At 34.6% G+C, this 115,343-nt stretch carries 96 protein-coding genes, 9 pseudogenes and 4 other annotated features (1 of these 109 running past the window's edge); of the genes and pseudogenes, 71 read left to right on the forward strand and 34 right to left on the reverse strand.

What is annotated here, in order from left to right; translation table 11 throughout:
* Window positions 1–66: 66 nt before the first annotated feature.
* Window positions 67–168 (reverse strand): annotated as a pseudogene (locus ACQKNR_RS22795) (IS6 family transposase); the annotation flags it as partial.
* Window positions 169–184: 16 nt separating this feature from the next.
* Window positions 185–676 (reverse strand): CDP-diacylglycerol--serine O-phosphatidyltransferase, encoded by a 492-nt coding sequence (gene pssA / locus ACQKNR_RS22800; RefSeq protein ID WP_427320854.1) that lies wholly within the window; start codon window positions 674–676, stop codon window positions 185–187.
* Window positions 677–922: 246 nt separating this feature from the next.
* Here pssA and ACQKNR_RS22805 point away from each other — a divergent pair.
* Window positions 923–1,006, forward strand: a pseudogene (locus ACQKNR_RS22805) (IS6 family transposase); the annotation flags it as partial.
* 450 nt (window positions 1,007–1,456) lie between these two features.
* Here ACQKNR_RS22805 and ACQKNR_RS22810 read toward each other — a convergent pair.
* Window positions 1,457–2,350: a LysR family transcriptional regulator gene (locus ACQKNR_RS22810; RefSeq protein ID WP_427320856.1), complete on the reverse strand. Its 894-nt coding sequence runs from the start codon at window positions 2,348–2,350 to the stop codon at window positions 1,457–1,459.
* Window positions 2,351–2,514: 164 nt separating this feature from the next.
* Here ACQKNR_RS22810 and ACQKNR_RS22815 point away from each other — a divergent pair, with 164 nt between their 5' ends.
* From ACQKNR_RS22815 to narI, 6 genes are all read left to right on the forward strand, one after another.
* Window positions 2,515–3,264 carry an SDR family NAD(P)-dependent oxidoreductase gene (locus tag ACQKNR_RS22815; RefSeq protein WP_427320858.1) on the forward strand — a complete coding sequence of 250 codons (750 nt, stop codon included), beginning with the start codon at window positions 2,515–2,517 and terminating at the stop codon, window positions 3,262–3,264.
* Between the two features lie 338 nt (window positions 3,265–3,602).
* Entirely contained in the window at window positions 3,603–6,752 is a 3,150-nt protein-coding gene (locus ACQKNR_RS22820) for a bifunctional cytochrome P450/NADPH--P450 reductase (RefSeq protein ID WP_427320860.1), read from the forward strand.
* 1,351 nt (window positions 6,753–8,103) lie between these two features.
* The gene (locus ACQKNR_RS22825; RefSeq protein WP_427320862.1) at window positions 8,104–11,787 is read left to right on the forward strand and encodes a nitrate reductase subunit alpha; all 3,684 of its coding nucleotides are present in this window, start codon (window positions 8,104–8,106) and stop codon (window positions 11,785–11,787) included.
* Entirely contained in the window at window positions 11,777–13,252 is a 1,476-nt protein-coding gene (gene narH, locus ACQKNR_RS22830; RefSeq protein ID WP_427320864.1) for a nitrate reductase subunit beta, read from the forward strand. The genes ACQKNR_RS22825 and narH overlap by 11 nt, the downstream gene beginning before the upstream one ends.
* 19 nt (window positions 13,253–13,271) lie before the next feature.
* Window positions 13,272–13,802 (forward strand): nitrate reductase molybdenum cofactor assembly chaperone, encoded by a 531-nt coding sequence (narJ, locus tag ACQKNR_RS22835; RefSeq protein ID WP_427320866.1) that lies wholly within the window; start codon window positions 13,272–13,274, stop codon window positions 13,800–13,802.
* A 17-nt stretch (window positions 13,803–13,819) separates the two neighbouring features.
* Window positions 13,820–14,509, forward strand: coding sequence for a respiratory nitrate reductase subunit gamma (narI, locus tag ACQKNR_RS22840; RefSeq protein WP_427320868.1), 690 nt, complete (start codon window positions 13,820–13,822; stop codon window positions 14,507–14,509).
* Window positions 14,510–14,630: 121 nt separating this feature from the next.
* On the opposite strand, the gene ACQKNR_RS22845 is transcribed toward narI, so the two are convergent.
* Window positions 14,631–15,323 (reverse strand): Crp/Fnr family transcriptional regulator, encoded by a 693-nt coding sequence (locus ACQKNR_RS22845; protein WP_427320870.1) that lies wholly within the window; start codon window positions 15,321–15,323, stop codon window positions 14,631–14,633.
* A 383-nt stretch (window positions 15,324–15,706) separates the two neighbouring features.
* Between ACQKNR_RS22845 and moaA the strand changes: the two genes are divergently transcribed.
* From moaA to ACQKNR_RS22880, 7 genes are all read left to right on the forward strand, one after another.
* The gene (gene moaA, locus ACQKNR_RS22850; RefSeq protein ID WP_427320872.1) at window positions 15,707–16,720 is read left to right on the forward strand and encodes a GTP 3',8-cyclase MoaA; all 1,014 of its coding nucleotides are present in this window, start codon (window positions 15,707–15,709) and stop codon (window positions 16,718–16,720) included.
* 17 nt (window positions 16,721–16,737) lie between these two features.
* Window positions 16,738–17,751 carry a molybdopterin-synthase adenylyltransferase MoeB gene (locus ACQKNR_RS22855; protein WP_427320874.1) on the forward strand — a complete coding sequence of 338 codons (1,014 nt, stop codon included), beginning with the start codon at window positions 16,738–16,740 and terminating at the stop codon, window positions 17,749–17,751.
* A gap of 42 nt (window positions 17,752–17,793) precedes the next feature.
* The gene (locus tag ACQKNR_RS22860) at window positions 17,794–19,083 is read left to right on the forward strand and encodes a molybdopterin molybdotransferase MoeA (protein WP_427320876.1); all 1,290 of its coding nucleotides are present in this window, start codon (window positions 17,794–17,796) and stop codon (window positions 19,081–19,083) included.
* Window positions 19,084–19,145: 62 nt separating this feature from the next.
* Complete coding sequence (locus ACQKNR_RS22865; RefSeq protein ID WP_427320878.1) at window positions 19,146–19,616, forward strand: molybdenum cofactor biosynthesis protein MoaE; 471 nt, start codon at window positions 19,146–19,148, stop codon at window positions 19,614–19,616.
* Complete coding sequence (gene moaD, locus ACQKNR_RS22870) at window positions 19,613–19,846, forward strand: molybdopterin converting factor subunit 1 (protein WP_427320880.1); 234 nt, start codon at window positions 19,613–19,615, stop codon at window positions 19,844–19,846. The genes ACQKNR_RS22865 and moaD overlap by 4 nt, the downstream gene beginning before the upstream one ends.
* A gap of 80 nt (window positions 19,847–19,926) precedes the next feature.
* Window positions 19,927–21,096 (forward strand): nitrate transporter NarK, encoded by a 1,170-nt coding sequence (narK, locus tag ACQKNR_RS22875; RefSeq protein ID WP_427320882.1) that lies wholly within the window; start codon window positions 19,927–19,929, stop codon window positions 21,094–21,096.
* 287 nt (window positions 21,097–21,383) lie between these two features.
* Window positions 21,384–21,806: an STAS/SEC14 domain-containing protein gene (locus tag ACQKNR_RS22880; protein ID WP_427320884.1), complete on the forward strand. Its 423-nt coding sequence runs from the start codon at window positions 21,384–21,386 to the stop codon at window positions 21,804–21,806.
* 225 nt (window positions 21,807–22,031) lie between these two features.
* Here ACQKNR_RS22880 and ACQKNR_RS22885 read toward each other — a convergent pair whose 3' ends face one another.
* The 7 genes from ACQKNR_RS22885 to ACQKNR_RS22915 form a co-directional block, all read right to left on the reverse strand.
* Window positions 22,032–22,505 (reverse strand): precorrin-2 dehydrogenase, encoded by a 474-nt coding sequence (locus tag ACQKNR_RS22885; protein ID WP_427320886.1) that lies wholly within the window; start codon window positions 22,503–22,505, stop codon window positions 22,032–22,034.
* Window positions 22,498–23,208 carry a sirohydrochlorin chelatase gene (locus ACQKNR_RS22890; RefSeq protein ID WP_427320888.1) on the reverse strand — a complete coding sequence of 237 codons (711 nt, stop codon included), beginning with the start codon at window positions 23,206–23,208 and terminating at the stop codon, window positions 22,498–22,500. The genes ACQKNR_RS22885 and ACQKNR_RS22890 overlap by 8 nt, the downstream gene beginning before the upstream one ends.
* Window positions 23,205–24,629: a uroporphyrin-III C-methyltransferase gene (locus ACQKNR_RS22895; RefSeq protein WP_427320890.1), complete on the reverse strand. Its 1,425-nt coding sequence runs from the start codon at window positions 24,627–24,629 to the stop codon at window positions 23,205–23,207. Before ACQKNR_RS22895 ends, ACQKNR_RS22890 begins: the two co-directional genes overlap by 4 nt.
* A 58-nt stretch (window positions 24,630–24,687) precedes the next feature.
* Window positions 24,688–25,005, reverse strand: a complete 318-nt coding sequence (gene nirD, locus ACQKNR_RS22900) for a nitrite reductase small subunit NirD (RefSeq protein WP_427320892.1) — start codon at window positions 25,003–25,005, stop codon at window positions 24,688–24,690.
* Window positions 25,006–25,019: 14 nt separating this feature from the next.
* Window positions 25,020–27,425: an NADPH-nitrite reductase large subunit gene (gene nirB / locus ACQKNR_RS22905; RefSeq protein ID WP_427320894.1), complete on the reverse strand. Its 2,406-nt coding sequence runs from the start codon at window positions 27,423–27,425 to the stop codon at window positions 25,020–25,022.
* Window positions 27,426–27,752: 327 nt separating this feature from the next.
* Window positions 27,753–28,460: an iron-sulfur cluster repair di-iron protein gene (gene ric / locus ACQKNR_RS22910; protein WP_427320896.1), complete on the reverse strand. Its 708-nt coding sequence runs from the start codon at window positions 28,458–28,460 to the stop codon at window positions 27,753–27,755.
* Window positions 28,461–28,667: 207 nt separating this feature from the next.
* Window positions 28,668–29,579 carry an excalibur calcium-binding domain-containing protein gene (locus tag ACQKNR_RS22915; RefSeq protein ID WP_427320898.1) on the reverse strand — a complete coding sequence of 304 codons (912 nt, stop codon included), beginning with the start codon at window positions 29,577–29,579 and terminating at the stop codon, window positions 28,668–28,670.
* Window positions 29,580–29,786: 207 nt separating this feature from the next.
* On the opposite strand from ACQKNR_RS22915, the gene exsG reads away from it, so the two are divergent.
* Window positions 29,787–29,939 (forward strand): exosporium protein ExsG, encoded by a 153-nt coding sequence (exsG, locus tag ACQKNR_RS22920; protein ID WP_000395679.1) that lies wholly within the window; start codon window positions 29,787–29,789, stop codon window positions 29,937–29,939.
* Between the two features lie 222 nt (window positions 29,940–30,161).
* Window positions 30,162–30,371: a hypothetical protein gene (locus tag ACQKNR_RS22925; RefSeq protein WP_427320900.1), complete on the forward strand. Its 210-nt coding sequence runs from the start codon at window positions 30,162–30,164 to the stop codon at window positions 30,369–30,371.
* 144 nt (window positions 30,372–30,515) lie between these two features.
* Here ACQKNR_RS22925 and ACQKNR_RS22930 read toward each other — a convergent pair.
* Window positions 30,516–31,303 (reverse strand): annotated as a pseudogene (locus tag ACQKNR_RS22930) (arylamine N-acetyltransferase family protein).
* A 593-nt stretch (window positions 31,304–31,896) separates the two neighbouring features.
* On the opposite strand from ACQKNR_RS22930, the gene ACQKNR_RS22935 reads away from it, so the two are divergent.
* On the forward strand, window positions 31,897–33,498 hold the full coding sequence (locus tag ACQKNR_RS22935) for an esterase/lipase family protein (protein ID WP_427320902.1): 1,602 nt from the start codon (window positions 31,897–31,899) through the stop codon (window positions 33,496–33,498).
* A 195-nt stretch (window positions 33,499–33,693) separates the two neighbouring features.
* On the opposite strand, the gene ACQKNR_RS22940 is transcribed toward ACQKNR_RS22935, so the two are convergent.
* Window positions 33,694–34,278 carry a preprotein translocase gene (locus ACQKNR_RS22940; protein ID WP_427320904.1) on the reverse strand — a complete coding sequence of 195 codons (585 nt, stop codon included), beginning with the start codon at window positions 34,276–34,278 and terminating at the stop codon, window positions 33,694–33,696.
* 396 nt (window positions 34,279–34,674) lie between these two features.
* Between ACQKNR_RS22940 and ACQKNR_RS22945 the strand changes: the two genes are divergently transcribed.
* Window positions 34,675–34,950: a stage V sporulation protein S gene (locus ACQKNR_RS22945; protein ID WP_427320906.1), complete on the forward strand. Its 276-nt coding sequence runs from the start codon at window positions 34,675–34,677 to the stop codon at window positions 34,948–34,950.
* Between the two features lie 94 nt (window positions 34,951–35,044).
* Here the strand turns inward: ACQKNR_RS22945 and ACQKNR_RS22950 are convergent.
* A pseudogene (locus ACQKNR_RS22950) lies at window positions 35,045–35,236 on the reverse strand (YxiF family protein); the annotation flags it as partial.
* Window positions 35,237–35,431: 195 nt separating this feature from the next.
* Window positions 35,432–36,106: pseudogene (locus ACQKNR_RS22955) on the reverse strand (ATP-grasp domain-containing protein); the annotation flags it as partial.
* Here ACQKNR_RS22955 and ACQKNR_RS22960 point away from each other — a divergent pair.
* The 7 genes and pseudogenes from ACQKNR_RS22960 to ACQKNR_RS22990 all read left to right on the forward strand — a co-directional run.
* A pseudogene (locus tag ACQKNR_RS22960) lies at window positions 36,103–36,339 on the forward strand (hypothetical protein); the annotation flags it as partial. The pseudogenes ACQKNR_RS22955 and ACQKNR_RS22960 sit on opposite strands and share 4 nt — an antisense overlap.
* A 524-nt stretch (window positions 36,340–36,863) precedes the next feature.
* Window positions 36,864–37,463 carry a CmcI family methyltransferase gene (locus ACQKNR_RS22965; RefSeq protein ID WP_427320908.1) on the forward strand — a complete coding sequence of 200 codons (600 nt, stop codon included), beginning with the start codon at window positions 36,864–36,866 and terminating at the stop codon, window positions 37,461–37,463.
* Between the two features lie 463 nt (window positions 37,464–37,926).
* The gene (locus ACQKNR_RS22970) at window positions 37,927–38,196 is read left to right on the forward strand and encodes a hypothetical protein (RefSeq protein ID WP_427321058.1); all 270 of its coding nucleotides are present in this window, start codon (window positions 37,927–37,929) and stop codon (window positions 38,194–38,196) included.
* A 2-nt stretch (window positions 38,197–38,198) separates the two neighbouring features.
* Window positions 38,199–38,638, forward strand: a pseudogene (locus ACQKNR_RS22975) (phage holin family protein).
* Window positions 38,638–39,381, forward strand: coding sequence for an N-acetylmuramoyl-L-alanine amidase (locus ACQKNR_RS22980; protein WP_427320910.1), 744 nt, complete (start codon window positions 38,638–38,640; stop codon window positions 39,379–39,381). Before ACQKNR_RS22975 ends, ACQKNR_RS22980 begins: the two are co-directional and overlap by 1 nt.
* Before the next feature lie 377 nt (window positions 39,382–39,758).
* The gene (locus ACQKNR_RS22985; protein ID WP_427321060.1) at window positions 39,759–40,055 is read left to right on the forward strand and encodes a glycosyltransferase family protein; all 297 of its coding nucleotides are present in this window, start codon (window positions 39,759–39,761) and stop codon (window positions 40,053–40,055) included.
* 144 nt (window positions 40,056–40,199) lie between these two features.
* Window positions 40,200–40,856, forward strand: a complete 657-nt coding sequence (locus ACQKNR_RS22990; RefSeq protein WP_195755531.1) for an acetyltransferase — start codon at window positions 40,200–40,202, stop codon at window positions 40,854–40,856.
* Window positions 40,857–41,112: 256 nt separating this feature from the next.
* Here ACQKNR_RS22990 and ACQKNR_RS22995 read toward each other — a convergent pair whose 3' ends face one another.
* From ACQKNR_RS22995 to ACQKNR_RS23005, 3 genes are all read right to left on the reverse strand, one after another.
* Window positions 41,113–42,489 carry a sugar phosphate nucleotidyltransferase gene (locus ACQKNR_RS22995; protein WP_427320913.1) on the reverse strand — a complete coding sequence of 459 codons (1,377 nt, stop codon included), beginning with the start codon at window positions 42,487–42,489 and terminating at the stop codon, window positions 41,113–41,115.
* Window positions 42,490–43,892: 1,403 nt separating this feature from the next.
* Entirely contained in the window at window positions 43,893–45,578 is a 1,686-nt protein-coding gene (locus tag ACQKNR_RS23000; RefSeq protein ID WP_427320915.1) for a DUF4214 domain-containing protein, read from the reverse strand.
* Between the two features lie 504 nt (window positions 45,579–46,082).
* Window positions 46,083–47,243, reverse strand: a complete 1,161-nt coding sequence (locus tag ACQKNR_RS23005) for a glycosyltransferase family 4 protein (protein WP_427320917.1) — start codon at window positions 47,241–47,243, stop codon at window positions 46,083–46,085.
* A gap of 459 nt (window positions 47,244–47,702) precedes the next feature.
* Here ACQKNR_RS23005 and ACQKNR_RS23010 point away from each other — a divergent pair, with 459 nt between their 5' ends.
* The gene (locus ACQKNR_RS23010; RefSeq protein WP_427320919.1) at window positions 47,703–48,449 is read left to right on the forward strand and encodes a sulfotransferase family 2 domain-containing protein; all 747 of its coding nucleotides are present in this window, start codon (window positions 47,703–47,705) and stop codon (window positions 48,447–48,449) included.
* A 260-nt stretch (window positions 48,450–48,709) separates the two neighbouring features.
* The gene (locus tag ACQKNR_RS23015; protein WP_427320921.1) at window positions 48,710–49,348 is read left to right on the forward strand and encodes a DUF1796 family putative cysteine peptidase; all 639 of its coding nucleotides are present in this window, start codon (window positions 48,710–48,712) and stop codon (window positions 49,346–49,348) included.
* A gap of 534 nt (window positions 49,349–49,882) precedes the next feature.
* Here ACQKNR_RS23015 and ACQKNR_RS23020 read toward each other — a convergent pair.
* From ACQKNR_RS23020 to ACQKNR_RS23040, 5 genes and pseudogenes are all read right to left on the reverse strand, one after another.
* Window positions 49,883–51,004 carry a DegT/DnrJ/EryC1/StrS family aminotransferase gene (locus tag ACQKNR_RS23020; protein ID WP_427320923.1) on the reverse strand — a complete coding sequence of 374 codons (1,122 nt, stop codon included), beginning with the start codon at window positions 51,002–51,004 and terminating at the stop codon, window positions 49,883–49,885.
* 83 nt (window positions 51,005–51,087) lie between these two features.
* On the reverse strand, window positions 51,088–52,062 hold the full coding sequence (gmd, locus tag ACQKNR_RS23025) for a GDP-mannose 4,6-dehydratase (protein WP_427320925.1): 975 nt from the start codon (window positions 52,060–52,062) through the stop codon (window positions 51,088–51,090).
* A 207-nt stretch (window positions 52,063–52,269) separates the two neighbouring features.
* Window positions 52,270–53,397, reverse strand: coding sequence for a glycosyltransferase (locus ACQKNR_RS23030; protein WP_427320927.1), 1,128 nt, complete (start codon window positions 53,395–53,397; stop codon window positions 52,270–52,272).
* A pseudogene (locus tag ACQKNR_RS23035) lies at window positions 53,384–54,170 on the reverse strand (sulfate adenylyltransferase); the annotation flags it as partial. The pseudogene ACQKNR_RS23035 and the gene ACQKNR_RS23030, both read right to left, overlap by 14 nt.
* Window positions 54,171–55,058: 888 nt before the next feature.
* Window positions 55,059–55,967, reverse strand: a complete 909-nt coding sequence (locus ACQKNR_RS23040; RefSeq protein WP_427320929.1) for a hypothetical protein — start codon at window positions 55,965–55,967, stop codon at window positions 55,059–55,061.
* A gap of 109 nt (window positions 55,968–56,076) precedes the next feature.
* Here ACQKNR_RS23040 and ACQKNR_RS23045 point away from each other — a divergent pair, with 109 nt between their 5' ends.
* The 17 genes from ACQKNR_RS23045 to ACQKNR_RS23125 all read left to right on the forward strand — a co-directional run bounded on the left by ACQKNR_RS23045 (window position 56,077) and on the right by ACQKNR_RS23125 (window position 79,841).
* On the forward strand, window positions 56,077–56,724 hold the full coding sequence (locus ACQKNR_RS23045) for an HD domain-containing protein (RefSeq protein ID WP_427320931.1): 648 nt from the start codon (window positions 56,077–56,079) through the stop codon (window positions 56,722–56,724).
* A complete protein-coding gene (locus ACQKNR_RS23050; protein WP_427320933.1) occupies window positions 56,721–58,616 on the forward strand; it encodes an ABC-F family ATP-binding cassette domain-containing protein in 1,896 nt (631 codons plus the stop codon). Before ACQKNR_RS23045 ends, ACQKNR_RS23050 begins: the two co-directional genes overlap by 4 nt.
* Window positions 58,617–58,691: 75 nt before the next feature.
* Window positions 58,692–59,423 (forward strand): Bax inhibitor-1/YccA family protein, encoded by a 732-nt coding sequence (locus ACQKNR_RS23055; protein WP_193410887.1) that lies wholly within the window; start codon window positions 58,692–58,694, stop codon window positions 59,421–59,423.
* Between the two features lie 254 nt (window positions 59,424–59,677).
* Window positions 59,678–59,932: a DUF4318 domain-containing protein gene (locus ACQKNR_RS23060; RefSeq protein ID WP_427320936.1), complete on the forward strand. Its 255-nt coding sequence runs from the start codon at window positions 59,678–59,680 to the stop codon at window positions 59,930–59,932.
* Between the two features lie 161 nt (window positions 59,933–60,093).
* A complete protein-coding gene (locus tag ACQKNR_RS23065) occupies window positions 60,094–60,432 on the forward strand; it encodes a single-stranded DNA-binding protein (protein ID WP_427320938.1) in 339 nt (112 codons plus the stop codon).
* A 158-nt stretch (window positions 60,433–60,590) separates the two neighbouring features.
* Window positions 60,591–61,718 carry a conserved virulence factor C family protein gene (locus ACQKNR_RS23070; protein WP_427320940.1) on the forward strand — a complete coding sequence of 376 codons (1,128 nt, stop codon included), beginning with the start codon at window positions 60,591–60,593 and terminating at the stop codon, window positions 61,716–61,718.
* Window positions 61,719–61,721: 3 nt separating this feature from the next.
* Entirely contained in the window at window positions 61,722–62,105 is a 384-nt protein-coding gene (locus tag ACQKNR_RS23075) for a thiol-disulfide oxidoreductase DCC family protein (protein ID WP_427320942.1), read from the forward strand.
* An 83-nt stretch (window positions 62,106–62,188) separates the two neighbouring features.
* On the forward strand, window positions 62,189–62,623 hold the full coding sequence (locus ACQKNR_RS23080; RefSeq protein ID WP_098387880.1) for a BrxA/BrxB family bacilliredoxin: 435 nt from the start codon (window positions 62,189–62,191) through the stop codon (window positions 62,621–62,623).
* A gap of 49 nt (window positions 62,624–62,672) precedes the next feature.
* A complete protein-coding gene (locus ACQKNR_RS23085) occupies window positions 62,673–63,449 on the forward strand; it encodes a class I SAM-dependent methyltransferase (RefSeq protein ID WP_427320944.1) in 777 nt (258 codons plus the stop codon).
* A 40-nt stretch (window positions 63,450–63,489) separates the two neighbouring features.
* Window positions 63,490–63,704: a binding site (T-box leader), on the forward strand.
* Window positions 63,705–63,749: 45 nt separating this feature from the next.
* Window positions 63,750–65,438, forward strand: a complete 1,689-nt coding sequence (gene argS, locus ACQKNR_RS23090; RefSeq protein ID WP_427320946.1) for an arginine--tRNA ligase — start codon at window positions 63,750–63,752, stop codon at window positions 65,436–65,438.
* A gap of 817 nt (window positions 65,439–66,255) precedes the next feature.
* Window positions 66,256–67,110, forward strand: coding sequence for an ABC transporter ATP-binding protein (locus ACQKNR_RS23095; RefSeq protein WP_427320948.1), 855 nt, complete (start codon window positions 66,256–66,258; stop codon window positions 67,108–67,110).
* Window positions 67,103–67,759 carry an ABC-2 transporter permease gene (locus ACQKNR_RS23100; RefSeq protein ID WP_427320950.1) on the forward strand — a complete coding sequence of 219 codons (657 nt, stop codon included), beginning with the start codon at window positions 67,103–67,105 and terminating at the stop codon, window positions 67,757–67,759. Before ACQKNR_RS23095 ends, ACQKNR_RS23100 begins: the two co-directional genes overlap by 8 nt.
* Entirely contained in the window at window positions 67,756–68,127 is a 372-nt protein-coding gene (locus ACQKNR_RS23105; RefSeq protein ID WP_427320952.1) for a GntR family transcriptional regulator, read from the forward strand. Before ACQKNR_RS23100 ends, ACQKNR_RS23105 begins: the two co-directional genes overlap by 4 nt.
* 861 nt (window positions 68,128–68,988) lie before the next feature.
* Entirely contained in the window at window positions 68,989–69,867 is an 879-nt protein-coding gene (locus tag ACQKNR_RS23110; protein WP_427320954.1) for a methyltransferase domain-containing protein, read from the forward strand.
* A 520-nt stretch (window positions 69,868–70,387) separates the two neighbouring features.
* Window positions 70,388–74,590 (forward strand): tetratricopeptide repeat protein, encoded by a 4,203-nt coding sequence (locus ACQKNR_RS23115; RefSeq protein ID WP_427320956.1) that lies wholly within the window; start codon window positions 70,388–70,390, stop codon window positions 74,588–74,590.
* Between the two features lie 103 nt (window positions 74,591–74,693).
* Window positions 74,694–74,933, forward strand: a binding site (T-box leader).
* Window positions 74,934–74,986: 53 nt separating this feature from the next.
* Window positions 74,987–78,088 carry an isoleucine--tRNA ligase gene (ileS, locus tag ACQKNR_RS23120; RefSeq protein ID WP_427320958.1) on the forward strand — a complete coding sequence of 1,034 codons (3,102 nt, stop codon included), beginning with the start codon at window positions 74,987–74,989 and terminating at the stop codon, window positions 78,086–78,088.
* 244 nt (window positions 78,089–78,332) lie between these two features.
* The gene (locus ACQKNR_RS23125; protein WP_427320960.1) at window positions 78,333–79,841 is read left to right on the forward strand and encodes a M36 family metallopeptidase; all 1,509 of its coding nucleotides are present in this window, start codon (window positions 78,333–78,335) and stop codon (window positions 79,839–79,841) included.
* 107 nt (window positions 79,842–79,948) lie between these two features.
* Here the strand turns inward: ACQKNR_RS23125 and ACQKNR_RS23130 are convergent, their stop codons facing one another.
* Window positions 79,949–80,428, reverse strand: coding sequence for a hypothetical protein (locus ACQKNR_RS23130; protein WP_427320962.1), 480 nt, complete (start codon window positions 80,426–80,428; stop codon window positions 79,949–79,951).
* 232 nt (window positions 80,429–80,660) lie between these two features.
* Window positions 80,661–80,873: a binding site (T-box leader), on the forward strand.
* A 105-nt stretch (window positions 80,874–80,978) separates the two neighbouring features.
* On the opposite strand from ACQKNR_RS23130, the gene aspS reads away from it, so the two are divergent.
* Together aspS and ACQKNR_RS23140 are read left to right on the forward strand one after the other, a co-directional pair.
* The gene (aspS, locus tag ACQKNR_RS23135; RefSeq protein ID WP_427320964.1) at window positions 80,979–82,277 is read left to right on the forward strand and encodes an aspartate--tRNA(Asn) ligase; all 1,299 of its coding nucleotides are present in this window, start codon (window positions 80,979–80,981) and stop codon (window positions 82,275–82,277) included.
* A gap of 200 nt (window positions 82,278–82,477) precedes the next feature.
* Window positions 82,478–82,975 (forward strand): annotated as a pseudogene (locus ACQKNR_RS23140) (vWA domain-containing protein); the annotation flags it as partial.
* Between the two features lie 705 nt (window positions 82,976–83,680).
* On the opposite strand, the gene ACQKNR_RS23145 reads toward ACQKNR_RS23140, so the two are convergent.
* Complete coding sequence (locus ACQKNR_RS23145) at window positions 83,681–84,646, reverse strand: peptide ABC transporter permease (RefSeq protein WP_427320966.1); 966 nt, start codon at window positions 84,644–84,646, stop codon at window positions 83,681–83,683.
* Entirely contained in the window at window positions 84,639–85,565 is a 927-nt protein-coding gene (locus ACQKNR_RS23150) for an ABC transporter permease subunit (RefSeq protein ID WP_427320968.1), read from the reverse strand. Before ACQKNR_RS23150 ends, ACQKNR_RS23145 begins: the two co-directional genes overlap by 8 nt.
* Window positions 85,566–85,848: 283 nt before the next feature.
* Window positions 85,849–86,097 (forward strand) — a binding site (T-box leader).
* A 117-nt stretch (window positions 86,098–86,214) separates the two neighbouring features.
* Here ACQKNR_RS23150 and ACQKNR_RS23155 point away from each other — a divergent pair.
* Entirely contained in the window at window positions 86,215–87,555 is a 1,341-nt protein-coding gene (locus tag ACQKNR_RS23155; protein WP_427320970.1) for a sodium-dependent transporter, read from the forward strand.
* 37 nt (window positions 87,556–87,592) lie between these two features.
* On the forward strand, window positions 87,593–88,507 hold the full coding sequence (locus ACQKNR_RS23160) for an alpha/beta fold hydrolase (RefSeq protein WP_427320972.1): 915 nt from the start codon (window positions 87,593–87,595) through the stop codon (window positions 88,505–88,507).
* 37 nt (window positions 88,508–88,544) lie between these two features.
* Here the strand turns inward: ACQKNR_RS23160 and ACQKNR_RS23165 are convergent, their stop codons facing one another.
* Together ACQKNR_RS23165 and ACQKNR_RS23170 are read right to left on the reverse strand one after the other, a co-directional pair.
* Entirely contained in the window at window positions 88,545–89,120 is a 576-nt protein-coding gene (locus ACQKNR_RS23165) for a nucleotidyltransferase family protein (RefSeq protein ID WP_427320974.1), read from the reverse strand.
* A 31-nt stretch (window positions 89,121–89,151) separates the two neighbouring features.
* Window positions 89,152–89,949 (reverse strand): lipid II flippase Amj family protein, encoded by a 798-nt coding sequence (locus ACQKNR_RS23170; protein WP_427320976.1) that lies wholly within the window; start codon window positions 89,947–89,949, stop codon window positions 89,152–89,154.
* A gap of 168 nt (window positions 89,950–90,117) precedes the next feature.
* On the opposite strand from ACQKNR_RS23170, the gene ACQKNR_RS23175 reads away from it, so the two are divergent.
* The 9 genes from ACQKNR_RS23175 to ACQKNR_RS23215 all read left to right on the forward strand — a co-directional run bounded on the left by ACQKNR_RS23175 (window position 90,118) and on the right by ACQKNR_RS23215 (window position 97,560).
* Window positions 90,118–90,759 (forward strand): class I SAM-dependent methyltransferase, encoded by a 642-nt coding sequence (locus ACQKNR_RS23175; protein ID WP_427320978.1) that lies wholly within the window; start codon window positions 90,118–90,120, stop codon window positions 90,757–90,759.
* Between the two features lie 15 nt (window positions 90,760–90,774).
* The gene (locus tag ACQKNR_RS23180; RefSeq protein WP_427320980.1) at window positions 90,775–91,440 is read left to right on the forward strand and encodes an HAD family hydrolase; all 666 of its coding nucleotides are present in this window, start codon (window positions 90,775–90,777) and stop codon (window positions 91,438–91,440) included.
* A 215-nt stretch (window positions 91,441–91,655) separates the two neighbouring features.
* Complete coding sequence (locus ACQKNR_RS23185; protein WP_427320982.1) at window positions 91,656–93,095, forward strand: GntP family permease; 1,440 nt, start codon at window positions 91,656–91,658, stop codon at window positions 93,093–93,095.
* 87 nt (window positions 93,096–93,182) lie between these two features.
* Window positions 93,183–94,385, forward strand: coding sequence for an iron-containing alcohol dehydrogenase (locus ACQKNR_RS23190; protein WP_427320984.1), 1,203 nt, complete (start codon window positions 93,183–93,185; stop codon window positions 94,383–94,385).
* Between the two features lie 184 nt (window positions 94,386–94,569).
* Window positions 94,570–95,271: an aspartate/glutamate racemase family protein gene (locus ACQKNR_RS23195; RefSeq protein ID WP_427320986.1), complete on the forward strand. Its 702-nt coding sequence runs from the start codon at window positions 94,570–94,572 to the stop codon at window positions 95,269–95,271.
* An 88-nt stretch (window positions 95,272–95,359) separates the two neighbouring features.
* Complete coding sequence (locus ACQKNR_RS23200; protein ID WP_427320988.1) at window positions 95,360–95,833, forward strand: SAM-dependent methyltransferase; 474 nt, start codon at window positions 95,360–95,362, stop codon at window positions 95,831–95,833.
* Window positions 95,830–96,270 carry an N-acetyltransferase family protein gene (locus ACQKNR_RS23205; protein ID WP_427320990.1) on the forward strand — a complete coding sequence of 147 codons (441 nt, stop codon included), beginning with the start codon at window positions 95,830–95,832 and terminating at the stop codon, window positions 96,268–96,270. The genes ACQKNR_RS23200 and ACQKNR_RS23205 overlap by 4 nt, the downstream gene beginning before the upstream one ends.
* 575 nt (window positions 96,271–96,845) lie before the next feature.
* Entirely contained in the window at window positions 96,846–97,331 is a 486-nt protein-coding gene (locus ACQKNR_RS23210) for a DUF2975 domain-containing protein (protein ID WP_427320992.1), read from the forward strand.
* A gap of 10 nt (window positions 97,332–97,341) precedes the next feature.
* Window positions 97,342–97,560: a helix-turn-helix domain-containing protein gene (locus tag ACQKNR_RS23215; protein WP_427320994.1), complete on the forward strand. Its 219-nt coding sequence runs from the start codon at window positions 97,342–97,344 to the stop codon at window positions 97,558–97,560.
* Between the two features lie 379 nt (window positions 97,561–97,939).
* On the opposite strand, the gene ACQKNR_RS23220 is transcribed toward ACQKNR_RS23215, so the two are convergent.
* Both ACQKNR_RS23220 and ACQKNR_RS23225 read right to left on the reverse strand, forming a co-directional pair.
* The gene (locus tag ACQKNR_RS23220; RefSeq protein ID WP_427320996.1) at window positions 97,940–98,467 is read right to left on the reverse strand and encodes an HAD-IIIA family hydrolase; all 528 of its coding nucleotides are present in this window, start codon (window positions 98,465–98,467) and stop codon (window positions 97,940–97,942) included.
* A 29-nt stretch (window positions 98,468–98,496) separates the two neighbouring features.
* On the reverse strand, window positions 98,497–98,928 hold the full coding sequence (locus ACQKNR_RS23225; protein ID WP_427320998.1) for a GNAT family N-acetyltransferase: 432 nt from the start codon (window positions 98,926–98,928) through the stop codon (window positions 98,497–98,499).
* Between the two features lie 153 nt (window positions 98,929–99,081).
* Between ACQKNR_RS23225 and ACQKNR_RS23230 the strand changes: the two genes are divergently transcribed.
* The 4 genes from ACQKNR_RS23230 to ACQKNR_RS23245 all read left to right on the forward strand — a co-directional run bounded on the left by ACQKNR_RS23230 (window position 99,082) and on the right by ACQKNR_RS23245 (window position 102,747).
* The gene (locus ACQKNR_RS23230) at window positions 99,082–99,792 is read left to right on the forward strand and encodes an ABC transporter ATP-binding protein (RefSeq protein ID WP_427321000.1); all 711 of its coding nucleotides are present in this window, start codon (window positions 99,082–99,084) and stop codon (window positions 99,790–99,792) included.
* On the forward strand, window positions 99,785–100,984 hold the full coding sequence (locus ACQKNR_RS23235) for an ABC transporter permease (RefSeq protein WP_427321002.1): 1,200 nt from the start codon (window positions 99,785–99,787) through the stop codon (window positions 100,982–100,984). The genes ACQKNR_RS23230 and ACQKNR_RS23235 overlap by 8 nt, the downstream gene beginning before the upstream one ends.
* Before the next feature lie 432 nt (window positions 100,985–101,416).
* Complete coding sequence (locus ACQKNR_RS23240) at window positions 101,417–102,004, forward strand: YpjP family protein (RefSeq protein WP_427321004.1); 588 nt, start codon at window positions 101,417–101,419, stop codon at window positions 102,002–102,004.
* Window positions 102,005–102,111: 107 nt separating this feature from the next.
* Entirely contained in the window at window positions 102,112–102,747 is a 636-nt protein-coding gene (locus tag ACQKNR_RS23245) for an HAD family hydrolase (protein ID WP_427321006.1), read from the forward strand.
* A gap of 184 nt (window positions 102,748–102,931) precedes the next feature.
* On the opposite strand, the gene ACQKNR_RS23250 is transcribed toward ACQKNR_RS23245, so the two are convergent.
* Window positions 102,932–103,093, reverse strand: coding sequence for a hypothetical protein (locus ACQKNR_RS23250; protein WP_427321008.1), 162 nt, complete (start codon window positions 103,091–103,093; stop codon window positions 102,932–102,934).
* Window positions 103,094–103,290: 197 nt separating this feature from the next.
* The gene (locus tag ACQKNR_RS23255) at window positions 103,291–104,748 is read right to left on the reverse strand and encodes a serine hydrolase (RefSeq protein WP_427321010.1); all 1,458 of its coding nucleotides are present in this window, start codon (window positions 104,746–104,748) and stop codon (window positions 103,291–103,293) included.
* 198 nt (window positions 104,749–104,946) lie between these two features.
* Between ACQKNR_RS23255 and ACQKNR_RS23260 the strand changes: the two genes are divergently transcribed.
* The 5 genes from ACQKNR_RS23260 (at window position 104,947) to ACQKNR_RS23280 (ending at window position 110,260) form a co-directional block, all read left to right on the forward strand.
* Entirely contained in the window at window positions 104,947–105,903 is a 957-nt protein-coding gene (locus ACQKNR_RS23260; protein WP_427321012.1) for a thymidylate synthase, read from the forward strand.
* A 19-nt stretch (window positions 105,904–105,922) separates the two neighbouring features.
* Window positions 105,923–106,411, forward strand: coding sequence for a dihydrofolate reductase (locus tag ACQKNR_RS23265; protein ID WP_427321014.1), 489 nt, complete (start codon window positions 105,923–105,925; stop codon window positions 106,409–106,411).
* Between the two features lie 157 nt (window positions 106,412–106,568).
* A complete protein-coding gene (pbpC, locus tag ACQKNR_RS23270; protein WP_427321016.1) occupies window positions 106,569–108,554 on the forward strand; it encodes a penicillin-binding protein 3 in 1,986 nt (661 codons plus the stop codon).
* Window positions 108,555–108,793: 239 nt separating this feature from the next.
* Window positions 108,794–109,429, forward strand: a complete 636-nt coding sequence (locus tag ACQKNR_RS23275; protein ID WP_427321018.1) for an FMN-dependent NADH-azoreductase — start codon at window positions 108,794–108,796, stop codon at window positions 109,427–109,429.
* A 111-nt stretch (window positions 109,430–109,540) separates the two neighbouring features.
* Entirely contained in the window at window positions 109,541–110,260 is a 720-nt protein-coding gene (locus ACQKNR_RS23280; protein WP_427321020.1) for a lysophospholipid acyltransferase family protein, read from the forward strand.
* Window positions 110,261–110,301: 41 nt separating this feature from the next.
* Here ACQKNR_RS23280 and trhA read toward each other — a convergent pair whose 3' ends face one another.
* On the reverse strand, window positions 110,302–110,958 hold the full coding sequence (gene trhA, locus ACQKNR_RS23285) for a PAQR family membrane homeostasis protein TrhA (RefSeq protein ID WP_427321022.1): 657 nt from the start codon (window positions 110,956–110,958) through the stop codon (window positions 110,302–110,304).
* Between the two features lie 213 nt (window positions 110,959–111,171).
* On the opposite strand from trhA, the gene ACQKNR_RS23290 reads away from it, so the two are divergent.
* From ACQKNR_RS23290 to ACQKNR_RS23305, 4 genes are all read left to right on the forward strand, one after another.
* A complete protein-coding gene (locus tag ACQKNR_RS23290) occupies window positions 111,172–111,348 on the forward strand; it encodes a twin-arginine translocase TatA/TatE family subunit (protein WP_193410847.1) in 177 nt (58 codons plus the stop codon).
* A 53-nt stretch (window positions 111,349–111,401) separates the two neighbouring features.
* The gene (tatC, locus tag ACQKNR_RS23295; RefSeq protein WP_427321024.1) at window positions 111,402–112,139 is read left to right on the forward strand and encodes a twin-arginine translocase subunit TatC; all 738 of its coding nucleotides are present in this window, start codon (window positions 111,402–111,404) and stop codon (window positions 112,137–112,139) included.
* Between the two features lie 344 nt (window positions 112,140–112,483).
* Window positions 112,484–112,735: a DUF2535 family protein gene (locus tag ACQKNR_RS23300; RefSeq protein WP_427321062.1), complete on the forward strand. Its 252-nt coding sequence runs from the start codon at window positions 112,484–112,486 to the stop codon at window positions 112,733–112,735.
* A gap of 153 nt (window positions 112,736–112,888) precedes the next feature.
* A complete protein-coding gene (locus tag ACQKNR_RS23305; protein WP_427321026.1) occupies window positions 112,889–113,731 on the forward strand; it encodes a DegV family protein in 843 nt (280 codons plus the stop codon).
* 182 nt (window positions 113,732–113,913) lie between these two features.
* On the opposite strand, the gene ACQKNR_RS23310 is transcribed toward ACQKNR_RS23305, so the two are convergent.
* Window positions 113,914–114,888 carry an MBL fold metallo-hydrolase gene (locus tag ACQKNR_RS23310; RefSeq protein ID WP_427321028.1) on the reverse strand — a complete coding sequence of 325 codons (975 nt, stop codon included), beginning with the start codon at window positions 114,886–114,888 and terminating at the stop codon, window positions 113,914–113,916.
* Window positions 114,889–115,223: 335 nt separating this feature from the next.
* Here ACQKNR_RS23310 and ACQKNR_RS23315 point away from each other — a divergent pair, with 335 nt between their 5' ends.
* On the forward strand, window positions 115,224–115,343 hold the 5' end (the start) of the coding sequence (locus ACQKNR_RS23315) for an SCO family protein (protein ID WP_427321030.1). The gene runs 468 nt beyond the window's last position; only the first 120 of its 588 coding nucleotides appear in the window; its start codon is at window positions 115,224–115,226; the stop codon falls past the right edge of the window.

Raw genomic sequence — 115,343 nt, forward strand, 5'->3', positions numbered from 1 at the left:
ATTGAACAGCAGCTATTTTTTCCTCCGCAGTAAATTTGGTCATAAAAAAACACCTCCAATTGTTAGTTAGTGTCCAACAATTGGGGTGCAGTTCAATTGGAGACTTCGTCTTTGTTTATATAGGGTATGAACCGTTTCAATTCCTTTTATTGTACGTGAAGCATGGCGATGGGCGGGATCCCAATTAAAGTTTTTTAAATCTAATTGGACTTACCATTAAAAGAGCGAGGATTAATGTAATCCATGCATTGCTATATGAAAACAATCCCATACCAGCCAATGGTAACCCAGCAGCTGGAATAGGTAATCCCTTAAAATATCCAATGGTTGGTTTAACACTAAATTTAGCTAATCTTAAAGCACCCATCGTTGGGAAAAGGATAAATGCCAAAGAAGTTAAAATAGATGGTGTTGCTATCGAATGAAATAAAAGTGCAGGAGCAACCCCGAAACTAACAATATCAGCTAAGGAATCCAATTCTACACCAAACTCACTGTTCACTTTTAATTTTCTCGCAATCCTTCCATCAAGAAGATCTAAAACAGCTGAAAAGAAAATGAAAATGGAAGCTACTACTAAATAGTCACTCATATTCATGGTAATTGAAAAAACACCGCACAATAAATTTCCGATTGTAAATAAATTGGGTACAGCTTTTACTATCTGATTGAACAAGGTTGTCCCCCCTAAGTTAATCAAACTTCACATTTATGTAGCATTTTCTATATATTCTTCCGTTATTCTTAGAAATATATGACCTCTGTACGCTAAGTAAATTTAGACAAGAGAAAAGCTGATTTCCTGTACGTTATGTTGGAGTATAAAAATGTTTGATTATTCTCGGTATGCTTTGTTGAATATTAGCCCCCGATAGTTGAAGTTTCGGGTAGTCAAGTATTTTCCTCCGGTTGGTAGATAAGACCAACGGTTTTAATAACAGATAAAACACTGGCATTACTTTTTGTACTCAAAAAAATAAAAGAACAAGGATTTTATAAACATACTTAATAAGAACCAAATAAAAAATTCTTTTGGATGCAAGTAGATTTTTTCATTTGGAATAGTAAGTGTGAAGGGAGGTAGATTACATATGGGAAAAGGTAGAAGTAATAATGCTGGTAAAAAGCAACCGAATTTCGATGATTCATCTAATTTCGCTAAACAAAGCCAGCCGACAGAAAAGAAGAAGAAATAAGAAAAGGAGCTCTTCTGATAAAGAGAGCTCCTTTTAAGATATAATGACGTTTCAGAACAATTTATCGATGGCTTAACCAAGTAGTCATAAGTGTAAGGCTTAAATTCCTTCGAATGGCAGCCAATTTAATACATGACCTTGATAAATTAATTGAAAATAAAAGACTATATGTTATACGCGAAAGAGCATAAAACATGGGAATTAAGCATAAGGAGTTGATGGGTCCTGATGCAAAAATGTCAAAACACCAGAATCCATTGTTATTCAAAATGCAGCCTATTAATAAACTGTTTTAAAATGTGTGATGGATGCTTGTCCTTACCAAGTACCCATCCATACGAAAATGGGGGGAGGTTGGGGACTACAAGTTCAATAGAGATAATGTCATTTTTTGTATCTATTAGGTTATTTACGAAAGGGTAATCTACGCCAATCGTAATGGCTAACTCTTGATGTACCGCATTTTGTATAGCCTGTGTATTATTTGAAATAAAAAGAATGTTCGGTTTTCCATACTTGGAAAACAAGTCATTAATATTATCCCGAATATATTCATCGTCATATAAGACTAAAGTCTGGTTCACCAATTGTTCTGGTGTAATTGTTCTTTCTAATGCAAGTGGTGAATTTTTATTTACACCAACAACAATCTTTATTTCTAATAATTTTTCAAATGAAAAAAAGGTATACTTTTCCCTCAGCTTTTCTGATAATGCGATAAACCCAATATCAATCTTACCTTGTTGAAGATCATCTAAGATTTCTTTATTTCCCTTTTCATAAATTTTTATGTTTACGTGCGGATGATCCTTTTTAAACTTCGCCACGAGATCTATTAAGACATGCATAGGCCCTGGTATCGTTGCAATTTTTAATTCCCCACTTAATGTATTGTTATAAATTTGCGCTTCTTCTTTTAATTCCTTCACTTGTAGCAAAATATCGTTTGCTTTCCGAATAATCGTCTTTCCTTCTGCAGTTGGAACCGCTCCTAAACCACGTGAACGAGTAAAAAGCGTCAACCCAAGTTCTGTTTCAAGTAGAGAAATAGATTGACTTATTGCAGATAAAGTAACATGAGATTCTTGAGCTGCTTTTGTGAAAGATCCGGTTTTTGCTACTTCAATGATGTATTCCATTTGTTCAAGATTCATTATGGTATCTCCTTATTAAGTATTACTTAATTATTAGTAAATATATCTAAATTTTAATAAATTTAAAATAACGTTACAATACAGATGATTATAATTTTTTAAATAGTAACTTGCATCATAAAATTCTAATTTTGTTATTTGAAAAACAAAGGAGTGGAATAACGATGAGTATGAGAAGAGTCGCTGTTATTACAGGTGGAGCAAGTGGAATAGGAAGAGAAGCAGCCCTGAAATTTGCCGGAAAAGGCGATCAAGTTGTAGTTGCTGATTTCAATGAGGAGCTAGGATATGAAACGGTTGCATATATCCAAGAAAATGGTGGTGAGGCAATCTTCGTTAAAACAGATGTCTCGAAATATGAAGATGTTGAAGCATTAGTAGAAAAGACTGTTCATGTTTTCGGAAGAATTGATGTTATGTTTAATAATGCCGGCATCGGAAGACCGACTCTTGTTTTAGATCAAGATTTGCGAGAGTATCATCGTATTATTAATGTCAACCAGCATGGCGTTACACACGGTATTATTGCTGCGGGTAAAAAAATGCGAGAATTAGGAATTAAAGGGGTGATAATCAATACTGCCTCTGTTTTTGGTATTCTAGCCTCTCCAGGTACTTACGCTTATCATGCTACAAAAGGTGCTGTTATTATGATGACAAAATCAGCCGCGTTAGAGTTAGCTGAATATGGTATCCGTGTAATAGCAATTGCACCAGGTATTGTTGATACACCGATTATTCAGGGGTATAAGGATCAAGGTCAAATCGAGGCCATGAAAGCAAAGGTAATGGGTAATGACTTAACACACCCTCAACAAATAGCGGATTCTGTATATTTACTTTCATTAGAAGAAGCAAGTGCAGTAAATGGTAGCGTTGTTATGGTTGATCAGGGATATGCATCTTTTAAATAAACATGAGCTATAAAACTTAAAACGTTTTTAAGTACAAATAAATAACTTGTAGATTCATGGGAAGGCTTTGTTGCAAATGATAGATATAGGTAAACGTGTATGGATAAATATAACACGGTACCAGAAATCGATGTTATTTATTGTACGCCAAAAGACAAAGCCTGTTTAAAAATCTCGTCTCTGCTTATATAAAAGATTGGAGCTTTATAGAGATTTGTCTGTTGATTAAAAGTAAGCGCTTAGAATTAATTGATAAGTTGATTCAGGATATAGAGGATATTTTATGGGCGGCTATAAGCATTGATTCATAGGATTGCATAAGAAGGAGAGAATTACACGTGGAAATAAAGGAAATACCGGAATTTAAAACAGATGGAGATTTTGGTGATTTATCATTATTTAATAAAGAGAAACCACTTCAATCTATATTGAAAATTAGTAATCAAATGGGTGAAATTTTTCATTTCAAAACACCAAGTCGAGTTACTCGCTATGTATCTAGTCAGCGATTAGTTAAAGAAGTATGTGATGAATCGCGATTTGATAAGAATCTAAGCCAGTCGCTTAAAAATGTACGAAGTTTTACTGGGGATGGTCTTTTTACAAGTTGGTCACACGAAAAAAATTGGAAAAAAGCTCATAATATTTTACTGCCAAGTTTTAGTCAACAAGCAATGAAGGGATATCATACGCTGATGGTAGATATTGCTGTGCAGTTGATTCAAAAATGGGAGCGTTTAAATGCAGATGAGCATATTGATGTGCCAGAAGATATGACACGGTTAACACTTGATACAATTGGACTATGTGGTTTTAATTACCGCTTTAACAGTTTCTATCGTGAGCAGCCTCATCCGTTTATAATGAGCATGGTGCGTGCGCTAGAAGATTCAATGAATCGATTACAGCGTACGAATCCCAATGACCCATTATATGAAAAGGGAAACCTTCAACTTCAAGAAGATATTCAGTTCATGAATGAATTAGTGGATAAAATTATCAAGGATCGGAAAATAAGTGGTGAGGAAGGGAACGATCTGCTTGCTCATATGTTAAATGGAAAAGACCCGGAAACAGGAGAATCGTTAGATGATGAAAATATCCGCTATCAAATTATTACATTTTTAATTGCAGGTCATGAAACAACGAGTGGTCTATTGGCGTTTGCGCTTTATTTCCTAGTGAAAAATAGACACATTTTACATAAGGCGGAAGAAGAGGCAACCCGTGTATTGGTTGATCCTGTTCCAACCTATAGACAAGTAAAACAGTTGAAATATATTAGTATGGTATTAAATGAAACGCTTCGTTTATGGCCTACAGCGCCTGCTTTTTCTTTATATTCTAAAGAAGACACTATTCTTGGAGGGGAATATCCGTTAAAGCAAGGGGATGAGGTTACAGTGCTTATTCCTCAGCTTCATCGGGATAAGACAATTTGGGGGCAAGATATAGAAGAATTCCGACCAGAAAGATTTGAAAATATGAGTACGATTCCAGAACATGCGTTCAAGCCTTTTGGAAACGGACAACGTGCATGTATAGGGCAGCAGTTTGCACTTCATGAAGCGGCCCTTGTACTTGGAATGATTTTAAAGCATTTTAACTTTTATGATCATACAGATTATGAGTTAAATATTAAAGAAACTTTAACACTAAAACCGGAAGGGTTTACGGTAAAAGCAGTATCGAAAAGAATTCCTCTTGGTAGTATCCCTGCTCCTTCCATTGAGCAGTCAGAAAAAGATGTTAGCAAAGTAATTAATAATGATCATAAAACGCCATTACTTGCACTGTATGGATCTAATATGGGAACAGCAGAAGGGATAGCACGTGATTTAGTAGACATTGCTCTTTCTAAAGGATTTGCAGCACAAGCTGCTCCATTAGATTCTTATGCGGGGTGTCTACCAAAAGAAGGAGCTGTATTGATAATTTGTGCTTCTTACAACGGTAATCCTCCTGATAATGCGAAAAAGTTTGTAGAGTGGGTGGAGAACGCATCTAATCATGAATTGGAAGGTGTTCAGTATGCAGTATTTGGTTGTGGTGATAAGAACTGGAACACAACATATCAAAAAGTACCTTCTTTGATTGATGAACTACTGGCTAAAAAAGGAGCTGTGGGTTTAACAGGACGTGGAGAAGGAGATGCAAGTGATGATTTTGGTGAAGTTTATGAAGAGTGGCGTGAACAATTATGGAACGATATAGCCGATCACTTTAGGCTTGACATAGAAGAAAGTGAAACAAGTGACTATACTCTTTCTATTAAATTTGTAGGCAGTGAAGCGGAAACGACTTTAGCAAAAATGCACCCTACTTTTACAACGAAAATTATTAAGAATGAAGAATTGCAACAACCATGTAGCTTAAGGAGTACAAGACACCTTGAACTATCTTTACCGAATAATGTAACTTACAAAGAAGGGGATCATTTAGGGGTGATTCCGAGAAACTATCCAGAACTAGTAAATCGTGTACTATCCCGTTTTCAATTAAATGGAGCTGATTATATTCATTTAACTGGTGATAATGCAAAATTAGCACATCTTCCTTTAAATCGCACAATTTTAATAAAGGAGTTACTGCAATTTGTAGAACTTCAAGAGCCAGTCACAAGAAATCAATTACGTGCAGTGATAGCAAAAACGGTTTGCCCACCACATAAAATGGAGCTAGAAGCGCTATTAGAAAAACAGACATATAAAGAGCAAGTTTTATCCAGACGATTAACTATGCTTGAATTATTAGAGAAATATCCAGCATGTGAAATGGAATTTAGTAATTTTATAGAATTACTTCCTGTATTGCGTCCACGATATTATTCGATTTCTTCTTCGCCAAGGGTTAATGATAAAAAAGTAAGTATTACAGTTAGTGTTGTTGCAGAAAATGCATGGAGTGGGAACGGAACATACAAGGGTATTGCTTCTACCTATTTAGCCCAGCTTAAAGAAGGTAATTCGATTACATGTTTTATTTCAAATTCACAGTCTGGCTTCGAACTTCCGAAAAATCCTAAAACCCCGATTATTATGGTGGGGCCAGGAACAGGAATTGCACCGTTTAGAGGTTTTCTGCAAGCTCGAAAATCAATGAAAATTAATGGTGAATCATTAGGTGAAGCGCATCTCTATTTTGGGTGTCGTTCACCTAAAGAGGATTATCTATATCAAGAAGAACTTGAGCAAACACAGAAAGAAGGACTCGTGGTTCTTCACACAGCTTTCTCTCGAATGAACAATCAGCAGAAAATATACGTTCAACACTTAATAAAACAAGATGCTGAAATGGTTATTAAGTTACTTAATCAAGGTGCGCACATCTATATATGCGGAGATGGACGAAAGATGGCGCCTGATGTAGAAAATACGCTTATAAAAAGTTACTCTGATATTTACAATGTGAGTGAGCCAGAAGCACGTGCATGGCTACAAAAATTAGAAGAAAAGCAGTATTATGTTAAAGATGTTTGGGTGGGATGATTAGGAGTTTTTTATTACTCGTTGCACCATTTGATTATATTCGTTGTGCTTTCACATCTGAATATTCCGAGTTTCTCCGCAATAACCTTGTCAGGTGCCATAGTTTTACGCGGGAATTTTCTGTTTATACAAAGATTCTTTTGGAACGAGTCGCTAAAGAAATCACTGGGGAAAACGCGCTTCAGATTGTAGTTAGAATCCGCGAAACACTTCGTGAAAAATGACGCAATGCTAAGAGAAATAGAGAACAAAGCGGATGCATTTTTCGGTAAGAAAAACTTTCAAACGAGCCTTATGCAATCTATTACCATGCTTACTACCCAATAGAAAAAATGCCTGTCACGCCCTGAGAAATGTCGAAGTTGCAAAATTCATTCGACATTTCCAGGATGATGACGATAGATTATTCTTTATAATTCTATTTTCTGGAAAAGTAAATTAAAAAAGAGCACTTTATTAAGTGCTCTCATGACAAGATCCATTTTATAAATAGAGGAACGCAGGATATTATATGTATTTCCTATTAATTGAGTGTGTTTTTACAAACTGCTTTCTATAGCATATGCACATCAAAAATAACGAAAAGTTATAAAAGTAGTTATGGAAATCCTAGGGATGTAATGAATCAAGCTGGGGCATCGTAATCCTCCTAATTTTATTATCGTTTTCTAATTCATTTAGTGGAAAATAGAATTTATGTTAAAGAAAAGGAGTTCCTTCATTTTATTACAGTATGATAGTAATCTAAGAGGTAATTAGTAATGGTATTATATACGTTCATATTGAGAACTTATATAAATAGGAAGAAACTTATATGTTAAAAAAACATGGTGATATATTTTATAATTTCTATGTCCTCAAAGGAAATCCTACTTTTAATTTCATGAATATCCACCTAAATTGCTTCTAGTATAATTGTTGCCGTAACCAAGGGTAAAACAGTACATAATGATTTCTAGTTTTATGTAAAATATGTCTTGATATAAAATCGTATCGTTGAAAAAAATAAATTCCTTACATACAATTTATAATCGTATCCTTATAGCATTATTGAAATAATATCAAAACTCTTTTTAATATATTTATAAAGAAAAACGTAGGAACTTCTCCTACGTTTTTTCTTTTGTAAGATAGAAGATTCCTCCACTTACTAATTCTCCTAATAATCACGATTGGCCATAAACCTTCACAAGAGAGCAAAGAAACCTTTATTTACGAATACTTTCTCTCAAACTTATTTTCCACTGAATTTTTGACAATCTCTTGAACTGTGCGAAATGTCACATCTGTATTTTACAACCTCTCTTATAGTAAGGGTATGTAAGAGAGACGTATTAAAGGAGTGAACAGTATGAAGAAGAAACCTTCAGCACTAATGAGACGTTTAAAATATTTTTCACCAATAGATCGTTATAACGATAATCATACACAAGAAACATATGAAGATCGTGAATGGGAGAATGTGTACAGAAAGCGTTGGCAGCATGATAAAGTAATCCGTTCTACACACGGTGTGAACTGTACTGGTTCTTGTAGCTGGAACATTTATGTGAAAGATGGGATTGTAACGTGGGAAGGGCAAGAGCTTAATTATCCAACGACAGGTCCTGATATGCCTGATTTTGAACCACGAGGTTGTCCACGTGGGGCGAGTTTTTCTTGGTACATTTATAGTCCACTTCGTGTGAAATATCCATATGTACGTGGTGTTCTTTGGAATATGTGGCAAGAGGAATTACAAAATCATAAATCACCACTAGACGCTTGGAAAGGTATTGTAGAAAACCCAGAAAAAGCACGTGCGTATAAGCAGGCACGTGGTAAAGGGGGATTCATCCGAGCGAATTGGGATGAAGTATTACAACTCGTTTCTGCTTCATTACTATACACAGTAATTAAATACGGTCCAGACAGAAATGTTGGCTTCTCACCAATTCCAGCTATGTCGATGTTAAGTCATGCTGCTGGTAGCCGTTTTATGCAACTTATGGGTGGACCAATGCTTAGCTTCTATGATTGGTACGCAGATTTACCACCAGCTTCTCCACAAATTTGGGGCGATCAAACTGATGTACCAGAAAGTAGTGACTGGTATAACTCTGGCTACATTATGACATGGGGTTCAAATGTACCGATGACGAGAACACCAGATGCACACTTTTTAGCCGAGGTTCGATATAAAGGAACGAAAGTTGTTTCTGTAAGTCCTGACTTTGCTGAATCTACAAAGTTTGCGGATGATTGGATTAGTGTGAAGCAAGGTACAGACGGTGCACTTGCGATGGCAATGGGGCATGTGATCTTACAAGAATTTTACGTAGATAATCAAGTGGAATACTTCACAAAGTATGCGAAGCAATATACCGATTTCCCTTTCTTTGTCACATTGAAACAAAAAGGAGACCAATTCGTTGCTGATCGTTTCTTAAATGCTTCTGATATTGGACGCGAAACAAAGTTAGGAGAATGGAAGCCTGTTCTTTGGAACGAAAATACGAATGATTTTGCAACACCTCACGGCACAATGGGGTCACGTTGGGATAACGAAAAGAAATGGAACTTGCGTTTAGAAGATGAACAAACAGGTAAAAAGATTGATCCACGTCTTTCTTTACTTGGAATGGAAGATAGTGTTGGCACGGTGCAAATTCCGTACTTCTCTGATGATGGAAATACAATATTAGAACGTACAATTCCAGTAAAAAAAATTACGACAGAAGAAGGCGAAGTGTTCGTTACAACTGTATACGACTTAACGTTAGCAAATTACGGCGTGAACCGAGGGCTCGGCGGACAAGAACCGAAAGACTTCAATGATGATGTACCGTTTACACCTGCATGGCAAGAAAAAATGACAGGAGTGAAACGAGAGCTTATTATTCAAATCGCTCGTGAGTTTGCACAAAATGCTGTTAATACAAATGGTCGCTCGATGATTATTGTTGGAGCTGGTATTAACCATTGGTTTAACTCTGATACGATTTATCGCGCAGTTTTAAATCTTGTTCTTCTCGTTGGGGCACAAGGTGTAAACGGCGGCGGTTGGGCGCATTATGTTGGGCAAGAAAAATTACGTCCAGCAGAAGGATGGCAAACAATCGCGATGGCAAAAGATTGGCAAGGGCCACCGAAATTACAAAACGGTACATCTTTCTTCTATTTCGTAACAGATCAATGGCGCTATGAAGATACACCTGTTGGACATTTAGCATCACCAGTTGAGGGCAACTCTCGTTATCAACATCACGGTGATTACAACGTATTAGCTGCACGACTTGGCTGGTTACCTTCCTATCCAACATTCGAGAAAAATGGAATTGAATTATATAAAGAAGCTGTTGCTGCTGGTGCAACAACGCAAGAAGAAATCGGAAAATACGTTGCGCAAAAATTAAAAGAAAAAGAACTGAAATTTGCGATTGAAGATCCAGATAACAAAAATAACTTCCCGCGCAATTTATTCGTATGGCGTGCCAACTTAATTTCAAGTTCTGGTAAAGGCCACGAATATTTCTTAAAACATTTATTAGGTACAACAAACGGATTAATGAATGACGATAGTGATTCATTACGACCGGAAGAAATTAAGTGGCATGAGGACGCACCAGAAGGGAAGCTTGATTTACTCATTAATTTAGATTTCCGTATGGCTGGAACAGCGCTTTATTCTGATATCGTCTTACCTGCTTCAACTTGGTATGAAAAACACGATTTAAGTAGTACAGATATGCATCCATTTGTACATCCATTTAATCCAGCAATCGGTTCACCGTGGGAAGCACGCTCTGATTGGGATATTTTTACCTCTCTTTCTAAAGCTGTGTCAGATTTAGCGAAGAAAATTGATCTTGAACCAATGAAAGAAGTTGTTGCAACACCACTTCTTCACGATACACCGCAAGAATTAGCGCAACCACTTGGCAAGATTAAAGATTGGAGCAAAGGCGAGTGTGAACCAATTCCAGGTAAAACGATGCCGCAAATTCATGTTGTCGAAAGGGATTATAAAACGATTTATGACAAAATGACAGCGCTTGGGCCAAATGCTGGGAAACAGCCGATTGGTACGAAAGGGATTTCTTGGTCTGCAGAAAAAGAATATGAGCAATTAAAGAGTCGATTAGGAGTTATTCGAACTGATTCTATTGCGAAAGGTTGCCCAGATATAAAAGAAGCAATCAATGCTGCTGAGGCGGTATTAACACTTTCTTCTACAACAAACGGTCATATGGCTGTAAAAGCATGGGAAGCACTTGAAAAACAAACGGATTTAAAACTACGTGATTTAGCAGAAGAACGTGAAGAAGAATGCTTCACATTCGAACAAATTACAGCACAGCCGAAAACAGTAATCACTTCTCCAGCCTTTACAGGTTCTGAAAAAGGTGGACGACGTTACTCACCATTTACAACAAATGTTGAACGTCTTATTCCTTGGAGAACGATAACTGGTCGACAATCTTTCTACTTAGATCATGACATGATGAAAGAATTTGGTGAAACGATGGCAACATTTAAACCAATTCTGCAACATAAACCGTTCCGTAAATCACGGCCTGAAGTAGAAGGAAAAGAGATTACACTAAACTATTTAACACCGCATAATAAGTGGTCGATTCATAGTATGTACTTCGATTCATTACCGATGTTAACGCTGTTTAGAGGTGGGCCAACCGTTTGGATGAATAAAGAAGATGCTGCTGAAGCTGGCGTTGCAGATAATGATTGGATCGAGTGCTTTAACCGTAACGGTGTTGTTGTAGCGCGCGCTGTTGTAACGCACCGTATACCGAGAGGAATGGCATTTATGCACCATGCGCAAGATCGCCATATTAACGTACCTGGTACGAAATTAACAAGTAACCGCGGGGGAACGCATAATAGTCCAACTCGAATTCACGTCAAACCAACACATATGATTGGTGGATATGGTCAATTAAGCTATGGATTTAACTATTATGGTCCAACTGGGAACCAGCGCGACTTAAATGTTGTAATTCGCAAACTGAAGGAGGTAGATTGGCTTGAAGATTAAAGCACAAGTCGGAATGGTAATGAACTTAGATAAATGCATCGGCTGCCATACTTGTAGCGTAACATGCAAAAACACCTGGACAAATCGTCCAGGTGCTGAATATATGTACTTCAATAACGTAGAAACGAAACCTGGAATTGGTTATCCGAAACAATGGGAAGATCAGGAGAAATATAAAGGCGGATGGGAATTGAAAAATGGTGAAATTCAGCTGAAGTCCGGTTCGAAAATGAAACGTCTTATGAATATTTTCCACAATCCAGATCAACCAACAATTGATGATTACTTTGAACCTTGGAACTATGATTATGAAACATTAACAAATAGCCCGCAACGTAAGCATCAACCAGTTGCTCGTCCGAAATCAGCAATTACAGGCGAGTTTATCGACAAAATTGAATGGGGTCCAAACTGGGAAGATGATTTAGCAGGTGGACATATAACAGGATTACAAGATCCGAACGTAAAGAAAATGGAAGAAGAAATTAAAACGGATTTTGAAAATGTCTTTATGATGTATTTACCACGCATATGCGAACATTGTATGAATCCATCTTGCGTATCTTCTTGTCCATCTGGTGCAATGTATAAACGTGAAGAAGATGGGATTGTACTTGTGGATCAAAATGCATGTCGTGCTTGGAGATTCTGCGTATCTTCTTGTCCGTATAAAAAAGTGTATTTTAACTGGCAAACAAATAAAGCTGAAAAATGCACAATGTGTTTCCCGCGTATTGAAGCTGGTATGCCAACGATTTGTTCGGAAACATGTGTAGGACGTATTCGATATATTGGGGTAATGCTATATGACGCTGACAAAGTAAAAGAAGCGGCTTCCGTTGAAAATGAAAAAGATTTATATGAATCTCAGCTTACTGTTTTCCTAGATCCAAATGATCCAGAAGTAGCAGCTGAAGCGAAAAAACAAGGGATTCCTGAAGAATGGATTAAAGCGGCACAAGAGTCCCCAATCTATAAAATGATTATCGATTGGAAAATTGCTCTTCCTCTTCATCCAGAGTATCGTACAATGCCAATGGTTTGGTATATCCCGCCGCTTAGCCCAATTATGAATATGGTGGAGGGGAAAGGTAGTAACTGGCAAGCAGAAGAGATTTTCCCTGCTATTGATAATATGCGTATTCCAATTCAATATTTAGCGAATTTACTCACTGCAGGAGATGAATCACACATTCGTCTTACATTGAAAAAAATGGCTGTCATGCGAACACATATGAGAGCATTGCAAATTAATAAAGAACCAAATGAAGCTGTATTAAAAGAACTCGGTTTAACGAAAGAAGATGTAGAGGATATGTATCGTCTTCTTGCTATTGCGAAATATAAAGATCGCTTCGTCATCCCGACGTCTCATCGCGAACAAGTTGCAGATTTATATAGTGAACAAGGAAGTTGTGGTCTTTCCTTCGCAGGTGGCCCAGGCTCTTGTACGACAATTTCCTAAATAAAGGGGGCAGAAAAATATGAAACAAAGTTTACAAACTGTTTTTTCAAGTTCTTCATTCCTTCTCTCCTACCCTGAAATAGGGTGGAGAGAGGCTGTAACTGAATTACAAGAAGAGATTGAAGCAATTGAACAGGAAGACGTTAAAGCATCACTTACAGCATTTATAAAACAAGCACTGGATAAAACGAATGATCAATTGATTGATTGTTACGTATATACATTCGATTTTGGTAAAAAGACAAATATGTATCTTACTTATATGAACACCGGTGAACAAAGAGAAAGAGGTATTGAATTATTAGAGTTAAAACAGCATTATAAAAAATCTGGTTTTGAAGTAACAGATAAAGAACTCCCTGATTATTTACCGCTTTTGCTTGAGTTTTTTGCAAATGCAAATGAGCAAGATAGTGAACCAATTATGAGTAAATACAAGGAGAATATACAAGCATTGCACGTTCAATTAAAAGAAGCAGACAGTATGTATGAACCAATTCTTGCAGCTGTTCTCCTCGCTATCGATATATGGGGTGTACAGACAAATTAGAAAGGAGAGTTGTCAAAATGATGGATCAATTTCTATGGGTGTTGTTTCCCTATATCATTTTTGCAATCTTTATCGGTGGACATATTTTCAGATACAATTATGATCAATTTGGATGGACATCAAAATCTAGTGAACTATTAGAGAAGAAAATGCTCCGAATCGGAAGTCTGTTATTCCATTTTGGGATAATGTTCGTAATTGGCGGTCATGTAATGGGGATTTTAATTCCAGAGTCCGTATACCGCTCAATAGGTATTTCAGAGCGTATGTATCATATAGTAGCAATTAGTTTCGGACTTCCGGCAGGTGTTGCTTCTATTATCGGTTTGATTATATTAACGTATCGCCGTGTAACAGTAAAACGCATCATTGCAACGAGTACAACGGGAGATTATATTGCGCTTATTTTATTACTTATCGTTATGCTAGCAGGACTTTCCTCAACGTTTTTAAATATTGACTCAAAAGGGTTCGATTATCGTACAACGATCGGCCCTTGGTTCCGAAGTCTCTTTATTTTCCAACCGAAAGTTGAATATATGTTGGAAGTGCCTGTATGGTTTAAAATTCATATTATTGCAGCGATGGGGCTTTTCGCAGTATGGCCGTTTACAAGACTTGTACATGTTTTTAGTGCCCCAATTAAATATGTAAGTCGCAGTTATGTAATTTACAGAAGACGTATTCCTAATGAATTGAAAAAATAATACCGCTGTAAACGGATAGGAGCTGGCAGCTAACATGAAACGAGGTCTAATGGAAGGCCTCGTCTTTTTTATATAGGAAATAATTGTGTGTATGAAAAAAGAGTAGCATCTATATAAGATGCTACTCGATGCTACAAATAGAGGCAGAGCAATCTTCACAAGCAATTTCACATTTTAAAAATTGTAAATCATGGATTGTAATCTTTCCTTTATAAATAGAAATCGTACCTTGTTTTTTCAGATCATTTAACATTCGATTTACACTTTCGCGCGAAGTTGCACAGAAATTTGCAAGTTCTTGATTCGTTAATGGTAAATCGATGAGAATCCCATTTTCTTTTAACACACCATAACTATTTGTCATTCGAATGAGAGTTGAATACAGGGCACCTTTTTTGCCGTGTAATACTAAATCTCGGAATTTCGTTTGCATTCTTCTTAAATGCTCACTAATCCATTTCATAAATTCAAATACAAGAGCGGGTTTGTGGAGTAATGCTTTTTCTAAGGCTTCACGCTTTATAACTCCTACTTCAACATCTTCAAGGCATTTTGAATTTAATAAATACTTCGCATTGTCCGTGAACAATGTTAATTCTCCGATAATGTCATATTGCGAACAAATACGAAGTGTTAATTCTTGCCCGTCAGCACTTAGTTTACTAATTTGCACTTTTCCTGAGTGGATGATATAGAGTTCTGTTGCTTCCATACCTTCTTGAAAAATAAAACTTCCTTTTTTAATCTGCATTTTATATTCAACAGATGCGAGTAATTCCTTTAAATCTTGAGATAATGTCATACTGTTTGCCACAGCGATCACCTTTCTTCTTATAAGCAATACATTTCCTATTTTGAGTGTAATTATGATGAAAATGCAAGAGCTATTTTAAAAATAAAGTGAAATTTCAATGATCGTAAGGGGAAACGACTTAATATTTTTAAAGGGTTAATTGAAGTAAGGGGGCAAATGATTTTAAGTTTTTAGTTAAAAAAGATAACCAATAAAAAATTCAATATGTAAAGTAGATGAGGCTAAAGATGTGAACAAAATTCGAACGGATTTGTGAAGATTTGTTGAATGGGGAAAGTAATGTGAGAAAAGTCACATTGAATATGTAGCTTCTTTTTTATAATGAAGGCAAATAAAAAAATTGAAAGCTTACTTAGGATTTGAGTAGAAAAGAAGGGATATAGATGCACGAGAAGATGAAAGATTCTTTAAAGCGGCCACTTCAAGATTTACGTATTTCAGTTATTGACCGTTGTAATTTTAGGTGCACATACTGTATGCCAGCTGAAGTGTTTGGACCTGAATACGCCTTTTTACAGGAAGAGTTTTTATTAACGTTCGATGAAATAGAAAGATTAGCGAGATTATTTATAAGTATGGGAGCCCATAAAATTAGGCTTACTGGCGGTGAACCTTTATTACGTAAAGATTTACCGAAGTTAATTGCAAGGCTTGCAAAGCTAGAAGGCTTAACAGATATTGGACTCACAACAAACGGTATTCATTTAGCAAAACAAGCAAAGGCGTTAAAAGAAGCGGGATTAAAACGTGTAAATATTAGTTTAGATGCGATAGAGGATCATGTCTTCCAAAAAATTAATGGACGAAATGTAAGTACAAAACCCGTATTGAAAGGAATTGAAGCAGCAAAGGCAGCTGGATTAGAAGTGAAGGTAAATATGGTCGTAAAAAAAGGGATGAATGATAGTCAAATTCTTTTTATGGCCCGGTATTTTAAAGAACAAGAAATTCAGCTCCGTTTTATTGAGTTTATGGATGTGGGCAGTACGAACGGATGGAACTTTGAACAAGTCATTACGAAGGAACAATTAATAGAGAAAATTAATCGTGTATATCCTATTGAACCCGTAAAGCCTCGTTACTTTGGAGAAGTAGCGAAATTGTATCGATATGTAGGGAGCGATGCAGAAGTTGGATTTATTACTTCTGTTTCTGAGTCATTTTGTTCTTCTTGTACGAGAGCTCGTATTTCGGCAGACGGAAAGTTTTTTACGTGCCTATTTGGAACAAAAGGAACGGATTTGCGAACGCTTCTTCGAGAAAATATTTCTGATGCTTCACTACTAAAAATACTACAACATACATGGGAGTTTAGGAAAGATCGTTATTCAGATGAAAGAACAGCTGAAAGTACAAATAAGCGTCCAAAAGTTGAAATGTCTTACATTGGTGGATAACGAAAGGAGGGTTCCACATGAAAAATCGTTATTCAAGACAAGTATTGTTTTCTGGAATTGGTGAAATGGGACAAAGAAAAATAAGAGAAAAGCATGTACTCCTAATCGGTGCGGGTGCACTAGGAGCTGCAAATGCGGAAGCGCTCGTTAGGATGGGAATTGGGAAATTGACAATTGCTGACCGTGACTACGTCGAATGGAGTAATTTACAAAGGCAACAGTTATATACAGAAGAAGATGCACAGCGGTGTAAACCAAAAGCAATTGCAGCGGCAGAGCATTTAAGAAAGTTTAATTCTGAAGTAGAAATTGTGCCTGTTGTAACGGATGTTACAATGCAAGAAATGGAAGAGTTAACAAAAGAAGTGGATCTCATATTAGATGCGACTGATAATTTTGATACGCGCCTACTTATAAATGACATTTCACAAAAAGAAAATATACCTTGGATATACGGTGGATGCATTGGAAGTTACGGTGTAACGTATACAATTCTTCCGGGAGAAACACCATGTTTTCGCTGCCTAATGGATCATCCTATGGGAGGTGCAACATGCGATACAGCAGGGATCATTCAGCCAGCTGTAAAAATGGTCGTTGCCCACCAAGTAACAGAAGCGATGAAAATATTGGTGGATAATTTTGAGGCGCTAAGGGGAACAATGTTATCATTTGATATTTGGAACAATCAATATCTCTCATTAAAAGTAAATAGGCAGAAAAAAAGTACATGTCCATCTTGTGGAAATATACGCACGTACCCAAGTTTAACATTTGAATCACAGATGAAAACTGAAGTGTTATGCGGGCGGAATACAGTTCAAATCCGTCCAGGAATAGAGAAAATCCTTAATTTAGAAGAAATTCAAAAACGCTTACAAAAAAGTGTGAATGTCCAAAAAACTCCGTATTTACTATCGTTTCTAATTGATGAATATCGTTTTGTTTTATTTACAGACGGTAGGGCATTTATTCATGGGACTAATGATAGGAAAGTGGCAAAACGGTTATACGCAAAGTATATAGGATGAACAGAAAGAAAGTTTCTCCTTATCAAAACGAGGTGAAAAAGAATGTTAGAAAAACGTATACCAATTTCAGTGGGAGAAGCAGTTGCACGTGTAATGGAGTACGCTCATCGAGGTGAAACTGAAAAGGTTTCACTTATAGAAAGCTATGGAAGAATTCTTGGAGAAGATGTTGTTGCGGATCATGATGTCCCGCATTTTGATCGCTCTCCATACGACGGGTTTGCGATTCGAGCGGAAGATACAAAAGAAGCAAGAAGCAGTAATCCGATTCAGTTCGAAGTTATTGGTGAAATTGGAGCTGGTTTTGTTTTTACAAAAGAGGTGAAAGCATTTCAAGCTGTACGTATTATGACAGGAGCCGCAATTCCAGTGGGCTGTGATGCCGTTGTTATGTTAGAGCTAACGGAAGGTTTTGAAGAAAACGAAAAAACATATATGAAGTTAAAACGCCCTTTCGCCTCTGGTGATAACATTTCTTTTAAAGGAGAAGATGTAAAACAAAACGCCCTACTTGTGAAAAAAGGGACTACTATTAATCCTGGAGTAGCAGCGCTTCTTGCTACATTTGGTTATAGTTCAGTAAATGTTGTAAGACCGCCGGTTATTGGGATCGTAACAACAGGAAGTGAACTATTGGAAGTACATGAGCAACTGAAACAAGGGAAGATTCGAAATAGTAACTCCTATATGATAGCTGCTCAAGTTGAACGAGCAGGTGGAGTTGTACGGTATTATGGACAGTTCGTTGATGATTTAGAGACGTGTTATAACACTGTAAAAAAAGCGATGAAAGAAGTTGATATTTTAATTACAACTGGTGGCGTTTCAGTAGGAGACTATGACTATTTACCTGCTATATATGAGAGATTACAAGCTCATGTACTTTTCAATAAAATAGCGATGCGACCAGGAAGCGTGACTACTGTAGCTGAGCTAGAAGGAAAACTATTATTCGGTCTATCTGGTAATCCTTCTGCTTGTTATGTCGGATGTGAATTATATGTTAGACCAGTTATTCAAACATATTTGCATAGTAAAAATCCACACGGATATCGTGCAGAGGCGATTTTACAGAAAGACTTTTTGAAAGCAAACCCATTTACTCGTTTTGTAAGAGGGAGAGTAGAAAATGTAGATGGCCAATTGCAAGTTACACCAGTCGGCTTAGATAAATCAAGCGCAATTTCTTCACTTGCAGAAGCGAATGCATGTATCGTTTTACCGGGAGGAACGAGAGGATTTGAAGCAGGGATAACTGTTTTGGTACTGTTATTAGAATCAAACGTAGGCAGCGAGTGGCCATGGGAAGAACCACTTCGATCATACAAGTAATAGAAAAATAGATTGATGGCTTCTCCGTGGATTATGATTTATACAAAGATAAGAGGTGCAAGATGACACATACGTATTGTGAAGTAATTGATACACCTATTTCAATTGAAGATGTTACAAGTAAAGTAATTCGGCGTGAGTGTGGTGCTGTTACTACTTTTATTGGTACTGTCAGAGAATTTACGAAAGGACGTCGTACGCTATATATAGAGTATGTGGCTTATAAGAATATGGCGGAAAAACAGCTTGAGAAAATTGGTACCGAAGTAGAAGAGAAGTGGCCTGGGACATATGTGACAATTACACATCGCATTGGTACATTGCAAATTTCTGATTTTGCTGTTGTTGTCGCTGTTGCTACACCACATCGGAAAGCAGCCTATGAGGCGAATGAATATATTATGGAACGAATGAAACAAATTGTTCCGATTTGGAAGAAAGAGTTTTGGGAAGATGGTGAGTCATGGGTAGGGGATCAGTTAGAGAAAATAGCATATGCAAATGGTGAGCCTGAAAAGGAGATGAGAAAATGATTGAAGTACTATTATTTGCACATTTGCAAGAAGAAGCAAGTAAGCCAGCTTTGCACATAGATTGTGAAAAGATTACGGTTGCAGAACTAAAGGGTGTTCTTATAAAGAAATACAACGTAGCAATTTCAAACGAGATTATGGTCGCTATAAATGAAGAATATGCAAATGAGGACGACATCATTCAAACTGGCGATGTTGTAGCAATGATTCCACCAGTAAGTGGTGGTTGATTCCTTTCAGTTTAATTATGTGAGTACGTGATTAGACTGGAGGGAATTAATATAACTATGCATACATAGGAGGGAACAGGATGAAAAGTCCTAATTTTCAATTAAGTTTACAAACTTCTAATCTAGTTATCGGTTTTATGGTATGGGTCATTTTATCATCATTAATGCCATATATTAAAGCGGATATTCCATTAACTGCGGGACAAATTTCTATGGTCACAGCAGTACCTGTTATTTTAGGTTCCATTCTTCGTATTCCAATTGGTTATTGGACAAATCGTTATGGAGCAAGAAAATTATTTTTTATTAGTTTTATTCTTTTATTATTCCCTGTCTTTTATATTAGTGTTGCCAATTCTATGATGGATTTAATTATTGGTGGCTTATTTGTAGGAATCGGTGGGGCTGTATTTTCTGTAGGCGTAACTTCTTTACCAAAATACTTTCCGAAAGAGAGTCACGGTTTTGTAAATGGTATTTATGGTGCGGGTAACGCCGGAACAGCAATTACTTCTTTCTTAGCACCTGTCATTGCAACTTCAGTTGGCTGGAGAACGACAGTACAGTGTTATTTAGTTTTACTTGCAGCATTTGCACTTATGAACTTTTTATTAGGCGATCGTAAGGAAAAAAAGGTGAATACACCATTAATGGAACAAATAAAGGGTGTATATAAAAATGAAAAACTTTGGTTTCTATGTATCTTTTACTTTTTAACATTTGGATCATTTGTTGCATTTACAGTATATTTACCAAACTTTTTAGTATCTCACTTCGGATTAGAGAAAGTAGATGCAGGTATGCGGACAGCTGGATTCATCGTATTAGCAACAATCATGCGTCCAGTTGGTGGTTGGCTCGGTGATAAATTTAATCCATTTAAAATATTAATCTTCGTATTTATCGGTTTAACACTGTCTGGTATTATTTTATCATTTATGCCTAGTATGAACGTGTATACATTTGGTTGCCTACTAGTTGCATTTTGTGCAGGTATTGGAAATGGTACAATCTTTAAACTTGTTCCAATGTACTTCTCTGAACAAGCAGGGATTGTAAATGGGGTTGTGTCAGCTTTAGGTGGACTAGGAGGGTTCTTCCCGCCATTAATTTTAACATTACTATTCCAACTGACAGGTCATTATGCAATTGGATTTATGGCATTATCAGAAGTCGCGCTTGCTTGTTTAATCATCACCGTGTGGATGTATAGCCAAGAGAAGCTGTTAGTGATGTTAAAGAATAATTAATAAGAAAAAAGGATGTCTAGTAGAGGCATCCTTTTTTTACTTGAACAAAAGAGAATGAATTGTTTTATTAATAACAAGGCTCTTTTCGTAAATAATGTTGCTTTATTGCATAAGAATTTTATCCTTATTGATTTTATCCCGCATTAACGGGCAGTAAAACTCCCACCTCAAAATTCGGCTGGGGCAAAGAAGTTAGGTGGAAGATCAACTGCCCGTAAATGCCCGATTGGTTCAACTAATAATCAGTGGGGGATGAACAAAACCCCCACTGATTAAAGTTTCACTTTATGAGATTTTTACGTATAATTGTAACTAAGGGAGATGATTCCAAGTTGAGTAAACAGAATATCAGCACAACAGTTTCAGGAGATTTAATTGTTACCCATCTAATTGGAAAGATAAAAACAGATGATGTTTATGAGTGGTTTAATGGCTTTGAGCAGGTTTGTCAGCAATTCATTTCCGAGGGTCGGAAATACAAATTGTTGGTGAATAGAAAAGGATACACGCCAAATCATTTTTCTGTTCAAAAAGCATGGAAAGATAAGTTCTTCAATGAAACCATTTTGAATCACAGTAAGGCAATTGCGTTTCTCCTTGAAGAAGGGGAGATAATGAATTATTTACAACAATCCAATACAAAAGAATCTGTGAAATTTTTTGATGATTATGAACAAGCACTAATGTGGTTGAATGAATATCCAATATAAAACTTTTATTGAACCAGTTGCTCTCAATAAACTGTTTTTTTATGCCATAATGTTGCAGTTGTCATAAAATTCACTTGCTTACAAGTTTCCAACACCATTATTTTTCTTCGCAGATTCTTGTCCAATTGCTTGTGCGATTCTAAAAAACGAAACCAAAACAAAAAGAACAAACGCCTCTAAAAAACGTTTGTCCAAAGTTAATTACTATTTTAGCTAAGAAATAGATTACAATTTGTGAGTACGAGAAAGTCTTTTTATAAGATTAGGAAGGACAGAAGTTAATTCTTGTTTCATACGCTTCGTAAACGATGGATCTTTACCTGAAGTTGAAATGCTGACAATATATTCATCATTTCGTATGACGCCAGGTGTGTGAAATGATGATTCTGTCCCATCACTTACAACGTTAACCCATTGGAAATCATGTGCGGCCTGTTTGACCATCATATTTACAGCATGTTGATTTGTTGCTGCATAAATAAGATGAGCATCTTTAATATCATCATTAGTAAAAGTTTTTTGCTTCCAAGTAATATTAGGAAGTTTTTTCAATTCCTCGCAAATCTCTGGGCTGACAACGGTGACAAAAGCGCCTGTATCCTTTAACCCAGACGCTTTCCGATATGCAATTTTACCTCCGCCAATTATAACGACCACTTTTTTATTTAGATTAAACATAAGAGGGTACATGTTATACATATATGCATTCCTCCATTCGTTCTAATAAAGCTAACTTCATGTATGTATCAAACTGAAGGCAGTTACAAGTTGTAACGTGATCATATTTTTTTGTATGCAATTTAATTTTTTGAAGTAACAAACCGGTAAAGAGAAGATACGGCATGACATATACATGGGACGCAGTCGATGTTATATGTTTAAGCTCAGCAGTAAAAGCGGGAGTTCCTTTCGTTAAAAAGGAACAACGTACGGGCATACCGATTTTCTGCTCGACAGCTGCTCCAATTTGTTGTAATTCATAAATAGGCTGAGGATCACTGCTCCCTCTTCCTACGATTAAAACACTACTACTTTGCATTGGCATAGTTTCACGTATTCTTTTCACTACAAGTTCAATCATATGTGGATGCGTACTAAAAGGTAGCGCTACTGAAAATGTTATATGTGAATATTTCTTTTGCACTTGCTCTATTTCAAAAGGAATATCACGTTTATAATGAGCTGCGGCAAATAATAAAACAGGTACAATCATTATTTCAGTTGCTCCCTCTATTATTGCTTCTGTAACTGCATCCTGAATGGTAGGAGTTGTTAGTTCAAGAAAAGCTATTTTTTGAATCTTTTCGTTACGTTCTTTCATAACAGATTGAATAAAGTGAATGAATTGTTCGTTACCTTCCTGTAGTCGGCTACCGTGTCCAACATATACAATTCCTTTCATCGTGCCACCATGTCTTTCTTCAAAATAATATCTTGTAATTGATGATCTACGTTATGAAACCCGACTTTATTCGCATAGTGTAAAGTTGGAACATCGGTATACGAGAAGGGAAGAGTAAGAATATCTATGAAGCCAAGGCGTTTTACTTCTGATAGAAACGTATCAATTGAAGCACGTCCTTCAAATACAACGCTATCCCATGAGAATTCAGAAAGTATACGGGAATGAATTTCATCGAAGCGATGATCAATTGTATACTCATGAGTCATTGTATAAGACCCAGTACCAATTTTTTCTTGAATGAAAGCAATTCGATTAATATTCCGTCCTACATAAACAGTTGTATCGGAAGAGAACGTTGCTTGTTTACTTAATAGTCCGTATTGCATCAATTTTTCTTGAGTTGCACCGTTCATATGCTGTAGTTCTGCCTGTAAGGAACGAATATCTTTATGATGCTTACTACATGACTGCATCAAGATTTCTACACTTTCAGCTGAACAAAACACAAGGCGATCAACGCTGAAAATTTCATTGATTTGTTCTGATGTTAATGTGTATTTTTCTTTTTTGAAAGTTGGAATTTGATATGTTTCTGCACCGGATTCTTGTAACATTTGTTTTATTGAACTTTCTTTATTTGTTGCAGATGCAAATAAAACTTTCTTGCCGTGCAATGGTTTATGTTCTTTCCAAGCGATTTGGTTACGTAAAGAAACGACATCACCAACAATCGTCATTGAAGGATTAGAAATATTTTCGGTTTTGACGTTATGAACAATGGTTGCTAGTGTCCCTGTGACAACACGCTGCTTTCCAGTTGTACCCCACTCAATGACTGCTACTGGCGTATCTTCTTTTTTTCCTGCTTGTAGTAAGTTTTCACAAATGGTAGGTAAGTTTTTTATACCCATGTAGTAGGCGATTGTGTCGCTATTGTGGGATGAATTATATTTTCCATGATCGGTTAAAGGACCTTTTGCATGTCCAGTTAGTAAAGTGACGCTATTACTGTAGTTACGGTGAGTGAGGGGGATACCTGCATAGCTACTAGCGGCGATGCTAGATGTAATACCTGGTACAATTTCATATGGAATGCTCGCTTCTGCTAAAGTTTCTGCTTCTTCACCAACACGGCCAAAAATAGATGGATCTCCGCCTTTTAAGCGGACAACGATTTTCCCATCTTTCGCAAATTGAAGGAGGTTTGCATTAATTATTTCTTGTCGCATAGTATGATTTTTCGGCATTTTTCCGCAATAAATAAGTTCACAAGTTGGCTTTGTATAGCTCAAAAAGTTAGGGTTCAATAGACGGTCATATAAGACAATATCTGCACGCTTTAAGCAATCTATCGCTTTTTTTGTAATAAGCCCTTCATCACCTGGTCCTGCACCAACTAAATATACATATCCGTTCATATTCGCACCTCGTCTATTTTTATTTAAAAGGAAGCCAGGGGAGGCTTCCTTTTGTAAATTACATGTATATATAAATATCTCCGTCAATAACTTCTACTTCGTACGTTTGAATACAACCGTCATCAGGTTTTTGAACTTCACCTGTTAGTAATGAGATTTTCCAATCATACAGTGGACAAAAGACGAATTCACCAGATACAATTCCTTCTGCTAATGGTCCATTTTTATGAGGGCAACGATTTTCTACAGCTCGAATATCGCCATTTGAGAGACGAAATAGGGCGATAGACATACCTTTCATTTGCACTTCTTTACCAATTTGAAAAGGAAGATCTTCTGCACGCATAATTTTTATTTTTTCTTTCGTGTGTAACATATAGTGCACGCTCCTTATTTTACAGTTTCTACTTCATACATCGCTTTTAATGACTTCGTTTCTAGTGCTTGTCCCCATGCTTCTGTATATGTGCTACGAGCTGTTTGGAAACGTTCATTTAACATAGTGACCATACTTGTATCTTGTAGTATTTCTTTTATGTGGTTGAAGCCTAATCGTTCTGTCCAGTAGGCAGTGCGTTCTCCATAAATCCCAGTTTCACGATAATATTGCATGTAAGCTCTAGCGATGCGAAGAACATCGTCTTCAGTAGGGACAATCATTACAAAATCAGCTTCACGTACTTCCGTACCACCATTTCCGCCTATAAACAGTTGATATCCATTTTCGACACAAACAACGCCAAAATCTTTCGTAAGTACTTCCGCACAGTTACGTGGACAACCCGTTACACCCATCTTCATTTTATGAGGTGTATCTACCATTTCTAATGATTGTTCCAGGAGCATACCAAGTCCTAATGAATCTTTCGTACCAAAACGACAGAAGCGAGAGCCAACACATGATTTTACATTACGAAGGGATTTTGAATACGCATATCCAGAAGTCATATTTAAGTCAGCCCATACGTTTGGTAAATCTTGTTTCTTAACACCATATAAGCCAATTCGGCTCGCACCTGTAATTTTCACGAGAGGAACATCATACTTTTTCACAATTTCCGCAATTTTCATTAAATCATCTGCTGTTGTAACGCCTCCGTACATGCGTGGAATAACAGAAAATGTACCATCATGCTGGATGTTACCATTCATTCTTTCATTAACGAAACGGGATGATTTATCATCTGCATATTCTTCTGGAATCGCCATACGTAAATAGTAGTTTAAAGCAGGACGACATTTCGAACAGCCGTCTTCATGTGCAAAACCGAGTACATTTCGTACTTCTTTTGGAGATTTTAAACCTTTCTCATGAATTGCCGCTACGACTTCATCACGTGATAAAGTTGTACATCCACACATACCAGCAGATTGCGCTGAGGCATCAAAAGCATCTCCAAGTGTATGAGATAAAATTTGTTCAACAAGTGGACGACATTTACCACAAGATCCTGCGGCTTTCGTGCATCCTTTTACTTCTTCAAAAGTAGTTAATTCTTGTTCTAAAATGGCATGAACGATTGTGCCTTTCGTAACACCATTACATCCACAAACAGTGTCATCAGCACTCATAGTAGCAACGTTAAGTGCACTTTCTTCACCAGCTTTGTGAAGAAGGGAAGCGGCTGTATATTCTTGTATATCTTCTTCTTTCTTTAACATGCTAAAGAGGCGTGTACCATCAGCAGTATCACCGTATAAAACGATACCAACGACCTTATTGTCACGAATCAATACTTTTTTATAGGAACGTTTACATTCATCAAAGATTGATATTGCTTTTGTTTGATCATCTTCATAAATTTGGCCAGCAGAGAATAAATCACAACCTGCTACTTTTAATTGTGTACCAACGATACTGCCCGTATATCCATCAGTTTGTAAATTCGTTATATGTTTTGCTAATATTGCACCTTGTTCATAAAGTGGGGCAACAAGTCCATATGCGATACCATCATGTTCCGCACATTCTCCAACTGCATAAATGGACTCATCATTTGTTAGCATATAGTCATTGACTACAATACCGCGATTTACAATTAAACCAGCATCTTTTGCTATTTGAGTATTCGGACGTATTCCGACAGCCATTACGATTAAATCACAATCTACAACTTCACCATCTTCAAATTGAATGCCCTCAACATGGTCTGTACCAAGAATCTTTACAGTTTTCTTTTCCATTAGAAATTTCATGCCTTGCGCTTCTAAATCTTCACGAAGGAGAGAGGCTGCTTTAGCATCTAACTGTTGCTCCATTAAGCTCGGCATTAAATGAACAACATGTACGTCCATTCCTAAGTCAATAAGACCTCGTGCAGCTTCTAAACCAAGTAATCCACCACCAATGACAACGGACTTTTCCTTTTCTTTAGCAGTATTTATCATAAATTGTGTATCTTCAATTGTTCGAAATCCTGTTACACCAGGGAGGGTGGAACCTTCAACAGGCAAAATAAAAGCACTAGAACCTGTTGCGATAATAAGTTTGTCATATGTAAGAGTACGATTTTTTTCTGTGACAATGACTTTTTCTTCTCGGTTAATACTTTGAACTCTCTCGTTTGTATATAATGTTATTTCGTTTTCTTCGTACCAACTATATTCATTCATAATGATATCTTGCACATTTGTTTTACCTTGTAGAACATGAGAGAGCATAATGCGATTATAGTTTGGATGCGGTTCATCTCCAAAAATAGTAATCTCATATGAATCACTATCATGTTTTAATATTTCTTCCATACAGCGTATTCCAGCCATACCATTTCCGATCATAACTAAACGTTTTTTCATTTTCATTTCCCCTTTTTATGTGAAATGTTGAGCAAAGGATTATATTTCTATTATAGAAAATCAAAAAAGGGGGAGATGTGATATTTATCACATTTTTATAATGGTTCACAAATTGTTAAAATTCGGATTTGTGTGAAGAGATTAGTGAAAGGGAAATTTATTTATATGAGTAGATAGGTGAGATGGGGAAGTGTGAATATTTTTCATTCAATGAAAAAGCAGGACATAAGCATTTATACTCATGTCCTGCCCGTTAATGCCCGATTGGTGTGGGCTAATAATCAGTGGGGGATGGACAAAACCCCACTGATTAAAGTTTCACTTTATTTATCCTTTCGTAATTGCACGCGGAAATAAAATGTTATTTTCTAAATGTATATGCTCAAATAAATCGGACTCTATAGCTTCAAGGCGCTGGTAAACAAGTCGATAAGTGCCGCAAGCCCCTTCTGGAGGAGTAAAGTCATTTGTCACTTTACGAAGTTCTTTCATAATATTGCCTGCGTGGTTATGTTCATTTTCCAATTCATCTACCACTTTACGTAACTTTGCATAGTTTTCTTCAGTTGGATTTTGTTCAAATTCTAAAATTAATGGGAAATCTTCCGTTTCTTCTTTAATTAAATGTTGTTCTAATTCAATCTTTAATTCATGAAATAGTTTATGAATTTGAGCTAAATGAGGCTGACGTGCCCCATGAACGCGTAAAACTTTCGTTACATATGGACTTAATTGTGGTAACTCTTCATTTAAATAGCGATGATGCTTATTTATAACGTAATCAATTAACTCACGATAAGAAGCATTTTTCCAATCAATTTCAGATTCGTTTAATAGTTTCGTTGTATGATAAAGCGTATTTAACTCTGTAATTACCTCTGATGCTAATAAATTTCTTTCATGAATTGCATCAATAAGTGGTCTATTACCACCACAACAAAAGTCTATTCTATATGATTTAAAAAGGTCACTAGCTTTTGGGAATTGTGTAACAATTTCACCGACAATAGAAGTTTCAGTAAATGTATGTTCCATATGAATGCCTCCATAAAGTTTAAATGTAATAACTAAATCAAGAATAGCAATAAATTCAAATCAATGTGGTGATTGAAATCACTTATTATGTGTCATTTTGGGGAATAATAAAATGAATATTATTAAAGCAAGAGGAAGAGTAATTAGTCGCAATATTTTACGGTAATAAAAAAGAAGCTTAGTAGAAGCTTCTTTTTTATATTGCTATTATTCGCATGCAACTCCATCACCATCGCGATCAAGTTTAGAGCTATAACCTGGTTGCCCTTTATATAGAGGAGCTTTCCCGGCAGCTCTAACTGCGGCACAATTTGCGTAGGATACATTACTAGTATTTCCAGCAGCTGGTTGTGTTTGAGTTTGCTGTGCTTTTTGTTGCTCTTCTTGTTGTTTACGAGCTAGTTCATCAGCTTGGCGTTTTTGTTCCTCTTGTTGTTTGCGAGCTAGTTCATCAGCCTGGCGTTTTTCATCTTCTTGCTGTTTACGAGCTAGTTCATCGGCTTGATGCTTCTGTTCTTCTTGTTGTTTACGAGCTAGTTCATCAGCCTGACGTTTTTGTTCCTCCTGTTGTTTATGAGCTAGTTCATCAGCCTGACGTTTTTGTTCTTCCTGTTGTTTATGAGCTAGTTCATCAGCTTGGCGTTTCTCATCTTCTTGCTTATGAGTTTTTTCGTCCGCTTCTTTCTTTTCTAGTTCTTTTTTCCTTTCGTTATCTTTTTGTTCTTCATTGTTAGATGCAATCTTTTTACTAGATGCTGTCGTTTGTTCAGAAGAAGGGCTTGAAATACCTGATAGTACAGCAAAAAGGACAAATAAAACAGCTGTAATAATAAATTGTTTTTTTGCTACACCTGTCTTTTTAATTACAGATAATATTGCAAGTACGAGGAAGAAAATAAATAAAACGAAACTTAAAACAGCAAAAAATTCGATGACTGGGTGTTCAGATTTTGTTGTACCGGTCATTGCTAATACAATTGAAATCATAAAAAGAATAACGGCAGGACGACCATATTTTATTGCTTTACCATTTTTCTTGAAAAATGAGATGATGAATAGAATTAAAAGAATAATAGCAATTAAAAATAAAGCTGCACCAATATTACTCAAAATCGTCATTTCGATACCTCCATTTGTAAGATTTTCTCTATTGATTATATAGGAATTTATTGGATATCACACGTTTTATATAAATTTAGAAAATTAATATTTTTAATAGATATAAAAATATTAATTTGTATATAAGGAAAAATAGATATATCTCCTATTACTTTTTGAAAGAGATTTCATAAATTATAGTATATCGATTGAAAGGAGGAGATTGGAATGGAATTTCAATTGTTGGTAACTTGTATATTACAAGAAGGTAATGCTTACTTTTTAGTAACGAAAGTAGACGATGTTATTACGTTAAAAGTACCAATTACAGCAGGAGTAGCAGGTTTATTCTTAGCTTTAGGTGTACCAAGATGTTCTTAATTTAAATCTCTATAGTAGAAAGGGCAGGGACATGCTTTCCCTTTCTACTACTGCATAATATAATTATGTAAATTTAAACGTTATTTTTGGAATAGCACGTTTAAAATGGACATGCATATACTATAATGTTTCATTGACTGAGATTGATAAAAGGTAGTTTTAATAAGTGTGCATCCAGTGATGTTTTTTTAAACTATGAAAATAAAAGAGGTGCTATTATATATGAAAAGACGAACATTTGATATTCCAGTTACATTGCGAAGAGAGTGGTTTTTAATAGAGTTAGCTCATTTAACGAAAAAATATGGAATTGAAATTGCAGCTAGCAAAATGGAAGCCGCACCATTTTTAAGGGATCACGTTACGGAATCAAAGATAGGGGTAGGGCTACAATACGATAAATATGATGATGAGTATATAATTGAAATTTAAGTAATACATGGTACAAAAAGAAATGCTTTATAATATTAGTCTGTTAAAAGATTAACACTGAAAAGGAATTACGTTATAAAAAATTATAAAATAAAGCAGATTCTATATATAGAATCTGCTTTATTATGAAATACTTCTGGTTGACTAGCCTCTTTCGAGTGTTTTTCCTACATATTTCTCTTGAGTTATTCCAAAAGATTCACGAAGAATGCGAGCATATTCTTTAGAGTCTATTGGTCGTTTATTTTTTGTGCCTTTAAAGGTTTCTGTAAATTTTTTTTCGTTAATGATATGTGACCGTAATCAGTTAATTTACAAGTGATAGCTCCTTTATTAAAAGGAGATTCGTTATGCTCTACAATCACTTTTTGAATGTTATTCACTTTTTTCTCATCTATTGGATTTACAGTGAAAGCATAGCCTACTTTCCATTCATTTGAAGGTTCAGATTGCAAGAAACTTGTAGATTCTCCGTTAGCCCCTTTTCTCATCTCTAAAATATGTGTACCTTTTCGGGTATTTCGTTTGCGAATTCGATATTCTCCCGTTTGAGAAGATATGACTTCTCCGTTAAAAGGAACTGGATGCAAAGGGAGATGAGATGAAAAACCTGAGTCTACAATATAATCTGTATTATCATGACTTAATATGATAATGACATGACCATCATCGGGTTTCCATTTATTATCGTAAACCGTACCGGCTACTTTGTATACTTGAAACCCACAATCAATTAAAAAGTAATACAATAAGGAATTTAATTCATAACAAAGACCGCCTCTTTTTTGAATAAGTAACTTTTCTACTAAGTTATTTTTTGAGATATTTTTAATAGTACCAGTCATAATATCAAGATTTTCATAGGGGAGAATCATTCCCATTTTTAAGAGGATTTCACCTAAATCATCAAATGCTATTTCTTTTGCGGGAATTTTTAATCGTTAAAAAAACTCCTTTTGTAAATTGGTCACCATAAAGCATTCTCCTTTCTTTTTACAGAATTTTCTTCTGCTCACCGATAGGTTAGTATTTCTAAAAGTTTAATTCAAGTCTGCGAAAATTATCATAATATATTTTTTGAAAATATGATTATCTACTTTGAAATTTCAGTTTGAATTTTAATCATAGGAAAGTCTTACAATATAAGCTCCTTTTAATTTGGCTTGTATTTAAGTAAAAGAAAATAAATGTCTTCATTATGTTTTTAAATAACTAACTAGTAATGAAATGTTTTTTTACTAAAATTTTTTCGAGATTTGTATGCTTTATATAAACAATAATGATTTGAAAAATATTTGGATTTAATGAAGTTAACAATTATTGAGAAACTTTTTTGTCGTGTTCTCTCAAAAGGAAGAGATGGAAACAAAGAGAATAACGTGTGTTAAGGAGAGGGTGTACTAGTAATCTCGTGAAAATAGGGCTAAGATCTTTTTCAAGTAAAAAGATTAGTTATTATTAAGGGAGAAAAGATACAAAATATTACAAAGAGCACCTTCTTTCAAAAAAAAGTGGGGGGAGTAACATGCGATTGATGAGAAGATGTGTTGCCTTACTAATTATATTTTTTATCATGGCTCCAATGATTAGCACAAATGTACGGGCAGAAGTTGTAAAAGAGCTTGGAAAGGGGTTTCCTGATACAGAGGTATTTACACCTGGAGAATGGTTTTTAGGTCAAAAACCTGCTAATTATGATGAGAATAAACCTCCAATTCTCTTTGTACAAGGACGTAATGGAAATGCAGATAGTTGGTATGGAAAGACAGTTTATCACGATATAAATGATATGTACGATTATGCTTTGAAAGCAGGTTATCAAACTGTATTTATACAATTATATGATGCTGCGGGGAAAGGATCGGCTAGTCAGTGGGACAACGGAAAATTGTTAGCACAAAAACTTGAAGAAATATATAATCATTTCGGTAAAAAAGTTAATATTGTAGCGCATAGCAAAGGTGGTATCGATACACAAGCTGCATTAGTTGGATACGGCGCGAATCGTTTTGTTGGAAATGTTATTACACTTGCTACACCGCATCATGGATCAAATTTAGCGGACTTATCATATAGTTGGTGGGCAGGATGGCTTGCTTCTATATTAGGGCAAAAAGATGATGGTACGTATTCATTACAAGTAGGAGAAATGGCAAAATTTCGTTCAACGATAGATAATAATCCAGCAGCTAAATTAAACCGTTATTATACTGCTACTGGGACTAGCTGGGGGCCAGTATTTTCTGCGTTATCTATGGGCGGGTTATATTTGTCATCATATGGTTCAAATGATGGACTAGTAAATGAGTGGAGTGCTAAGTTGCCTTACGGTACACATTTATTTACAGATTCCAGATTTGATCATGACAATATACGAAAAGGATCAGCTGTTTTCGCTCGAATTGAACCATATTTACGTTCTGCAAATATAGGCGTGCCAGCTTTAGTTGCATCAAGTAATATTTCAGATGAGAATATAGAACAATTAAACACAACTTCAAATCAAAATATTTTAGGGGGAGAATTGCCACAAAATCAGTGGATAGAGCAAACTGTTGCGGTTGATAAAAAGGCAGAAGGAATAGTTTCTGTGTTAACGGCTTCTTCTGATGTAGAAATACAATTGATATCTCCAAAAGGAAAAAATTATACAAATAAAGATAGCGCTATAACTACTGGTGAAGGTGAATCTTTCTTTAATGGGGCGACAATTAGAACATTTAAATTCGATAAAATGGATGTAGGGGAATGGAAAGTTAAAATGATGGCGAAGCAGTCGAAAGATGCATATTTAATTATAAATGATTACAAAATTGATGCACCATTCGTTCTTCAAATGCCAACAAAGGTTAAAGTAAATAAACCAGAGTATAAACTGAAAAAATCACCTGCGGCACCTGAAATGAAAGGTGATCTTTCCATAACAGTAAGAGTCGTTAATAAAGAAGGGAAGCTAGTCTCTGAATTTAATGAAATACAAAATGTTAATGCAAATACATTTACAGGTGCTTTGAAGGACATAAAGCAACCAGGGGTATATAACGTCACGATGGATATAAAAGGGGTGAATAAAGAAGGAAACCCTTATAATCGTACGATTGTTAAGTCGGTTTATGTGGAGCAGTAAGAAAGAATGATTAGGTTTTGATATAAAAAGTACCGAACTTTTGTGGTAGAAGGGTTTGGTACTTTTTTGTATTTATTAGATTAATAGAAAAGTACAATGAGAATTTATGTTCTATAAGAGAGACGATAGGAATCGAAAAACCGTTATTCAATAAAAAAAGATGCTGAAATAGCATCTGAATGTGATGGAATAGTATTAACTTAGTTTTGTAACTGTTAATTCAACTGAATTTATACCATTATCACAAGTTACAATGCTTTGTTTATTAAAACCACTATTATTTCTAAGTTGAAGAATCGAATTAGCTGGTACTGTAACAATAGTTTCGCCAACTAATTGAAGGCATTCGTTATTTGATGAAGTGTTCATTTGAAAAGCGAAATCACCTTGACTATTAGCAAGTGGATTGTTATTTAAGAAAATAGTTATGACTGGGATATGTGGAAATACAGGATTTAAAGTAGTATTAATACTTGAAATGAAAGAAACTCTATAATCACCGGCTTTACTAAATCGTATAGTAGTAGGATTTAGTAAAGAAACTCCTCCTGCCATAGGTCCAACGTGATTAAATGGAAAAGGATCGCCAAAAGGAACAGTTATAAACTCAGTTTGCCAAAAAGTGCCGTATGCGGGCTTAGATGATTTATGTGAATCGTGACATGAACATTTTTTATGTGAACTAGAAGAAGAGTGACATGAACATTTTTTAAATGAGCTGGAAGAAGAGCGGCATGAACATCTTTTATTCGAGTTTGAAGAATGATAGTATGAACCCAATATATTACCTCCTATTATTAATAAAATTTATACTCATAGTAGTTTATGTAATTGAATAGCAATTGGCGTGCATGTTTGTCCTATATAGAAGGTGATAGATGCGGAATATAAAGTGCTCAAATGATGAAATATAGTATTAGAATATTATCAGTAGTTTAAAAAGATCTACTATTTCTTCTGGTAATTTAGGATCACATATTTATTCTACAAGTTTAATGGAATCTTCATTAGTCGTCACTTTTTATTTACGCAGTTGGGCAGGAAGAAGAGGAAAGTTATCGAATGAATGTATTTATATAGCATTGTTTGCTTTTTGTGTGAATAGTAGTTAAAGATACGTTGAAATATTTTAAACCGTAACGAAAGAACGATTAAATAATAGAGGGAGTAACTTACATGGAAAATATATTAAAGGTATCTTCAAAATCAAGTCCAAATTCAGTTGCAGGTGCAATAGCAGGTGTACTAAGAGCAAATGGCAATGTGGAAATCCAAGTGATTGGGGCTGGTTCTTTAAATCAAGCAATTAAAGCAATTGCGATTGTAAGAGGATTTGTCGCTCCAAGTGGCATTGATTTGGCTTTTGTTCCAGCATTTCAAGAGATTTCTATCAATAATCAAGAAAGAACAGCAATCAAATTAATTGTAGGTCCTAGAAAGAAAAGGTCTTAATAGAGAGTGTTAATATAAGGAATTTGAAAAGGCAGACACATAAAGTAATAAAAAGACCACTCTCACTAGAGGGGGTCTTTTGTGTTTTCATATTTCATAATATTGATACTCCCCACATACTGAATTCGTAGTGGTATTCAGTACGCTCAATAACGACCGGAAATTCTAAAGCATCACCAACTAATAAAAAATCCGCATACTTAGTTAGAAATCGCGATATGGTTGATAACTCTTCTAAATTATCAAATACTTCAGCAATGTTCAGCTTAACTGCTTCCGTTTTACCGCACAGAAGAAATCATTTTGGAGTCGTCTATTTAGTAAATAAATTAAAATTTCATAATAAAAAAGCTCACTTCTTATATAAAAATAGATAAGGAGTGACTTTTTTTATTATGAATAATGATAGATTATGATAATTAGAATTATATGAAATATGATTTTAAGTATATTTTTATCTGTTGGTGTATATAAGGTGTTTTTATTCTTCTTGGATTTCAAATGAAATTTCTTTAGCTGCTTCTAAAGCTATTTTTTTAGCTTCTGTTTTAAAATCGTCTGCTGCTAAAACGTATCCACATCGATGTCCCATTGATGTAGGTGGTTTTAAGATAGTTCCTTTTTTAGGTTTTATAAAAACTTTCTCTACACCAGGATATTTAGAACTACGGTTTTTTCCTGTAGATTTAACTGTTAGGTAATGAGCGTACACATATTTATAATGTTTTTTAACTAGTGAAGGTTTATTTCCTAACATTAACTGAATAGTCTCTTGCACTAAGTTGATTCCATGTCCAATTTCAATTATGTCATTCATTGCTCCACCTGATATTCTGGGATTTATCTCAATTAATTTCCAAACATCATTTATTCTCCTGAGTTCTAGATGACACGCTCCATTTTTCATATTAAAAGCCTGAATAACGGAATTAACTGCATTGAAAAGACTATTATATAGTCTTTTGTCTACCTTTCCTAGTAAAGAATAACCAGTAACAATAAAGCGTTCAAAAAGTGTAATTTCTTGTTCAATTACTGCTATAATATGGACTTTTCCATCTCGAACTAAAATTTCAACTAAGTACTGGGGTCCATCTATATATTCTTCAAGTAGAATCTCTTCATTAGGTAGTTTTTTTAAAAGACTTTGTAATGAAAAAAGAAATTTCGGATGAAGAGGAAGAATTTGTACTTATCATCAATAATCAAATTAATGAAACCAGTCAGGAACAGGCTAGTGCTACTCAAGTGGCAAGTGGTGGTGGAGATGACAGTGCAGCGGGAACCAACGCTGCTATCGAAAGTTCTAATACTAAACAGCAACATGCAGTGAGAGGCGGAACGGATAGTTCGGCAGTAAATGCAGGTGAAGAAGGTAACCAAATATAAAAATGCGATTAAAGAAAAGAGGCTGTGATTATTTCACAGCTTCTTTTTTTATTAAGGAAATCCAAGTTTCAGATAGGGGATGAACAAGATTATTGCTTCATAGTTACCCATGTTTATCGTACTGTGTAACTCAAAAGAGAAAGTCTAACAAATTCAATGATAGCAAGGGATTCAGAGATAGGGTCAGTTACACACAATATAAGATATGGGTAATTCAAATGATCCTTTTGCATATCTATCACTAGGGGCTTTTTTCGTGTGTGCAAATACAGTTTATTCTGAGGATTGTCCGTGATATTTAAAAATCACTATCCGTCATGTTAAGAAAATAATTTGCACACATTAATATGTGCACATTATTTTTTTGTATTTTATATGTATATACGGAAATCATGTATAAAATGTGGTGTGAAATGGTTATAGTACATCCTTTTTAATGTGTAATAGATAAAGACGGCCATGTTATATTTTATCATCTATTAAGGAGTTGAACCCTTATAAATAATTATATTGATCAAACTCATATGCATTATTATGATAGTGAAGTTTGGGGATACGGTAATACAAAGTGGTTAGGGTATCCTATACAAAAATATCCAGCTGATTTGTTGTTATATCAAGAAATTATTTATGAAATACAACCGGATGTTATTATAGAATGCGGAACTTGTAATGGTGGAAGCTCACTTTTCTTATGCTCTATGCTAGATCTAATTGATAAAGGAACTGTTCTTTCTATTGATATTGACCCCGAGCCTAATCTACCTACTCATAAAAGGTTATCTTATTTAAAAGCATCGTCAACTTCAGAGATAGCATTACAAACTGTGAAGGATACGATTTCACCCAAAGATACGGTTTTAATTATCCTAGATTCAGATCATACAAAAAAACACGTCCTTCAAGAATTGGAACTTTATCATTCTTTTGTTACAAAGGGAAGTTATTTAATTGTTGAAGATACAAATATTAATGGACACCCAGTCCTGCCTGAATTTGGACCAGGACCTATGGAAGCTGTTGAGGAATTTCTAAAAAATAATAATGATTATATTATCGATGAAACTAAACATAAATTTTTAATATCGTTTAACCCTAACGGATATTTAAAGAAAATAACGTAATTTTATTCTGCTGTAGTTACATATTGAAAGCACTCATGAAAATGAATGCTCTTTGTTTATAAAGGTATGTTCACTTTAATTGTGTTCGCAATTACAGGTATGAGGTTATAATCTACTTCTCAGAACCAACGTGTGAATTAATTGATGAGGAATAGTGGCAGAGTCGTGACCGCTTTTTGGCAGGAAATGTGCCGGTTGTTTTGGAATTAACGTGATATATTTGTATTGTGAGAAGTGGTGGAAAACACAACTCACTATGTTGTTCTTAAATTTCTAAACGGTTCGTAATGACGGCACATAAAATCCGAAATCAGCGGATGGTAGTGATTGAAGGATACCGTTATTAAGGAGAGCTTTTGCTCTTCTTCCAGTTACTTAATGCTGTTGGAGCAGATGAATGTAGCATAATTAGGTGATTGGAAGAAGGATAAAACTTCATTTACCATAATTAAATTACAGACTAATAAATAATGAGAAAGCATCCATTCGGGTGCTTTTTATTTTGGAGGAGGATGAACGTACTTCATATGAACGTGACATGCTCAATCAGTTTAGAAAGTATTCTTATTGGCGTTACTGTCAGATAAGAGACTGTGTGAATCCAAGAAAGTGCAAGCGACTTAAACTTACTGATGTAAGAGAAAGATTGCAAGATGAAGAGAATTTAATATTTACAAAAGATATTTTAAAGATTTCTAGTGAAGAAGTCTTTTTTATTTTGAAAGGGGTGTAAAAATGGATCGTATTGATGTATTAATGAAAACATTTAAAGCTACATTCGGAGCATTTTTCGGATACTTTTTGGGAGGATGGGATACGACATTGAAAGTTCTAGTTATTATGGCAGCTATCGACTATATCACAGGAGTATTAGCAGCAGGATACAACGGAGAATTAAAAAGTAAAGTTGGTTTCAAAGGCATTGCTAAAAAGTGGTGCTTTTTTTATTGGTCGCAAAAGCCACTCAAGCTGATGCAATTATGGGGACAAATAGCGCAATTCGTGAAGCGACGATCTTTTTCTTTATCGGAAATGAGTTGCTATCACTTTTAGAAAATGCAGGACGTATGGGAATCCCACTACCACAAGCTTTGACAAATGTAATTGAAATTTTAGGTGGTAAGAGCAATAAGACAAGCTCTGAATATACTAATAAAAAAGGAGATGTTGAGTAATGACACGTTATAGTTTACATGGAGGCCACAACAGTATTGTTCAGGGTGCAAATTATGGGGATCGGAAAGAACACATTATGGATCGCCAAGTTAAAGATGCAGTAGTTGCTAAATTAAGAGCATTAGGGCATACAGTTTATGATGACACTGATGAGGTGGGGACAACACAAGCACAAAACTTAAATAACATTGTAGCAAAAACTAACTCGCATGATGTAGACTTAGTAATTTCATTTCACTTAAACTCGTATGATACTAACGCTAATGGTGTTGAAGTACTTTACTATGACCAACAAGCTTTATCATCAAAAATAGCAGCACAACTTTCAAAAGATATTGGATGGGCTAACCGAGGTGCAAAGGAACGAAAAGACCTTTATGTTTTATCAAAAACGAAAGCACCAGCAATTTTAATTGAACTTGGATTTATTGATAACGAATCGGATATGGCAAAATGGAATGTTGATAAAATCGCTAATTCAATCGTTTTCGCTTTAACTGGACAATCTGGTGGAGGTAGCCAACCACCTAGTCAAAAACGTAATGTTGTAGAGGTAGGAGGAATCGGCAAAGAAAATTTAGCTGATGTAGTAGGTGCTTTAAACTCACTTAAGATGACTGGAAATTTAATTCTTAAAAGTGATGGGTACGTTTATCCTGTAACTGATCCAACTAGCGATGCTCAATTAAAAGGATTCACTGATTATCTAGATAAACGTAATTGGGTGTATGACGTTAAGTAAAACATACTATGTTAATGCAAATGAAGCCTATGTGTATGTGAAGTGAGGTAAAAAAGGTTCTCTTAACTGAGAACCTTTTTATTTATCTCCAACGCCATTCTATTTCATTTGAATCAGAGTAGACAGCGGGTATTCCAATTCCTCTCAATTGGTTATTTTTAGAAAGTAATCCAATGTGGATTTATGGACTTCCAAATGGTTTTTGCGATGCGGGCCATTCAGTACTGATTTCAGGACCGATTACTGAAGAGGGGATACGTTAAATGATTTCGAATTATAAACCAGATCTCATCATCACAATGGGGCACACGCTAGAGCATACAAAGGAAAAGTAATTATTAATTAAAAAATATGTAAAACCTTCAAATATTCCTCATATTTATTGGGCGACAGAAGACCTTATCGTTTCTTCTTCAGCAAAAGAAACGATAGATTTAGTTAAATACTATTTAAATAATCCAAAAGAACGTATGAAGATAAAAGAAGCGGGAATGAAGAAAGTTAAAAGGTGCTCATATGAACAACGAGCTAAATATATTATCAAAACCATTATTGAGGCTAGACTTATTTCGAGAGAATTTTTGAAAACAGGGGAAGGAAGCATAACACGATACTACGATGTGCTAAAAAAGGAATATGATATATATGTTGTGCTAGTTTTAATAAGCACTTAATCAGCTCATTTCTATTGTTTAATGTTCATAATAAAGAAACTAAAATCATAAATTATTATTATAAGTGATTTTCTTGTATATAAATGTAACTTCAACTATGAAATATGTTAATCGTCTTTAGTGGTATACGAGGAAGTGAAGAGCGTGAAGAAAATTGTTGTTTTTGGTTCAGGAGGCCACGCCAAGGTTATTATTGATGTGATTCGACGAGCTGGAGAATATGATATTTATGGAATAGTTGACGGCTTTCGCTCACAAAATAAAATGGTTTACGGTTACGAAGTAATAGGGGATGAATCTAGCCTATTATCTATTAAGGATAATATCCATGGGGGAATTGTAGCTGTAGGAGATAATTGGATAAGAAGAAATATAGTGGAGAAAGTAAAGTCTATTATTCCAGATTTTCTTTTTATTTGTGCTATTCATCCATCTGCGATTATTAGCGAAGATGTAATAATTAGAGAAGGAACGGTAATAGCGGGAGGAGCTGTGATTAATAGTAATGTGCGTATAGGAGAACACTGCATTATTAATACAAAGTCCAGTATTGATCATGACTGTGTAATTGGTAATTATGCGACTATCGCACCAGGTGCTACTCTTGGAGGGAATGTTAAGATTGGGAATTATTCTGTCATCTCTTTAGGAGCAAATGTAATCCATTCCATTACGATAGGAGAGCATACCGTAGTCGGTGCTGGTGCTACAGTTGTAAAAGATATCGGCTCGTACGCCATTGCGTTTGGAGTACCGGCAACAAAAATAAAATCTAGAGAAAAGGGAGACAAATATCTATAAGTTCATAAGAAAAGCAGCTCATCTGCTGGAATTCAAAATAGGAAGTCACCAATTGTATTTGGTAAATTGGTGATTTTTATTTTTTAAGCATTCTTCAAGGGAGATAAAGTGTTAGAGGGAATAATTGTTTTTCTTAACTGTGAGAAAGCTCCTATTAAAAATTAACTGAAAAAATAAATAAATAAAACGTTATAGACAGGTTACAAATTTCACTGAAAATAAGGGGTATACCCAATAAATGGTTTTAGTGGATATTTTATCTAAAATCTCGTTCGATTTCCTCCCATGTCATATGAGTGCGCACAATATCATCTTCTACTAACTGACTTCCCATTTGTACCTCAATAAATTCTAAGTCGGTAATCGCACGCGCCCCATGCTTTGTCTTAGCTGGAATATAAATTACATCTCCAGGTTTTATCATTTTGAATTTCCCGTCTATAATAAGTTCGCCTTCTCCTGCAATGATTGTCCAAACTTCTTCGCGCTTAAAATGCATTTGATAACTGAGATTTTTTTCAGCTAAAATTTTTAATCGTTTGGTTAAAACTTCATTTCCATCTTTAAGTTTTTCGTAATCTAGAACACGGTAGTTTCCCCAGCGTTTTTCTTCATACATAGGTCTTGGATTTTCGTGATTTATAAGTTCTTTAATTTTTCCACTTTCCTGTTTATCAGCTACCAAAATACCTTCAGGACTCGCTATTACAATGCTATTGCTGATATTTGCTACAACAAGAGGGAGATTTAGTTCATTGATGATATGAGTATTAACGGTATTTTTACTTAGCATTCCATTTCCAATAATTTGTGCATCCATAACCTCTGTGAGGGTACTCCAAGTTCCTAAGTCACGCCATGCTCCTTCATATGGCATTACTACAATATCATCGCATTTTTCTACAACTTCATAGTCAAAGCTTCTTTGAGGAAGGGTGGAATATTGTTGGATAAGCTCTTCATACTGAACTGGTATTTCCATAGAAGTTAGATATTGAATTAAAAAACCTAATTTAAAGGCGAATACGCCGCAATTCCAAAGCGCTTCTTGTTTAATAAGTTCTTTTGCTTTGTTTTGTACTGGTTTTTCAATAAAATGGTTAACTTTCATATATGGAAGTGTTTGTGCTGATAAAGGGTGACTAGGGATAGTCGTAATATAGCCATACTGTTCAGAAGGATGTGAAGGTCGAACGCCCATAAGTGCAAGTGATGCATTTGAGTCCGCCAATATTTGATTAAGTTTAAGTAAGGCCTCAAAGAAAGAATTCTCTACATAAGCATCAACAGGCATGATACAAATAGTCTCGTTTACATCAACATTTAGAACAGAATAGAGATAGACTGATGCTAGTGCAATAGCAGGGAAGGTATCTCGTCGATCTGGTTCGATGATAAGAGGAAGTTTATCGTCAAGTTGATTTTGAATAATATCAGTTTGAGATTTGCAAGTTGCGATATAAGTAGAGTTTGTTAGACCAATAGATTGAACTTGCCCCACAATTCTTTGAAGCATAGATTCCTGAACACCATACTGGTTACGAAGTATTTTTAAAAATTGTTTAGATCTAGAATTGTTTGATAATGGCCATAAGCGTTTTCCAGATCCTCCAGATAGTAAAAGAAGTTTCATATTATCCCAACTTTCTAGTAGTATTAAACCTCGATGTTAGGGTTAATAAAATAAGTACAGGGTTTTGTACCTGTGCGGCTCCTTTAAGAAGCATGTGTTTATAATCCAATAAAAGCTGGTATTTAGTAGCAACATAAGTCCATTTACAAGCATTTTTGTTGTTTATATTCTTTTTATTAAGTAGTTGCTTTTGGAGTGCCTCGAGAAATAACGTGTCGTGAATGTTGTTATAACTACTGGCCCGTACTTTTTTAATCCCATAGTCTACATAAAACAAGTTGAGTAATACTGGTTCCTTTAATTAAAATCATGTAAAAGAAGTTTCACCAGCTGTTGATATGGGGATTATACAACTCCATTAAAGTATGCTTAGTCGGCTATTAGCATGTTAGTTTAAAATACATTCTATAAATTTAGTAGTTTCTTATTTGAGGCATAATGATTGCTTTTGTCGATAACTCTATTGTATAAGTATGAAAATTAACTACATGTAGACGTACTTGTATATCCATATGTAGTATTAAAGCTTATAAATATAAAAACGGACTTAATAACTAATAACTCGTTCAATAAAATTATATGTGGTTTATAGTGAATAGGTGATGATATTACTTATAAAATGGATGTCTTATTCAAATATTGTTTATACAGAAGCTCGTGTCCGCTTATTAACTGTACTTGCTCAAAAACGCATAAAAAATTTACCATGTAAAATGAATTGAAAGTTCTCCTTATGCAGCTTGCAGCTGTTTTTGAATCATGTCTAGAGACTCTCCTGCTTTTGCTGAGGTATAAATGAACTCAATCCAACTGTTTTTAGTTTTCTTTTGCCATTGATGTATGCTCACTATAAGTGACGTTTTCTCTATCAGCATACAAATCGTGGCACTACAATTCAAAAACGCCCATAAACGAGCGAGTGCTTTCGTACTTGATATCGTTCTAAAGAAAGGTTGATTTTCTGTTTGATGCGCTGTTTTGTATAGATGGGATATCTTGTATATGCTCCTTTATTGAAAACAAATCCATGATAGCTTTATTGTATACAAGATTGGTGTCGCGTGCTTTTATTGTGAATTTTTGTTAGCGTTTTTGGGCAAGTACAGTTATAAACGTAGAATCAATCTGCAATGTGGAACGTTATTTTTTAATCCTTATTGATAAGGAAAGAACTATAATTCGAAATGATATTGTCATGTAGAGGGTAGCTCAAAGAAGTTTTTGAGAAGAAAGGAGTGGAGTTGCTGTTTATGGAAGATATATTAAATATTTATATTACATCAATACAAAACCCACTTTCTCCTCTAGGATTATAAGAAAGTGGGCTCTTTACATAATGATTATTAAGATTCAATCTTTAAACATACTGTCTATTTGTTCATTGGTGTTTATTATACTTTTAATTAATTATTTATGAAAATTTCCGTTAGTAGTGCATAGTATTCCTGTGCAACGTTGGCCCAAGTTCTCTTTAGGACATGTTGAATTGCTATTTGTTGTTGTGTTAAGAGAGTGTTATTGTGTTGCCAAAGATGATGAATGGCAAGCATCATTTCATTTATAGAATATGGATTAAATGTGATGAATCTTTCAATATCCGTTATAATTTCTTCAACAACTTCAAGTTTACTAACTGCTACAGGAGTATGCATAATTAAAGATTCCAATAATGGAAAAGGACAGCTTCCTTCAAAAAGTGTAGGAACAATGGTTCCTATTGCATGTTTATACAAGAGTGGGACATCGTTTGCTGGTATTCTACCTAAAAATACAACACTATCTCGTATATATGGATCCTCGCAATTATTAAGCACCGTTACAATCTCTTCTTGCTTAGGTCTACCGTCGAAATGATCAGTTAAAACTAGACAAAGATTAGAGGTAGTGCCTATATGAGTTTGCTTAAACTTGAAGAAAGCTTCAATCAACCGATCATGATTTTTATGCAGACGAATCACAGAGGGATAAAAAATATAGTCGTTATTTAAATTGTACTTCTGTCTGAAGGTGTTTTCATCCAATGAACTGACAGATTTATATTCCTCAGATGGGGGAGCTAATCTGATTACATGCATTTTTTCTGGCGGTAGTTTTAAAAACTTCATCCCTTCATGATCTCTTATAAAGTTAGAGTTAAATACGACTTTTTTTGCTTTTGTCACTAATTGATTAACCTTGATATGAAATTTAGCATAGAAATTTGGATGTGTTTTATCATATAGTTCTTTGAAATGCATGTATACTAAATCGTGTAAACAAACAATCATTGGCTTCTCTAATTGTAAAGCTAGCTCCATGCCTACATAAGGGACAATCCAAATATCAACCGGAAAAGTGGCATTTACTGATTGTACATTATAGAATTTTTTGGTAGAGAATCTATTAGGAAAGGATAATGAGACGTTCTTAAATGAATCACTAATATCCGCATAATTTAGTGCATCGATAGCGACGGTTACGGTTGCATCCTTGTCAAGGTGCAGTAAGCTTTCTGCTAGCCGGATAGAAAAGCGCGCAATTCCTTCGCCGCCAAAATGGTTACCGACTCTTCCTAAATAGCCGAAAAAAAGGCCGATTTTCGGAAAAGGTTTCTGACTTGTTTGAACTTCGGGGTGTGAAAGGGGAGTTTCTAAAAAATTTTGACACTCTTCAGATAATAAAAATTGTTCCATTAACTGTATTCTTGGAAATCCTGAAGCTAAAGCATTTAAATGGTTTTGAAAGCCTATTGAGTCTGGGGAGCGGTTTAAAAATTGTTCGTATAATGAATGGAGAAACTGTTTGTCATCGAAATAATAAAAAATCTGAATAATATGTGAAATAGTTTTTGTTTCATTGGATCTGGCTTCGTTTATTTGAATTACTTTTGTATATAGTGCTTGTGCTTCTTCCTTTACCATAATTTCTTGAATAATTGCTATTTTGGGTTTGTGCGTGAGTTTTTTCAAAAAATATTGCTCTTCTTCGTCTGAGGGTTTCCTGTGCAAAAATTGTATATATGCCTGGTGAACAACTGCTTCGTTAGAGAGTTGCATGATTTTTCTTATCATATCGATAATGGTAGGCTGATCTTGGCCGTAATAACTCATAGTAGTGCCCCCTTTATATCTTTAAATTCAAATAATAAATCAAAAATAATCTTCTATATTTTACAGGAGTACTAACTGTTGTTTTAAATGTGGTCAATAATGCTATGTGACGTTTTATTATATTATTTCTCTGCTTGATTATGTCACTATGCAATAGTGTTCGGTTTTAACCGCAAAGCGGATAAGTCTAATGTTTAAAGTTGTATACAGTTTATGTGTTATACGGCCTTTATAGTACAGAAGTGGGGTATAAAGCATATATTAGGGTAAGTGTGGCTTGTTTTTATAAATCAAAAATAAATAATGCCCGCTAATTAATAGTATGTGTAAGCTATTAGGGATTCTTAAAAATTATATAAAATTATCTTTATATGAAAAGCTTTGCTCTAATCGTAATTTAAAATGCGGGTGAAGAAGATATATTGATTGTGTATAACTATTAAATACTTATCTCGCTATTTGTGGGAGTAGGGTTTCTTTTAAGATACATAAAGAAGTTTCATTTTATTTATTGTAATACTTGAGATATGCTTGGCGCATTACATGTATATATTTTTTTGCAATATCTTCCCATGATTCAGCAGGATCGTTTATACCTTGGAAAGTAGATAATTTATACTCATCATAATTTACAGTTATCTCTTCAAGAGCTTGCAAAATTGAATCGACCGATTCTGGGTTAAACCAAACGACTTTTGCACTATGACGAGATAGGTGCTCACGCATAACAGGAATATCGGAGCAAAGAACTGGAACTCCTAATCTTAACGCTTCTTCTACAGGATAGCTTCCTCCACCTTCCGACAAGCTGGGCATAATTAATGCTTTAGCATTTTTTATAAGAGGTGCAACATCTTGATCAGTTACAAATCCAATTGGATATATATCTTCACTTCTCCGTAGTTCTAATCGATTTATTAAAGAAACAAGCGTCGGAATAAATGGGATTTCTGGCCATGATGGTGGCTCATTTTGAAGTAAGTCTGTATAAGGGCCAAATAGAACTAACGGATATTTTTTTCGTTTTGTAAATTTTGAGTATGCGAGCAGCAAATTATAATGATTTTTATGCGGAGATGTATTGGAAGGATATACAAAGTATTCAGTGGGTAAGAAAGATGTAAAACTTGATTCTAAAAATTGTTCAGAAGAATATCCCATTGGCAAAATAGCATGAGGAATAACAACGGTACTTTGCAAATCATCTCCATAGTGTGCAATGATACGGCTTTTTACATATTGTGATGGGGCTATTACAGTAGTACAACCTTCTAACCATTTTTTTAAGTCTTCCCAGTATTCCTTTATATATGTTCCACTTGTAAATGGAGGAACAAAATCAAGAATAGTAGCATCGTGAAATGTACAAACACTAGGTCTGTTAACATCAACATATTTTTGATGATGCGGCCAAAAATAATAGATGACGTGACAATCTTTAATGAAATTTTTTCCTTTTTGTGAATTAATCTCCCCATCAAAATAAATTATTTCAACGTTTGATAAGTTTGTTGTATTAATTCTTTCTTTAAATTTGGATTTAGGAGAGACAATTATTCGAATCAACTCAATATCATCTTGTCGGGCCATAGCTGGTAGAAGATTAGCTAAAAGCCTTGTTCCCCCGCCAGGTGACTCGTTTTGAGTCCAAATTAGAATTCTCATCAGTTTGTACCACCTTTATCTCATGATATACAAGTTTCTATCCAATTTATGCGATTTTAGACAATTTTGTGTAGCATCATACGAATTATGTATTAGATGTCAATGAAGGATAACGTTTTACATAGATCGTACATTTCTTCGAGACGAAAAGTTAGTTGATAAGCTCGTTTTGTTCAGTGTAATTCGTTCTTATATTTTGTTCCCTATTTGTGAGCAATAACATCTTCTATTTCAAGAGTTAGAGAGAATTAAAGAAGATAGTGGAGCCTCCAATGATAGTAGTTTTACTTCATAAGAGTAGGATAGTGACTCAAATAATTTTATGTGAAATGTATAAAGTATATTATGGGAAAACAATAGATTCGAGACGGATCTTCAGTTATGAAAAATGTTATGATTCATATACTGAAATGAAATATATACAAATCACATAATTATTAGACTGAAAGTGGGGGTTATATGACAAAAAAGCAATATAGTAGCAAACAAAAACCTTTGTTGATTTATATTCACATACCAAAAGCGGGAGGAACTACATTAACAGATATAATTTATAGGCAATACTCTGATAATATCCTCTACGATGTTGATCGGTATGGATTGAATCAGCAAAGTGTGTTGTTATTAAAAGAAAAGTTAACAACAGCTGATACTTTATGTGGTCATCTCTTGTTTGGCGTACATCACCATATTTCTAGACCGTGTACTTATATTACGATGTTAAGGAATCCAGTTGAGCAAGTCCTTTCATGGTTTTATTTTGCACATAAGAATCTAGATCAATATAAAGAATTATTTTTTGAAGGGACAATTGATGATTATATAAATAATCCAGATTTTGATTATTATACGATTAACTTCCAATCTCGTTTCATTACAGGTAGTGATGTTGCAGATTTAGAAATAGCAAAAGAGACTATAGCAAATTATTTTTCTGTAGTAGGTATTACGGAGTTGTTTGATGAATCTTTATATATAATGAAAAAAGAATTTAATTGGAAGAATGTTACATATAAAAAATTAAATGTTAATGCACAAAGAGCTCAAAGGGAACAAATTCCGCAGACAGTTATTGATAAGATTGTAGAGAAAAATGAAATGGATTTTCAATTATATAATTATGCTAAAGAAATGTTAGAAAAAAAGATTGCTTCCTTAGATGCTGCCTCAATTAGAGAATTACGCGCGTTTCAAACTAATGATTAGTTTTTGTTTTTTTATTTGAATGATTGTAACAGATATATCTTAGGGGCGATTTAAAGGACTGGAACAGGATTTATTTTGTTCTGTTGTTGATATGAAAATACAACACTTTGTATTCTGCATAGTAATGGCTTATGCGTAAAAAAATCAAAATGGATAGGATATATAGAATATTATTTTTATATAAAGTCTATTTTTAAGTTTGTAATGCAACTTGTCTATCTATAAAACATATTCTATAGAATAAAGGGGTGAATACAGAAATGAAGTTAGCAGATATTAAAAGAAATTATCATGCAATTTTTAGTTTGGGAGCAGATTGTTATGTAGGCTTTTGGTTAAATCAATTTAAGTTAAGACCGTTTTCTGGATTTTTAGATTGGGTGAGAAGTCCCTCTTTAAAAGATGTAAACCAACTATTAAACAATAGATTTATTAATTTTTTAGAATTACAATACCTTACCTTTGTTTGTTACACGCCTGAAGGTGGACATAATTTAATACTTAGAGATAATTTGTACAATATAGATTTCGTACACGATTTTTTAGCAACTGTTAATACTCCAACTTCATTCCCACAATATACGGAGATAAAAGAAAAATACAATCGCCGTATTCAACGTTTCTTAAACTGTACAGAAACAAGTGAATGGATTCTTTTTGTACGCTCAGGTGGAACGTATGAAGAAGCTGCTGAGCTTGAAAAAATTTTATCAAGTATGGTTAAACATAACTTTCAGGTTCTTCTTATTTTAGATGGAGATATAGAGGAAATAAAAGAACTTGACTGGGAGTTAAAGCATACTTGTGTTGTTCAATTTAAAATGTATCCAGTAAGGGATTACATTCGCAATAAAGATGCATGCACAATGTTATTTAATGGGATCACTTTAACTTCTTAGATAGAATGATTTTATAGTTGTACCTCTATTCAAAGCACATTAATAATTTAAGGAGGCTTTAAGCATAAGGTTTTCATTGAGTAAAAGAAGTGAAAGATATTAACTTGAATTGTACATGCTAGTTCCCTTTCTACAGTCTAAGTCTTCTTACTTTAATGCAAGGTGAACGAGCTATTTTAAATATCAATTCTTTTTGGGTATAATATCCATTTTCTTGTAGTTAACGTGTTGATAGTTCTAAGGACACATCATAGTGAATTCAGTACAATGCATAGCAGAAGAGATGTGTCCATACATAATTAATACTTTCGATGTTTAATGATACTAGACTTTACTATCGCTACATATTTTTTTGGAGAGGAGTTGTGTTTTAATCATCTCTCGGCCAAGCTTGCTTTATTGTCTAATATGGAGAATAAGGATTGAAACAGAGAAGTTAATTATATTTGTAGTAAGGTGAATTTTGTTAGTTTGATTAAGCAAGTGAGTGGTGTTTCATTCTTCAGTTGGGAGATAAAAGCTTGATATCATTTCCTAAGTATTTATCTCGTTTAATGTTTCCGTTATTTTCAAGCTAATATATCGAGTATCATCATCTGTTAAGCTTCCGTAACTTGGAACATTAATACCCTGAGCAGAAATACGATTTATTATAGGGAATTCTACTGGATCTTGTAAATTTTGGTAAGGAGGCAATGCATGCATAGGATAGAAAAAAGGTCTAGTTTCGATTCCTTTATCTTTTAAGCGATCCATTAACAAATTCCGTTCGTTTTCAGTAAAATCTTTACATATTATGCTGAACATCCAATATACATTTTTAGCCCATTCTTTTTCGATAGGTAATATGAGACGATGATCATTTTTTAAGTTTTGCGTATATTGATTAGCAATTCTAATTCGTTGTTGAATATGCCAGTTAATGTTTTCGAGTTGAGCGCAGCCGATTGCTGCCTGAATGTTGGTCATACGGTAGTTATACCCGATAACTGGAAACCAATATTTGCGTTTTAAGTCTATTCCTTGTGACTTTAGAATTCGAATCTTTTCAGCTATGTGGTCATCATTAGTAGTAATTATTCCACCTTCACCGGTTGTAATAATTTTATTGCCAAACAAACTAAAAGTAGCACAATCACCAATTGCTCCTGTCATTTTTCCTTTGTATTGCGCTCCTACAGCCTGAGCAGCATCTTCTATAACAAATAAATTATATTTCTTTGCCAATTCTTTAATAGGGTCCATATCAGCTGGATGACCATAGATGTGAACAGGAATAATTCCTTTTGTATGCGGTGTGATTTTTGCTTCTATTTTCGCAGGATCAATATTCCATGTTGTTGAATCAGAATCAATAAATATAGGAGTTCCTCCACAATAGACGACTGCATTTGCTGTTGCAACGAATGTGAAAGTCGGAATTATTACTTCATCGCCTTCTTTAATCCCATATGCTAACAGAGCAAGATGCAAAGCGGTTGTTCCGTTACTGCAAGAAATAGCATGTTTCACACCACAGTACTGTGCAAATTGTTCTTCAAACTTTTGAATATATGACCCGTTTGAAGATATCCAATTAGAATCGAGGCAGTCCATGACATATTGTTTTTCATTTCCATTTAATATAGGACTCGCGATAGGATAAAATTTTGTCATCAAAATGTCCTCCCTACATAAAAATAAAGTTAAAGTACAAGTCAAGAGGGATAGGTAATATAAAAAGGTTATAAAATCAAATCTCATAATCCTTTTCTTTGCTGTTGTTGTCGTTCTAAATCGCTATCGACCATCATTGTAATTAGTTCTTTAAACTTCACTTCTGGTTTCCAGCCTAATGCTTTTTTCGCTTTTGCTGGATTTCCTAATAGAAGATCTACTTCAGCGGGTCTCAGAAACTTTGGATCTTGAATGACATGATTTTCCCAGTTTAATCCGACATAACTAAAGGCGATTTCAACTAATTCTTGAACTGTGTGAGTTTCACCAGTAGCAATAACATAGTCGTCTGGCTTTTCTTGTTGGAGCATAAGCCACATCGCTTTAACGTAATCTCCGGCATAGCCCCAATCTCGCTTCGCATCCAAGTTGCCTAAATGGAGTTTATCTTGCAACCCGAGTTTAATTTTAGCCACTCCATCTGTTACTTTTCTTGTAACGAACTCCAAACCGCGGCGAGGAGATTCGTGATTAAATAAAATTCCTGAACATGCGAAATTATCATAGCTCTCTCGATAGTTCACAGTAATCCAATGTCCGTATACTTTAGCCACTCCATATGGGCTTCTTGGATAAAATGGAGTTGTTTCTTTCTGGGGAGTTTCCACTACTTTTCCGAACATTTCACTACTAGATGCTTGATAAAATTTAGCATCTGGTTTGGTAAGCCGAATCGCTTCAAGCATATTTGTGACTCCAAGGGCAGTTATTTCCACTGTATAAATAGGTTGAATCCAAGAGGTTGCGACAAAAGATTGGGCGGCCAAATTATATACTTCATCTGGATTGGAAACTTTAACAGCTTGAATTAAGGAAGATAAATCACGTAAATCACCTGAAAGAAATTCAATCTCGTCTTTTAGATGTTTAATGTTTTCATCGTTTTCTGTTGCAGTTCGTCTTTTTAACCCATAAACTTTATATCCTTTATTTAACAATAATTCTGCTAAATAAGAACCGTCCTGGCCTGTAATTCCAGTAATGAATGCTTGTTTCATATTTTCACCCCATGCTGAATGTAATCAAAACTTTTACCTCCTTTAATCATATGTTTCATATACCTTGACTGCTACTGAAATACCGTTTACTTTCACCATTACATTAATAGGATAGGGAGTATGGAAGAACTCAGTAAAATAGAGAGGCGAAACAATTTTACAATTATTGTTTCGTCTCTCTAGAATAAGGAATAGATGATTTATACACTAAATACATCCTAATTCTGTCAATCGTTCTTCAATCATGTTTCCAGTCACATTTGGTGAAAAATAGGTTATAATGGTCTCTTGTCCTTTCTTTGCGATAAGATTACACTGTGTTTGATTGGAGGTAAGCTGGCGCATAAAATAAGCAGCATGCTCAATATCTGGCTCAGCCCATATTTGATCATGTTTGTAAGGACCGTAATTTTGTTTTATTGGAACGAGGGTATAATTGACAGGACAAGAATTATCTGCGTTCATAAAATCAGTATTACCAGACCAATTTGTACCAATTACTGGTTTTCCAAAATACATTGCTTCTGCTAGTACAAGTCCAAATCCTTCAGAACGGTGTAAAGAGACAACGCAGTCAACCGATTGAATTAAGGCATTTACTTCTCCTCGATTTAATGATTGATTAATGAGATAAATATTACTATTATCTCGAATTAGATGCTGAATCTGTTTCACTTCTGCAAGATTAAAATTTGAATTATTGATTTTTAAAACAAGCCCAACGGAAGAATCATCCTTAGAAAACGCTTTTTGAAATGCTTGTATAGACGCAACTGGATTTTTGCGTTGTTGTATACTTCTAGGATCATACATGGAAAGAAATAAAAAGCGATCTGTCGGTAAATTAAAGGATTCACGACTTATACCTTCAGAGCATTCTACTTGGATGCAGTGTGGAATATGGGTTACAGGAAGGTTTGTTTTTTTGGATACAGCTTCTAGTACAAAAGATGAGGGAACCCATACTTCATCGACAAGTTTTAAGCTGGTATACCATTCCCTAGGAAGCTCCGGAAGCTCCCAATGCCAATAACCAATATTGTAGCGACCGTTAAAAAATTGATGTCCAAGCTGCGTATAAGCGGTTGGAAATACATCTGGATTCATATGAAAAATATTAATATCGTGGATAGGATCGGTTATTTCTTTATGTTTCCAAGAGAAATCTAATGATTTTACATGTGGAAGCGAATAATTAATAATGCCAAATGGAATATTTGTACTTTGAATGGATTTTGCTGCTAGGCGACAAGATTCTCCTAGTCCAAATTCGGCACGTGCATATCCTACTAGATTAATGCCTTTTTTTAATGGTGTTGCTTCAATCTTTTGCATTGCTTCGCTTCATTCCTTTCATCAACATCTCCGCCACTTCAGGGCGAGTAAACTTAGACGGCAAAGTTTGTCCGCTGCGAAGTATTTCTCTAACTTGGGTACCACTTAAAATAACACGATCGGTATTAGAATGTGGGCATGTTTTTATAGAAGCCATGTTCATACACTTTTTACAATAAAAACTATGTTCGAAAAACAGTGGTTGAATTTCAATTGCAATGGGATCAAAATTACGAAAGATTTTTTGGGCATCGTACGTTCCGTAATAATTTCCTACTCCTGCATGATCGCGACCGACAATGAAGTGTGTACAACCGTAATTTTTTCTTACAAGCGCATGCATAACAGCTTCACGAGGACCTGCGTAACGCATAGCGGCAGGATAGATAACGAGGCGGGTGCGACTAGCTGGATAATAGTTCTTCAGTAATACTTTATAGCTTTCCATTCGAATATCTGCAGGGATGTCATCTTTTTTTGTTTCTCCGACAAGTGGATTTAATAATAACCCGTCAACGATTTCAAGTGCTGTTTTTTGTAGGTATTTATGTGCACGATGCACAGGATTTGGTGTTTGAAACCATACGATCGTTTTCCAACCTAAATCGTAAAACATATTTCTTGTTTCTTTTGGATCCATATAAAAATCTTGAAAATTTTTGTGTGAAGGTTTATTTAACAAAGAAATAGGTCCGGCTATATATATCACCTTGTTCATATAATTTTTTTACACCTGGATGAGCAACTTCTGTTGTACCAAATACGAGCCGTGCTGTAATACTTTATCGTACCTTTACTTTCGTTATAGAATGTGTAGATGAAAAATACGTAATTATATCCCAATGTTTTATCAATTCCATTATATAAAATAGTCATTATCTTTATATGTTTTTTTTAGTGAATTGACACTATTTTTGTGAACTTATACATTTGTAAGCTAGATTTATAGGAAAGGACTTAGTATTTCTTATTAAGTATGAAGAGGAGAAATTTTATTGTGGAATTGTGGGGAACCTATTTTAATGATATTTTGGGTTCTGGTGCAAAGATAAAATAAAAGAGAATATAGCGTATATATTTCTAGTGGAATTGTATTTTATGCGACTAGTCCGAATAATTGATGGATGAATTCTTTCTGGTTTTGAACAGACTGATCCTGTTATATTTGAAATAACATAAGTAGCAGCAGGAAGAAAAAACATAAGGGATAATATTTTAGTATATTAATCCCACCAACAACAATGTCCGGGCATGGTTTGCTTCCATAGCATTTCCTCCAATTCTTTTTTGCGGTAACGTTTTATATTGGAATATTGTTCTAAAATAAATATACCAATCTCTTAATCTTTCCCCAAGTAAAAGCTGCAATGAACCCATATTGAAAGGCAAGTTATCAAGAAACTGCCCGAGTACCAACAGGAAAAAGTGTTGGTTTCTCATATAAAGCTCATAAAATTGGTTTAAATAACCGATGCACCAACAGCAAAATGTGATTCGTATATTTGCGCACATTTTGTCCACGTACTATATAAAAAAGTATGAAAATCTATAAAAATAATTATTCTAATAAAATTTGTTCTGGATATTGGAAAGTGCCAAATCCCTTGTGTCATAGGAGGTTTGGCACTTTTATATTTTTAAGTTTTATCAAATAAACTATTCTAAAACTGCTCATTCTTCTCCCAAGATTCTACAATATAATGAGCAATTGTTGGATTAAACCCCTTTCCAACTAAAAACATAATCGCGGCAACCTCTGTTAAAGCGTGTTTATGTGATGTATGTTTCGCTTCATTTAAACCGTAATCTACCCAAGGTTTTACGAAATCTAATACAGGTTTCTTTAAAGGTAAAAATTGTGTACCGACAACTTGTTGAATTTGCTGTTGTGTCGGTTCTGTAATAGGTCCAGGTGGTAAGATTTGTGGCTGTGTAATATCTAATGTTGGACCAGGCGGTAAAGTTTGTGGTTGCGTCGGATCGATTGTTGGTGGTGCAGGTGGTGAGACACGTGCGTCGTAGTTTGGTTGATACATTTGTTGTTGGTATTGTGGTTGTTGTGGCTGAGTTTTATATGGGTTTTGTTGATATTGTGGTTGTTGAATATGCTGAGTTGTCTGTGGATTTTGTTGTTCTTGAGTAGGCTGAGTTTCATATGGATTTTGCTGATATCGTTGTCCTTGAATTTGCGGTGCTACATATGGATTTTGTTGATATTGTTGTTCTTGATTTTGCGGTACTACATATGGATTTTGCGGTACTACATATGGATTTTGAGGATATTCATAATTTGGACGTGTTTCATATGGATTTTGCTGATATCGTTGTTCTTGATTTTGCGGTGCTACATATGGATTTTGTTGGTATTGTTGTTCTTGACTTTGTGGTGCTACATATGGATTTTGTTGATATTGTTGTTCTTGATTTTGCGGTGTTACGTATGGATTTTGTTCGTATTGTTGTTCTTGTTGTTGCATATCTTGTTCCTCATATTGTTCTTCATATCTTTGTTCCTGTTGTTGAGGGTAAAATGGTTGTTGTGGGTAAGACGGTTGATTATTATAGAACATGTTTATTCCTCCTTCATGATGATGCCTACCACCTAGTGTATGGGCGGACAAGAAAATATGTGATGAAAAAATGCGGGCGTGTTACAATAAGAAACTGGGTGAAGATAAAATGACAAAACAAGAAAAAATTCAAAAAACAATTACTTTTGTAAAACATATTTTAGAAAAAGATGCGAGTGGGCATGATTGGTATCATATTGAGCGCGTACATAAACTGGCGATTTCTTTATTTGAGCAAGAAGGTGGAAATCGTTTTATAATTGAAATGGCAGCATTACTTCACGATGTGGCAGATGAAAAGTTAAATGAAAGTGAAGAAGCAGGAATGAAAAAAGTTTCTGATTGGTTAGAAGAGTTACATGTAGATGAGGAAGAAAGTAAACATATTCTGCATATCATCGCCAACATGTCTTATAAGGGTGGCCACGGCGGAGCAGTTGAGTCACTTGAAGGGGAAATTGTTCAAGATGCAGATCGTTTAGATGCTCTTGGTGCAATTGGAATAGCTCGTACATTTGCATATGGCGGAGCGAAAGGGAGACTAATGTATGATCCGACTATTCCGCCTCGTGAAGTGATGACGAAAGATGAATACCGAAAAAATAACGATCCATCTTTAAATCATTTTTACGAAAAACTTTTGAAATTAAAAGACTTAATGAATACGAACGCGGCAAAACAAGAGGCTGAAGTTCGACATCGTTATATGGAACAGTTTATTGAACAATTTATGAAAGAGTGGAATGCACAAATATGAAAATGTTAACAGTGGAGAACTTATCGAAATCATATGGAGAAAAACCGTTATTTGATGGATTATCATTTAGCATTGCAGAAGGACAGCGTGCCGGAATTATTGGTGTAAACGGTACTGGTAAATCGACGTTATTAAAAATTATTGCAGGAGTTGAAATTCCTGATACTGGCGATATGACACATACACGTGGATATACAATTAGTTATTTATCGCAGCAACCAGATTTTGATGAGAATTTAACGGTACTAGAGCAAGTATTTCATGGTGATACACCGTTAATTCGTTTGCTTCGCGAATATGAAGAAGCATTATTACATATTGAAAAAGATCCAAGTAATGAAAAAGTACAAGAACAATTATTTGCAGTGCAACAACGTATGGATGCAATGAATGCATGGGAAGCAAATGCGAATGCAAAATCGCTATTAACGAAATTAGGAATTACTGATTTTACAGCAACTGTTGGAAATTTATCTGGTGGACAGAAAAAACGCATCGCGATGGCGCAATGCTTTATTGAAACACCCGATCTATTAATTTTAGATGAGCCTACGAACCATCTTGATCATGAGACTGTTGAATGGTTAGAAGAATATTTAGCAAGATATACAGGTGCGGTATTACTTGTAACCCATGATCGTTATTTCTTAGATCGCGTGACGAATCGTATTTTCGAATTAGACAACGGAAAACTGTATAGTTATGAAGGGAATTACAGTACGTTTTTAGAAGCGAAAGCATTGCGTGAGGAACAAGAAATTGCGCAAGAATCAAAACGTCAAAACTTATATCGTCGAGAGCTGGCATGGATTCGCCGTGGTGCAAAAGCTCGTTCGACAAAGCAAAAAGCACGTATTCAGCGTTTCGAAGAGCTAAAAGGACAAGAAGGACCAGCTGCAAAACAGTCAGTTGATATTGCACTTAGTGGCAGCCGTCTAGGGAAAAAAGTACTTGAGTTAAAAGATGTAACGAAAAAATTTGGTGATAAAACGGTATTACACAACTTTAATCATATTGTGAAACCCGGCGATCGTATCGGGATTATTGGAGCGAATGGAAGCGGGAAATCTTCTCTATTAAATATGCTTGCAGGTAAGTTATCTCCTGATAGTGGTGAAATTGAAGTTGGGCAAACAGTAAAAATTGCTTATTATACACAAGAAAATGAAGAGATGAATTTAAATCAACGTATGATTGAATACATTAAAGAAATTGCGGAAGTTATTCATACGACAGACGGAAAAGTAATTGGTGCGTCTCAAATGTTAGAACGTTTCTTATTCCCACCACATTCACATGGTACACCACTTGGTAAGCTATCTGGTGGTGAAAGAAGACGTTTATATTTATTACGTATATTAATGGGAGAACCGAACGTACTATTGCTTGATGAACCTACGAATGATTTAGATACACAAACATTAACAGTGCTAGAAGATTACTTGGAAGATTTCCCAGGTGTCGTTTTAACTGTATCGCATGACCGTTACTTCCTAGATAAAGTGGTAGATGAATTATTTATTTTTGCTGGTGGAGGCGAAGTGCGTGAATTTCTAGGTAGCTATACTGATTATTTAGAAATGGAAAAAACGAGAGAACTTATTGAGAAAGCGGAAATGCAGAAAGAGAAAAAAGTAGTAGAAGAAGCACCGAAACAACAACGTAAACGTAAACTTTCATATAACGAGCAGCGTGAATGGGAAACAATTGAAGATACAATTGCAGTACTTGAAGAAAAGCTTGAAACAATTGGAGAAAAACTTGCGAATGTTGGTTCTGATTTTACGAAAGCACAAGAATTGTCAGAAGCACAACAAAAAACAGAAGAAGAGTTAGAAAAAACGATGGAGCGATGGAGCGAACTATCAGACATCGTTGAAGGTTTAAAATAAAAACAAGCTGCATATATTGAAAAGTAAAGAGAAAAACTTTACACTATTGGTAGAACCTATTTTAGGAGGGAAAAAATGAGAACATCTAATCCAATGTTGAAAAAAGAGGCATTCCGTAAAGAGGGAGCAAGCGCTTCTGCGATGACTATTGGCGGAACAGTGGGCAAAACGTTCATTATGCTTATCTTGCTACTTGCAACGTCTGTCTATTCATACATACAGATGATGCAGGGGACAATGAAAATGCCAGTATTAATTGGTGCATTAGTAGTTGCAGCAATCATCGCATTTGCATCTATCTTCTTCCCGCGAATGGCACCAATTGGGGCGCCAATCTATGCGGCGGTAGAAGGAGTTGTATTAGGAAGTATTTCAGCGGTTTATACAATGAAATTTGGCGATTCTATCGTTTTAAACGCTGTATTACTAACAATCTCAATTCTATTTGCAATGTTAGTTTTATATGCAACGCGCGTTGTAAAAGTAACGGATAAATTCCGTACAGGTGTTATGGCAGCAACAATGGGGATTGCGATAATGTATTTAATCGTATTCTTACTAAATATGTTTGGTGTTACTGTTCCATACATTCACCAAGGTGGAACAATCGGTATGATCATTAGTGCGGTTGTTATTGTAGTTGCTGCATTAAATTTATTACTAGATTTCGATTTAATTGAAAGTGGTGCACGTAGCCAAGCTCCAAAATATATGGAATGGTACAGCGCAATGGGTCTAATGATGACTCTAGTATGGTTATACTTAGAAATTCTTCGTTTCGTTTCTTACTTTACGAAAAATGACTAGTAAAAAATCCTGCATGAAAAATGCAGGATTTTTTTATTTTCAAAGATAAAGTGAAACTTTAATCAGTGGGGGGTTGTTCATCCCTATTGATTATTAGTTGAACCAATCGGGCTTTTATGGGCAGTTGATCTCCCACCTAACTCCCTCGCATTCGTCGAATTTTGAAGTGGGAGTCTTACTACTCGTTAATGCGGGATAAATTGAAAATATGGTACAATATGGATGGTGACAACTTGAATTGGAGGGGATGGAATATGATGAAAGAGAAGAAAGGGATTATGAAAAAATTATTTTCTAAAGGTTTTTTCATAGAACTAGATGAAGCTTTAACATATCCATCGGTAGAAGTCATTTGTTTAGCTATCGAAGGATATGCAGCTGAATGTAATGAACAACTAAAATTTGAGAGTAAAGTTAAACCGATTACTTTCTACTTAGAAAATGTATTGTACCATGCTGAAATAAAGATGGCTCGCGGTGGATATTACATATCTTGTAGTGAAGTGTAATAAATTTTGAAACCATACATGTTTGAAATATGTATGGTTTCTTTTTTACTTTTGTAAGGTATAAAAGAATAATATTTACTTACAAACATATCATTTTGCACTTTTTACCCAGCACACATTTTTCTTTACAATGAAGAAAAATAAGTGAGGTGGTATAAATTATGATGAATCGAGTTGTATTAATCGGTAGATTGACAAAGGAGCCAGAATTATACTACACAAAACAAGGAGTCGCTTATGCACGAATCTGTGTTGCGGTGAATAGAGGATTTCGAAATAGTTTAGGTGAACAACAAGTCGATTTTATAAATTGTGTCGTTTGGCGAAGGTCGGCTGAAAATGTCAATGAATATTGTACGAAGGGGTCCCTTGTTGGGATTACCGGGCGTATTCATACGAGTAATTACGATGATGAACAAGGGAAGAGAATATATAGAACTGAAGTTGTGATTGAGAGTATTACATTTTTGGAGAGAAGGAGGGAGGGTGTATCCCAATAAAATGGGACTTTAAACAGTAGCTTCGAAAGATTTCAGTGAAAAGTGTTTTGATAAACTTGTGGAAAGAAATCAGCAAAATAAAGCATCCGAGTAGGAGTATAGAGGGAGAACATGTTACAATACAGCTAAGAACATGCAATAAAGGAGAGTTATTTTACGTGAAGATTAAAGCAATTGAACCGACGCCAAGTCCAAATACAATGAAAGTTATTTTGAATGAAGTATTACCATCAGGAGCACGTAATAATTATACAAATGAAAATGCAGCACAAGCACCAGTGCAAGTACAAGAAATTTTAAAAATTGAAGGCATTAAAGGTGTGTATCATGTAGCAGACTTTTTAGCAGTGGAGCGAAATGCGAAGTATGATTGGAAAGTTTTATTACAACAAGTTCGTGCCGTTTTCGGTGAAGAAATGGTAGAAGAAAGCGAAGAGCAACAACTGTCTCATTTTGGGGAAGTGAAAGTGTTTATTCAAATGTTCTTTACTATCCCGATGCAAGTGAAGTTAACTGATGGAATGACAGAAGAACGTGTTGGTTTACCTGATCGTTTTAAAGAAGCGATTATGAAAGTGCAAATGTCTGCACCTAACGTTGTGAAAGAGCGCAAATGGGTAGAGCAAAGTACACGTTACGGTAATTTTGAAGAAATCGGGAAAGAAGTAGTAGAAGAAATTGTTGCTGCTTATTCAGAAGAACGTGTGAATCAAACGGTTAAAGAATTATTAGATCAAGCAGGTGCTGTTGAAGTAACGATTCAAAAGCGTGAGCCATATAAAGTAACAGAAGAGATGATGAAAGATTCTGACTGGAAAAACCGTTTTGCTACTTTAGAACAAATGGATCCAGCGGAAGAGGATATTCCCGTATTGAAAATAGCGTTAGATGATGAGAAAGTATCAATCCGTCGCTTAGCAACAGCTTATTTAGGTATGGTAAAAGGGGAAGAAGTATTGCCGTTATTATATAAGGCGTTATTAGATCGTTCTGTAAGTGTTCGTCGTACTGCAGGAGATTGCTTATCAGACGTAGGTGACCCAGCAGCGATGTTCGTTATGATTAAATCTCTGAAAGATTCAAGTAAATTAGTACGCTGGCGTGCAGCGATGTTCTTATTTGAACTTGGAGATGAAAGTGCTATTCCAGCACTAAAAGTAGCGCAAGATGATCCGGAGTTTGAAGTAGCGATGCAAGCTCGTCTTGCATTGGAGCGTATTGAAGGCGGCGAAGAAGCGAAAGGATCAGTTTGGAAACAAATGACGGAGTCTCGTAAAGGGGAATAATATATGATCGTTTTCTATGATAGCTGGTGCCCGATGTGTACTGCAGTTGCAGAGCGCACGAAAAGGTTAGATAAAAAGGGAAAGATGGAATTTGTTTCATTCCGCGATGAAGATGTAGTTGAGAAGTATGAGCTTTCTCAAGAACTACAAAGTAAGATGGAACAAAGACTGTATATTTTTAAAAATAATAAGTGGTATGATGGCATTCATAGCATAAATGTATTAGCAAAGGCCGTCCCAGCTTATTGGTTTGCAGTTCCTTTTATAAAACTATCTATCGTACTCGGATTTGGAAGTAAAGTATACGATTATATCGCTAACAATAGAGAACTTGTCCCAGTCGGACATTGCCGTGAAGGGGTTTGTGAAATCCCTACAAAAAAATGAAATCATCGTTATCTTTCTTTTGCACCTATTATTAGAGCGTGATATGATGAAATTGGAATGAAAGTTGAAGGAGAGATTACAAGATGTCAAATGCTTATGAAGAATACATGCGCCAAATGGTAATTCCAATGCGCCAAGAATTAGTGCGTTCTGGATTTGAAGAATTAACTACAGAAGAAGCTGTTACAGAATTTATGGAAAATGCAACAGGTACAACTTTAGTAGTTGTAAACTCAGTTTGTGGTTGTGCAGCTGGTTTAGCACGCCCATCAGCAGGTCAAGCGGTTGTACGTGCTGAGAAACAACCTGATCATCTTGTAACTGTATTTGCAGGTCAAGATAAAGATGCTACTGCAAAAATGCGTGAATACTTCGGAGAAATTCCTCCATCTTCACCATCTATGGCATTACTAAAAGGAAAAGAAGTTGTTCACTTCATTCATCGTCATGAAATTGAAGGTGCAACTATGGACGAAATTATTACGAACTTAGAACAAGCTTTTGAAAAGAATTGCTAAAGAAGGGGGAGAGTAAATCTCCCTCTTTTCTTTATATAGAGGTGAAACAATGATAGTAACAACAGCAGGACGAACAAATAAAGAAATGACAGCTTATGCAAAAAAGGTAGCGGAAGAATTAAATCGTTCTTTCGTTATACGTAATGATATACCTGTGCACAAAATGCATGAGCGGCACGAACAAGATGTACTTGTCGTAGGGAAGAACCGATTAGCTATTTATCCAAAAGGTACGGAAGAGTCGTTTTTCTTTCATCCAAACTCAGCAATGTTTCGTGTGAAACGATTAATGCGCGGAGAACACGACCCGTTTGTACAAGCTGCCAAATTAGAGAACGGAATGACAGTGTTAGATTGTACGCTCGGTATGGCATCAGATAGTATTGTAGCTAGTTATGTAGTGGGTGAAGGTGGAAAAGTAACGGGACTTGAAGGAAACGAATATATGGCTTACATAATGGAAAAAGGTTTAAAAACATGGTCTTCATCCGTTCCTGAAATCGATGAGGCAATGAAAAGAATCGATGTCAAGAAAACAGAGCATTTCACATTTTTAAAACAATGTGAAGACAATAGTTATGACGTTGTTTACCTTGATCCAATGTTTGAAGAAACTGTCATAGAATCAGATGGAATAAAAGGGTTAAAACATTTCGCTTTGTATCATGATATTACTGATGAAACAATTGCGGAAGCGAAACGTGTGGCGAGAAAGCGTGTCGTTCTGAAAGATCATTTCCGTAGTTCTAGATTTGAAAAACACAATTTTCACGTATACAAAAGAAAAAGTGCAAAGTTTCATTTTGGTGTAATTGACCCTTGCTAATTGTTTGAAAAGATGTATAATAAGCAATAATTAATTAAATATACTGTCTGTGATGAAGAGAGTAGTCTTTTTCAGAAGGAAAGCGAGCTAGGGATGGTGTGAGCCTAGTGCGGAAGAAAAAGGTGAAGCGCACTTCGGAGACGCTTCTTGAACGAATAGTAGAGTAAGCCGAGGCCCCCTGTCCTCGTTATAAACGGGAAAGTGGTTCGTAATGAACAACAAGGGTGGTACCACGGGTTAAAACTCGTCTCTTATATAGAGACGAGTTTTTTGTATTTAAAAAAATTAGGAGGTTGTAGTATGGAGTATAAAAAACAATTTACAGAAAATTTATCGAATATTCTTGCGAATGAATTAACGCAAAATCAAATTTCAGATTTAATCGAAACACCAAAACAAGATGACTTCGGAGATGCAGCGTTCCCATGTTTTTCACTAGCGAAGCAATATAAAAAATCACCAGCTATTATCGCAAAGGAAGTTGCGGAGAAATTAAATGATCCGTTTTTTACGAAAGTAGAGGCCGTTGGTCCTTATGTAAATGTATTTTTTAACCGTGAAACTGTAAGTGATGCAGTATTAAAAACGATTTTAGCGGAGAAAGAAGAGTACGGTCAAAATCACTTTGGATGTGAAAAAAGGGTAGTTATTGATTACTCATCTCCAAATATTGCAAAACCTTTTTCGATGGGGCATTTACGTTCTACCATGATTGGGAATTCGCTGAAACATATCGCCGAAAAATGTGGCTATGAAGTTGTAGGAATTAATTATATTGGCGATTGGGGAACACAGTTTGGAAAGTTAATTACCGCATATAAAAAATGGGGAAATGAAGCAGTAGTTAAAGAGGATCCAATACGTGAATTATTTAAGTTATATGTTCAATTCCATGAAGAAGTAAAAGAGAACGAAGAACTAGAAGAAGAAGGTCGTGCTTGGTTTAAAAAATTAGAAGAAGGTGATGAAGAAGCAGTCGAGCTTTGGAATTGGTTCCGTCACGAATCCTTAAAAGAATTTTCTCGCATATACGAACTTCTTGGTGTAGAATTTACTAATTTTCAAGGAGAAGCTTTTTATAATAATTTAATGGAAGATTTTATTGGAATTTTAGAGGAACATGATCTGCTTGAAGAATCAGAAGGTGCATTAGTCGTTAATTTAGAAGAAGAAGGTATGCCCCCTTGCTTAATTAGAAAATCAGATGGTGCGACGATTTATGCAACACGTGACTTAACGGCAGCTTTATATCGTCAAAACACATATGAATTTGATAAAGCGCTATATGTAGTTGGTCCAGAACAAAGTTTACATTTTAATCAATTTTTTACAGTATTAAAAAAGCTCGGCTACAACTGGGTTGATGGTATGGAACATGTACCGTTTGGATTCATTTTAAAAGACGGTAAGAAAATGTCGACACGTAAAGGAAGAGTTATTTTACTAGAAGAAGTATTAGAAGAAGCAGTTGAACTTGCAAAACAAAATATTGAAGAGAAAAATCCAAACTTAAAACAAAAAGAAGAAGTAGCAAAACAAGTCGGTGTTGGAGCAGTCATCTTCCACGATTTAAAAAATGAGCGTATGCATAATATTGAATTTTCATTAGAAAATATGTTGAAATTCGAAGGAGAAACAGGACCGTATGTACAGTACACACATGCACGTGCTTGCTCTATTTTAAGAAAAGAAAGTGTAGAATTTGAAACGTGTACTTTTGCATTAAATGATGATTATAGCTGGAGCGTCGTAAAATTACTCAATAAATTCCCTCAGGTAATTGAAGCAGCCTTCAACAAAAATGAGCCATCCATTATTTCAAAATACGTATTAGATGTAGCACAAGCGTTTAATAAATATTACGGTAATGTTCGTATATTAGAAGCGAACGAAGAGAAAGACAGTAGACTTGCATTAGTTTATGCTGTGACGGTTGTATTAAAAGAGGGATTACGTTTACTTGGGGTGAAGGCACCTGAGGAGATGTAAAATAGCAGTAAAATGAAAAGCTGGTTGTTTAGTGTGATGAGTAAGTAATAGTTGGTTAGGGAAAAAAGAAATCTTGTAGAAGGATAGAATTTCTTTCCGATTTATTAATAGTAATTAGAGTTAATAAGAATACTTTCAATGCCTTGAATTAAATTATTTGATAAAAGCATTGAGAAATAATGAGGAATTGCTAATTTCACATTATTGTGAAGTCATTAATAACAATATGTATATAAATGTATCGAATGTAGATATACGCGCAAAATGGTATATCGTACGAATGAGTTTGGAGTAAATATAGAATTTAAAATAGGTGAATGTATTGACGCAAAGTGAAAGTGTGTGTTTGAAATAAAGTCACGATGTTTAAGGGAAATTAAATCTGTAAGATAAGAATCCATTTTGATTAATCTTTGTCAAAACGGATTCTTTTTTTATGCTGTAAAATATGAGTTTGTTAAATATTTTGGATAAAACTTTATTTCAAAGCTACATTAGGTGAAGTATCAGTGACCAATGGAATCGCCCTCGCCAATCAGAAAGGGGGGAAACGAGAACAGTGTCGCAATCGGGTGCGATGACCACAGTGTTGAACCGATTCGAACGTCACGGAATCTCCAGAGCGGTGCCGGGGTTCTATCATTTGGTGTTTCTTTTTACATGGAATGAACTTATGAAACGCTGTACTTGTACAACACAATTTATATTGTGTTGTATGAAAAATGGGTGCAAATTCAGAAATTTGATAGTTATCTTAACAAGTACTCCGACATATATTGTGCATATACGGTATACACAATTAATAAGGAGGTTCTGTATGTTAGCATTAGACATTAGAAATTTAAATAAGAAATATCAAAATTTTGAGTTAAAGGATGTATCGTTTCAACTAGAAAAGGGATATATTATGGGTTTTATCGGTGCAAATGGCGCAGGAAAAACAACCACAATTAAATCGATCTTGAACATGATTCATCTTGATAGCGGTGAGGTACGTATTTTAAACAAGAATATTGCCGAATACGAGATTGAATTGAAACAGGAAATCGGATACGCATTTAGCGGTATTGATTTTTATACTCGAAGCAAAATGAAGACGTTGACCAATGTGATTAAGAAATTCTATACGAATTGGGATGATGAAACCTATTACAACTATTTACGAAGTTTTAAATTGGATGAAAACAAAAAAATATGTGAATTGTCGACGGGAATGAAGGTAAAGTACAGTCTGGCCCTTGCCTTATCCCATGGGGCGAAGCTTCTCATCCTAGACGAACCGACAAGCGGACTTGATCCGGCCGCAAGAGATGATCTGTTGGATATTTTTCAAGAGCTCGTGATAGATGGCGAGATCAGTATCATTTTCTCTACTCATATTACATCCGACTTAGAGAAATGCGCGGATTTTATTACCTTTATCGAAAACGGTCAAATTATTAACAGTTCTGAGAAAGATGAATTTATTGCCTCGTATCACCTACTAAACGGCAACGTAAACCAGTTAAATCAGGTGAAAGAAAAGTTGATTTCCTATAAAATAAATTCATTTGGCTTTACAGGATTGATTCACTCCAAAGACTTCGATCCCTCCTCCAATATTAAAGTAACCACGCCGAGTCTAGAAGAAATCATGATTTACTTCTCAAAAAAGGAGGATAAGTATGTATAACTTAATTATGAAGGAATTAAAATTAGGCTTAAATCCCACGTTTTTTGTATTACCTGTTTTAATGGGTGCATTAATGCTTATTCCCGGTTGGTTATATTTTATTGTCATTCTGTATTTTTGCTGGATAACGATACCGATTATGTTTGCAGGATATAGAACTCAGAACGATTTGATTTTTACCGCTATGATGCCTGTAACCAGAAAAGACATAGTGAAGGCAAAGGTGTTCGTTATTGTCATTCTGGAATTATTGCATATCGTTAGTGCAATGATCTTTGGAATGCTAAATATTCACTTATATTCGAATCAAACCTACTATTTCTTCGCGCCGCATATGGGCTTTTGGGGACTATGTTTTGTCATGCTTGCAATCTTCAACATCATTCTTATTTCCATGTATTATAAGACAGCGTATAAATATGGTGGAGCAACCTTCGCATCCATTACAGCCGCAATGGTCTTTGCCGGGGGTGCCCAATGGATTGGAATCCAGAATTCTTTTGTGTCTGACATTTTCAATGGTAGCGGTGCTGACAATATGGCGCTTCAAATATTTATCCTGATTGCAGGAATCGTGATATTTGCTGCATTCACCTTGATTGCTTATCGAATTGCGTATAAGCGATTCCTACAAGTGGAGATACAATGAACATAGCAATTTCGAACACATCTGCAAAGCCAATTTATCAGCAGCTTTTCGAACAAATAAGTGCCCAAATTTTGAATGGTGAATTAAAAAGCGGCTATTGTTTAACACCAATTCGACAAGCAGCCAAGGAACTTCGTGTTAGTATCATCACCGTAAAGAAAGCTTGGGAAGAACTCGAACGATGTGGTTTGATAAATACAATAACGGGTAAAGGGTGCTTTGTAGCCGAATTCTCATCCGATGAGATACTACGAATACGTAACGAAATGGTCATAAAGCAAATGACTAGCGATATTTCATACTACAAATCCTTTGGTCTCACAATAGAAGAAGTCATTGAACTTTTGAAGAGGGCTTATACAGTATAAATAAGGCGTTGTGATGCGAAATGTGTTCTTTTTTGTGCGGGAAGGAGAAGATCTGTTAACGAAATATATTCTTGTCACCGTAACTTTCTCAACCAAGGGCTTCTAATGTGGCTCATTTCGGTATTTACCATCTGCGCTACAATAACTTATAAGGTGCTACGCAAGTCGGAGGTTTGAAATGAATAAAGTTGATTCTATGACAAAAATTGATAGTATTCAGTGAAAAATTAGAAGGATTTGAAGAGTAGTAAATATGTTAGAGAAAACATTTTTTATCGGAGAATTGCTTCTTATTGTTGGGATTATGTGATCCATTGTGGCGAACAGAATTGGAATGCTTGAATGGATGTAGTTATTAGTTGGAGTCGTAATAGGTATTTTAGTAGGGATGGTTCAAGTGTGGGCAATTGTTCAAAAGGAACAAGGGAAAATCAGGGCGGGCAAGAGGAACCTCTATGTGATTGCACATTTATTGTGTTTGTTGCTTTGAAAGTTACATGAAATATTACGGTTCCTTCGTATTTATCAACGAGCCAAGTTGGACTCTGGCTATCTATTATTTTTGTCGTTGGTCGTCTTTTATTCGGATGTACTTTATTATCCCCTCCATTGAAATTGATTAGGAGGGGGTAATATTATGAAAACATATAATTTATTACGTAATCGGTGCAAACCTTTCATTGAATCAAAAGGACTTTTTCGCGCATTAAAGCTAGTAATGAATTTCAATCAAACTTTTCATGAAAATGAATATTAATTCATAAAGAAACAAATCTACTTTGGTTAATCTTTATTTAAAGTACAGGAATATCTTTATGAAATAGAGAATTGTAATTTTGTATATAAAAGGGGGCGTTAGATTTGGAAGTGTACGATTGGAACAGTAAACTCACATATTTAAAAAATACGAGAGAATTATATTATAATGACGATTATTTAAGATTTCTAGTGAACTCAGTTTGGAAGATTTCTGAGCCAGTACATATTGTTGATTATGGCTGTGGATATGGTTATTTAGGCTTAGTTTTGCTGCCTTTACTTCCAGGTGGATCAAAGTATACAGGTATTGATAGCGGAGAAACATTAATAGCTGAAGCGAGAGAATTGTTTCGTTCACTTCCATATGAATCAGAATTTATTGAAGGAGATGCTGTAGAAATTGAATTGAAAAATAAATACGATATAGCAATCTGTCATGCCTTCTTATTACATATGAGTACTCCAAAAACGATGCTACAAAAAATGATACATTCAATTAAAGACGGTGGTAAAATAATCTGTTTCGAACCACATTGGATTTCTAACATGTCTTCATACGTACTAGATGGAGAGAATCAATCGGAAATTATTCAGCTAGGTGCTTTGCAGAAGTTATTTGAAAGAGACACGCAAAGAAACGGTAAGGATGGTAATATCGGTATGAAAATACCGATGTATTTAAGTGAATTAGGTGTGAAAAATATTGAGTGTAGGGTGAGTGATAAAGTGAACTTTTTAGATTCAAATATGCATCACAGTGATAAAAACGATTTGTATCATTCATTAAAAGAAGAGGGGATTGCGGACAATCCGGGTGATAAACAGCAATTTATAGAACGTTTAATAGCCAGAGGATTAACATATGATGATGCGTTAGTTCAATTTGAAGCAGAACTACGATTTTTTAAAGCGTTTCATATACATTCATCTTTAGTATATGCTCCGAATATGAAAATTACATTTGGTGAAATAGAATGTTAAAAAGTAGCGGTATGATGAGAATTGTCATTTTTTGTCGTTGAATCGATATCCAATGTCTAATCGCTGATATATTATAAGAATCCATCGATATAATTTGAAAATCGCCAATAAAATAAAAGAATCGTTGATATATTTGAATTATCGCCGATATAATTCCATATACTAATTTGGGTTTCAAAAAGATAAGGTCCTCATTATATGTTATTTCATACAATCAAACAAAATACGGAGAAAAACAATTGTTTTTACTATATTCTGTTATAAATTAGGATAATATCATTCATTATAAGAGATTATAGTTGAATACATACTATATGATGTGTAAAATCTAAGCAAGTAGCAGTATAAAGTGAAACTTTAATCAGTGGGGGTTTTGTTCATCCCCACTGATTATTAGTTGAACCAATCGGGCATTTACGGGCAGTTGATCTCCCATCTAACTTCTTTGCTCCAGCGGAATTTTGAGGTTGAAGTTTTACTGCCCGTTAATGCGGGATAAATAAATATTCGAGGTGAATGCATGCTAGATTTTAAGCAGTTAGAAGCGTGTTTGAAAGATAAGAGATTTATAGATGGATTACAGGAAATAAATAAAGAAATTTTATATATAAAAGAAACGAATACTTTGTCTTATGTGAAGAATTGGCTCGCTCGTATTCCTTCATATAAGGAGTTTGATATATTAATTCGCCTTACTGATGAAGGGCTTATGCACCAATACAGTTCATTCCTCATTCGCTACGCCTATAAAAAATTCCCAAATATGAGAACGCTCTCTTTATATTGTGATGAGTTAATCGATGAGCGAAAAATCCTTGAAGCAGAGCAGTTATTAAAAGACTCTTTAGAAGAGGTAAGTAAAGAAGAACTAGATGCTGATCTTTTAATGAAAACATATTTTACTTTAGTACGATGTCTTTTAGAGATGAAAAGAAATGAAGAAGCTTTACTCTATATGCAAAAGGCCGAAGAGTACAGTACACGTGCTGTCTTTGATAAATGGGGCTATGTCTATATGCATACAGGCGAGTGGGAGAAAGCAGAGGAACAATTTATAGCTGGTATGCAGCATAAAGATTGTGAAGAGCTATCTACCTATTTGTTATCACAGTTATATGCGAATAAAGGGGAACAAAAACGTGCATTACAGCTAATTGATGATGCGAGTGTAAAGTTTCCGCAAATGCCATATTTTTATTTTGAAAAGGTGAAATATTTATTAGATTTAGGGAAGTATGAAGAAATGTTAGCAGTAATAGATAACATTAATAATCAGCTTCCTTATCATGCTTATGAAACTTACTTCGTACATTTACGTGCAGAAGCGTTGTACAAAATGAATAAACTTGTAGATTTACAAGTGCTATTAAAAGAAGAAAAAACTTTAAAAGAGTCTTTCTATCATAATTTAGAAAAAAATCCAGATGGAAAAAAGATTCACCTGCCGATAGTTCCAATTGTACAAAAGGATAATTATTGCGTTCCGACAAGTTTAGAAATGATGTTGCAGCTATGGGGAGAGAAACGTACACAAGATGAAATAGCAGAGTTTATTTTTGATATGACAGGTTCGAAGTTTTCAGATACTGTTTCTTATTTAGAAGAATTAGGTTATGAATATCGTTATTTTAAAGGGAATGAGGAAAATTATAAGAGATTGCTTAGCAAAGGAATTCCCGTTTTATTAAGTATAGATATTGAGCATGCTTCACATGTGCAAGTGCTATCTGGATATGATGATACGTTACAAGCTTTCTATGTTCAAGATCCGAACTTTATAGAACCAGTTATTGTGGAATATAGTAAGCTAGAAGAGAGATATCGTTACACAGGTTGTTTAGCGATTACGTTTGTTCCGAAAGAAAAGAAGGAGCAACTCGCATTTTTAAGTGAAGAAGAAAATCGTTATTTTAAATCCATTTTTTCTCTTACAGATCATTTAGATGAACAGGATAAAGAGGGAATTGGTAATTTAGTACAGTTTTTAAAAGAAACGAGTGAAAATCCGAATACGTGGTTATATACGATTAAGCATTTAGATGTTGAAGTAGATAAAGAGTTTATTTTATATTGTATAGAAAAGTTAACGGAAAAGTTTCCGAACTCGGACTTCGTTAAATTACATGGGGCACAATGCTTTATTCGCCTGCAAGAATTAGAAAAAGCCGGACAAATGCTGGCAAGTGTTGAGAAGAAAAACAATCGTGCACTATATCATTTTATAAATGGAAGATATGCATTTGAACAGGAAAATTATATAGAAGCGATTTCTAGTTTTCGTTCAACATTACAATTGGACGCAGATCAGCCAATTGCTTGGAGTTTTCTCGCTTTGTCCTATATGTATATCGATCAATCTGAAAATGCGTTGCAATTTTCTCAAGTAGCTTTAGAGCGTAGTCCTGAAAGATTCACTTTAACGAATCACGGTTTAATTTTAATAGATCTAGAAAGATATGAAGAAGCGTATGAAATCTTTAATGATTTGTTAAGGGAGTTTAAAAATGAGGCACATGTATGGTATGAACGAGCGAGATGTGCACATCAATTAGGAAAATTACATTTAGCGATAAAAGGGCTTAAAGTAGCGATTCATTTAGATAGTAATGCACCTTACATTTATACGAAACTTTCGGAAATATACGAAACGGATTTGAAGGATGAGAAAAGTACGAAAGAAATTTTATTAAAAGGTATTGAGAATTGTGATGATAAGGCTCCTCTATACGTAAGATTGGGCGACTATCATTTTCAAAATGATAGTTTGGAAGAAGCTGAAGTAATGTATGAGCGTGCTTTAGAAGAAAATAATGAAGATGTGTATTCTCATTTTGGACTTACCCAAGTTTATATGGCGAAAGAACAATACAAGGAAGCGAAACAATATATCCTTGGTATCGAAAACCAAATTGAAAAGAGCCAAGATTTCCTTATGAATGCAGGAATGGTTTTATGGGATGCAGAGGTTGAACTTGGTGGGAATGAGGAAGAGCTAAAATTAGCATTGTCTAAATTAGAGAGTGGTATTAAACAGGGGCAATATAATGTAGCAAGTGTGTTAGATGAATATGTAAATCGAATTAAAGGAACGTTATTTGTACAACGAGGTATAGCATTTTTAAGAACGTTACAAAAGGAAAGAACGGAAGTAAGTGAATACAGTTGTTATACGGGTGTTTTATATGAATCTATTGGACAATACGACCAAGCAATGAAAAGATATAATAAGGCAATAGAACAAAAGAAAACGGCATTTCCTTATTACCGAATTGGCGAATCACTTATGGCATTAGGACAATTGACAGAAGCAAAACAAGCGTATGAAACATGTTTAGAGCTTGATGAAAACTTCGTAGGTGTTCATTTACAGCTTGCTGAAATATATGAAAAAGAAGAGAATCGTTCAAAAGAACACAATCACATGGTTCTAGCGATGAAAGAAGAACCGTTGCATATTAATATGGAATATTTGGCACAGCTTTCGGTAGATTTGAAACTTCATGAAGAATTATTAGCCGAGTTAGAACATTTAGCGGGAGAAGCACCTGAAATATGGCGATTAGATGCGATTGCCTATGTGTATGGAGCAATGAATGAATTAAATAAAGAAAATGAACAAATTGAACTAGCAATACAATTAGATGATGAACATACAGAAGTTCTATATCATTATGCGAAAGTATTAGTGAAAAAAAGAGATGCAAAAGCAATTGAAGTTGCAATGAAAGTAATCCAAAAGAATATAGATAGTGAACGTATATTTGATGTATATGTAAAAGCAGTAGAACAACATAAAAAATTGTCTCACATAAGAGATTCTCTTCATACATTAAAGGTGAAAAAATCGGATAGAAGTATGGCATTCATGTATGCAGCAGCTGCGGTTACGGAAAGATGGGTTGAACGTCAACAAAATGAACAACCGAAAAAATCTATATTTACGAGAGCTTTTTATCGTATGAAAAACCGCGCGAAAGAAATTTCAATGATTACAACAATTATTGATTTATATGAAATCTCATTAAAGCTAAATCCGAAAAATAGTATGGCGGCACAACGATTTGCACTATTTTACGAGAATGTAGCGATGAATAAAGAAGCAATAGAAGTATTGCAAACATCGCTAGAAGATAAATGGGATTATGATGTAGCGAAGCAACTTGTAAATCTTTTCATTGAGTGTGAGGAAGAGGAGATGTTACAAAATGCTTTGGAATTAACGAAGCAAATGGTTCGAGAACTACCAAATGATTATGATACGCTTCTTTTACAAGCACAAGTATTCTTGAAAGCTGGAGAAGAAAGAAAAGCAGAAAAAATATGTTTACAATTAACGGAGAAAACACCGTTTGTAAGCAGAGGATTCCTTGCTTTAGGGGAAATGTACCAAAGTCAAGAGAGATTTGAAGAGGCGATTCATTTATTAGAAGGTGCTTCTATACATCATCCAAATGAAACAGCAATTCTTCTTTCTTTAGCATCTTCGTATCATGGTGCTGGACAAACGATAAAGGCAGAAGAAATAGCTAGTGAAGTCGTAACAATTGATGCGAGTGATTTGTTAGCCAGATATGATCATGCTTGTTATTTAGCGATGTTAAACAGAAATGAAGAGGCGAAAGAAGAGCTTGAGATTGTACTTCGTGAGGATGAAACCGGATTTTTTGCTGAGCTAATCGAGGAAGATGAAGATTTAGCAAGATTGAGAGAATTTGAAAAGTAATTGTATATGTATATAAATGGTGAAAAGGGATATAAATAAAATATATTTTGAATTAGTTGACAATTTGTTGTTGAATGTCATAAAATAGCTTTTAACAAAGTATACAAATCTGAAGACGAGAAAGAGTAAAATAATGAACTGTTCCTCAGAGAGCCGGTATATTGCTGAAAGCCGGTGTTCAGACGTTATTTGAAAATCATCTCCGAGGAGCCGAGGCTGAAAGTAAGTAAGCCCGGACGGATGTCTACCGTTACAAAGAACACGTATGATAGTACGTTGCTAAGTGCTATTAGTGAAAAGCTAATAGAATTAGGGTGGTAACGCGGGTAAGCCCGTCCCTACTTTATAGGGACGGGTTTTTTGTGTGCTTTAAAACATTCAAAGGAGTGATTGTATATGAAGAAAGTAGATGTAAAAGAGTCAGCTGTAGGGAGAGAAACACGTATTCGTAAGCAGTGGAACGAACAACGTATTTTCGAGCAATCAATTCAGAATCGAGAAGGTGCACAATCTTTCGTATTTTATGAAGGGCCACCAACAGCGAACGGATTACCGCACGTTGGCCATGCACTTGGACGGACAATTAAAGATTTAGTAGCGAGATATAAAACGATGGCTGGATATAAGGTATTAAGAAAAGCCGGATGGGATACACATGGATTACCTGTAGAACTAGGCGTTGAAAAACAACTCGGTATTTCTGGTAAACATGAAATTGAAGAGTACGGAATTGAGCCTTTTATTCAAAAGTGTAAAGAAAGTGTATTCACATATGAGAAGCAGTGGCGTGAATTCACAGAGAGCATTGGATATTGGGTAGACATGGATGATCCGTATGTTACTTTAGAAAATCCATATATCGAAAGTGTATGGCACATTTTAGGAACGATTCATGAAAAAGGCTTGTTATATAAAGGGCATAGAGTTTCACCGTACTGCCCGAGCTGTCAAACTTCACTGAGTTCACATGAGGTTGCACAAGGGTATAAAACAGTAAAAGATTTAAGTGCAACAGTTAAATTTAAAGTGAAAGATAGTGAAAATGAGTATTTCTTAGGTTGGACTACAACACCTTGGACACTTCCAGCGAATGTTGCGCTCGCTGTACATCCGAATATGGAATACGTTAAAGCGAAACAAGAAGGGGATGTATATGTTGTTGCGAAAGAACGTGTACAAGAAGTATTAAAGGAAAACTATGAAGTATTATCTGTCCATAAAGGCGAAGCGTTATTAAACACATCTTATACCGCACCATTTCCAATGAAAGAAGTGATAAATGGTTACCATGTCATCGCAGCAGATTTTGTAACTGCAGATAGTGGTACAGGACTCGTTCATATTGCTCCAGCATATGGAGAGGATGATTATAAAGTCATTCAAAGTGAAGGGCTGTCGTTTCTACATGTTGTAGATGAAAAAGGTGAGTATACAGATGCAGTACCATTTTTGAAAGGGAAATTTGTAAAAGATTGTGACGTTGATATCGTTCGTTATTTGGCGAAGGAAGATTTACTATATCATAAAGAAAAATATGAACATAGCTATCCACATTGCTGGCGCTGTGATTCACCGTTACTTTATTATGCAGGAGAAAGTTGGTTAATCCGAACAACTGCAATTAAAGATACATTTTTACAAAATAATGATTCTGTTACTTGGTATCCAGATCATATGAAACATGGACGCTTTGGTAAGTTTTTAGAAAATATGGTGGACTGGAATATTAGCCGAAATAGATATTGGGGAACGCCATTAAACGTATGGGAATGTGAAAACTGCGATCATCAATTCGCACCGAAAAGCATTGATGAATTAAGAAAACATAGTACGAAAGAAACACCTGAAGATTTAGAATTGCATAAGCCATATGTAGATGAAGTGCAAGTTTGCTGTGAAAAGTGCGGAAATACAATGAATCGTACACCAGAAGTAATTGATGTTTGGTTTGATAGTGGTTCCATGCCGTTTGCACAATATCATTATCCATTTGAAAATAAAGAGTTATTTGAAGAACAGTTTCCAGCAGATGTTATTGCAGAAGGAATTGATCAAACACGTGGCTGGTTTTATAGTTTATTAGCAGTATCAGCACTATATACAGGAAAAGTACCGTATAAACGAGTGTTATCACTAGGGCATGTTCTAGATGAAGAAGGACAGAAAATGTCTAAAAGTAAAGGAAATGCACTAGATCCAGTAGATTTAGTAGAGAAGTTTGGTGCAGATGCGCTAAGGTGGGCTCTACTCGTTGACAGTGCTCCGTGGAATGCGAAACGGTTTTCTGAAAGAACCGTACTAGAAGCAAAATCTAAATTTGTAGATACGTTAGTCAATGTATATAGCTTCTACGTTTTATATGCAAATTTAGATGAGTATAATCCGAAAGAACCGTATGATGTAAAGCGGACGAAATTAGATGAATGGGTATTATCAAGATTGCATAGCACAACGAAAAAGGTAAGAACCGCACTTGATGATTATCAGTTTACGAATGCTGCTCGTGAAATTGCAGCGCTTGTAGATGAAGTGAGTAATTGGTATGTGCGACGATCACGTAATCGTTTTTGGGAATCTGGTATGAATGCTGAAAAAGCAGCTGCGTATGAAACGCTTCATGAAGTGCTTGTAACAATTAGTAAATTAATTGCACCATTTACACCGTTTGTTGCTGAAGATATCCATCTGAATTTAGAAGGAAGTAGCGTTCATTTAGAAGATTATCCAGTTGGAAACGAATCATTTATTCAGCCGAAATTAGAAGTGGAAATGGATGCGGTTTTACAAGTTGTTGAACTTGGAAGAAGTAACCGCAATCAGCATTCTTTAAAAGTAAAACAGCCGTTAGCAGAACTTGTATTACTTGAGCATAAAGAGAATGATATGAATTGGGAATCGTATCGTGACATTGTTATGGATGAGCTAAATGTGAAAGCGTTCCATGTTGAACTCGATGAAACGAAGTATACAACCTATCAATTAAAGCTGAATTTTAAAACGGCGGGGCCGAAGTTCGGTAAGAATGTGAATGCAGTAAATGGTTGGCTAAAACAATTATCACAAGAAAAAGTACAAAATTTTGTATCAACTGAAAAAGCAGTTTACGAAGCAGCATCAGGAGAAGAAGTGGTTGTAACAGCTGAAGATGTGTTGGTGGAGAAAGTTGCGAAATCCGGATTCTCAAATACGACTAACGGGCAATATACGGTTATGTTAGATACGAATGTAACGGAAGAGTTGTTACAAGAAGGAGTAGCGCGTGAATTCATTCGTGCGGTTCAAGAATATCGTAAGCAGTTGAATTTACCAGTTAATTTACGAGTGGATGTTGTTCTTGATACAGAGAAAGAACTACAGCAAACGTTAACGAATCATAAAGATTTGTTGGAAGAAAACTTACTCGTCAAGCAGGTTACTTTTGATCACTTAACGAATGAAGACGATGAACTTTCTTTAGGTGAGACAAAAGTCCGCATTAAATTAAGCGCAGCTAATTAAAGAAAAAAGGAAGTTGGAATCATTCCAACTTCCTTTTTGTATGATTGAGAAATAAATATATTTCTACAGTATTTTTCTCATTTTACACATAAATATTGAGAAAATTTCACTCACCCTAAATGGAAAGGTAATAGAATTGCTCGTATAGAATTACTCGTAGATTCACTTTATTTCGTTACTTGTGGACCGTAATAGCCTTATAGGAATGGGGTAAAGGTTTCAATTTATTAGGGGGAGTGGTTTTATGTTAAACAAAAAAATGGTGGCAATGGCAATGACTGTACCATTAGTAATGGGGACGATTTCTACAGTTTCAGCATTGGAAAAGCAGCAAGTAAAGGTAGAAGCTTATTCACCACAGAAAAAAGCAGTTGAATATTTAAAAGGGAATGCCGATCAATATGGATTAAAGCCAGACCTTTCAGACTTGCAATATATTTCTACAACAGAAACGTCAGTAGCTTCATATGTTAGGTTCCAACAAATAGTCAATGGTGCTCCTGTATTTTCAAAACAAATTACAGTTACTCTTAACGGAGAGGGAAAAGGAGTACTTGCTGTTTCTGATTATCAGCCTGTTAAAGGTGTGAAGGAAGTAACGACAAAAATTAGTGAAAAAGATGCAGAACAAAAATCAATGGCGTATGTTGGAGAAGCAAGTGAACAAAACTTATGGGCTCCTACAGAGAAAGAATTCGGATATATAATTGAAGATGGAATCGCTCGTCCGGTATATAAAGTTATAGTCCATTCTAATAATCCATTTGGGGCATGGGAAACATTTATCGATGCGGAAAATGGAAAGCTAATTAAAAAGGTCGATATAAACCGAAAAGCAGAAGGAACAGGGAAAGTATTTTTACCTAATCCGGTCGTATCTAGTGGTAGTAAAACAGGATTAAAAGATAATAATGATGCAGATTCAACAGCACTAACGAATCAATTGAAAACTGTTACGTTAAAAGGTTTAGATGGTACAGGATTTTTAATTGGAGAGTACGTTACGATTTCTTCAAAGGCGAAGACGCAATCTACAAATTTACAATTTAACTATACACGTGCAAATGATAGCTTTGAAGATGTTATGTCGTATTATCATATTGATACATTACAACGGTACATTCAAGGATTAGGCTTTAAAAATATTAATAACCGTTCGATTAAAGTGAATGTTAATGGTACAACTGATGATAACTCATTCTATTCTCCATCAACGAAAGCATTAACTTTCGGTACTGGCGGAGTAGATGATGCAGAAGATGCTGGCATTATTGCACATGAATATGGGCATTCGATTCAAGATAATCAAGTGCCTGGATTCGGTAGTTCACCAGAAGGTGGAGCAATGGGAGAAGGATTTGGTGACTTCTTAGGTGCTACTTATGAAGATGCAGTGTCGACTACAGGCTACGGGAAAGCATGTGTTGGAGAATGGGATGCGACAGCTTATTCTAGTTCAGATCCAACATGCTTACGCCGATTAGATAATAATAAAGTATATCCGAAAGATATAACAAATGAAGTGCATGATGATGGTGAAATTTGGGCACAAGGCCAATACGAAATGGCGCAAGCTTTTGGCCGTGATGTAGCAACAAAAATTATTTTACAATCACATTGGTCATTAACGCCAAATGCAAAATTCCGTGATGGGGCTAAGGCAATTAAGCAAGCGGATGCTCTTTTATATGGCGGACAACATGCGGCTGAAATCGATCGTATTTGGGCAGCGAGAGGAATTAGTACGAATTAAATTAAAAAGTCGTGGCGTTTATAAGCCACGATTTTTTAATTTACATAAGAACTGGTACTAGTAAATAAAGTTATATCAATGATAGGGGAAATATATCCGCATCCCATTTACTTTTTAGTTTCTTTAAAAACAAAATGCTCTTTAAATTTTCTAGACTCAACTTTTTTACCGTTTCGCATCGAACGGAAAGGGTGTTCTTGCCACGTAATAATCACGTCGACCTCATCTGCTTTTGTAGCAACAGGGAAATTAGCATGTCTAAATCCAGTTTTTCCGCTTGCTAAACGACTTTCTTTTAAGGAAAAGAGTTCATATTTCGTTTTCGTATTTGGCTCGTTGCGGAAGACTTCAACTTGTACGTTATATACTTCACTGTTTCCAACGTTTTTTACTGAAAAATGATATGTTTGAAATTTATCTTTTTTAGCTTGAAGCGTATTTTTACTTATGTTCTTCGGTTCATCTATATTCACTTGCCATTGATCAGAATTTTGAGAGATTGGTAAAGATTTTGGTGAATAGGCGTACGTTTCATTTACTACAATTAGACATAACAAAAGGAGAAAGAAACTTATTACTTTTTTCATATACACACCTCGCTGTAAAATTTTTATTAATATGCGTATATGATACGGAAAATATGTAATAAAATGGTAATTTTATGTTGAGAATTTGAGCATAAGTTTTAATTAGGTATGTAAGAATATACACTAAATTTACTTTATCTCACTTTAAAGGAATTTATGAGTTTAAAAATCAGAATGTTTATAAAAAAGGCTTGCGGTTTATAAAGAAAAGAGATAGAATACTCTGTAAATATAAAAAGTGATGATCAGGAAAAGTACATGATGCAAAGGTCTACAGAGAGCAATCGGTTGCTGGGAAGATTGCGATACCGCATGATGGAAAGACACCTGTGAGTGTTGCTTTGAACGTGATTATTAGTAAAAGCGAACGGTACCTACCGTTATCAGGGCTAAGATGGTCATTATGACAATTTGGGTGGTACCGCGGAAAAAATCCGTCCCTATTTATAGGGGCGGATTTTTGTATTCTTTGAAAGGAGGTGAGTGACCGTGGATGATGACGATGACAACAATAATGTAAATAAATATAAAACTATTGGAGGCAAATATAATGGATCAAATAATGAAGCGTTCACTCACACGAGAATGTACGAAGCATGGCGGAAAGGTTGTATTACTACAAGGATGGGTAAAAAAGATTCGTCATCTAGGGAATGTTAGTTTTTTATTATTAAGGGACCGTACGGGAGTTATTCAATGTGTATTAGAAAACGAGTTAGCTGGATATAAAGTTGATGTTGAAAGTGTCGTCCAAGTAATTGGTGAAATAGTAGAGACAACGAAAACAGAATTAGGTGTTGAAGTACTTGCGCATGAAGTGAAAGTATTAAATGGGGCCGAACAACTGCCATTTGAAATAAATAAAAAGAAATTACAAGTTGGCTTAGATCAACTATTGAATGAGCGGGTATTATCATTAAGACATGAGCGAACCGTGGCAATTTTTAAAGTAAAATCTACACTCGTTCAAAGTTTTAGTGAATTTCTAATAGAGAACGATTTCACACGTATATTTACTCCGAAAATTGTTGCGCAAGGGGCAGAAGGAGGAGCGAATGTTTTTAAGCTTCCATATTTCCAAAAAGAAGCCTATTTAGCTCAATCACCACAGTTTTATAAACAAATGATGGTAGCTGGAGGACTTGAACGTGTTTTTGAAATTGCTCCTGTGTACCGGGCAGAACATCACAACTCTTCCCGTCATTTAAATGAATATATATCGTTAGACGTAGAGCTTGGGTTTATTCATGATTTTCATGAAGTGATGCAATTAGAAACAGATGTTTTACGATATATGTTTCAACAAGTAGGGGAAATATGTAAAAAAGAACTACAACTATTACAAATAGAAGTACCTGTCATTACTGAAATACCTAAAATCACATTGTTAGAAGCACAAGAAATTTTGAAAAGTAAGTACCGGAAAGAATCGCCGATTGGAGATTTAGACACAGAAGGTGAAAAGTTGCTAGGGAAATATGTGAAAGAAACATATAATAGTGAATTTGTTTTTATTACACACTATCCGAAAGAAGCGCGACCAATGTATACGATGCCGAATAAGGAGAATTCAGCTATAACGGATTCTTTTGACCTATTATATAAAGGACTAGAAATAACGTCAGGTGCACAGCGTATTCATAATCATGAAATGTTACTAGCTTCTTTTAAAGAAAAAGGATTACATCCAGAGAAATTTCAATCCTATTTAGATACATTTCGTTACGGATGTCCACCGCATGGTGGCTTTGGAATTGGATTAGAACGAGTTGTGTATAAGCTTTTAGAATTATCGAATGTAAGAGAAGCAAGCGCTTTTCCGAGAGATTGTACGCGTCTTATACCATAAGATAAAAACCCTTCTATAATTATAGAAGGGTTTTTGTGTATTTCAATATAAGTTAAAGGGAATAACAATGGTTTTTGTGAAAATATGTAAATTGTATCAAGGAAATTTTATAATGAATTGAGAAAAAGAAAATTCATAAGTTATAATAAAATATGAATATAAAAAAAGTTCATATAATAATGTATGGAAGAGTATGAAACATGTTATATCAAACTCAAGCAACACAACAAACACCAGCTTATATAATCTATCTTCTGGATGTAAGCGCATCAATGAATCAAATGATGGATGCAGGCGAAGAAGAAAAAAGAAGAATTGATATTGTAACGGATGCTCTTTCTTTAGCGATTCGCCAAATGGTATTTCGTTCGACAAAAGGTAGTCGCTTGCTCCCAAGATATAAGTTATCTATTTTGGCCTATAGCGATCATGTTTTTGATCTATTGGGTGGGGTAAAAACAATAGACGAAGTGGCTAGGTTGCGCCCGCTAGAAAAAATCCAAACGCATCGCTTAACTGATACAGCAAAAGCTTTCTCTGTAGTGGAGAAGTTATTGCAAAAGGAATTACCAAATTTACAAGATGGACCAGCTCCTGTTGTCTGTCATATGACAGACGGGGCTTCAACTGGTGAAGATCCAGAATTAATTGTGCGAAGAATTATGGATATGTCTGTACCTGATGGAAATGTACTAATGCGCACAAGTATATATGAATAAAAAATAAAGTATATGTGAAGTAGATAAAAAAATAAAAGGGTGTTTGAGAATATGTACTCCATGATGGTTGTACCATCATGGAGTACTGTGTGCAATGATAGAATAGAAAAAGAAGTACGAGCTTAGGCGAGATGGCATTTTACGGGGCGACGAATATAAACACATAGAATGGACATAAAACTAACGAACTCGTACAATTTCGTAAGTTTAACGTAGTAGTTGTCACAATATATAAAAGGTTGTCATACTGTTACTACAAAACTTACAAAATTAACGATACTTAAAAACATATGAACTTAAAGCACTTGATTGTAAATTAAAGGAAAAAAGTGCTTTTTGCGTTTTAGGATAGAAATGAGTAGACACATTATAATTTTATAAGTGTGCTAAGTATTAAATTTTTATAGATTGTAATGGTTGTGAACAGGGTATGACGATAGTAGAGGGAAAAATAAAAGCTTGTGTTATTTTTGGAAGTCATCGTAAAGTACTTTTTAACGGATGGACGTTATGCATATGTTATCCGAAAAAAAACGGGTAGACATTACAGGAATTATAATTATGTCTACTGCATCAATAGATAAAGCTATTCAGCAAAATGAATCAGCACAACAACAAGATGATAGGATCTAGATGATTAATAAACAATGCCCCATTGTATAGAGTTACAATAGGGCATTGTTATTAATTTTTTGCCATAAATCTCTGTTTGAACGAAAAAAGTAGATTTCTTTTTTCATTTTTTTCTTTTGCTAATACACTTAATAAAAGTGAGTTATCCATTTGATCTATATCACTTTTTAGTGCATTTTGCATTCCAGATAACATCATGTATACAGCTAAAATAACGATAGTAAAAAATAAAACGGGGCCAAATGCTATCCAAGGTAAAACATTTAAAAACTGATGATTATAACCAAGTAAAACAAGGGTACCCGCAATGTTAAATGAAATGGCTTGAAATAGTGCTAAATGTAATAATAAAACTAAAGTTTGCAGCATTTGTTGATTAATCCAAATGAAAATTTTTGGCATAAGAAAGGGTTTTAAATGTAACTTGCAAATGTGAAAAAACCCACCGCCTAATGTTTTAGAACTTGTCACAAACTCATTTTGTAGTAATAAACGAATTTCATTACTGAAAAGTTGTACTAAATTAGGTACACTAATAAAAATTAAAACGGAAATCATATAAGAAAGCCAATGATGTTCTTCATCTGGAGATACAAACATTACAGGTGATAATAAAAAAATCGCTAATAAGGTGGTAGGGACATATTGGAATGTTTCAAATAGAACATCTAAAAACCGTACATATCGATAAAAGTATGCATGAAGAACACCGAATATAAGTGAAAAGACTATACGGAAAAAGCTAATGATCACTGCATAAAAAATTGGTGTTTTTGCAGCATAGAGAGTCCGAATTAAAACATCATCTCCCTCTTTATCAACACCGAGAGGATGAGAAAAAGATGGCGGTGCTGGAGCAGTACTAACTAGTTTGTCGTTAATGTATTGAAATGCAGGAACAGGTTTGATTTTTCCTGCGTCTACTTTTTCTTTCGTAATATAACTTGAAATAATAATAGTTACTAAAATAAATAGACCGATTAAAAATCGTATATTAAAAACTACCTTTTTAAGCATGTAAATCCCTTCTTCCTGGTAAAATGCGTTTTAATAGTTCAAAGGAGAGATAGAATGGAATCGTTAAAAGTAATAAACTTACCGTAATAATTTCCGGTGTTTGATGCATAATTAAAAATTTAAACAAGCCGTATGAGTTAAATAAATACTCCAGTACGATCATATTGGAAATCATAAATAAAAAAATAGATTTTGCATTATAAAAGATAGAAAGTAGGGCGTTGATGAGTACGTGTTTATATAAAATGTACAACGGCTTTAATCCTTTTGCGACCGCAACGTTTATATAATCCTTTTGCAGTTCATCGTTATAATTTAACAAACTAATTTTGTATAAGAAAATAATCGGTAAAATACTTAGTGTTAATATCGGTAACAAATATGTTTTTTCTTGCATGGTAGAAAAAGGCACTGTGACGAGTAAATTCGTATTTTTATAAATCCAAATGACAAATAACTGTACACAAACGACGAAAAATAAGTCTGGTAATGACTCTAGTACGTGCAAGGTTTTAAGAATAAGAGATTGAATGGGTTTAGGAAAGTAAAATGTAAGTATGGTAAAAGTAGTAGAAAGGACTACGGCGATAAGGAAAGCGCAAATCATAATAGTTAATGTATGCGCATATGATTCTAGTAAATATGGAAAAAGATCACGGTCCGGCGACTGAGTGCCAGCATTGCTAATTTTATAAGTAATACTGGTAGGGTGAAACAGAGAAGAAATAACATTAGATATCGAATCGAAATAGTTACCAAAATTTAATTGTAAAGTTGGTGTTGGCGGCATGGCTAACGCTCTCGATGCACTTGGAGTTGTACCAAAAAACAATTGTGGCAGAGAACAAATCGCAATAATACCAAGAATAATGAAAAATGAGCGGACAATAAAAAAACAACCATTTTTTAAAAGTGACATAACGTTTGAATCTCCTTATATTTTTATCCCGCATTAACGGGTAGTAAGACTCCCAACTCAAAACTCGGCGGAAGATAACTGCCGTAAATGCCCGAGTGGTTCAACTAATAATCAGTGGGAGATGGACAACCCCCCACTGATTAAAGTTTCACTTTATTGTAAATATTTTCTATAATGCTATATGAAAATCCTTTTCGACAAAAAATTTAATATATGCCTTGACAGTTATAAAAATAACCGATATACTTCATATTAATTTCAAAAATAAATATATTCTAAATATTAAAATGTGTTGAATAGGAGTAGTAAGGTCATGTATTTGTACAGAGAGCTATGGGTTGGTGCGACATAGTCAAATGACATCCTGAACTCGCCTAGGAGCAGTAAGGTGGAACGGAATCACATTCTTAGTAAATCTTAACGGTTAACCTTCGATATTAGGTTTGTAATCAAACGATTACTACTAAGGTGGATTCATAATGGAATCAATAAGGGTGGTACCGCGTTAAGTAAATGGCTTAGCGTCTCTTTATATAAAGAGACGCTGGGCCATTTTTTATTATATAGAGAAAGAAATGGAGGGGTTATTTGGATAGGTTTATAAAATTTATTTATTTATATAAAAAGATTTATTTAGGAGGAAAATAAGATGAAACAGACGGAGCAATGGACTTCGAAATTAGGATTTATAATGGCTGCAGCAGGATCAGCAATTGGACTTGGCGCAATATGGAAGTTTCCTTATATCGCTGGAAAGAGCGGAGGAGGAGCATTCTTTTTAATTTTTATATTATTTACTGTATTAATTGGTCTCCCGCTATTAATAGCTGAATTTATGATTGGACGCAGCACACAGAAACAAGCGATTGGGGCATTTAAAAGTATCGCACCAAATACAGGTTGGCATTGGATTGGACGTCTTGGCGTTGGAACTTGTTTTATATTACTGTCATTTTATAGTGTTGTAGGAGGATGGGTATTAATTTATTTATTCAGGGGAGTAACTGGACAACTTATTACTCCAGGGCAGAATTACAGTGCATTATTTACTGAAACAATTGGAAATCCCGTTTGGGCTATTACTGGACATTTCGCTTTTATGTTCATTACGATATGGGTTGTATCAAAAGGGGTACAAAATGGAATTGAAAAAGCAAGTAAATATATGCTACCAGCATTGTTCGTTTTATTTGTCGCTCTTATTATTCGTTCCTTAACACTGGATGATGCGATGAAAGGTGTTAAGTTTTTCTTACAACCCGATTTTTCAAAAATTACTTCGGAAAGTATTTTGTTCGCAATGGGGCAATCATTCTTTGCGATTAGTATCGGAATTTCAATTATGGTTACGTATAGTTCGTATTTGAATAAAAAAGAAAGTTTACCAAAATCAGCAATAACAATTGTTGGATTGAATTTATTCGTCTCTTTATTCGCAGGTCTTGCTATTTTTCCAGCAGTATTTTCATTAGGGATGGAGCCGACAGAAGGGCCTGGACTACTATTTATCGTATTACCATCTGTATTTAGTCAAATTCCATTCGGAGGATTATTCTTAACAGTATTTCTTGCACTATTTACATTTGCGACACTAACATCAGCGTTCTCTTTACTTGAAACAGTTGTTTCAGCAATGGCGAACGGTAAGCAAGAAAGAAGAAATAAACTATCTTGGGTTATCGGCTTCTTTATTTTTCTGGTAGGTATTCCATCAGCTCTTTCATTTGGTGTATGGAGTGATATTATGATTTTCGGAAAGAATATTTTTGATGCAGTAGATTTTTTATCTAGTAATATATTAATGCCACTTGGAGCGCTATTTATTAGTATTTTCGTATCATTCAAAATGGAAAAGAAAGTGTTAGAAGCAGAATTTTTTGTAGGTGGAAATTACGGAAAGAAAGTATTTACTTGTTGGGCATTTTTACTTCGATTTATAGCTCCACTTGCAATAATCATCGTCTTTTTAAATGTAATAGGGATTATCTAAATTAAAGTGTTATAATATTCAGTAAAAAAATGAGGTGATGACCATAAAGACGAATTTGATTGAAACAGAGAAATACATGAATATTAGAGGTAAGAAGCTATACGTTGAAACACATGGAAATCCTAAAAATAAGCCTGTATTATACTTACACGGTGGACCAGGAGAGAGTTGCTATGATTTTTCATTTCATCAAGCGGAACGATTAAAAGATTCCTTATATGTAATTATGTTAGACCAAAGAGGGGTTTGTCGATCAGAAGGAATTACTGAGGAAGAATCTTTTGGACTAAATGATTTAGTTGAAGACTGTGAGGAAATAAGAAAACTATTACAAATTGAAAAATGGTCTGTAATCGGGCACTCTTTCGGTGGATATTTAGCATTGTTATATGCGGCGACATATCCAAATTCAATAGAGAAAATAATATTTGAAGGGCCGACTTTCGATTTTGCATTAACAAGTAGGGCCTTATTACAAAAGACAGGAACATTATTAAAAAAGTATGGAAAAGAAGTAGCGGCAGAAGAGTGCTTTGCTTATTCATCTAACAATGCTAGTTCAGAAGAATTGCTAGAAGCATATATAAGATTAAGCGCTGAATTAGAAGAAAAAAGAATGGAGATTTATAATTATAAGGAAGATGAAACGGACGATAGTTTATATAGTGACGAGGAGTGGGAAGTATTTTCAAATCGTTCAAAAATCCATTTTGATAGGTTAAAATTAGAAGGAGCATGCCATACGCCATTATTATCTAAAATTAAAGATGTACAGAACCCAATGTTATTAATTGTAGGAAAACATGATGTAGTAACGTGTGAAAAGCAAATTGAAATATTTAATCGCGATTCTCTAAATGGAAAGCATATCATATTCGAAGAGAGTGGCCATTCACCACATTATGAGGAAGCAGATCGATTTGCGGAAACAGTTATTCATTTTTTGAAATAAAAAGAAAGGGTGCTTCGTATTATGCGAAGCACCTTTTTTAAATTTCAGGATATGTGATTGTAATGTTAGGCCATTTACTTTGCCAATTCTTTTTCATAACTCTATTTTTGTACATATGTATTCGTTCTTTCGTTTCAAGAAAATGAGCTGTCGGTTTCACTTGTAATGAAAGTACATCTTCAATTCCGCATGGAGTTGTTAATATGACATTATTTTGCTCGTCAAGCGTAACCCCTAAAGCGGTTGCTGTTTCAGGAAATTTAGAAATAGCATTAACAGAAGAAGAATATGGTGGCATGTTATTCACCACATGCATACGAGCTTGATTCTTTACTGACCAAGGGATAGTAGCATCAATATTTATTAGTTTCATTTCTAATGATTGTTCATATGCCTCATCTTTATGAAAAGGGTCAAAATAAATGACATCAACATCCGGTGTAGCTGTTCTTACTTCATAGTTATGTAAAGTATCCCAAATTTTAGAACGAACAAACCCGGCGCAAATCCACCAATCAGGTAGTTTGAGAGATTTAGCTGTATGTAGTACGTCCATCATCCACGTATCATTTTGTATCATTTGAATAATGTCTTGCTCTGTTTTTATAGTCATTTGATATTTCACCTGCTTTTTTGAGAATGAATTAATGCATCAGTTCAATAATCCATAAAATCCAGTAAGCACCTGGTACAAATAGTAGTTGTGCTAATAATGTGCCGAAAAGTCTAGATATCATTAGCCAACCATACATTTTACTCATAGATTCAGCACCATTTTCTGATTGTAAGGCGCGTTCTGTTAAAAGTGCAATACGCGGATCGAGTAACACTGTTAATAAAATAGTGGCGAAACCATTCACAAGGCCAGAAGCTGTACTTGCATTTGTTGCATAATCTGGATTTAGAAAAGAAGCGTAAAGGGCGGAAAGAACGCCTGCTGTATATATTGCAGTAGCAAACATGTTAATAAGCATAATACGTTTTGGAATACCACCGATACGTAGTCTATGAATCATTTCTAACTTTGGAAAGCGTACATATTTTTTTGTGTACTTTAATTTTTGTATGTTATTTGTTCTCATCATTCGAATGAAAGAACCGTCTGTTTCAAAGTTTTGAATGACATATCCAAATAATTTTGTCAAAGTCGGATAAAGTATAATCGCAAGTAATGTACCGATAGAAGCAGATAATAGAACGAGTCGTATAATATGCTCTAAATTAATAGAAGAATCTAGTTTTGCTTCATCGACAATACCACCAATTAAAAAGGCTTGTAGTAAGTTTGATGTTCTTGAAATAAGCAATACCATTCCTACGACAGATAAAGCAACGGCAATCTTTTTCAAACGAACCCCTGCTAATCGAATACTATAAGAACTTGTTTCGACTGCATGGATGATAATTGTGAAAGCCATAATAAATATTAATGTAATTGACATTTGTTTCACCAGTTTCTATTAAAATAATTGTAACTTTTTTACTTTATCATATCTTTCTATTTTTTGTAACTGAAAGTATGAGAGGTGGAAAAAAGAGTTTTCTGAATAGAATTAAAATGGTATTGTAGAAAGGATGTGGTTTCGACTAATAGAGGGGAGAAATTTGTTATGCATTCATATTATAGCAATCGTGCAAATGAATATGAAGCGGTATACTATCGGAATGATCCGATAAGGCAAGAAGAACAAAGGATGCTTGAAGGACAATTAAAAGGAATTTGTAAAGGAAGAAACGTTCTTGAAGTTGCTTGTGGAACAGGATATTGGACGAAGTATGTTATAGATGTAGCTACACATGTAACAGCGATTGATTATTCTGATGAAGTATTAGCGATAGCGAAGGGGAAAGAGCTTTCTAAGGAGAAGGTTACCTTTCAAAAGGGTAACGCTTTTAAACTAGAACAAATGAAAGACACCTTTCAAGGGGCATATGCAAACTTTTGGTTTTCACATATTAAAAAAGAAGAGATTACTAGTTTTTTAAAACAGTTCCACAGAGTATTACAAAAGGGGGCAACTGTATGTTTTGCAGATAATATGTTTAATGAAGGAATTGGTGGGGAGCTTGTTCGTAAAGAGAATGATAGTAATACATATAAATTGCGAATACTTTCTACTGGAGAAGGCTATGAAATTGTTAAAAATTATTATACAGAAGAAGAATTACAAGTTCTCTTTCAGCCATTTGGTGATGAATTACAAATTTATATAGGAGAATGCTTCTGGTGGATTACATATAAAGTAAAATAAGGGAGGGAATGAAACATGTATACAACATTTCTATTTGATTTAGATGGAACTTTAACAGATCCGAAAGAAGGGATTGTAAATTCAGTTTTGTATGCGTTAAAAAAGGTAGGAATTGAAGAATTACATGTAAGCGAGTTAGATTCATTTATCGGTCCACCAATTCAACAATCGTTTGCAAATAGATATAATATGAGTGAAATAGAAGTTGAGAAGGCTGTCTATTACTTTCGTGAATATTTAAAGCAAAGTGGTTTGTTCGAAAATAAAATATATGACGGGATTCCCAATCTTTTGCAAGAATTAAAAGATGGAGGCAATCATTTATTTGTAGCAACGTCAAAGCCTACTGTATTTGCGAAACAAGTAATAGAGCATTTTCAATTAACGAATTATTTTGAGGATATCATTGGAAGTAATTTAGATGGTACGAGAATAAAAAAAGAAGAAATAATTGCTCATATTTTACAAACAAATGGAGAACTTAAAAAAGAAGAAATTGTCATGATTGGAGATAGAAAGCACGATATAATAGGTGCGAATCATAATGAAATAGCTTCAATAGGCGTTTTGTATGGCTATGGGAGTGAAAAAGAATTGACTAAAGTTGGTGCGATTCATATAGCAAATGATGTAGAAGAACTACATCATTTTTGTGTAGAATATAGTTTGATAAAGCAGTAAATATAGAGACTAGTAATCCCTTTAAAACGTATGATGATGAATTCGTTAATGTTTAAAGGGATTTTTCATATGTAATCGAATATGTATAATTAGACATTTTTAGCATAAAAAATTGTAATAAATAGAGGAGGTTTGTCACGGGAGAATAGAGTACAACATAATTGTAGAAGTTTATCAATAAAAGATTGAATTTTCTGTCTAAAGGAGGGGTATAATTGGAGCTAGTTATTATATTATTAGCACTTAGCTTACTTATGTTTGTAGCATATAGAGGTTTTTCTGTTATTTTATTCGCACCGATATTTGCATTATTTGCGGTATTTTTGACAGAACCTAGTTATGTATTACCTTTCTTTTCTAATATCTTTATGGAGAAAATGGTAGGGTTTATAAAGTTATATTTCCCTGTGTTTTTACTAGGAGCAATATTTGGGAAAGTGGTAGAAATGTCAGGAATTGCGGACTCTATTGCAAAGACGATTATCGAGTTAGTTGGTGAAAAACGTACGATATTAGCGATTGTATTAATGGGTGCTATTTTAACGTATAGTGGTGTGAGTGTTTATGTAGTAGTGTTTGCTGTCTATCCGTTCGCAGCTAAGTTGTTTCGACAAGCTAATATTCCAAAGCGTTTAATTCCCGGAACGATTGTTCTTGGAGCAGTAACATTTACAATGGATGCGCTCCCTGGAACACCTCAAATTCAAAATGTAATACCTACAACATTTTTTAAAACTGATATTTATGCTGCACCGATACTTGGGATTGTAGGAGCAATCTTTGTTTTAACGTTAGGATTACTTTACTTAGAGAGTAGACGTAAAAAGGCTAAGGCTGCGGGAGAAGGTTATTTCGGATTTAATGATGGGAATCATGAAATGGCTGCATCATTGGAAGTAGAGCAGAAAGAAATGCCACTGTTAAAAAACTTGGATATTACGAGGGCGCAACAATTTATTGCTTTTATACCACTTATTTTAGTAGGTGTAATGAATAAAGTTTTTACTATTATGATACCGAAGTGGTATCCGAACGGTTTTGACTTTTCAGCAATTGGCATGAAAGCATTTGGAAAAGTAGAATTAAGTGCGGTAGTTGGAATTTGGTCTGTAGAATTGGCACTTATTATAGGTATTGTAACAACGCTTATATTATATTGGAAACGAGTAGTAACAGGGTTTCAAGCTGGATTGAATACAAGTATTGGTGGAGCTCTACTTGCAACAATGAATACAGGAGCTGAGTTTGGATTTGGTGGTGTAATTGCAGCACTTCCAGGCTTTGCAATTATGAGAGATAGTATTTCTGCAACATTTACTAACCCTTTAGTGAATGGAGCGGTAACGACGAATATTTTAGCAGGTATTACAGGATCTGCATCAGGAGGAATGGGAATAGTTCTAAGTGCGATGGGGGATAAATTTATTGCAGCAGCCAACCAATTTGATATTCCATTAGAAGTAATGCACCGTATCGTATCAATGGCATCAGGAGGAATGGATACATTACCACATAACGGGGCTATTATTACTATCCTTACAGTAACAGGGTTAACACATAAACAATCATATAAAGATATATTCGCTATCACAGTTTTGAAAACGGTTGCTGTATTTTTAGTTATCGCATTCTATACTTTAACAGGAATCTATTAATAGTAGATAAAATATGAATTGTAAAGATTTATCAAATCTATATTTAATATAATAAAATATTAATTAGGATAAAAAGGGGTGAAGTATTTGCAAGAAGTTGCTGAGTTTCGTATGCCGAAGTCTGTATTATATGGAAGAAATTCGCTTGAAAAACTAGGGGAACAATCAAAGAAATTGGGGAAAAGAGTTTTTATAGTTACTGATACAATTATGGAGAAATTAGGGTATGTTGAAAGGTGTATAAAACAACTAAATAAGAAAGGTATTACTGTTATTACATTTAATAAAGTGAATGCTGAGCCTACAAATATACACGTATTAGAAGCGTTAACTATTTGTAAAGAAGGAAAGTGTGATTTTATTATCGGTATTGGTGGTGGAAGTTGTATTGATGCTGCGAAAGCAGTAGCAGTTTTATATACAAATGGGGGAGAAGTTGAAGTTTACGTCCAAAAGGATATCGAAATAGAAAATGCCCCGTTACCACTTATTGCAATTCCAACAACTTCTGGTACTGGATCAGAAGTAACAAGTGTGGCAGTAATTACGAATAAAAAAACAGATGTAAAAATGATGATAAAACATCCGAGTTTTACTCCGCAAGTAGCAATTATAGATCCGATTTTAACATGTTCGGTACCACCTCATATTACGGCAGCAACAGGGATAGATGCATTATGCCATGCAATCGAAGCATATATTTCTAAAGTTTCACAACCACTTACAGATGTACTTGCTCTTTCAGCTATTGAAAGTATTATGAAATATTTACGTATTGCATATGAAGACGGAGATAATATGGAGGCAAGAGAAGCGCTGATGATTGCTTCATTACAAGCTGGAATCGCATTTTCTAATGCATCAGTTACATTAGTTCATGGAATGTCTCGGCCAGTGGGTGCATTATTTCATGTACCACATGGTATATCAAATGCCATACTATTACCTACAGTTTTAGAGTTTACAAAAACAAGTGCAGTGAAAAGGTTAGCAGAGATTGGACGCAGTTTAAACAAAGATTTGTACTCATATTCTGATGCAGAAGTAGCGAACTACACGCTTGCTGAAATAAAAAAACTTTGCTTTGATCTTCGTATTCCAAACTTAAAAGAATATGGAATTGATGAAATTGAATTTGAAAATGCTATTTCTAAAATGGCTTCAGATGCAATTGAAAGTGGTAGCCCAGGAAATAATCCACGAGTTCCTTCTTATGATGAAATTAAACAATTGTATCGAGAGTGTTTTACTTATCAATATGAATATCTTTCCGAAAAATCCGGTAAATAATTCTGAAAATTCAATAAAAATTTCCTTGGAAATGAAATAGAGGATAAATCAATAATTAGTGGGATGGGACCACTTAGAAACAAGACTTTGTATTCATTATAAAGTCTTGTTTTATTGTATGAAAAATATATAATAATTTATAGTTTTTATGTCTGTAAAATAATATTGAAGAGGGTGTTATATTATGAAAACGATAGGCCTTATAGGTGGTATGAGTTGGGAATCAACTTCTGAATATTATCGAATTCTAAATGAAGAAATAAAAAGTAGATTAGGTGGATTACATTCAGCAAAATGTATGATTAATAGCGTAGACTTTGAAGAGATTGAACGATATCAGTCTAACGGAGATTGGGATGGAGCAGGTGAAGTATTAGGGAATGTGGCGTATTCGTTACAGAAGGGAGGAGCAGACTTTATAGTCATTTGCACAAATACAATGCATAAAGTGGTCGAGAAAATAAAGGGGAATATTAATATTCCGGTATTACATATTGCTGATGCAACTGCAAAAGAAATTAAAAGAACAGGTATTCAAACGGTTGGTCTGCTTGGAACTAAATATACAATGGAGCAAGATTTCTATAAGTCACGTATAGAAGAGAATGACATAAAAGTAATGGTACCATTAGAAAAAGATAGAGAAAAAATAAATGAAGTAATATATACAGAATTATGTTTAGGAAAAATAACATCGCAATCTAGAGAGTATTATAAAGGAGTTATAGAAGAGTTAGTGCAAAAAGGAGCACAAGGAATAATATTAGGTTGTACAGAAATAGGGTTATTAATAAAGCAAGAAGACGTATCTATCCCGATATTTGATACAACTTATATACATGCAATTGAAGCGGTAAATGTCGCTTTAGAAAAAAATATATCATAATTATATTATGCAAACTTAGTACGTGAGTCTGGAAAACATTCAGAAAATATTTTATAATGTAAGTGGTTACATTTAAGGGGGAATGCGTATGTTTTCAGTTCAACCAATCGCATTTGTACATAATGAAAGAAAGGAAATAAAAGATGATGAGTGGGGAGAAGTTACATCCTGTATTACTTTAACGGATATATATACAGAGGAAAGTATACAAGGAGTGGAAGACTTTTCTCATATTGAAGTTGTTTTTTATTTTCATAAAGTAACTGATAAACAAATTCAATATTTTGCTAGACATCCTAGAAATAATAATGATTATCCTAAAGTAGGTATTTTTGCACAGCGTGGGAAAAATCGGCCGAATCGCATAGGTGTGACAATTGTAAAGGTGATAAAAAGAGAAGGCAAATCAATTATTGTTGAGGGGTTAGATGCTATTGATGGCACCCCTATATTGGATATAAAGCCAATAATGAAAGAGTTTATGCCGAAAGAAGAAATACTACAACCTAAATGGGCAACGGATATAATGAGACAGTATTGGAAGGGGAATGGAGTAAAATGAGAGTATATGAGGCAACAATTGCAGATTTAGATGGACTAGCATCAGTTTTTAATAACTATCGCATGTTTTACCGACAAGATTCTGATTTAGAAGGAGCAAAAGTATTTTTACGAAATCGAATCGAGAGAAAAGAATCCGTTATTTTCGTGGCAGTTGAAGACGGTGAATATATTGGGTTCACGCAATTATATCCATCATTTTCTTCCATTTCGATGAAAGAATTGTGGATTTTAAATGATCTGTTTGTACAAGCGGCGAAGCGCGGAGCCGGAACAGGTAAAAAATTGTTAGAAGCTGCAAAAGAATTTGCATTAGAAAATGGTGCAAAAGGTGTAAAATTACAAACAGAGATTGATAATTTATCAGCACAGCGATTATACGCTGAAAATGGTTATTTGAGAGATAATCGTTATTTCCATTATGAATTAACGTTTTAAAAAATATTAGATTAAAAGATACATTTTTATTTTGTTTTATTTAGCTTCAAGAAATTTGAATCGATTCTTGTCTTAACAAGAATAGACATAAAATGTTACAAATTATATAAGAATAAAAGAAGAGGATGGTGACAGGCAGAATATCTCTGTATGTTCTATCCTTTTTTTGTACCACAAATGATCTTATTGACTCTTAGAAGCTTTTTAATAGCTTCATCTTCTGTAAGCCATACAATTCATGGGATAAAGTGAAGGCTACAACCGGCTCGAAGATTGAGGATTGCCGATAAACAATTTACGATGAAGGATATTATTTATTTTAAGTAGGTTTTGTTATCTTTCGTTGCTAATTCACTTTATTAAACTATTTGGAAGTTTTGTTGCGCAAGTTGTAAATTTAACATAATAAAGTAAAACCATTTCTTTGTAATGATGAGAACTTCTTTTTATTTTTTAAAATTCAAAAGAATATATAAATAACAATAATAATATAATAAAAAACAATATTAATTTATTGTTAAACAATAAATAATGTGGTAAGATCATGTTGTCATTGAATAAGTGAGGTGTTTTAAATGAATGTTAAACGAGGTTCAACCACTTTCTTAAAGGTAATTATTTTTCTGGCTGGAATTGCAGTGTTTACTTTGTGTATATTTTTAGTGCCCCATATAGCGAATTTCGCAGCAAAATTGTATCCAAATATTGCCCCAATGAAATGTCTTGTTTTCATCGTGATGTATGGAGCAGCTGTGCCTTTTTACGTTGCTCTCTATCAGGCTTTCAATCTTTTACGGTACATTGACAAGAACACAGCGTTCTCGGAATTATCAGTAAAGGCGTTAAAGAACATAAAGTACTGTGCGATTACAATCAGTGGTTTGTATGTATTAGGTTTGCCACTCTTTCATTTTATAGCGAAGAAAGTTGATCCCCCTATTGGATTAATGGGACTCATCATCATTTTTGCTTCGTTCGTTATCGCCGTTTTTGCTGCTATTCTTCAACAGCTTCTACAAGAGGCGATTAACATAAAATCAGAAAATGATTTGACGGTCTGAGGTGGAGGATATGACAATTATTATTAATATTGATGTGATGTTAGCAAAACGAAAAATGAGCGTAACGGTCCTTTCGGAGAAGGTTGGAATTACTATGGCGAATCTTTCAATTCTGAAAAATGGGAAAGCAAAAGCGGTTCGTTTTTCAACATTAGAAGCGATATGTAAGACTTTGGATTGTCAGCCAGGCGATATTTTGGAGTACAAAAGCGACGAAGACACTCAATAAAACCAGATAACAAATTTATTTAACGGGAGTCAATAGAGAATGTAAGGGATAGCCACTAAGCTATCCCTTATTTGCGTTTATTGATGTTATTTACTCAGAGAATTGCATTGATATTAGTGACAAAAATGTGGTGTGATTTGCAATGTTTGCTCCTCAAAAGGGAACCGGTTACCTTTCAAGTGATCTCACCTTTATTTTTTGGCAGACAACTATTTGCCAAAAAGGCTATTTTAACCACGTTTTAAACTATGTCGAGTGAATCAAAAGCCGCATTATATCTTTGGATTTCTGAATTGATGAAATCAATACGTTCTTTTATGTTATCCACTTCAGTAAAATTAAGAGATAAAGATAAATTGATGAATTCTTTTAAATTGTATTATAGTTGATTTAAAACCCAGTTTGTTGCATCTTCAAAGTTTTCTGCAATGTAGTTTGGCTCAATATGTGCCCATTTGTCTCGGTACGTATGTAAAGCATCATATCCAGCGCCTGTTCGTACTAATATCGTTGTCGCATTCACTTTTGCTCCTGCAACAATATCAGTCCAACGATCACCAACTACAGCGCATTGTGTTAAAACAAGCCCATGTTTTTCCGCTGCTTTAAGAAGCATACCTGTACTTGGTTTGCGGCATTCACAACCATCACCATGTTTATGAGGGCATACGTAAATATCATCAAAACCGAAACCTTTTAATTCTTGTACAAAATCAGATACAGTCGCTATCCCATCCGCAATGCCCGGTTGATTTGTGAAAGAGAAAAGTTTTATATTTTGAGCTTTTAGTTTTTGTAAAGCTGCATTTGTAAAAGGGAATAATGTAAAAGAATCTGGGTAATGTATTGTAGTGTCGCCACCAATTGTACCGTCACGATCAATGAAAACTGCTTTAATGTTTGCCATAGTTATAGTCCTTTCAATTTATAAGTAGTTTAAAAATGTTTAACAAATCGGTAGCCATTTACTTCATAGCCTAATTTTTTATAAAAAGGATGTGCTTCTAATCTTTTTGTTCCACTAACTAGCCATGTGCCAATGCAATTATGCTTTTTGGCTAATTGTTCTGCATAATCCATTAACACTTGTCCAATGCCTTTCCGCCGTATTGTCGAATCAACGCTAATAATTGAAATCTCTCCATAGCGTGTCACATCTTCTAAATTTTCGCGTATACGAAATCCAAGTAATCCAAATATAGTTTCTTCTTCCTCATAAACATATAAAAAATCAAAAGGACTCATTTCGACGAATTGTAATCGGTTGTTCATATCTTCATAGGAGATTAATGATCCTTTTAATTCTTTTGTCAGAGAGCAAAGTGCATATATATCATCTATCGTCGCTTCGCGAATTTGAAAAGACATGTTATCCACTCCAATAAAATGTAATCAAACATTTAATATTCTGTGAAAAAATGTTTTTTCCTGCTATGAAAATAAATATTTTATAATGATATATAGATAGTAATATGTTATTCTTTTCCTAGATTGTATTGGAAATGGAAAGAAGGGGAACGTATGTTAGAAGTGAATATCCGCTCAGCTGGATATGAAATAGGTGAAAAAATAATTCATGATATTGCTTTTTCAATTGAAGAAGGTGAACTAGTGGCTCTTATTGGCGCAAATGGAGCTGGGAAAAGTACGACGATTAAAACGATACTCGGTTTACTTGCAAATATAAATGGTGAAATTTCATTCGGTGAAAAGAAAAATCCGTATGCATACGTGCCGGAACATCCAACATATTATGATTATTTGACGCTCTGGGAGCATATTGAATTATTAATGGCTGCTCGAGAGAATGAAGTAGGAAGCTGGGAAGGGAAAGCTGAAGAATTATTACATATGTTTCGAATGGATCAGCATAGACATGAGTATTTATCAAAGTTTTCAAAAGGTATGAAACAAAAATCAATGCTTATATTGGCGTTTTTAACAGAGCCAGATTTTTATATAATTGACGAATCTTTTATCGGATTAGATCCAGTAGCTACGAAGGAATTTTTAAACTATTTATATAAAGAAAAAGAACGTGGAGCAGGAATTTTACTATGTACGCATGTATTGGATACTGCTGAAAGGATTTGTGAGAGATTTTTGCTCATTTCGCAAGGAACGTTAGTAGCAGATGGGAATTTATATACGATTCAAGCGTTAGCTGAAATGCCGGATAGTCCATTATTAGACTGCTTTGATGCAATTGTAAGAAGTGAACAGCATGATTAAACAACAATTTTATAAAAGAGTGCGCTATGAACTCGGGCGAAAATGGAGGTCCATACGTTCTATAACAGATTGGACAGTCGCGTTATATATTATTATTCCAGCACTTATATTTATGGGAATCTATTATCGTTCACTATGGATAAATGAATTATCGATGGAAGAAACGGTTTGTTTCGGATTAGGTCTACTCGCATTTTATCTTGTTACGTATTCAAGAGGAGTTCGCTCATTTTTTGAACAAGGGGATAGTTTATTTTTAATTTCGTATCCAACTCATATGCGAAAATTAATCCAGTATGGCATGATATATACATTTGTTCGAATAGCGATAACGAATGTAATGGTAGTAGTTGTTATGTTACCGGTGTTGATGAAAAGTATCGGAGCAACAAAGATACAAATCGTATTATTTTGGGCATTCTTTACTGTATTTCGATGTATGTTATCGTTGTTGACGAGATGTATATATGTACGTGTCGGGAAACGATGGGTTTTATGGATTATAAAAAATGTAATATTTTCTATGAGTTTAACTTTTTTGGGAATTAGTCTATTTTTTATTTATAAAAATGTGTTTTATTCAATACTATTTATTGGTCTCGCAGTTTTCTTAATTATAGTATTAGTAAAAGAAAAGATGAATTATAAGAATTACTTTTTTAAAGAAGTTGAAAAAGAAAAAGAAGAAAGTATGCGTTGGACAAGTGGGATTATGCAAGTTGGCGGTCATGCGGCTAAGCCAAGTAGTTCGAATAAAAACCCGTGGATGTTTCCTCGTTCTAAAAAAATATTAGGAGAAAAATCTGATTCGCGTATTGTAGAAGGTTTTTTGAAAGAATTTTACCGTACAAGTAGTACGCGAATATTTTATATTCAAATTGTATGTATAAGTACTGTAAGTATTATCGTGAGTCCGAAATGGATTGCAGCTATTATTCTTGTATTTGCTGTATTTGCAATTTCTCGTTATGCGCGTGATTATTGGAATGAATTTACGAAAAAAATGTTTCTTCATTTATATTGTGACGAAGGAAAAATATTATTGTTAAGATGGAAGGCGAATCGTTATTTACTACTTCCAGCTATACTTTTATATGGAATAGTTATACTTTCTCACTTTTATTTATTACCTGCTGTGATTGCAGCGGTTATTTTTATATTATTGATTGGTTGGATTGTATTTTTACCATAAAAAAGAGCCGGAAAATGGCTCTTTTTCTAGTCTGTAATACATTGATAAATAAAATATACTAAAACGAGTACGCTTGCGGCGGAATACATGACATCTAAAGTCATTCGATCGCCTCCTCATTGTTGTTGTATTTATCCCGCATTAACGGGCAGTAAAACTCCCGCCTCAAAATTCGGCTGGAGCAAAGAAGTTAGGTAGGGAGATTAACTGCCCGTAAACGCCCGATTGGTTCAACTAATAATCAGTGGGGATGAACAAGCCCCACTGATTATAGTTTCACTTTATATTGTATGAAATCTTACAATTTCATATTCAAGTGAAAAATATGTGAACGTTAACAAAATTGTAAAGTGCAAAAATTACAATCATTTTGTATAATAGAAGAAACAACCGTTATATAAAATATAATGAGTGAAAGGGGAGGGAACATAAATGCCAAATTGGTTTAGAAAAACCTTAGTCGCATTAATTACCGTATTTACATTTGGTTTAGTGACGCCTCCTTCCATTTTACTTGATAATGCCAAAGCTGCGGACAAGCCTACGAGCACAGCTGGGCAACAAAATTTGGAGAGTACGTCCTATACATATGAAGAGACGAATGATAGGTTAACCACCGATACTTTTATTACTTATGCAATGCAAGAAGCAGAGAAGCAGTCGATGCAAAAGTTCGGTACTAAAATTGGTCCAGTAATTGAAGATGAGTTTAAAGATGTAATATTACCGAAAATTGAAGAGGCAATTGCTGAACTTGCCAATGATGTACCAGAAGAGTCATTACAATCATTAGCGATTTCTCAAAAACCAGCTGGTGGAAATAATGAAAAGATTTTTCACGTTTATGATACGAAATCAGGAAATGACTTACTACGATTTCATGTAAGGAGAGATCATCCGCCACAAGATGGTTATTATTTTAATTTCCACTATCATCGTTTTGATGATGGATACTCTGGACATCATGAATTAGGAAATATTTATTGGAATACGAATGTACCGCCAAAATGGCTTTCTTAAAAAGAACAAGAGAAAATCTTGTTCTTTTTTATGTTTGTAAAAGGGTAAGACAACTATGTTGTTGAATATCATATGTTTAGGAAAAAAGAAGAAAAAGGAGTATGGGGATGCAAAAATATATTGTTTTTGATTTTGACGGCACATTAGTAGATTCACAAAATATATTTGTACCGATTTATAATCAACTTGCTGAAAAGCATGGCTATAAGACAGTTAGTGAGGAAGAAATTGAACCCTTACGAAAATTGACAATGTCTGAGAGATGTAAAAAGCTTGATGTACCACTTTATAAGCTTCCTATTTTAGCGTTAGAGTTTTATAAACTATATCAACCCGCTATAAAAGATCTCGTTTTGTTCCATGGGATGAAGGATGTATTAGATGAATTACATAAAAAAGGCTACGGGATTGCAGTCATATCATCGAACTCAGAAGAGCATATTCGGGCGTTTTTACACAATAATGAAATAGAAAATATTCAAGAAGTGTATTGTTCTAAAAATTTGTTTGGTAAAGATAAAATGATAAAAAGATTTTTAAAGTCAAAAAAGATAACGGAGCAAGATATGTTATACGTTGGTGATGAACAGCGAGATGTAGCAGCAAGTAAAAAGGCTGGGGTGAATGTAATTTGGGTATCTTGGGGATATGATGTCATTGAAGCTGTAAAAGAGGATGCTCCAGATTATATGGTTAACACTCCAGGAGAAATTGTGCAAGTAGTACAGGCGGCGCATTCTTAATATGAATACACTTCGAGCAGGTATTTACAAATAGTAAAAGATGCAGCAAATATTGAAGAAATCTCTAAAGGTTTCTATCTTTCATGTTTAAAAAGTAGGTAGGGGATAGATTAGTTACTTTTGGGAGAAAGGCAGTTAGGGAACCCTAACTGCCACAGCTTTTTAGTTATATGCATGATGTAATTTAGATTACCATTTTATATAAGACGATTGTAACTGCTAAAAGGATTAAAAATTCGAATACAATAATAGAATATTTTTTCTCGGGTTTTCGAAATTCTTTAATTAATGTAGTTACCGCGCCTATACCAAAACTAATATATAAGAGAATGATTATGTAATTCATTGTGTGTAACACTCCTAATAAATGGTTAATTATATTATATAACTATTAATTTGGATGTTAAGAAACTTTAATAAGAATTAAGGTAAATTTAAACTATATAGTTATATGGATAAAAAAAGTCGAGTTTCTTAGTATAAGGAACTCGACTTTTTATGTGAATTATGTGTCTAAACTAGAAAAACTCTCTATTAAAATCTTTATTTCATTTTCTTAAATGTCAGTGGCTGAGTACTTAGCGTTGCCGGCACATGTAACTGAAGGGATGGGAATTCACCACTCACATTCATTTCATAAGCAAATAATAGACCCATTTTCGTTTGGAATAAGTCAACTTGTGCGGAGAAAATGTCGTAGTGATGATGCTGTAATTGAATATCCATCTCCATAAATTGTACATAAAGCGACTCATCACGTTTATATACTTGTAGTGTTCCATAAGCAGGATGTTCAAAAGTACCAGAGTAGTCTTCTAACTTGTGAGAAGGTGTAGTCCCTTTTATTTGCTCAGGAAGAGATTCAGTTGTTTCTTTCATCATCTCTTTTATTTTTTTATTATCTTCTACAGCGCGCTTATGCCAATCAATTGTTTCTAATCCGATAAGCTCGTCGTAAATTTGGTTGGCAAGATAAATAGGAAGTAATGTACCTCCAGCATTCGTTAATATAACAAGGCCTATACTCTCTTTCGGCATAAATGAGACGAGCGCTGAAAATCCATCGATATTACCGCCATGATGAATCATTTTATAACCACGATAAGCACTAATAAACCAACCAAGGCCGTAACTATTTAATGGAGATTCAGGCAATGATAAAAATGGTTGATCTGGAATTGGATTGTGTGGTGTATACATTTGTTGTAATAATTCAGAGGAGATTAATTCGTGATCTCCAAACTTACCTTGGTTTAAGTGAAGAAGTACCCAATTTGCCATATCTTCAATTGTAGAATTAATACATCCAGCAGCGCCAACTGTATCGATGTTACGGAATGGAACTTCTTTTATTTCACCGTCATTTTCAATATAAGGTAAAGCATAATCATCTGTATTTTGTGAGCCTGTAACAGAGAAGTTTGTATGACTCATATTTAAAGGTTCTAAAATATGTTCTGTAGTGTATTGCTCCCACGTTTGATTTGTAATGTTTTCAACAATGTAGCTAATTGTCGCATACATTAAGTTGTTATATAGAAATGCTGTTCGGAACGGTGCATCAAGTGATAAATGTTTTATTTTTTCAACGAGATCTTTTCGAGATAAGGAAGAGCTGTACCAAAGGGCCTCATGACGACTTACCCCAGTACGATGAGAAGCTAAATCTCGTCCTGTAACTTGTGAGCTAGCAAGTAATTCAGATAAAGAGAAGTTAGGTATATATGACTGGACAGGAGTATCCCAATTAAACTTTTTTTGCTGTGCTAACAAGCTTAATGAAAGTGTGCCAAAAGCTTTCGTTGAGGAACCGATTGCGAACCGAGTACTCGGTGTAACAGGCTCTTTTGTCTCGATATTACGATAGCCGAAACCTTCTGAAATAATAACTTCACCGTCTTTTATAACAGCTACAGCAGCACCAGGAACTTTTAAATCTTTCATCATTTTTTCAACCGTTGTTTGTAAAGAAGTCATAACAGGAGTTTCAATTTTAGACATACTTCTAACCTCCAAATATAAATTTTGTCCTACCGCACTATACTTTCGGTAATAGAAAATGAAAACCTTTTTAAATATGGAAAGTTAATAATTTTGTAAGAATTACTGAAATAATTTTTATTTATCAAGATTATTAAATTTACTGTTTTTCATGTTATGATAAATTTCATACAAGATTGAAAGAAGGTTTTCCTACATATGAAACATGCTGAATATGAATACTTAAATTTATGCCGTCATGTAATGGAGCACGGTACAAAGAAAGAAGATCGTACGGGAACAGGTACTGTATCTGTATTTGGGTATCAAATGCGTTTTGATCTTAGTAAAGGGTTTCCTTTATTAACGACAAAGAGAGTACCATTTCGCCTTGTAGCAAGTGAACTGCTTTGGTTTATGAAAGGTGATACAAACATTCGCTATTTATTGCAGCATAACAATAACATTTGGAATGAATGGGCATTTAAAAGCTGGGTAGAAAGTGACGAGTATACTGGCCCTGATATGACAGATTTCGGCCTTCGCTCACAACAAGATGAGGAATTTAAAGAGCAATACGATGAGCAAATGGAATTGTTTAAAAAGAATGTTTTAGAAGACGATGAATTCTCGAAGAAATACGGCTACTTAGGAGACGTATACGGAAAGCAATGGCGTGCTTGGAAAACGACCGCTGGTGAAACACTAGATCAGCTAAAAGATGTAATTGAAATGATTAAGAAAACGCCAGATTCACGTCGTTTAATTGTTTCTGCTTGGAATCCTGAAGATGTACCAAGTATGGCGTTACCGCCTTGTCATACGCTATTCCAGTTTTATGTAGCAGATGGAAAGCTTTCTTGTCAGTTATATCAAAGAAGTGGAGACATTTTCCTTGGAATACCATTTAACATTGCAAGCTACTCACTGCTAACGCATTTAATTGCACATGAATGTGGTCTTGAAGTAGGAGAATTTGTTCATACAATTGGTGATGCACATATTTATACAAATCATTTTGAACAAGTAGAAAAGCAATTGGCACGTGAACCACGTCCATTCCCGAAACTTACATTAAATCCGGATGTGAAATCTGTGTTTGATTTTGAAATGGAAGATTTAACGATTGAAGGATATGATCCACACCCAGCAATTAAAGCACCGGTTGCAGTGTAATTGTAGAGGAGATGAAAAGATGATTGTTTCATTTATGGTCGCAATGGACGAAAATAGAGTAATTGGTAAAGATAATAACTTACCTTGGCATTTACCGAGTGAATTACAGTACGTGAAGAAAACAACGATGGGTCACCCGCTTATTATGGGACGAAAGAACTATGAAGCAATCGGTAGACCACTCCCAGGAAGACGTAATATTATCGTAACGCGTAACGGTGATTACCATGTAGAAGGTTGTGAAGTTGCTCATACTGTGGAAGAAGTGTTTGAGCTATGTAAAAACGAAGAAGAGATTTTTGTTTTTGGTGGAGCGCAAATTTATGATCTCTTTTTACCTTATGTAGACAAGTTATATATAACAAAAATCCACCACGCATTTGAAGGAGATACATTCTTCCCAGAAATGGATATGACAAATTGGAAAGAAATTTTTGTGGAAAAAGGCTTAACGGATGAAAAAAATCCGTATACGTATTATTACCATATATATGAGAAGCAACAATAATAAAAAAGATTGATGTGAATATTCGCATCAATCTTTTTTATTTGTATTTATAAATGTAAGTTTATAGATGATATTCGATAGTGTTATAATGTAAGGTAGCATGTAAGAAATGCTAAAATTTTCAAAAGTATTAATATAGAAAGAGGAGGAGAATCGATTGAGAAAGATATGGGGGATTCTTTTTCTTTGCTTAACATTCATGTTAGTCGGATGCGGTAAAGAAGAAAAACCACAAGAAGCGTTTGATACATATGCAAAAGCGTGGAATAAACAAAAATTTGCAGATATGTATGATCAATTATCAGAAAATGCAAAAAAAGATATTTCTAAGAAAGAGTTTACTGAGAAATATGAAAAGATTTATTCTGGTATCGAAGTGAAAGACTTAAAGGTAGAAACAGGGGAAGTAAAAGAAGATAAAAAAGATGAAGGCCCCGTTCCTTTTAAAGTAAGTATGGAAACAGTTGGTGGTAAAATCACTTTTGGACATGAAGCAAAAATGGTGAAAGAAAAAGATGGAGATAAAGAATCTTGGAAAATAGATTGGACTCCTGATTTTATATTCCCAGGCATGACAAAAGATAGTAAAGTGCGTATGCAAACAACCCAACCAAAACGTGGTGAAATTTACGATCGAAATGGAAAAGGTCTTGCGATGAATGGGAAAGCTTCTGAAATTGGAATCGTTCCAGAAAAACTAGGCGATACTGCTCCGCAAACGAAAGAAACAGTAGCGAAGTTGTTAAATATGTCTGTAGAAGAGATTGATCAAAAACTAGCTGCAAAATGGGTAAAACCAAACTATCTTGTACCAATTGGAATATTGCCTGAAGGGGCAACTCAAAATACGTACATCGATTTACCAGGCGTTTCAACAAAACCTGTAAATGTTCGTACATATCCGTTAGGAGAAGCGGCAGCACATCTAACTGGTTATATTGGAAAGGTAAATGCTGAAGATTTAAAAACGCTTCAAAAGAAAGGCTATCAAGCCGATGATCCAGTTGGTAAGGCCGGATTAGAGCAAGTATTAGAAGAAAAGCTACGCGGTAAAAAAGGTGGCCGTGTCTTTGTAGAAGATGCACAAGGAAAAGAAATTAAAAATTTAGCAAAAACAGATGCTGTTGATGGAGAAAATGTAACTTTAACGATCGATAGTGCTGTTCAAGAAAAAACTTATAATGAAATGAAGGGAGAAGCTGGTTCAAGTGCGGCAATTAATCCGAAAAGTGGAGAAACAATTGCTCTTGTAAGTAGTCCAGCATATGATCCTAATTTAATTGCGCGAGGGACATCGAAAGCACAACGCGAAGCTTGGAATAATGATCCAAAAAAACCAATGACGAATCGATTTACACAATTATCGGTACCAGGTTCTGTATTTAAGCCAATTACAGGTGCAATCGGTCTGGAAACGAAAACGATTGATCCAAAAGAAGAATTGAAAATTGAAGGATTACAATGGACTAAAGATTCTTCCTGGGGTAATTATTATGTAACACGTGTGAAAGATGCAAATCCGATTGATTTTGATAAGGCAATGAAATACTCGGATAATATTTATTTCGCACAAGAAGCTTTGAAAATCGGAAAAGACAAATTTATGAGTGAAGCGAAAAAATTCGGATTTGATGAGAAACTACCAATTGAATATGGATTCCCTGCTTCTAAAATCGCAAATGACGGTATTAAAAATGATATTCAAATGGCAGATACAGGATATGGACAAGGACAAGTCTTAATGACTCCTCTTCATCTAGCTTTAACATATGCGCCAATTGTAAATGATGGAGCGATTCCGTCACCGTATATCATTAAAACAGATAAACAACCAAAAGCATGGAAAGAGAATGTGATTTCTAAAGGAAATCAAGATATATTAAAAACAGCTTTAACGAAAGTAATTAATGATCCAGATGGTACAGGGAAAATTGCTAAAATTGATGGTATGACGCTAGCTGGAAAAACAGGGACAGCGGAATTAAAAGTATCAAAAGAGGCAGAAGGAAAAGAGCTAGGCTGGTTTGCTGCATTTGATTTAAATGCGCCGGATATGGTTATTACAATGATGATTGAAGATGTAAAAGGTAGAGGCGGAAGTAATATTCCTGCTGAAAAAGTAAAACACATTTTTCAAAAATAATATGTAATGAAAGGCTATCTCTATAATTTATAGAGATAGCCTTTTTGTATTAAGAGTTCTTGATATTTGTATACTGGATTATAAAGAAGCGAAATAAATCATTAACTTACGAAAAAAAAGTAGCTATTTTTTATTGACATAACGTATAACTTTTTGTATTATACTTACATAAGGTAAGTTATTTACTTCCGAAAAATAAATCTCAAATTAAAGATAAAATGTAAAAGGGAGAGAATACAATGACAAAAGTACTATTTATTACAGCAAATCCAAATTCAGCAGAAGGTTCTTTCGGTATGGCAGTAGGGGAAGCTTTCATCGAAGCATATAAAAATGAACATCCACAAGACGAAGTTGTAACAATTGATTTATTTAACACAACTGTACCAGCAATCGATGCAGATGTATTTGCTGCTTGGGGTAAATTTGCAGCAGGTGAAGGTTTTGAAACTTTAACTGAAGTTCAACAACAAAAAGTTGCAGCAATGAACACAAACCTAGAGACATTTATGCATGCAGATCGTTATGTATTCGTAACTCCAATGTGGAACTTTAGTTATCCACCAGTAGTGAAAGCATACTTAGATAACGTAGCAATCGCAGGTAAAACATTCAAATATACTGAAAATGGCCCAGTTGGCTTATTAGAAGGCAAAAAAGCACTTCACATTCAAGCTACAGGTGGCGTTTATTCTGAAGGAGCATATGCAGCTGTGGACTTCGGTCGCAATCACTTGAAAACAGTATTAGGATTCATCGGTGTAAATGATACTGAATATATTGCAGTTGAGGGAATGAATGCAAACCCTGATAAAGCACAAGAAATTAAAGAAGCAGCAATTGCTAATGCACGTGAATTAGCAAAACGTTTCTAATATAGAATACTTAAAAATGTCCAAACACTTGTTGTTTGGACATTTTTTCTTCTTTTTCCTTCGTTTGTCTAGTATAATGAAGTTCGGAATGATAATAGGTGGGGGTTCTGTATGATTCAAACGTTTTTTAAAATCTTTTATTTAATTTTAATCGTAATTGCGATTACACCGAGAATGTGGCGTCTTAAAAAACAAGTAAGTACGATGTCACCGCAAGAAAAAGATAATGCTGTGTATAAAACGACAAATTGGTTTGGTAAGAAAATGGTACGTGTAGCTGGGTCGACAGTAGAAGTAAAAGGGCTTGAAAATGTTCCGAAAGACAAGCCGGTACTCGTTGTAAGTAATCATCAAAGTAATATGGATATCCCTGTTTTACTAGGTTACTTAAATAAACCAATTGGATTCGTTTCAAAGGCAGAGATTAAGAAGTTTCCAGTTGTACCAACTTGGATGGAACTTATGAACTGTGTATTTATGAATCGTAGTGATCGTCGTCAATCTCTTCAAGCGATTAAAGATGGAATTGAACTATTAAAGAATGGACATTCTATCGTCATTTTCCCAGAAGGGACGAGAAGTAAAGGTGGCGAAATTGGAGAATTTAAAGCTGGAAGTTTTCATCTTGCAGTAAAATCTGGTGTAGCAATCTTACCTGTAACGTTAGATGGAACATATAACATGTTTGAAGCAAATGGAAATCGAATGAAACCAGCTCATGCAACAGTTACAATTTCTAAGCCGATTACACCTGAAGAGTATGCAAATATGGATATTAAAGAATTAACGAAACATACACAGGATGTTATCGCATCACAATTACATAAGTAATAAAAAAGGTTTCAGCTTACATCAAGCTGAAACCTTTTTTGTTATGCTACAGGTAAGACATAAAAGAGTACGCAGAGAAACATCATCGTACTACCACCTAAAACGAAGAGATGCCAAATGGCATGGTTGAAAGGTAGCTTTTCCCAAAGGAAAAAGATTGCCCCAACCGAATATAAAATGCCGCCTGCTAACAGTAGAGAAAAACCATGTCCAGTTAGATTTTCATAAAGTGGTTTAATGGCAACGATTATGAGCCATCCCATAATGATATAACATAATGTCGATGCTTTTATAAAGCGACGTACAAAGAAAATTTTGAAGACAATACCACCAATGGCAAGTGTCCATATAATAGCGAGTAACGTCCAGCCTAATGGTCCACGAAGTGTAATAAGTAGAAAAGGAGTATATGTGCCAGCGATCAATAAATAAATGGCCGAGTGATCTAAAATAGTAAATAATTTTTCTACTTTAGGATGGTGAATGCTATGTAGCAACGTTGAAAACAAGTACAGTAAGAACATGCTTACACCATAAACCGTAAATGCAACTACAGCAGATGCGGTGCCATGCTTAGATGCATGAATAATTAATATAATTAAGGCAGGGATGCTTAAAATGGCACCGATACCATGTGTAATTGCATTTGCAATTTCTTCTTTCACAAAATGTGTCATTCGTGTCATTTTTTCAGTCATAATGCAAATCCTTTCTACTATCATAAAATAATATGTCGTTTCCCTTACCATATCATACACAAGGACAATAGAAAATGAAATTTGTATAATTGATTATATTTTTGAATTTTTTTGACAAAAGGCAATGGATTTGTTGACGTTTTCAAACTTTTTTGACAAAATGAAATTATGCAATAGTAGGACAAGGAATCTACTAATAAAGGGGATGGGGAAATGTTTTCAAATATTGGCTTTCCAGGATTAATTTTAATTTTAGTAGCCGTACTGATTTTATTTGGACCAAAGAAATTACCTGAGATCGGAAAGGCTTTAGGGGAAACGTTAAAAGAATTTAAAAAATCAACGAAAGAATTGACTGATGACGCATTTCAAGAGAAGGAAAAGAAGTAAACAAAATATGCGGAGTTTTCCTTGGAATGGATAAATAAAGTGTGGTGAACGAGATGGAAGATCGGGAAATGAGTGTAGTAGAACATATTGTTGAGCTTCGTAAACGAGTAATATATACAGTGTTATCCTTTGTATTATTTTTAATTATTGGATTTACTTTTACGAAGGATATTTATTTTTGGCTTGTAAAAGATTTGCCAATGAAATTAACTGTTCTCGGTCCGAGTGATGTACTGTGGATTTTTTTCTCGATTGCTACAGTATTTGCTATCGTTTGTACAATTCCTTTTGCTGCTATACAAACTTGGCTATTTGTAAAACCAGGTTTACATCCAAATGAACAAAAGACGACAGTAATGTATATACCAGTATTGTCTATATTATTTATTGCAGGCTTATGCTTTGGATATTTCATTGTAATGCCGTTTCTATTTCATTTTTTAACTACGATAGGTAATGAAATGTTTAATACGATGTTTACGACAGAGAAATATTTTCATTTTGTACTTAATTTAACAGTACCATTTGCAGTGATTTTTGAATTACCTATTGTTGTAATGTTTTTAACGAGTATCGGAATACTGACGGCAGAATTTCTAATAAAAATAAGACGATATGCTTACGTAGCATTGATTATTATTGCATCGTGCATATCACCGCCTGATTTTTTATCTCATAGTTTAGTTGCGGTACCGCTTATTTGTATTTATGAAATTAGTATTGCTATATCCAAAATTGTGAGTAAACGCAAACAAAAAAAAGAAGAAAATAATTCGAAAAGTGCCTCGTAATAAGGGCACTTTTTAAATTATTTGTTATACAAACGCTTTTATCGTATACAATATAAAGAAGAAAAAAATTATAGAATCTCCAAAATTTAGACAAACTTTGCACTTTTATAAGTTTATACTAAGGCTATCAAGCTATATAAGGGCAATAATATTAACATTTCAAAGGAATGTATAGGACAGTGCTCGGATTAAATCGGGAGTAATGAATCTTGCATATACTCACCTTAGGGAAGAGAAGTTACTTAAAGCTACTTTTGTATTCGTAGAAAACTTTCACTTTACTCAAAGTGGTAAATCGTAAAGTGGTGGAGTTCAAAAATCCAATGAAAAAGAGGATTGATATTGTGATTACGAAAAGTTTTTATTTCACTCATGCAACAGGGAAGTGTATTAAAATATTTGAAATCCCTGTCCTACAGGCGCAGCATCCATTATCGTTTCTAATTCAGTCTCGTCTTCAATTATTTATTGCGAAAATTCAAAAACAAAAGCAACCAAGATTTTCGTATTCTTTCCGTGAATATTTACAAAATTGTTTGAAGTGGAATGATTATATAAATGTATATAAAACAAATACCCTTGAAAAAAATGCATAATACAGAGTACGGACAGGGTTAAGAGCTCTGTCTTTTTTATTTTAGATATGAAAATATAATTAATTTGATGAAATTTCGTTTCAAATTGTTGAAAGCGATGGGAATACTAGTATAATAACAAGGAGAGCGTATTGGAAAGGGAAGAAGTATAGTATGCAAAAAATTAAAATTGTAACAGATTCAACTGCAGATTTATCACAAGAAGTGATTGAGAAATATGGTATACATGTTTTACCATTATCTATTTCTGTGAATGGACAAACATACTTAGATCGCGTTGATTTACAACCAGATGAATTTATTGAAGAAATGATTAAATCAGAAGAATTACCAAAAACATCACAACCAGCCATGGGTACATTTGTAGAAATGTATGATAAGTTAGGCGAAGATGGAAGTGAGGTACTTTCCATCCATATGACAGGTGGAATGAGTGGTACTGTTGCAACTGCAAATAGCGCCGCAGCGATGACTGATACAAAAGTAACAGTTGTTGATTCTCAATTTATTACACATGCTTTAGCATACCAAGTAATAGAAGCTGCAAAAATGGCAAATGAAGGACGCTCATTAGAAGATACTTTAAAACGTATTGATGAAGTGAGAAAGAATACTCGTTTATATGTAGTGGTAGATACATTAGAAAACTTGGTGAAGGGCGGACGTATTGGTAAAGGAAAAGCATTTATCGGTTCGCTACTTAATATAAAACCAATTGCAAGCCTTGATGATGGTGTTTATAACCCTGTAACGAAAGTACGTAGTCAAGGGCAAATTGTAAAAACATTAGCTAAGTTATTTGAGCAAGATACAACTGGAAAAGTTGTAAAAGCTGTTGCCATTCCGCATGCGAAAGCAATTCCTTTAGCTGAAAGTGTAAAAGAAGCGGTTGAAAAAGTGAGTGGATTTGCTCAATCAGAAATTTTCTACACTACGCCAATTATTAGTACTCATACAGGTCCAGGAGCAATCGGATTTATGTATTTAGCAGAGTAATAAAAAAGCTACTTGAAATATATTTTCAAGTAGCTTTTTTATGTGAATAGAAAGTAAGAAATGAGAAGGGCTATACAGGCACTCCCGCTAATGATATAGCGAGTCTGTAAATATTTATTCATAGAAAACACCCTTTATGGTTTTCTATATTATATGATGGATAGATCAAATAAGTAGTTACATTAAACTTGTAGAGTTTCAATTTTTTCATTGACTTGTTTTTCATTTGTTGCATTATTATAAGTAAAAGTTTGGCCTAAAAAGAGTACATGCAGTTGTTCCCACGGTAACATTCGTAAATTCCAATTATTTCGAAGTCTCGTTACTGCCTCTCGAGGTGTTTCATCAGCGAGTGCAAAAGCACCGTAATGCATTGGGATAAAATGTGTAGCGTTTAAATCTAAATATGCTTGAACTGCCTCTTCTGGTGAAACGTGAGATACTTTCATAAACCATTCCGGTTCATAAGCGCCAATTGGCATAAGAGCAATATCAATTGAAAAGCGTTGGCCAATTTCTTTGAAACCGTTAAAATAGCCACTGTCTCCGCAAAAATAAATGGTTTCATCCATATTGTCGTTATTAATAATCCAGCCACCCCAGTGAGATGTATTCATATCAAATAATGATCTTCTCGTCCAGTGTTGAGCGGGTACGAAGTGAAAGGAAACGTCATGAATTGTTGTGTTTTCCCACCAACAATATTCTTCTACATGGGTGAATTTTTTACGAGTAAATAATTTTTTTAGCCCAATAGGTACAAAGTATAGAACATCATCATTTAGCTGGCGAAGGGTTGAAAAATCCAAATGATCATAATGACCGTGTGAAATAAGGACTATATCAATTTTAGGTAGTTCTTGTATTGTAAAACCAGGGTCAGTAAGCCTTGGGACCAATTTTAATTTATTAGCCCATACTGGATCAGTTAATATATTAAGTCCATTCGTTTGGATAAGAAAAGTGGAATGCCCAATCCATGTGATTGTCGTTTTTTCAACATTACTTTGCAAAAATGAACTTTGTTTAACAGGTGATTGTTCTACTAGGAAAGAAAAGTCTTTTTTATTCTGCTTTCGTTCTTTACGCCATCGTAAAAAAGAACGAATTGATTTTTTCGTACTAACATTATCCATATTTTCATAACGCTTTGTCATGAACATCACCTCGTTTAAAATCGTTGTATTTGTATTGTACCGAAATGTTGTTAAGGAATACAGTGTATAACATGGATTAATGTTTAAGGAATTGTTAAAAAATAGGGGGAGGTATTTACAAAATTAACAATGAAATTAGTTTTGCAAATACTATTTAGAGAAATAATAGTAAAAAAATATACTTTGTCTAGTAATTCGCTTGAAATAAAGAAGGAACATACGTAAATTCGTACGATTTCGTGAACAAATGTAGTAAACAATTTTCTCGTAGTGTTAACTTTTGTTATGATGAACATAACCTATTTAAATTTAGGATAGAGAAAAGAGGTTTATAAATGAAGCGTTATCAAAAAATAATTGGTCTTATGGTTGTATTTTGTCTTTTTGTACTTGCTGGATGTAGTGGATCAGGCTCAAAGCTTCGTAAACCATTAAATTGGGATTTAGAAACTTTC

Origin of the sequence: Bacillus sp. NPDC094077 (assembly GCF_050279465.1) — a bacterium.
Lineage (GTDB): Bacteria > Bacillota > Bacilli > Bacillales > Bacillaceae_G > Bacillus_A.

Bases quoted from the DNA above. Each gene is read 5' to 3' on its own strand.
- ACQKNR_RS22945 (WP_427320906.1), top strand. From the start codon at position 34,675: ATGGAAAATATATTAAAGGTATCTTCAAAATCAAGTCCAAATTCAGTT.
- ACQKNR_RS22855 (WP_427320874.1), top strand. From the start codon at position 16,738: ATGAAAAATCGTTATTCAAGACAAGTATTGTTTTCTGGAATTGGTGAA.
- ACQKNR_RS23265 (WP_427321014.1), top strand. From the start codon at position 105,923: ATGATTGTTTCATTTATGGTCGCAATGGACGAAAATAGAGTAATTGGT.
- ACQKNR_RS23250 (WP_427321008.1), bottom strand. From the start codon at position 103,093: ATGAATTACATAATCATTCTCTTATATATTAGTTTTGGTATAGGCGCG.
- ACQKNR_RS23195 (WP_427320986.1), top strand. From the start codon at position 94,570: ATGAAAACGATAGGCCTTATAGGTGGTATGAGTTGGGAATCAACTTCT.
- ACQKNR_RS23150 (WP_427320968.1), bottom strand. From the start codon at position 85,565: ATGTCACTTTTAAAAAATGGTTGTTTTTTTATTGTCCGCTCATTTTTC.
- ACQKNR_RS23065 (WP_427320938.1), top strand. From the start codon at position 60,094: ATGATGAATCGAGTTGTATTAATCGGTAGATTGACAAAGGAGCCAGAA.
- gmd (WP_427320925.1), bottom strand. From the start codon at position 52,062: ATGAAACAAGCATTCATTACTGGAATTACAGGCCAGGACGGTTCTTAT.
- ACQKNR_RS23015 (WP_427320921.1), top strand. From the start codon at position 48,710: ATGAAGTTAGCAGATATTAAAAGAAATTATCATGCAATTTTTAGTTTG.
- ACQKNR_RS23200 (WP_427320988.1), top strand. From the start codon at position 95,360: ATGTTTTCAGTTCAACCAATCGCATTTGTACATAATGAAAGAAAGGAA.
- moaA (WP_427320872.1), top strand. From the start codon at position 15,707: ATGCACGAGAAGATGAAAGATTCTTTAAAGCGGCCACTTCAAGATTTA.
- ACQKNR_RS22825 (WP_427320862.1), top strand. From the start codon at position 8,104: ATGAAGAAGAAACCTTCAGCACTAATGAGACGTTTAAAATATTTTTCA.
- ACQKNR_RS22995 (WP_427320913.1), bottom strand. From the start codon at position 42,489: ATGAAACTTCTTTTACTATCTGGAGGATCTGGAAAACGCTTATGGCCA.
- ACQKNR_RS22915 (WP_427320898.1), bottom strand. From the start codon at position 29,579: ATGACGATTTTGAGTAATATTGGTGCAGCTTTATTTTTAATTGCTATT.
- ACQKNR_RS23145 (WP_427320966.1), bottom strand. From the start codon at position 84,646: ATGCTTAAAAAGGTAGTTTTTAATATACGATTTTTAATCGGTCTATTT.
- ACQKNR_RS23240 (WP_427321004.1), top strand. From the start codon at position 101,417: ATGCCAAATTGGTTTAGAAAAACCTTAGTCGCATTAATTACCGTATTT.
- narJ (WP_427320866.1), top strand. From the start codon at position 13,272: ATGAAACAAAGTTTACAAACTGTTTTTTCAAGTTCTTCATTCCTTCTC.
- ACQKNR_RS23080 (WP_098387880.1), top strand. From the start codon at position 62,189: ATGTCAAATGCTTATGAAGAATACATGCGCCAAATGGTAATTCCAATG.
- ACQKNR_RS23115 (WP_427320956.1), top strand. From the start codon at position 70,388: ATGCTAGATTTTAAGCAGTTAGAAGCGTGTTTGAAAGATAAGAGATTT.
- ACQKNR_RS23045 (WP_427320931.1), top strand. From the start codon at position 56,077: ATGACAAAACAAGAAAAAATTCAAAAAACAATTACTTTTGTAAAACAT.
- ACQKNR_RS23165 (WP_427320974.1), bottom strand. From the start codon at position 89,120: ATGACTATAAAAACAGAGCAAGACATTATTCAAATGATACAAAATGAT.
- ACQKNR_RS22980 (WP_427320910.1), top strand. From the start codon at position 38,638: ATGACACGTTATAGTTTACATGGAGGCCACAACAGTATTGTTCAGGGT.
- ACQKNR_RS23155 (WP_427320970.1), top strand. From the start codon at position 86,215: ATGAAACAGACGGAGCAATGGACTTCGAAATTAGGATTTATAATGGCT.
- ACQKNR_RS23160 (WP_427320972.1), top strand. From the start codon at position 87,593: ATGACCATAAAGACGAATTTGATTGAAACAGAGAAATACATGAATATT.
- ACQKNR_RS23230 (WP_427321000.1), top strand. From the start codon at position 99,082: ATGTTAGAAGTGAATATCCGCTCAGCTGGATATGAAATAGGTGAAAAA.
- ACQKNR_RS22965 (WP_427320908.1), top strand. From the start codon at position 36,864: ATGCATTATTATGATAGTGAAGTTTGGGGATACGGTAATACAAAGTGG.
- ACQKNR_RS23180 (WP_427320980.1), top strand. From the start codon at position 90,775: ATGTATACAACATTTCTATTTGATTTAGATGGAACTTTAACAGATCCG.
- moaD (WP_427320880.1), top strand. From the start codon at position 19,613: ATGATTGAAGTACTATTATTTGCACATTTGCAAGAAGAAGCAAGTAAG.
- argS (WP_427320946.1), top strand. From the start codon at position 63,750: ATGGAGTATAAAAAACAATTTACAGAAAATTTATCGAATATTCTTGCG.
- ACQKNR_RS22880 (WP_427320884.1), top strand. From the start codon at position 21,384: ATGAGATTTTTACGTATAATTGTAACTAAGGGAGATGATTCCAAGTTG.
- ACQKNR_RS22925 (WP_427320900.1), top strand. From the start codon at position 30,162: ATGAAAAGACGAACATTTGATATTCCAGTTACATTGCGAAGAGAGTGG.
- ACQKNR_RS22885 (WP_427320886.1), bottom strand. From the start codon at position 22,505: ATGTATAACATGTACCCTCTTATGTTTAATCTAAATAAAAAAGTGGTC.
- ACQKNR_RS23170 (WP_427320976.1), bottom strand. From the start codon at position 89,949: ATGTCAATTACATTAATATTTATTATGGCTTTCACAATTATCATCCAT.
- ric (WP_427320896.1), bottom strand. From the start codon at position 28,460: ATGGAACATACATTTACTGAAACTTCTATTGTCGGTGAAATTGTTACA.
- ACQKNR_RS22810 (WP_427320856.1), bottom strand. From the start codon at position 2,350: ATGAATCTTGAACAAATGGAATACATCATTGAAGTAGCAAAAACCGGA.
- narI (WP_427320868.1), top strand. From the start codon at position 13,820: ATGATGGATCAATTTCTATGGGTGTTGTTTCCCTATATCATTTTTGCA.
- ACQKNR_RS23050 (WP_427320933.1), top strand. From the start codon at position 56,721: ATGAAAATGTTAACAGTGGAGAACTTATCGAAATCATATGGAGAAAAA.
- ACQKNR_RS23175 (WP_427320978.1), top strand. From the start codon at position 90,118: ATGCATTCATATTATAGCAATCGTGCAAATGAATATGAAGCGGTATAC.
- ACQKNR_RS23095 (WP_427320948.1), top strand. From the start codon at position 66,256: ATGTTAGCATTAGACATTAGAAATTTAAATAAGAAATATCAAAATTTT.
- ACQKNR_RS23125 (WP_427320960.1), top strand. From the start codon at position 78,333: ATGTTAAACAAAAAAATGGTGGCAATGGCAATGACTGTACCATTAGTA.
- narK (WP_427320882.1), top strand. From the start codon at position 19,927: ATGAAAAGTCCTAATTTTCAATTAAGTTTACAAACTTCTAATCTAGTT.
- ACQKNR_RS22890 (WP_427320888.1), bottom strand. From the start codon at position 23,208: ATGAAAGGAATTGTATATGTTGGACACGGTAGCCGACTACAGGAAGGT.
- ACQKNR_RS23060 (WP_427320936.1), top strand. From the start codon at position 59,678: ATGATGAAAGAGAAGAAAGGGATTATGAAAAAATTATTTTCTAAAGGT.
- ACQKNR_RS23280 (WP_427321020.1), top strand. From the start codon at position 109,541: ATGATTCAAACGTTTTTTAAAATCTTTTATTTAATTTTAATCGTAATT.
- ACQKNR_RS23105 (WP_427320952.1), top strand. From the start codon at position 67,756: ATGAACATAGCAATTTCGAACACATCTGCAAAGCCAATTTATCAGCAG.
- ACQKNR_RS23255 (WP_427321010.1), bottom strand. From the start codon at position 104,748: ATGTCTAAAATTGAAACTCCTGTTATGACTTCTTTACAAACAACGGTT.
- nirD (WP_427320892.1), bottom strand. From the start codon at position 25,005: ATGTTACACACGAAAGAAAAAATAAAAATTATGCGTGCAGAAGATCTT.
- ACQKNR_RS22895 (WP_427320890.1), bottom strand. From the start codon at position 24,629: ATGAACGGATATGTATATTTAGTTGGTGCAGGACCAGGTGATGAAGGG.
- ACQKNR_RS23085 (WP_427320944.1), top strand. From the start codon at position 62,673: ATGATAGTAACAACAGCAGGACGAACAAATAAAGAAATGACAGCTTAT.
- ACQKNR_RS23020 (WP_427320923.1), bottom strand. From the start codon at position 51,004: ATGACAAAATTTTATCCTATCGCGAGTCCTATATTAAATGGAAATGAA.
- ACQKNR_RS23075 (WP_427320942.1), top strand. From the start codon at position 61,722: ATGATCGTTTTCTATGATAGCTGGTGCCCGATGTGTACTGCAGTTGCA.
- ACQKNR_RS23215 (WP_427320994.1), top strand. From the start codon at position 97,342: ATGACAATTATTATTAATATTGATGTGATGTTAGCAAAACGAAAAATG.
- ACQKNR_RS23210 (WP_427320992.1), top strand. From the start codon at position 96,846: ATGAATGTTAAACGAGGTTCAACCACTTTCTTAAAGGTAATTATTTTT.
- ACQKNR_RS23305 (WP_427321026.1), top strand. From the start codon at position 112,889: ATGCAAAAAATTAAAATTGTAACAGATTCAACTGCAGATTTATCACAA.
- ACQKNR_RS23010 (WP_427320919.1), top strand. From the start codon at position 47,703: ATGACAAAAAAGCAATATAGTAGCAAACAAAAACCTTTGTTGATTTAT.
- ACQKNR_RS22815 (WP_427320858.1), top strand. From the start codon at position 2,515: ATGAGTATGAGAAGAGTCGCTGTTATTACAGGTGGAGCAAGTGGAATA.
- ACQKNR_RS23100 (WP_427320950.1), top strand. From the start codon at position 67,103: ATGTATAACTTAATTATGAAGGAATTAAAATTAGGCTTAAATCCCACG.
- tatC (WP_427321024.1), top strand. From the start codon at position 111,402: ATGGAAGATCGGGAAATGAGTGTAGTAGAACATATTGTTGAGCTTCGT.
- ileS (WP_427320958.1), top strand. From the start codon at position 74,987: ATGAAGAAAGTAGATGTAAAAGAGTCAGCTGTAGGGAGAGAAACACGT.
- ACQKNR_RS22865 (WP_427320878.1), top strand. From the start codon at position 19,146: ATGACACATACGTATTGTGAAGTAATTGATACACCTATTTCAATTGAA.
- ACQKNR_RS23275 (WP_427321018.1), top strand. From the start codon at position 108,794: ATGACAAAAGTACTATTTATTACAGCAAATCCAAATTCAGCAGAAGGT.
- ACQKNR_RS22935 (WP_427320902.1), top strand. From the start codon at position 31,897: ATGCGATTGATGAGAAGATGTGTTGCCTTACTAATTATATTTTTTATC.
- ACQKNR_RS23205 (WP_427320990.1), top strand. From the start codon at position 95,830: ATGAGAGTATATGAGGCAACAATTGCAGATTTAGATGGACTAGCATCA.
- ACQKNR_RS23005 (WP_427320917.1), bottom strand. From the start codon at position 47,243: ATGAGAATTCTAATTTGGACTCAAAACGAGTCACCTGGCGGGGGAACA.
- ACQKNR_RS23055 (WP_193410887.1), top strand. From the start codon at position 58,692: ATGAGAACATCTAATCCAATGTTGAAAAAAGAGGCATTCCGTAAAGAG.
- ACQKNR_RS23290 (WP_193410847.1), top strand. From the start codon at position 111,172: ATGTTTTCAAATATTGGCTTTCCAGGATTAATTTTAATTTTAGTAGCC.
- ACQKNR_RS23220 (WP_427320996.1), bottom strand. From the start codon at position 98,467: ATGGCAAACATTAAAGCAGTTTTCATTGATCGTGACGGTACAATTGGT.
- ACQKNR_RS23000 (WP_427320915.1), bottom strand. From the start codon at position 45,578: ATGAGTTATTACGGCCAAGATCAGCCTACCATTATCGATATGATAAGA.
- ACQKNR_RS22860 (WP_427320876.1), top strand. From the start codon at position 17,794: ATGTTAGAAAAACGTATACCAATTTCAGTGGGAGAAGCAGTTGCACGT.
- ACQKNR_RS23225 (WP_427320998.1), bottom strand. From the start codon at position 98,928: ATGTCTTTTCAAATTCGCGAAGCGACGATAGATGATATATATGCACTT.
- aspS (WP_427320964.1), top strand. From the start codon at position 80,979: ATGGATCAAATAATGAAGCGTTCACTCACACGAGAATGTACGAAGCAT.
- nirB (WP_427320894.1), bottom strand. From the start codon at position 27,425: ATGAAAAAACGTTTAGTTATGATCGGAAATGGTATGGCTGGAATACGC.
- trhA (WP_427321022.1), bottom strand. From the start codon at position 110,958: ATGACTGAAAAAATGACACGAATGACACATTTTGTGAAAGAAGAAATT.
- ACQKNR_RS23310 (WP_427321028.1), bottom strand. From the start codon at position 114,888: ATGACAAAGCGTTATGAAAATATGGATAATGTTAGTACGAAAAAATCA.
- exsG (WP_000395679.1), top strand. From the start codon at position 29,787: ATGGAATTTCAATTGTTGGTAACTTGTATATTACAAGAAGGTAATGCT.
- ACQKNR_RS23260 (WP_427321012.1), top strand. From the start codon at position 104,947: ATGAAACATGCTGAATATGAATACTTAAATTTATGCCGTCATGTAATG.
- ACQKNR_RS23245 (WP_427321006.1), top strand. From the start codon at position 102,112: ATGCAAAAATATATTGTTTTTGATTTTGACGGCACATTAGTAGATTCA.
- ACQKNR_RS23130 (WP_427320962.1), bottom strand. From the start codon at position 80,428: ATGAAAAAAGTAATAAGTTTCTTTCTCCTTTTGTTATGTCTAATTGTA.
- ACQKNR_RS23030 (WP_427320927.1), bottom strand. From the start codon at position 53,397: ATGCAAAAGATTGAAGCAACACCATTAAAAAAAGGCATTAATCTAGTA.
- ACQKNR_RS23040 (WP_427320929.1), bottom strand. From the start codon at position 55,967: ATGTTCTATAATAATCAACCGTCTTACCCACAACAACCATTTTACCCT.
- ACQKNR_RS23235 (WP_427321002.1), top strand. From the start codon at position 99,785: ATGATTAAACAACAATTTTATAAAAGAGTGCGCTATGAACTCGGGCGA.